General features: G+C 42.3%; 109 protein-coding genes, 1 riboswitch and 2 other annotated features (2 of these 112 only partly in view). Of the genes, 75 read left to right on the forward strand and 34 right to left on the reverse strand.

Annotated elements, in window-relative coordinates; genetic code table 11:
* The 5 genes from ENLAB_RS15045 to pepF form a co-directional block, all read left to right on the forward strand.
* On the forward strand, window positions 1-925 hold the 3' portion of the coding sequence (locus tag ENLAB_RS15045; protein ID WP_244351859.1) for an ABC transporter ATP-binding protein. The gene continues 812 nt to the left of window position 1, outside the view; the window shows 925 of its 1,737 coding nt (coding positions 813-1,737); the start codon falls outside the window, past its left edge; the stop codon is at window positions 923-925.
* A 701-nt stretch (window positions 926-1,626) separates the two neighbouring features.
* On the forward strand, window positions 1,627-2,025 hold the full coding sequence (gene spxA / locus ENLAB_RS15050) for a transcriptional regulator SpxA (protein ID WP_003127030.1): 399 nt from the start codon (window positions 1,627-1,629) through the stop codon (window positions 2,023-2,025).
* Between the two features lie 152 nt (window positions 2,026-2,177).
* Window positions 2,178-2,828, forward strand: coding sequence for an adaptor protein MecA (locus ENLAB_RS15055; protein ID WP_077452520.1), 651 nt, complete (start codon window positions 2,178-2,180; stop codon window positions 2,826-2,828).
* 100 nt (window positions 2,829-2,928) lie between these two features.
* Entirely contained in the window at window positions 2,929-3,927 is a 999-nt protein-coding gene (locus ENLAB_RS15060; protein WP_244351862.1) for a competence protein CoiA, read from the forward strand.
* A gap of 60 nt (window positions 3,928-3,987) precedes the next feature.
* Complete coding sequence (pepF, locus tag ENLAB_RS15065) at window positions 3,988-5,805, forward strand: oligoendopeptidase F (protein WP_244351864.1); 1,818 nt, start codon at window positions 3,988-3,990, stop codon at window positions 5,803-5,805.
* Between the two features lie 131 nt (window positions 5,806-5,936).
* On the opposite strand, the gene ENLAB_RS15070 is transcribed toward pepF, so the two are convergent.
* Both ENLAB_RS15070 and ENLAB_RS15075 read right to left on the reverse strand, forming a co-directional pair.
* Window positions 5,937-6,593: a DsbA family protein gene (locus ENLAB_RS15070; protein ID WP_223080146.1), complete on the reverse strand. Its 657-nt coding sequence runs from the start codon at window positions 6,591-6,593 to the stop codon at window positions 5,937-5,939.
* Window positions 6,594-6,701: 108 nt separating this feature from the next.
* Window positions 6,702-7,277 carry a CYTH domain-containing protein gene (locus tag ENLAB_RS15075; RefSeq protein ID WP_081118447.1) on the reverse strand — a complete coding sequence of 192 codons (576 nt, stop codon included), beginning with the start codon at window positions 7,275-7,277 and terminating at the stop codon, window positions 6,702-6,704.
* A gap of 195 nt (window positions 7,278-7,472) precedes the next feature.
* Here ENLAB_RS15075 and yjbM point away from each other — a divergent pair, with 195 nt between their 5' ends.
* Genes yjbM through mgtE form a run of 4 tightly spaced genes read left to right on the forward strand, consistent with a single transcriptional unit; the run spans window position 7,473 to window position 11,230 of the window.
* Entirely contained in the window at window positions 7,473-8,141 is a 669-nt protein-coding gene (yjbM, locus tag ENLAB_RS15080) for a GTP diphosphokinase (RefSeq protein WP_077452515.1), read from the forward strand.
* Window positions 8,142-8,146: 5 nt separating this feature from the next.
* Window positions 8,147-8,944: an NAD kinase gene (locus tag ENLAB_RS15085; protein ID WP_170920136.1), complete on the forward strand. Its 798-nt coding sequence runs from the start codon at window positions 8,147-8,149 to the stop codon at window positions 8,942-8,944.
* 4 nt (window positions 8,945-8,948) lie between these two features.
* Window positions 8,949-9,848, forward strand: coding sequence for an RluA family pseudouridine synthase (locus tag ENLAB_RS15090; protein WP_081118448.1), 900 nt, complete (start codon window positions 8,949-8,951; stop codon window positions 9,846-9,848).
* Between the two features lie 17 nt (window positions 9,849-9,865).
* The gene (mgtE, locus tag ENLAB_RS15095) at window positions 9,866-11,230 is read left to right on the forward strand and encodes a magnesium transporter (protein WP_081118449.1); all 1,365 of its coding nucleotides are present in this window, start codon (window positions 9,866-9,868) and stop codon (window positions 11,228-11,230) included.
* A gap of 59 nt (window positions 11,231-11,289) precedes the next feature.
* Here mgtE and ENLAB_RS15100 read toward each other — a convergent pair whose 3' ends face one another.
* The gene (locus ENLAB_RS15100; RefSeq protein ID WP_081118450.1) at window positions 11,290-12,126 is read right to left on the reverse strand and encodes an AraC family transcriptional regulator; all 837 of its coding nucleotides are present in this window, start codon (window positions 12,124-12,126) and stop codon (window positions 11,290-11,292) included.
* Window positions 12,127-12,270: 144 nt separating this feature from the next.
* On the opposite strand from ENLAB_RS15100, the gene ENLAB_RS15105 reads away from it, so the two are divergent.
* Window positions 12,271-14,022 carry an ABC transporter ATP-binding protein gene (locus ENLAB_RS15105; protein WP_244351866.1) on the forward strand — a complete coding sequence of 584 codons (1,752 nt, stop codon included), beginning with the start codon at window positions 12,271-12,273 and terminating at the stop codon, window positions 14,020-14,022.
* The gene (locus tag ENLAB_RS15110; protein WP_077452509.1) at window positions 14,009-15,790 is read left to right on the forward strand and encodes an ABC transporter ATP-binding protein; all 1,782 of its coding nucleotides are present in this window, start codon (window positions 14,009-14,011) and stop codon (window positions 15,788-15,790) included. Before ENLAB_RS15105 ends, ENLAB_RS15110 begins: the two co-directional genes overlap by 14 nt.
* A 75-nt stretch (window positions 15,791-15,865) precedes the next feature.
* Here ENLAB_RS15110 and ENLAB_RS15115 read toward each other — a convergent pair whose 3' ends face one another.
* Window positions 15,866-16,507, reverse strand: a complete 642-nt coding sequence (locus ENLAB_RS15115; RefSeq protein ID WP_016621321.1) for a copper homeostasis protein CutC — start codon at window positions 16,505-16,507, stop codon at window positions 15,866-15,868.
* Between the two features lie 102 nt (window positions 16,508-16,609).
* On the opposite strand from ENLAB_RS15115, the gene ENLAB_RS15120 reads away from it, so the two are divergent.
* From ENLAB_RS15120 to ENLAB_RS15140, 5 genes are all read left to right on the forward strand, one after another.
* A complete protein-coding gene (locus ENLAB_RS15120) occupies window positions 16,610-17,452 on the forward strand; it encodes a methyltransferase domain-containing protein (RefSeq protein ID WP_244351868.1) in 843 nt (280 codons plus the stop codon).
* Between the two features lie 352 nt (window positions 17,453-17,804).
* The gene (gene trmL, locus ENLAB_RS15125) at window positions 17,805-18,308 is read left to right on the forward strand and encodes a tRNA (uridine(34)/cytosine(34)/5-carboxymethylaminomethyluridine(34)-2'-O)-methyltransferase TrmL (protein WP_244351870.1); all 504 of its coding nucleotides are present in this window, start codon (window positions 17,805-17,807) and stop codon (window positions 18,306-18,308) included.
* 17 nt (window positions 18,309-18,325) lie between these two features.
* Window positions 18,326-18,979 (forward strand): histidine phosphatase family protein, encoded by a 654-nt coding sequence (locus tag ENLAB_RS15130; RefSeq protein ID WP_086292693.1) that lies wholly within the window; start codon window positions 18,326-18,328, stop codon window positions 18,977-18,979.
* 20 nt (window positions 18,980-18,999) lie between these two features.
* Window positions 19,000-21,654 carry an SF1B family DNA helicase RecD2 gene (gene recD2, locus ENLAB_RS15135; RefSeq protein ID WP_200125154.1) on the forward strand — a complete coding sequence of 885 codons (2,655 nt, stop codon included), beginning with the start codon at window positions 19,000-19,002 and terminating at the stop codon, window positions 21,652-21,654.
* Window positions 21,655-21,755: 101 nt separating this feature from the next.
* A complete protein-coding gene (locus ENLAB_RS15140; RefSeq protein WP_244351872.1) occupies window positions 21,756-21,983 on the forward strand; it encodes a cold-shock protein in 228 nt (75 codons plus the stop codon).
* Between the two features lie 104 nt (window positions 21,984-22,087).
* Here ENLAB_RS15140 and ENLAB_RS15145 read toward each other — a convergent pair whose 3' ends face one another.
* Window positions 22,088-22,711, reverse strand: a complete 624-nt coding sequence (locus ENLAB_RS15145) for a response regulator transcription factor (RefSeq protein ID WP_077452502.1) — start codon at window positions 22,709-22,711, stop codon at window positions 22,088-22,090.
* Window positions 22,708-23,817 (reverse strand): sensor histidine kinase, encoded by a 1,110-nt coding sequence (locus ENLAB_RS15150; protein WP_439711702.1) that lies wholly within the window; start codon window positions 23,815-23,817, stop codon window positions 22,708-22,710. Before ENLAB_RS15150 ends, ENLAB_RS15145 begins: the two co-directional genes overlap by 4 nt.
* Before the next feature lie 86 nt (window positions 23,818-23,903).
* On the opposite strand from ENLAB_RS15150, the gene ENLAB_RS15155 reads away from it, so the two are divergent.
* The 3 genes from ENLAB_RS15155 to ENLAB_RS15165 are packed head-to-tail and all read left to right on the forward strand — an operon-like array spanning window position 23,904 to window position 27,154.
* The gene (locus ENLAB_RS15155; RefSeq protein WP_077452500.1) at window positions 23,904-24,836 is read left to right on the forward strand and encodes an ABC transporter ATP-binding protein; all 933 of its coding nucleotides are present in this window, start codon (window positions 23,904-23,906) and stop codon (window positions 24,834-24,836) included.
* Window positions 24,837-24,849: 13 nt separating this feature from the next.
* A complete protein-coding gene (locus tag ENLAB_RS15160) occupies window positions 24,850-25,995 on the forward strand; it encodes an ABC transporter permease (RefSeq protein WP_244351875.1) in 1,146 nt (381 codons plus the stop codon).
* Entirely contained in the window at window positions 25,982-27,154 is a 1,173-nt protein-coding gene (locus ENLAB_RS15165) for an ABC transporter permease (RefSeq protein ID WP_200125145.1), read from the forward strand. Before ENLAB_RS15160 ends, ENLAB_RS15165 begins: the two co-directional genes overlap by 14 nt.
* Before the next feature lie 54 nt (window positions 27,155-27,208).
* Here ENLAB_RS15165 and ENLAB_RS15170 read toward each other — a convergent pair whose 3' ends face one another.
* Window positions 27,209-28,180, reverse strand: coding sequence for a diacylglycerol/lipid kinase family protein (locus ENLAB_RS15170; RefSeq protein WP_077452497.1), 972 nt, complete (start codon window positions 28,178-28,180; stop codon window positions 27,209-27,211).
* Between the two features lie 654 nt (window positions 28,181-28,834).
* On the opposite strand from ENLAB_RS15170, the gene bsh reads away from it, so the two are divergent.
* Window positions 28,835-29,809 carry a choloylglycine hydrolase gene (gene bsh / locus ENLAB_RS15175; RefSeq protein WP_077452496.1) on the forward strand — a complete coding sequence of 325 codons (975 nt, stop codon included), beginning with the start codon at window positions 28,835-28,837 and terminating at the stop codon, window positions 29,807-29,809.
* A gap of 59 nt (window positions 29,810-29,868) precedes the next feature.
* Here the strand turns inward: bsh and ENLAB_RS15180 are convergent, their stop codons facing one another.
* Window positions 29,869-30,396: an FUSC family protein gene (locus ENLAB_RS15180; RefSeq protein ID WP_077452495.1), complete on the reverse strand. Its 528-nt coding sequence runs from the start codon at window positions 30,394-30,396 to the stop codon at window positions 29,869-29,871.
* 339 nt (window positions 30,397-30,735) lie between these two features.
* Between ENLAB_RS15180 and ENLAB_RS16960 the strand changes: the two genes are divergently transcribed.
* Both ENLAB_RS16960 and ENLAB_RS15190 read left to right on the forward strand, forming a co-directional pair.
* Entirely contained in the window at window positions 30,736-31,434 is a 699-nt protein-coding gene (locus ENLAB_RS16960; protein ID WP_244351877.1) for a sunset domain-containing protein, read from the forward strand.
* A gap of 628 nt (window positions 31,435-32,062) precedes the next feature.
* Complete coding sequence (locus tag ENLAB_RS15190) at window positions 32,063-32,572, forward strand: QueT transporter family protein (protein WP_077452494.1); 510 nt, start codon at window positions 32,063-32,065, stop codon at window positions 32,570-32,572.
* A gap of 82 nt (window positions 32,573-32,654) precedes the next feature.
* Here the strand turns inward: ENLAB_RS15190 and cbpA are convergent, their stop codons facing one another.
* The gene (cbpA, locus tag ENLAB_RS15195; RefSeq protein WP_077452493.1) at window positions 32,655-33,293 is read right to left on the reverse strand and encodes a cyclic di-AMP binding protein CbpA; all 639 of its coding nucleotides are present in this window, start codon (window positions 33,291-33,293) and stop codon (window positions 32,655-32,657) included.
* Window positions 33,294-33,448: 155 nt separating this feature from the next.
* Between cbpA and rpmG the strand changes: the two genes are divergently transcribed.
* From rpmG to ENLAB_RS15215, 4 genes are all read left to right on the forward strand, one after another.
* Window positions 33,449-33,601 carry a 50S ribosomal protein L33 gene (gene rpmG / locus ENLAB_RS15200; RefSeq protein ID WP_005229764.1) on the forward strand — a complete coding sequence of 51 codons (153 nt, stop codon included), beginning with the start codon at window positions 33,449-33,451 and terminating at the stop codon, window positions 33,599-33,601.
* Window positions 33,602-33,613: 12 nt separating this feature from the next.
* The gene (gene secE / locus ENLAB_RS15205; RefSeq protein WP_005229766.1) at window positions 33,614-33,784 is read left to right on the forward strand and encodes a preprotein translocase subunit SecE; all 171 of its coding nucleotides are present in this window, start codon (window positions 33,614-33,616) and stop codon (window positions 33,782-33,784) included.
* 118 nt (window positions 33,785-33,902) lie between these two features.
* Window positions 33,903-34,445: a transcription termination/antitermination protein NusG gene (gene nusG, locus ENLAB_RS15210; protein ID WP_005229769.1), complete on the forward strand. Its 543-nt coding sequence runs from the start codon at window positions 33,903-33,905 to the stop codon at window positions 34,443-34,445.
* A 128-nt stretch (window positions 34,446-34,573) separates the two neighbouring features.
* Window positions 34,574-36,064 carry a DUF1576 domain-containing protein gene (locus tag ENLAB_RS15215; protein ID WP_244351879.1) on the forward strand — a complete coding sequence of 497 codons (1,491 nt, stop codon included), beginning with the start codon at window positions 34,574-34,576 and terminating at the stop codon, window positions 36,062-36,064.
* 147 nt (window positions 36,065-36,211) lie between these two features.
* Here the strand turns inward: ENLAB_RS15215 and sdaAA are convergent, their stop codons facing one another.
* Both sdaAA and sdaAB read right to left on the reverse strand, forming a co-directional pair.
* Window positions 36,212-37,084, reverse strand: a complete 873-nt coding sequence (gene sdaAA, locus ENLAB_RS15220; protein WP_086292672.1) for an L-serine ammonia-lyase, iron-sulfur-dependent, subunit alpha — start codon at window positions 37,082-37,084, stop codon at window positions 36,212-36,214.
* 13 nt (window positions 37,085-37,097) lie between these two features.
* Entirely contained in the window at window positions 37,098-37,763 is a 666-nt protein-coding gene (gene sdaAB, locus ENLAB_RS15225; RefSeq protein ID WP_005229781.1) for an L-serine ammonia-lyase, iron-sulfur-dependent subunit beta, read from the reverse strand.
* 319 nt (window positions 37,764-38,082) lie between these two features.
* Between sdaAB and rplK the strand changes: the two genes are divergently transcribed.
* The 4 genes from rplK to rplL all read left to right on the forward strand — a co-directional run bounded on the left by rplK (window position 38,083) and on the right by rplL (window position 40,484).
* Window positions 38,083-38,505 (forward strand): 50S ribosomal protein L11, encoded by a 423-nt coding sequence (gene rplK, locus ENLAB_RS15230; RefSeq protein ID WP_005229787.1) that lies wholly within the window; start codon window positions 38,083-38,085, stop codon window positions 38,503-38,505.
* 100 nt (window positions 38,506-38,605) lie between these two features.
* Complete coding sequence (gene rplA, locus ENLAB_RS15235; RefSeq protein ID WP_005229790.1) at window positions 38,606-39,295, forward strand: 50S ribosomal protein L1; 690 nt, start codon at window positions 38,606-38,608, stop codon at window positions 39,293-39,295.
* A gap of 63 nt (window positions 39,296-39,358) precedes the next feature.
* Window positions 39,359-39,485, forward strand: a sequence feature (ribosomal protein L10 leader region).
* Between the two features lie 65 nt (window positions 39,486-39,550).
* Complete coding sequence (gene rplJ, locus ENLAB_RS15240; RefSeq protein WP_016610861.1) at window positions 39,551-40,051, forward strand: 50S ribosomal protein L10; 501 nt, start codon at window positions 39,551-39,553, stop codon at window positions 40,049-40,051.
* A 61-nt stretch (window positions 40,052-40,112) separates the two neighbouring features.
* Window positions 40,113-40,484: a 50S ribosomal protein L7/L12 gene (rplL, locus tag ENLAB_RS15245; protein WP_003127081.1), complete on the forward strand. Its 372-nt coding sequence runs from the start codon at window positions 40,113-40,115 to the stop codon at window positions 40,482-40,484.
* 115 nt (window positions 40,485-40,599) lie between these two features.
* Here the strand turns inward: rplL and ENLAB_RS15250 are convergent, their stop codons facing one another.
* Window positions 40,600-40,773: a hypothetical protein gene (locus tag ENLAB_RS15250; RefSeq protein ID WP_005231922.1), complete on the reverse strand. Its 174-nt coding sequence runs from the start codon at window positions 40,771-40,773 to the stop codon at window positions 40,600-40,602.
* 148 nt (window positions 40,774-40,921) lie between these two features.
* Window positions 40,922-41,941, reverse strand: coding sequence for a branched-chain amino acid aminotransferase (locus ENLAB_RS15255; protein ID WP_086292670.1), 1,020 nt, complete (start codon window positions 41,939-41,941; stop codon window positions 40,922-40,924).
* Between the two features lie 210 nt (window positions 41,942-42,151).
* On the opposite strand from ENLAB_RS15255, the gene ENLAB_RS15260 reads away from it, so the two are divergent.
* Window positions 42,152-43,120, forward strand: coding sequence for a pyridoxal-phosphate dependent enzyme (locus ENLAB_RS15260; RefSeq protein WP_142962633.1), 969 nt, complete (start codon window positions 42,152-42,154; stop codon window positions 43,118-43,120).
* A 95-nt stretch (window positions 43,121-43,215) separates the two neighbouring features.
* Here the strand turns inward: ENLAB_RS15260 and ENLAB_RS15265 are convergent, their stop codons facing one another.
* From ENLAB_RS15265 to ENLAB_RS15285, 5 genes are all read right to left on the reverse strand, one after another.
* Window positions 43,216-43,653 (reverse strand): helix-turn-helix domain-containing protein, encoded by a 438-nt coding sequence (locus tag ENLAB_RS15265; RefSeq protein ID WP_244351881.1) that lies wholly within the window; start codon window positions 43,651-43,653, stop codon window positions 43,216-43,218.
* Between the two features lie 9 nt (window positions 43,654-43,662).
* Entirely contained in the window at window positions 43,663-45,213 is a 1,551-nt protein-coding gene (locus ENLAB_RS15270) for an ATP-binding cassette domain-containing protein (protein ID WP_244351883.1), read from the reverse strand.
* Between the two features lie 97 nt (window positions 45,214-45,310).
* Window positions 45,311-46,129 carry a TPM domain-containing protein gene (locus ENLAB_RS15275; RefSeq protein WP_077452486.1) on the reverse strand — a complete coding sequence of 273 codons (819 nt, stop codon included), beginning with the start codon at window positions 46,127-46,129 and terminating at the stop codon, window positions 45,311-45,313.
* Window positions 46,126-47,247, reverse strand: coding sequence for a TFIIB-type zinc ribbon-containing protein (locus ENLAB_RS15280; protein ID WP_077452485.1), 1,122 nt, complete (start codon window positions 47,245-47,247; stop codon window positions 46,126-46,128). The genes ENLAB_RS15275 and ENLAB_RS15280 overlap by 4 nt, the downstream gene beginning before the upstream one ends.
* Before the next feature lie 16 nt (window positions 47,248-47,263).
* Entirely contained in the window at window positions 47,264-48,490 is a 1,227-nt protein-coding gene (locus tag ENLAB_RS15285; protein ID WP_244351885.1) for an SPFH domain-containing protein, read from the reverse strand.
* Between the two features lie 283 nt (window positions 48,491-48,773).
* Between ENLAB_RS15285 and dnaX the strand changes: the two genes are divergently transcribed.
* From dnaX to ENLAB_RS15350, 13 genes are all read left to right on the forward strand, one after another.
* Window positions 48,774-50,495, forward strand: a complete 1,722-nt coding sequence (gene dnaX / locus ENLAB_RS15290) for a DNA polymerase III subunit gamma/tau (RefSeq protein WP_244351887.1) — start codon at window positions 48,774-48,776, stop codon at window positions 50,493-50,495.
* Between the two features lie 20 nt (window positions 50,496-50,515).
* Entirely contained in the window at window positions 50,516-50,830 is a 315-nt protein-coding gene (locus ENLAB_RS15295) for a YbaB/EbfC family nucleoid-associated protein (protein WP_081118470.1), read from the forward strand.
* A 14-nt stretch (window positions 50,831-50,844) separates the two neighbouring features.
* Window positions 50,845-51,441, forward strand: a complete 597-nt coding sequence (gene recR, locus ENLAB_RS15300; RefSeq protein WP_005229813.1) for a recombination mediator RecR — start codon at window positions 50,845-50,847, stop codon at window positions 51,439-51,441.
* A gap of 21 nt (window positions 51,442-51,462) precedes the next feature.
* On the forward strand, window positions 51,463-52,110 hold the full coding sequence (tmk, locus tag ENLAB_RS15305; protein ID WP_005229815.1) for a dTMP kinase: 648 nt from the start codon (window positions 51,463-51,465) through the stop codon (window positions 52,108-52,110).
* A gap of 32 nt (window positions 52,111-52,142) precedes the next feature.
* The gene (gene darA, locus ENLAB_RS15310) at window positions 52,143-52,472 is read left to right on the forward strand and encodes a cyclic di-AMP receptor DarA (RefSeq protein WP_005229817.1); all 330 of its coding nucleotides are present in this window, start codon (window positions 52,143-52,145) and stop codon (window positions 52,470-52,472) included.
* Between the two features lie 14 nt (window positions 52,473-52,486).
* The gene (holB, locus tag ENLAB_RS15315; RefSeq protein ID WP_244351888.1) at window positions 52,487-53,419 is read left to right on the forward strand and encodes a DNA polymerase III subunit delta'; all 933 of its coding nucleotides are present in this window, start codon (window positions 52,487-52,489) and stop codon (window positions 53,417-53,419) included.
* 29 nt (window positions 53,420-53,448) lie between these two features.
* On the forward strand, window positions 53,449-54,249 hold the full coding sequence (locus tag ENLAB_RS15320; RefSeq protein WP_244351890.1) for a PSP1 domain-containing protein: 801 nt from the start codon (window positions 53,449-53,451) through the stop codon (window positions 54,247-54,249).
* A gap of 19 nt (window positions 54,250-54,268) precedes the next feature.
* A complete protein-coding gene (locus ENLAB_RS15325) occupies window positions 54,269-54,616 on the forward strand; it encodes a DNA replication initiation control protein YabA (protein WP_077452675.1) in 348 nt (115 codons plus the stop codon).
* A 73-nt stretch (window positions 54,617-54,689) separates the two neighbouring features.
* Entirely contained in the window at window positions 54,690-55,550 is an 861-nt protein-coding gene (rsmI, locus tag ENLAB_RS15330; protein WP_216682707.1) for a 16S rRNA (cytidine(1402)-2'-O)-methyltransferase, read from the forward strand.
* A gap of 173 nt (window positions 55,551-55,723) precedes the next feature.
* Complete coding sequence (locus ENLAB_RS15335; protein WP_244351891.1) at window positions 55,724-56,941, forward strand: ammonium transporter; 1,218 nt, start codon at window positions 55,724-55,726, stop codon at window positions 56,939-56,941.
* 16 nt (window positions 56,942-56,957) lie between these two features.
* Window positions 56,958-57,299 carry a P-II family nitrogen regulator gene (locus tag ENLAB_RS15340; RefSeq protein WP_086292653.1) on the forward strand — a complete coding sequence of 114 codons (342 nt, stop codon included), beginning with the start codon at window positions 56,958-56,960 and terminating at the stop codon, window positions 57,297-57,299.
* 150 nt (window positions 57,300-57,449) lie between these two features.
* Window positions 57,450-58,574, forward strand: coding sequence for a DNA polymerase IV (gene dinB, locus ENLAB_RS15345; protein ID WP_086292651.1), 1,125 nt, complete (start codon window positions 57,450-57,452; stop codon window positions 58,572-58,574).
* A gap of 19 nt (window positions 58,575-58,593) precedes the next feature.
* Window positions 58,594-59,250 (forward strand): DNA alkylation repair protein, encoded by a 657-nt coding sequence (locus ENLAB_RS15350; protein ID WP_244351893.1) that lies wholly within the window; start codon window positions 58,594-58,596, stop codon window positions 59,248-59,250.
* 80 nt (window positions 59,251-59,330) lie between these two features.
* Here the strand turns inward: ENLAB_RS15350 and nrdG are convergent, their stop codons facing one another.
* Both nrdG and nrdD read right to left on the reverse strand, forming a co-directional pair.
* Entirely contained in the window at window positions 59,331-59,927 is a 597-nt protein-coding gene (nrdG, locus tag ENLAB_RS15355) for an anaerobic ribonucleoside-triphosphate reductase activating protein (RefSeq protein WP_140965525.1), read from the reverse strand.
* Window positions 59,928-60,010: 83 nt separating this feature from the next.
* Complete coding sequence (nrdD, locus tag ENLAB_RS15360) at window positions 60,011-62,206, reverse strand: anaerobic ribonucleoside-triphosphate reductase (protein WP_077452475.1); 2,196 nt, start codon at window positions 62,204-62,206, stop codon at window positions 60,011-60,013.
* A 286-nt stretch (window positions 62,207-62,492) separates the two neighbouring features.
* Between nrdD and ENLAB_RS15365 the strand changes: the two genes are divergently transcribed.
* The 6 genes from ENLAB_RS15365 (at window position 62,493) to lplA (ending at window position 69,284) form a co-directional block, all read left to right on the forward strand.
* Window positions 62,493-63,257 (forward strand): ABC transporter ATP-binding protein, encoded by a 765-nt coding sequence (locus tag ENLAB_RS15365; RefSeq protein WP_005236606.1) that lies wholly within the window; start codon window positions 62,493-62,495, stop codon window positions 63,255-63,257.
* Entirely contained in the window at window positions 63,247-65,301 is a 2,055-nt protein-coding gene (locus tag ENLAB_RS15370; RefSeq protein ID WP_244351895.1) for an FtsX-like permease family protein, read from the forward strand. The genes ENLAB_RS15365 and ENLAB_RS15370 overlap by 11 nt, the downstream gene beginning before the upstream one ends.
* Window positions 65,302-65,435: 134 nt before the next feature.
* On the forward strand, window positions 65,436-66,518 hold the full coding sequence (locus ENLAB_RS15375; RefSeq protein ID WP_244351897.1) for a M42 family metallopeptidase: 1,083 nt from the start codon (window positions 65,436-65,438) through the stop codon (window positions 66,516-66,518).
* 9 nt (window positions 66,519-66,527) lie between these two features.
* Complete coding sequence (locus ENLAB_RS15380) at window positions 66,528-67,313, forward strand: DUF975 family protein (protein WP_228078945.1); 786 nt, start codon at window positions 66,528-66,530, stop codon at window positions 67,311-67,313.
* A 207-nt stretch (window positions 67,314-67,520) separates the two neighbouring features.
* The gene (locus tag ENLAB_RS15385) at window positions 67,521-68,261 is read left to right on the forward strand and encodes an MBL fold metallo-hydrolase (protein ID WP_195265758.1); all 741 of its coding nucleotides are present in this window, start codon (window positions 67,521-67,523) and stop codon (window positions 68,259-68,261) included.
* 18 nt (window positions 68,262-68,279) lie between these two features.
* Window positions 68,280-69,284 (forward strand): lipoate--protein ligase, encoded by a 1,005-nt coding sequence (lplA, locus tag ENLAB_RS15390; protein WP_077452469.1) that lies wholly within the window; start codon window positions 68,280-68,282, stop codon window positions 69,282-69,284.
* A 47-nt stretch (window positions 69,285-69,331) separates the two neighbouring features.
* Here the strand turns inward: lplA and proS are convergent, their stop codons facing one another.
* Complete coding sequence (gene proS, locus ENLAB_RS15395) at window positions 69,332-70,765, reverse strand: proline--tRNA ligase (protein WP_086292643.1); 1,434 nt, start codon at window positions 70,763-70,765, stop codon at window positions 69,332-69,334.
* 41 nt (window positions 70,766-70,806) lie between these two features.
* Window positions 70,807-71,011: a binding site (T-box leader), on the reverse strand.
* Window positions 71,012-71,107: 96 nt separating this feature from the next.
* The gene (locus ENLAB_RS15400) at window positions 71,108-72,949 is read right to left on the reverse strand and encodes a hypothetical protein (RefSeq protein ID WP_244351899.1); all 1,842 of its coding nucleotides are present in this window, start codon (window positions 72,947-72,949) and stop codon (window positions 71,108-71,110) included.
* A 178-nt stretch (window positions 72,950-73,127) separates the two neighbouring features.
* Between ENLAB_RS15400 and ENLAB_RS15405 the strand changes: the two genes are divergently transcribed.
* Complete coding sequence (locus ENLAB_RS15405; RefSeq protein WP_077453859.1) at window positions 73,128-73,646, forward strand: signal peptidase I; 519 nt, start codon at window positions 73,128-73,130, stop codon at window positions 73,644-73,646.
* A gap of 57 nt (window positions 73,647-73,703) precedes the next feature.
* Here the strand turns inward: ENLAB_RS15405 and ENLAB_RS15410 are convergent, their stop codons facing one another.
* From ENLAB_RS15410 to ENLAB_RS15425, 4 genes are read right to left on the reverse strand one after another with little or no spacing between them, the layout of a single operon-like run.
* Complete coding sequence (locus tag ENLAB_RS15410) at window positions 73,704-74,384, reverse strand: energy-coupling factor transporter transmembrane component T (RefSeq protein ID WP_244351901.1); 681 nt, start codon at window positions 74,382-74,384, stop codon at window positions 73,704-73,706.
* Window positions 74,311-75,723 (reverse strand): ABC transporter ATP-binding protein, encoded by a 1,413-nt coding sequence (locus ENLAB_RS15415; protein WP_244351903.1) that lies wholly within the window; start codon window positions 75,721-75,723, stop codon window positions 74,311-74,313. The genes ENLAB_RS15410 and ENLAB_RS15415 overlap by 74 nt, the downstream gene beginning before the upstream one ends.
* On the reverse strand, window positions 75,720-76,322 hold the full coding sequence (locus ENLAB_RS15420) for an ECF transporter S component (protein WP_077453856.1): 603 nt from the start codon (window positions 76,320-76,322) through the stop codon (window positions 75,720-75,722). The genes ENLAB_RS15415 and ENLAB_RS15420 overlap by 4 nt, the downstream gene beginning before the upstream one ends.
* Window positions 76,315-76,938 (reverse strand): YkoF family thiamine/hydroxymethylpyrimidine-binding protein, encoded by a 624-nt coding sequence (locus ENLAB_RS15425; RefSeq protein ID WP_077453855.1) that lies wholly within the window; start codon window positions 76,936-76,938, stop codon window positions 76,315-76,317. Before ENLAB_RS15425 ends, ENLAB_RS15420 begins: the two co-directional genes overlap by 8 nt.
* 94 nt (window positions 76,939-77,032) lie before the next feature.
* Window positions 77,033-77,132: riboswitch (TPP riboswitch) on the reverse strand.
* A gap of 323 nt (window positions 77,133-77,455) precedes the next feature.
* On the opposite strand from ENLAB_RS15425, the gene ENLAB_RS15430 reads away from it, so the two are divergent.
* Complete coding sequence (locus ENLAB_RS15430; RefSeq protein WP_077453854.1) at window positions 77,456-79,000, forward strand: metal ABC transporter substrate-binding protein; 1,545 nt, start codon at window positions 77,456-77,458, stop codon at window positions 78,998-79,000.
* A 66-nt stretch (window positions 79,001-79,066) separates the two neighbouring features.
* The gene (locus ENLAB_RS15435; protein WP_077453853.1) at window positions 79,067-80,077 is read left to right on the forward strand and encodes a plasmid pRiA4b ORF-3 family protein; all 1,011 of its coding nucleotides are present in this window, start codon (window positions 79,067-79,069) and stop codon (window positions 80,075-80,077) included.
* A 92-nt stretch (window positions 80,078-80,169) separates the two neighbouring features.
* Here the strand turns inward: ENLAB_RS15435 and ENLAB_RS15440 are convergent, their stop codons facing one another.
* Window positions 80,170-81,285 (reverse strand): NAD(P)/FAD-dependent oxidoreductase, encoded by a 1,116-nt coding sequence (locus tag ENLAB_RS15440; RefSeq protein WP_244351904.1) that lies wholly within the window; start codon window positions 81,283-81,285, stop codon window positions 80,170-80,172.
* A 118-nt stretch (window positions 81,286-81,403) separates the two neighbouring features.
* Here ENLAB_RS15440 and recQ point away from each other — a divergent pair, with 118 nt between their 5' ends.
* From recQ to ENLAB_RS15505, 13 genes are all read left to right on the forward strand, one after another.
* Window positions 81,404-83,170, forward strand: a complete 1,767-nt coding sequence (recQ, locus tag ENLAB_RS15445) for a DNA helicase RecQ (protein ID WP_077453851.1) — start codon at window positions 81,404-81,406, stop codon at window positions 83,168-83,170.
* A 57-nt stretch (window positions 83,171-83,227) separates the two neighbouring features.
* The gene (locus ENLAB_RS15450; RefSeq protein WP_140965544.1) at window positions 83,228-83,647 is read left to right on the forward strand and encodes a GNAT family N-acetyltransferase; all 420 of its coding nucleotides are present in this window, start codon (window positions 83,228-83,230) and stop codon (window positions 83,645-83,647) included.
* Window positions 83,648-83,704: 57 nt separating this feature from the next.
* A complete protein-coding gene (locus tag ENLAB_RS15455; protein WP_081118493.1) occupies window positions 83,705-84,445 on the forward strand; it encodes a MurR/RpiR family transcriptional regulator in 741 nt (246 codons plus the stop codon).
* Window positions 84,446-84,804: 359 nt separating this feature from the next.
* On the forward strand, window positions 84,805-86,949 hold the full coding sequence (locus tag ENLAB_RS15460; protein ID WP_244351905.1) for a glycoside hydrolase family 3 N-terminal domain-containing protein: 2,145 nt from the start codon (window positions 84,805-84,807) through the stop codon (window positions 86,947-86,949).
* 223 nt (window positions 86,950-87,172) lie between these two features.
* Complete coding sequence (locus ENLAB_RS15465) at window positions 87,173-88,174, forward strand: LacI family DNA-binding transcriptional regulator (RefSeq protein ID WP_142962608.1); 1,002 nt, start codon at window positions 87,173-87,175, stop codon at window positions 88,172-88,174.
* Between the two features lie 13 nt (window positions 88,175-88,187).
* Window positions 88,188-89,105 carry an ROK family protein gene (locus tag ENLAB_RS15470; protein WP_244351906.1) on the forward strand — a complete coding sequence of 306 codons (918 nt, stop codon included), beginning with the start codon at window positions 88,188-88,190 and terminating at the stop codon, window positions 89,103-89,105.
* A 57-nt stretch (window positions 89,106-89,162) separates the two neighbouring features.
* Window positions 89,163-90,110, forward strand: a complete 948-nt coding sequence (locus tag ENLAB_RS15475) for an ABC transporter permease (protein ID WP_081118497.1) — start codon at window positions 89,163-89,165, stop codon at window positions 90,108-90,110.
* Window positions 90,111-90,122: 12 nt separating this feature from the next.
* A complete protein-coding gene (locus ENLAB_RS15480) occupies window positions 90,123-90,998 on the forward strand; it encodes a carbohydrate ABC transporter permease (protein ID WP_077453844.1) in 876 nt (291 codons plus the stop codon).
* Between the two features lie 18 nt (window positions 90,999-91,016).
* On the forward strand, window positions 91,017-92,660 hold the full coding sequence (locus ENLAB_RS15485) for a type 2 periplasmic-binding domain-containing protein (RefSeq protein ID WP_244351908.1): 1,644 nt from the start codon (window positions 91,017-91,019) through the stop codon (window positions 92,658-92,660).
* Between the two features lie 13 nt (window positions 92,661-92,673).
* Entirely contained in the window at window positions 92,674-93,252 is a 579-nt protein-coding gene (locus tag ENLAB_RS15490) for a YesL family protein (RefSeq protein WP_086292614.1), read from the forward strand.
* 164 nt (window positions 93,253-93,416) lie between these two features.
* The gene (locus tag ENLAB_RS15495) at window positions 93,417-95,045 is read left to right on the forward strand and encodes a PTS transporter subunit EIIC (protein ID WP_244351909.1); all 1,629 of its coding nucleotides are present in this window, start codon (window positions 93,417-93,419) and stop codon (window positions 95,043-95,045) included.
* A complete protein-coding gene (locus ENLAB_RS15500) occupies window positions 95,045-96,376 on the forward strand; it encodes a 6-phospho-alpha-glucosidase (protein WP_077453863.1) in 1,332 nt (443 codons plus the stop codon). The genes ENLAB_RS15495 and ENLAB_RS15500 overlap by 1 nt, the downstream gene beginning before the upstream one ends.
* Window positions 96,377-96,595: 219 nt before the next feature.
* Window positions 96,596-97,969: a gluconokinase gene (locus ENLAB_RS15505; RefSeq protein WP_244351910.1), complete on the forward strand. Its 1,374-nt coding sequence runs from the start codon at window positions 96,596-96,598 to the stop codon at window positions 97,967-97,969.
* An 18-nt stretch (window positions 97,970-97,987) separates the two neighbouring features.
* Here ENLAB_RS15505 and ENLAB_RS15510 read toward each other — a convergent pair whose 3' ends face one another.
* Entirely contained in the window at window positions 97,988-98,728 is a 741-nt protein-coding gene (locus tag ENLAB_RS15510) for a MurR/RpiR family transcriptional regulator (protein ID WP_144771488.1), read from the reverse strand.
* A gap of 151 nt (window positions 98,729-98,879) precedes the next feature.
* Between ENLAB_RS15510 and ENLAB_RS15515 the strand changes: the two genes are divergently transcribed.
* The 5 genes from ENLAB_RS15515 (at window position 98,880) to ENLAB_RS15535 (ending at window position 103,075) form a co-directional block, all read left to right on the forward strand.
* Window positions 98,880-99,632: an IclR family transcriptional regulator gene (locus ENLAB_RS15515; protein ID WP_077453839.1), complete on the forward strand. Its 753-nt coding sequence runs from the start codon at window positions 98,880-98,882 to the stop codon at window positions 99,630-99,632.
* A 110-nt stretch (window positions 99,633-99,742) separates the two neighbouring features.
* Window positions 99,743-100,390, forward strand: coding sequence for a bifunctional 4-hydroxy-2-oxoglutarate aldolase/2-dehydro-3-deoxy-phosphogluconate aldolase (locus ENLAB_RS15520; RefSeq protein WP_244351911.1), 648 nt, complete (start codon window positions 99,743-99,745; stop codon window positions 100,388-100,390).
* Window position 100,391: 1 nt separating this feature from the next.
* Complete coding sequence (locus tag ENLAB_RS15525; protein ID WP_244351913.1) at window positions 100,392-101,390, forward strand: sugar kinase; 999 nt, start codon at window positions 100,392-100,394, stop codon at window positions 101,388-101,390.
* Window positions 101,391-101,403: 13 nt separating this feature from the next.
* Window positions 101,404-102,246, forward strand: a complete 843-nt coding sequence (kduI, locus tag ENLAB_RS15530; RefSeq protein ID WP_005229915.1) for a 5-dehydro-4-deoxy-D-glucuronate isomerase — start codon at window positions 101,404-101,406, stop codon at window positions 102,244-102,246.
* Between the two features lie 22 nt (window positions 102,247-102,268).
* Window positions 102,269-103,075: a gluconate 5-dehydrogenase gene (locus tag ENLAB_RS15535; protein WP_005229917.1), complete on the forward strand. Its 807-nt coding sequence runs from the start codon at window positions 102,269-102,271 to the stop codon at window positions 103,073-103,075.
* Between the two features lie 258 nt (window positions 103,076-103,333).
* Here ENLAB_RS15535 and ENLAB_RS15540 read toward each other — a convergent pair whose 3' ends face one another.
* The 5 genes from ENLAB_RS15540 to ENLAB_RS15560 all read right to left on the reverse strand — a co-directional run bounded on the left by ENLAB_RS15540 (window position 103,334) and on the right by ENLAB_RS15560 (window position 109,403).
* Window positions 103,334-104,005: a rhamnogalacturonan acetylesterase gene (locus ENLAB_RS15540; protein WP_244351914.1), complete on the reverse strand. Its 672-nt coding sequence runs from the start codon at window positions 104,003-104,005 to the stop codon at window positions 103,334-103,336.
* A 10-nt stretch (window positions 104,006-104,015) separates the two neighbouring features.
* Window positions 104,016-105,404 carry a glucuronate isomerase gene (gene uxaC, locus ENLAB_RS15545; RefSeq protein ID WP_244351915.1) on the reverse strand — a complete coding sequence of 463 codons (1,389 nt, stop codon included), beginning with the start codon at window positions 105,402-105,404 and terminating at the stop codon, window positions 104,016-104,018.
* 20 nt (window positions 105,405-105,424) lie between these two features.
* Window positions 105,425-106,936, reverse strand: a complete 1,512-nt coding sequence (locus ENLAB_RS15550; RefSeq protein ID WP_244351916.1) for a UxaA family hydrolase — start codon at window positions 106,934-106,936, stop codon at window positions 105,425-105,427.
* A 12-nt stretch (window positions 106,937-106,948) separates the two neighbouring features.
* Complete coding sequence (locus ENLAB_RS15555) at window positions 106,949-108,352, reverse strand: tagaturonate reductase (protein ID WP_244351917.1); 1,404 nt, start codon at window positions 108,350-108,352, stop codon at window positions 106,949-106,951.
* Window positions 108,353-108,422: 70 nt separating this feature from the next.
* Window positions 108,423-109,403, reverse strand: a complete 981-nt coding sequence (locus tag ENLAB_RS15560) for a LacI family DNA-binding transcriptional regulator (RefSeq protein WP_244351918.1) — start codon at window positions 109,401-109,403, stop codon at window positions 108,423-108,425.
* 162 nt (window positions 109,404-109,565) lie between these two features.
* Between ENLAB_RS15560 and ENLAB_RS15565 the strand changes: the two genes are divergently transcribed.
* Window positions 109,566-111,779 carry an AraC family transcriptional regulator gene (locus ENLAB_RS15565; RefSeq protein WP_244351919.1) on the forward strand — a complete coding sequence of 738 codons (2,214 nt, stop codon included), beginning with the start codon at window positions 109,566-109,568 and terminating at the stop codon, window positions 111,777-111,779.
* Between the two features lie 60 nt (window positions 111,780-111,839).
* On the opposite strand, the gene ENLAB_RS15570 is transcribed toward ENLAB_RS15565, so the two are convergent.
* Window positions 111,840-112,727: a carbohydrate ABC transporter permease gene (locus tag ENLAB_RS15570; protein ID WP_015509917.1), complete on the reverse strand. Its 888-nt coding sequence runs from the start codon at window positions 112,725-112,727 to the stop codon at window positions 111,840-111,842.
* Between the two features lie 259 nt (window positions 112,728-112,986).
* Between ENLAB_RS15570 and ENLAB_RS15575 the strand changes: the two genes are divergently transcribed.
* The 3 genes from ENLAB_RS15575 to ENLAB_RS15585 form a co-directional block, all read left to right on the forward strand.
* A complete protein-coding gene (locus ENLAB_RS15575; protein WP_244351920.1) occupies window positions 112,987-113,955 on the forward strand; it encodes an ABC transporter permease in 969 nt (322 codons plus the stop codon).
* Window positions 113,956-113,970: 15 nt separating this feature from the next.
* Window positions 113,971-114,648: a DUF624 domain-containing protein gene (locus ENLAB_RS15580; protein ID WP_244351921.1), complete on the forward strand. Its 678-nt coding sequence runs from the start codon at window positions 113,971-113,973 to the stop codon at window positions 114,646-114,648.
* A 165-nt stretch (window positions 114,649-114,813) separates the two neighbouring features.
* Window positions 114,814-115,343, forward strand: the beginning of a protein-coding gene (locus ENLAB_RS15585; protein ID WP_244351923.1) for a glycoside hydrolase family 88/105 protein. It continues 592 nt past the right edge of the window; 530 of the gene's 1,122 nt are visible here — the first part of the coding sequence; it begins with the start codon at window positions 114,814-114,816; its stop codon lies beyond the right edge, outside the window.

Below are 115,343 nucleotides of genomic sequence, written 5' to 3' on the forward strand. Positions count from 1 at the left end.
CCAGTTTGTAGGGTTTATTTTATTGTCAAATGTCTTTGTTAGACCAATTGAGAAGGTCAATACGATGATCGAGAGTTATCCCAAAGGAATCGCCGGCTTCAAACGATTGACGGAAGAATTGGATAAAGAACCGACGATCAAAGACAAACCAGTGGCACGAGCCGTTCAATCATTAAAAGGAGATATCGTCTACCATGATGTTTCTTTTTCTTATGCGGATGCGACAAAAGTCTTGAATCACATCAATTTGTCGATCAAAGCCGGCGAGACGATCGCCTTCGTAGGACAAAGTGGTTCAGGGAAAACCACGTTATGCAATCTCTTGCCACGTTTTTATGAAGTCACGGAAGGTGCTATTACGATCGATGGCATCAATATTCAGGGGATGACCTTGGCTTCTTTACGTCAGCAGATTGGGACTGTCCAGCAAGATGTCTTTCTTTTCCCAGGAACGATTCGAGAAAATATTGCATATGGCAAACTCGATGCAACAGAAGAAGAGATTCTAAAGGCAGTCAAGTTAGCACACTTGGAAAAAGTCATCGATCAAATGACAGATGGGTTGGATACAGTCATTGGTGAACGAGGAGTCAAATTATCCGGTGGTCAAAAGCAGCGGGTAGCGATTGCTCGGATGTTCTTGAAAAATCCGCCGATTTTGATATTAGATGAAGCAACATCAGCGTTAGATACGGAAACCGAGCAAGTGATTCAAGAATCCTTAAATTCATTGGCAGATGGTCGCACAACCTTGATCATTGCTCATCGTCTTGCGACGATCAAACATGCAACACGAATCATTGTCGTTAGTGAAAAAGGCATCTTGGAAGAAGGAACCCATGAAGAATTGATGGCGAAAAGGGGACATTATCGCGCATTGCATGATGCGCAATTCGCTCGTGATGGGGAACCGTCTCTCTCTTAGAAAAAAGGAACGATCCATTCAAGAAAGCCCTAGCCTTTTTATGTTTTGTCAGGAAAAAGCATAAAAAGACGGGCTTCTTGGGTTGATCGTTTTTCACTAAATTTTTGTGAGAAACCCTTTTCATTTATAAGCAGATATTCATTTCTCCTGCTGTTTTAATGTCGATTATGACAGAAATGCTTGTATGGTTTTCTGATTAAAAAGGAATGTGATACAATTGAATCAAGATTGAAGAGATGAGTTGAGAATCTTCTCTGAAAAAAATAACATATATTTTTATTGTAGCCCTGTCGGTTTGAAGGCAACAATGGTTCGTGAAATTTTTCCTTTGAAAACGATTGAGCCATGGACTTGGTTTTTTTCCTTGTATTTTGATTACACATGTAATTACAGATAGGAAATTAAAAAACGCGCGATTCAACTAAAAGAGTATTTTAATATTCTGACATCTTTTTGATACACCTTTGACACACTGTTGTATAAAAGAAGTAATATTAAAAAAAAATTTGAGTTTTCTCATTTAAAAACGAAGTTTTTGAGTGAAACCTTTTGCCTAAGAGGTTTCGCTTTTAATATAACTTTCGAGTTTTATTAAAAAATATGAGATTTAGACTAGATTTTTTTTAGTTAAACCTGTATAATTGAAATCAAGCGAGGGAACAGGACTTGCTTGATTGAAAATTAAAAAGGAGAGATGCACGTTGTTGACACTATACACTTCCCCAAGTTGCACATCTTGTCGCAAAGCTCGTGCGTGGTTACAAGAGCACGAAATCCCTTTTGTTGAAAGAAATATTTTTTCAGAACCGTTAAATATTTCTGAGCTTAAGGCAATTCTACAGATGACAGAAGATGGCACAGAAGAAATTATTTCCACCAGATCCAAAGTATTCCAAAAGTTGAATATGGATCTAGATGACCTGCCCCTAAAAGATTTATTGACACTTGTTCAAGAAAATCCAGGATTATTGCGTCGGCCAATCATGATTGATGAAAAACGATTGCAAGTTGGGTTTAACGAAGATGAAATTCGTCGGTTCTTACCAAGGGATGTTCGCCAACTGGAACTAAGACAAGCGCAATTAATGGCAGGCTTATAAATTTGACTTCATCGACTCGCTTTCTCGTAGAAAGTGAGTCTTTTTTTGAGTTTTTACGTTTTTCTTAAGAGGATATTCGTTTTCTCTTTACTTTTTATCAGGTTTCGATACAATGAACCTATAGTGAGTAGCAAAAGTGAGGTGTAGCTAATATGGAAATGGAACATATCAATGAGAACACCATTCGTGTATTGATCAAAAGTGAAGACTTAGCTGCGAGAGGCATCACTTTTCTTGACCTTCTAGGAAATCACAATGAAATTGAAAACTTCTTTTATAGTATTCTTGAAGAAGTTGATATTGACGAAGAATTTAAAGGCAGTGAAGCTGTAACTTTCCAAGTCTTGCCTAAAGGCGATGGGTTAGAATTGTTTATTAGCAAAAATCTTCCACCAGAAGGAATGGAAAATTTTGATGAGATGAACGATGAAGCGAATGAAGACATTACCGATATGTTGAAAAAGCATGTGGCGGCTCAATTACAAGAGTCAGAGCAAGCAGAAGATATCGGCAATCGTTTTGTATTCGAGTTGTTGCGATTCGAAGATATGATTCAATTGGCATCCGAAGTATATTTGGATTCTGTTGCAACCAATCTTTACCAAATGGGCAACCATTATTATATTGAAATTCGATTCATGGATGCAGATGTTACTGATATTGAAGTGGAAAACGCACTTTCTTATTTGATGGAGTTTGCTCAACGGACGTCAGTGACGCCAGAGGTTTTATCTGAATACGGTGAGTTGATTATGGAAAACGACGCACTTGAATTGACTCGTTTCTACTTCAAGAATGATTAATGAATGAAAATCATTTCCAGCCAAGGACATTTTGACAATGTTCTTGGCTTTTTCAATTGTGATTAAAGAAAATGGCGTATCTTTTATTGAGGTGAGCCAGATGCTAAGAGCGTTGAACCAAAGAAAAGAAGTCATTGCAGCGAAAGGGAGAAAGAAATCATCGGGCCCTTTTTATTGCCCAGGATGTCAGAAAGAAGTGATTTTGAGGCAGGGACCAAAGCGACAGCCCCACTTTGCCCATCAAACCAGTACTGATTGTCAGACGTACAGTGAAGGGGAGACGAAGGAACATTTGGAAGCAAAACAACTTTTGTTTGAGTGGTTTCAAGATACAGGGATTGAGATCGAAGCCTTTTTGCCTAAACTCCAACAGCGTCCTGACCTTTGTTATAAGAATATCGCCATTGAAGTCCAGTGTTCTTCCCTCAAGTTTTCACGATTTCTGGAACGAACCACCACTTATTTAGCAAATGGCTATCAGCCTTGGTGGATCCTCGGGACCAAATTGTATCCGAAACGCCAGTGGTCGTTTTTGGTAAAAGCCTGCTGTACTTATCAGTCTACTGGCTTTTGCTTGTGGCTCATTGATACGCGAAATCAGGCATTAGTGAGGCTGAACCAAATCAAATGGCATTATCAAGAAGGGGTAAGCAGTCGACGAATTGCTACACAAAAAGGGGAGCCTTACAGGAAAGAGACACTTCGACCTTTGTGCGCAACAGAAGGATCGAAGACCCACAATTTTTCTGAATGGGTAGCGACCGATTATCGGTTGTGGGTGATTCGAAAACTACGAAACAAACTGCCCAAAATCAGAGAGATTCAAGAAATAGTATACCCGTTGAATGGGAATGTATCACAGCTGCCTCTGTGGTGCTACTGTGAAAGTCGGTTTGGCATTTTATTTGAACACCGCATACTGATTTTTCGCTTTCTCTATTTAAGTGATTGTCCCATTAATTTTGAGCAGTGGTTGATCCGGCTGAGGCAGTTGCATTGGCACTGGCACTTTCCTTTGCTTGATCAAAGAGAAATATTGCGAGAAATCTTTCAAGAATGCCAATATTTAGAAAATTCGGTTTCTTTTTCAAGCCAATGATTTGGTTTCGTTGAAAAGTGTGATAAGATATTTTTAACCAATGAACAAGGAGTGAAGGGAATGTCAGAAACAAAACAATTACCAGCACGTGAATCGATCCCAGTCGAAAAAACGTGGGACTTAACGAAAATCTATGCCGATGATGCGGCTTTTGACATAGAATTTCAAGAAATTCAAGCACAGGTCAAAGAAGCCAGCCGTTACCAAGGCACTTTAGCAGACGGTCCGCAAGCCTTTTTAGCCGCTTTAGAATTTGTCTTAGATCTTTCTCGCCGCTTGGAGAAACTGTATGTCTACAGCCATCTAAAAAACGACCAAGACACCGCTAATACGACTTATCAAGGCTTATATGCGAAAGCCAGCAGTTTAGTTGCGCAAGTAAGTGAAGCCGTTGCTTGGTTTGATCCCGAGTTATTGACGATGTCCGATGAAACGATTTGGGGCTATTTCGATCAAGAACCTAAGTTAGCAGTTTATCGTCATATGATCGAAAAAACCATCAACGAGCGGCCCCATGTTTTGCCTGCCGATCAAGAAGCGTTATTGGCCGGTGCTGGCGAAATTTTTGGTGCCCCTGGCAATATTTTCTCTGTTTTAAACAATGCTGACTTGGATTTTCCAGTCGTTGAAGACGAAAATGGGGAAAAAGTGCAGCTGTCACATGGTGTCTATGGTGAGTTGATGGAAAGTACAGATCGCTCTGTCCGAGAAGCGGCCTTTAAAGGTCTCTATGGCGTCTATGAGCAATTCCGTAATACCTTTGCCCAAACCTTAAGTACGAATATCAAAGCCCACAACTTTAAAGCCAAAGCTCGTAAATACGATTCCGCACGCCAAGCCGCTTTGAGTGCCAATCATATTCCTGAAAGTGTCTATGATACGTTAGTGGACGTCGTTAATCAGCATTTGCCGTTACTACACCGTTATATGGCATTAAGAAAACGCCTGTTGGCTGTCGACACACTTCATATGTATGATGTCTACACGCCGATTTTAGGGGAAGCACCGATTCGCTACACCTATGAAGAAGCAGTCGAAAAAGCGAAAGAAGCGCTAAAACCATTAGGGGAAGAGTATCTCGCTGTAGTTGAAGAAGCCTTCAGCAATCGGTGGATCGATGTCGTTGAAAACAAAGGCAAACGCAGTGGTGCCTATTCGTCAGGTGCTTATGACACGCTGCCTTATATCTTAATGAACTGGAATGATCGATTGGATCAACTCTTCACCCTTGTTCATGAGATGGGGCACAGTGTGCATAGTTATTTCACAAGGAATAACCAGCCTTATGCCTATGGCGATTATTCGATTTTCTTAGCAGAAATCGCTTCGACGACGAACGAAAATATATTAACGGAATACATGCTTCAGACTGAGACTGATTCACGGGTCAAAGCCTATGTCTTGAATCATTTTCTTGATGGCTTCAAAGGCACGATATTCCGTCAAACGCAATTTGCCGAGTTCGAGCATTTCATGCACGTAGAAGATGCGAAAGGAACACCGTTGACCAGTGAATTCTTAAGCGAGAATTATGCCGAGTTAAATGCGAAATACTACGGACCATCAGTTGAAAAAGATCCTGAGATTCGTCTCGAATGGTCACGAATCCCTCATTTCTATTACAATTACTATGTCTACCAATATTCAACTGGTTTTTCCGCAGCTTCTGCTTTGGCGAAGAAAATCTTAGCTGGCGAACCGGATGCCTTAACCAACTATTTGAACTATTTGAAAGCCGGACGTAGTGATTATCCAATCGAAGTCATGAAAAAAGCAGGCGTCGATATGACGAAAGCAGATTATATTGAAGATGCGATGAAAGTATTTGAGCAACGTTTGAATGAATTGGAAGCACTCGTTAAAGAAATCGAAGCATAAATGAAACAGTACAAACCAATCCACAATGGATTGGTTTGTTTTTTGTTCGCGCACAATGAAAACGCTGCGCAACGAGCCAAACGATGACTTTACGTTTGGCTCGTTGCGCAGCATTGCTATTGAATAGGGTTTCATAAAAGAATCAACCCGCGATCAATTTCATGAATCATGGAAAGTTTTGGTGCTTGTAAGGATTGTGCACTTTGTAAAAATGTATCAAGCTCTGTCGCTGTGCCAAAGATAAGTGGAAGACTTTTTAGCTCTTCAGATCCTTCCAAGAGGACACCATATTCTTCTTCACTTGAAAAATCATACACCACAGCAGAAGGTGTGATCGTGATGCCCATGTCTTTCGCTACCCTTTGGTCGGTGGCAAAGTTCTTTTTCACTAGCTCAGATGTACGGTCTTCTAAGAACATCTCTAAATCACCGTTTGTTTCTGAAAATAGCTCTTTTACTAAGGTGTCACAATATTCCTGTTTTTCGATCCCTATTCGTTGTTGCAGTTTCAATAAGAAATCCCGAGCAATTTTTTTTCCTTGCAACTGGGCTGCTTTATAGTCCAGTGACGCAGCGTAGATTTGGTTGGTCTGTTCATTACGCAAGACCAAATCCGCCTTGTTCATGGACAAATAGTCCATCGAAACGCCTACTGAAAATAAATTAACGAAAGGTAGGATCTGCAAATGGATTTTTTTGCGATTTGTATTTAATCTGTTGATAATCTCTTTTTCGATATCATAACAAATAGGCCCAATCGGATTAATAAATAAAAATAGTTCGATCATTTGAATCTCTCCCCAATTAAGATTCTTTCGTATCTTGAAAAACAAAATAAGTATGTTTTATTAAATATAGCAAAAAAACGCGAAAAAAGTAAGCAAAAGGGCAGCCTACTATGATTTTTCTTCAACAGCACGAATGATCTTGTTTTTTGCTGGTCGGTAAGGAATATCAAAGGTGTGCAACAACGATTGAAAGGCAAGCTTTCCTTGGAGCGGCTCGCTTACTTCTAGCTCCAATTCATAATCATGTTGCTGACCATACCAGCTTTCATCCAAAGCGAGTAATCCTTCTTTGATCGGGAATTCCGCCCGTCTTGTTTTTAATGCTGCGATCATGCGTAATGAATCAGGTTCGATATTCGCTGCTCTTAAGCGTTGAGCAACTACACCCGTAGATAGAATTTTTTCTGAATCAATTAATGACGCAGCGATTTCCTTCGGTAAAGGATCAGTCGTTTCTAGTAGACCGTGTTCAATGGGGGTCTTTAGTGTTAACTCCGCATGGGTAGTCGTCGTGCGAATACGCAAACCAAATTGCTTTTCCCGCAATTTATGGTCTGCTGTATCAAAGTAATAATTGGTCTGTGTCTTGAAGGCTGTTTCTGATAAATTGTAATAAGTAAGCAACTGGTGGTATTCTTTTTCCGTCAGCATCGTTTTATATTCAATCTCTACTTGTTCGACCATCGATTTTCACTCTCTTTCTATTGCAACCATAGTGTACGCTGTTTCAACTATTCCGTCAAAGAAACTATACAAAGAAAAGCAGCAACGATTGGATCAGACAAAAAATCTTTTGTTTCTGCACTTCTGTCCATTCAGTTTTATTCCAAGAGTATGGTAGAATAAGGGGTATGTTATGAACAGAATCGAGGGAGAAGAATGATTCGAGATTGGGAAGAATTCTTAGCGCCTTATGAACAGGCGGTTTCAGAATTAAAAGTAAAATTAAGAGGCATAAGAAAACAATATCGGGAACAAAACAAACATGTTCCCATTGAATTTGTCACGGGTCGTGTCAAGCCAGTGGATAGTATTTTAACGAAAAGCAAATTACGAGGGATTGCATTGGATCGGCTTGAAGAAGAGATGTCTGATATCGCCGGTTTGCGAATCATGTGTCAATTTGTGGAAGACATTCACCAAGTCGTTGAATTGTTGCGAACACGCAAAGACATGAAAGTCATCATTGAACGGGACTATATCACCAATAAAAAAGCCAGCGGCTATCGTTCGTACCATCTAGTGATCGAGTATCCCGTTCAATTGATCGATGGAGAAAAAATTATTTTAGCGGAGATTCAAATTCGTACACTGGCGATGAATTTTTGGGCAACGATCGAACATTCACTAAACTACAAATACCAAGGGGAATTTCCTGCTGAAATTAGCGAACGGTTACGACGTTCGGCAGAAGCTGCCTATCAGTTAGATGAAGAGATGTCTAATATTCGTGAAGAAATCCAAGAGGCACAGCGGTTGTTTTCTCATGGGAAAGGCAAGCGTGGCGGACATGACACGCCCAAGTTGCCAAAGGAGGAGACCGAATGAAAGGCATCCGCGTGGCAATCGTCCATAATCAAGAAAGTAAGTCAGTAGAAGTGACGAAGCGTTTAACTGTTCTCTTGGAGCAGTCTGAAAACAAGATCGATCAAGAGAATCCTGAATTAGTGATCTCTGTTGGTGGAGATGGCACGCTTCTTTCTGCTTTTCACTTGTACAATCATAAGTTGGATCAAGTGCAGTTTTTAGGGGTCCACACGGGTCACCTCGGCTTTTATACGGACTGGCGAGATTATGAATTGGAAGAATTAGTCGAGTCTTTGTGCAATGACCATCAAAAAAGCGTCAGCTATCCATTATTAGATGTTCGTATCACTTATGCGAATGGCAAACCAGATAAGCATTTCCTTGCACTGAATGAATCAACGATCAAGCGTGGCAATCGCACCATGGTTGCCGATATTTCTATTAAAGAAGACCTCTTTGAAAAATTTCGCGGGGATGGCTTATCGATTTCTACGCCAACCGGTTCAACTGCCTATAACAAAAGTGTTGGTGGTGCAGTCTTGCACCCAAGTATCAATGCCTTTCAATTGGCAGAGATTGCTTCGTTGAACAATCGTGTCTTTCGGACCCTTGGTTCGCCGATCGTCGTGGGTCACCATGAATGGGTCAAAGTGCAACTGCAGCAAAGTACCGACTATTTAGTGACGATCGATCAATTTACCATCGAACAAGAAGAAATCGATGCAATTTATTACCGTATTGCCGATGAACGGATTCATTTTGCGTCTTATCGGCATATGCATTTTTGGAATCGGGTCAAAGATTCCTTTATTGGAGAAGAATGAACTCATGGAATTTACGTATCACTATACCGGCCAAGGGCAGCAAGTCAAATATTTTTTGAAGGAACAAGGAGTATCCAAGGGGTTACTAGCGAAAATCAAATTTCAAGGCGGAAAGATATTTGTGAACGACCACGAGCAAAACGTCTTGTTTTCTTTGGCGCAAAATGATAGGGTAACTATTGTAATTCCTCCTGAAGGGGAACATGAAACGATGCTGCCTGACCCGACACCGATTGAGATCGTGTATGAAGATGCCCATCTATTAGTCGTGAATAAACCGGCTGGTATCTCATCGATTCCTGCACAATACCATCCGACCGGCACGATGGCTAATCGAGTCAAAGCTTACTATCAAGCGCAACACTATGAAGACCAAGTGATCCATGTAGTGACGCGGTTAGACCGTGACACATCAGGATTGATGCTTTTTGCAAAACATGGCTTTGCCCATGCAAAGATGGATAGCCAGTTACGAAAGAAGCAAGTTGTCAAAAAATATCAAGCCCTCATTGCGGGAGAGCTTTCCGCATTATCCGCCCATAGCGAGATCGATTTGCCTATAGCTCGGGACTTGACCTCGCTTTTGAAACGCAAGGTCAGTGAAGAAGGAAAAGAGGCACGTACGGAGTATTGGCTAAAACAGCGCAATTCAGATTGCGCATTAGTCGACATTCAACTACACACAGGCCGGACACATCAAATAAGGGTCCATTTTTCTGCGATCGGTTGTCCCTTACTAGGAGACGAGATGTATGGGGGATCAATGGCTTTTGGGATCAAACGACAGGCACTTCATTGCTGTCAGCTGCAATTTCAGCATCCCTTTACGAATGAACCGTTGGCTTTTGACCTGCCTTTACCTGCAGACATGGCCGCTGTTTGTTCAGCTATCGTTAAGCAATAACAAATGAGGTGAAGAGATTGGATGAAAATCAAGAATTAACCGAACGGTTTGATCAACTGAATCAAGCATTAAAAGACAATGATATCCAGGGATTTCGTGAGGCATTCTTGGATCTGCATATCTACGAGCAGGGGCAATTCTACCAATCTCTAGAAGCAGACGCTCGACAAATCGTCTATACGTATCTATCGCCGAAAGAATTAGCAGACATGTTTGACGTCATTGAAGAAGACGACGAAAACATGGTGGACTATCTTTCAGAAATGCGTCCGGCATATGCTGCAACGATGTTAGCAGAGATGTATACCGATAACGCTGTCGATCTACTGAATACATTGGACAAGAAACAAACGGCGAAATATTTGAGTCTGATGACGGCTGAAGCCGCTAGCGAGATCAAAGAACTATTGCATTATGAAGATGAAACAGCTGGATCATTGATGACAACCGAGTTTGTTTCCATTGTGGCCAACCAAACGGTTCGTTCAGCAATGTATGTCCTGAAAAATGCCGCCGATGTCGCTGAGACGATTTATTATATTTATGTTGTGGATACTGATAACAAACTTGTTGGGGTTATTTCTCTAAGAGATTTGATCATCAATGATGAAGATACCATGATCGCTGATATTTTAAACGAGCGGGTCATGTCCGTCCATGTTGGAGATGACCAAGAAGATGTCGCTCAGACCTTCCGGGATTATGACTTTCTCGCGCTACCTGTTACCGATTATGACGATCATCTATTAGGGATCGTGACCGTCGATGATATTATCGACGTTATCGATGATGAAGCAGCCAGTGATTACTCTGGTTTGGCAGGGGTCAATGTGGAAGAAGTCAGTGAGAACCCGATCAAGGCGTCTTCGAGACGATTGCCTTGGCTCATCACCTTACTCTTTCTCGGAATGGCCACCGCCAGTTTAATCAGCCATTATGAAGAATTAGTCAGTGAAGCGAGTATTCTCGCTGTCTTTATCTCACTGATTACCGGAACCGCCGGCAATGCCGGTACCCAATCTTTAGCGGTGGCCGTCCGTCGCTTAGCGATCAATGATGACAAAGAAAATAGTTTTATGAAGACAGTGGTCGGTGAAGTGCTGACAGGACTTTTCACAGGAGCTATTACCGGATTAACGATTTTTGCTATCGTTGCCGTCTGGAAACAAAATCCAATTTTAGGTTTTGTCATTGGGATGGCAATGATGTGTGCTATCACAGTAGCCAACTTAGCAGGAAGCTTGATTCCGATGTTAATGGACAAACTTGGGTTTGATCCGGCAGTGGCGAGCGGTCCGTTTATTACGACCCTCAGCGATTTGACCAGTGTCTTGATCTACTTCAACATTGCCAGTCTTTTTATGAACTATTTTATTCAATGAACACAAAATAAAAGCAAGCCGATGATTTTTCTTCCAGTGAAGAATCATTGGCTTGCTTTTTAATTTTTGGGTTTTGGCAACACCCCAGAAGGGGAGACACCATAAAGTTTTTTAAAAGACTTGCTAAAATGATAAGCATCTTGATAGCCAACGGCTGAGGCAACTTCCTTAATCGTGAGGTTGTCATTTTTCAACATATCTTTGGCACGTTTTAAGCGAATTTCGATCAAATAGTTAATGGGGCTGACCCCTGTCGCCTCTTTAAAAATCTTTGAAAGGTACGTCGGGCTAAGAAATTGATCTTGTGCGAGCTTCTCTAACGTGATTTCTTCTTTGTAATGATTTTCCAAATAATAGACGGTATAGTTGACGATCTGTTGTTGTCTTCGTTGGCTTTTGGAAAGGTAAGGAACGACATTGATGTGGTCTTCATTTAGTCCACGTAAAATGTAGACGAGCATCTCCATCAAAACAGCTTTTTGCATCAATTGAAACTCATCCCGCTCTTCACTGCTTTCTCTCACCAACTGCCATGCTTTTTCCAAAACTTGATGATGGTATTTGCCTAGCTCCAACAAGGGATGTTTGTTAGGGAAAAAATTTCGTTTAAACCCTTCCAAAGAAATATTTTTCAAACCAATATGCAGCTGATGAGAGCGAGTGCCCTTAGGCTGCAATTCACAGTGATCGACGCCAGGATTGAAAAGCATGACACTGCCAGCCCGAATTTTTTTCGCTGGTTCTTTTTCAAAATAATACATACTTTCTCCTTCTAACAAGACACTGATTTCTAAAAAGTCATGATGGTGCATTTCTCCATGACTTTCTGATTGCGTCCATGGATCAAAGAGATAGATGATTTCGGGATTGAAGGTCCGAGGGTTAACTAAATTCATGGCTGATTCACTCCAATTGGGTGCCCATTTCCTGTAAAAAAAAGGAATGGTGCTTCTTACTAATATTTTACATCAAAATGAGTAAGAAAAACCATTTAAATCGCTTTTCAAAACGCTAAGCTTAACAACGAGAGGGGGAATTAGATGAGTAATACACAATGGATCTGGCGCTATGCCAAAAAGAACCGCGGAAAAATCATATTGGCGATCCTATTTTTAGTGATCAATGCAGCGCTGATCATTGTTAATCCGTACTTGGGAGGAATGGTGATCGACGATGTCATCAATCAGCAAAAAACGCACTTATTGATTCCATTACTGTTGATCATGATTGCGACGACCGTCATTCGCACCATTGTCCGCTATAGTTATCAGATTTTATTTGAACGGGTCGGACAAAATACGCTATACGATTTACGGGAAGATTTGTATCAGAAACTGCAAGAATTGGATTTCGACTTTTTCAATCACACTCGTGTGGGAGATATTATGGCACGAATGACAGGGGATACCGATGCCATTCGCCACTTTGTTTCTTGGGTGACCTATAATATCGCTGAATGTATCTTATGGTTCTTTTCAGCGGTGGTGGTGATGAGCTTTATTGATTGGAAATTGATGCTGGCACTGGTGGCTGTCACACCGATCATTTTTCTGTTGACCAACCGCATGTCTAAAAAGGCACACCCATTGTTTTTTGACATTCGTGAGAGCTTTTCTCGCTTGAACTCAATGGTAGAAGAAAATATTGGCGGCAATCGGGTCGTAAAAGCCTTCGCTCGTGAAAATTTTGAGATCGAAAAATTTCGCTCCTACAACGAAGATTTTAAGACCCGCAACATGGCATCTGCCAAAGTTTCCCGTACCTATCTGCCCTGGCTTGATGGCTTAGCAGGAAGTTTGTCAGTCATTGCCTTAGTTTTAGGCGGAATTTTCGTAATCAATGGGGACATGACCTTAGGAGATCTTGTTGCGTTTAATGGTTATCTATGGATGTTGAACAACCCCATGCGTATGAGTGGCTGGTTGATCAACGATGTTCAGCGATTTTCTGCGGCCTGTATCAAAATTCGACAAATGCTGGCACAAGAATCGAAAATACCGGTTCACCAACAAGAAAAATTAGAACCGATCAAAGGATTTGTGGAATTTAAAGATGTCTCTTTCCATTTTTCAGATGATCCAGAGCAAAATGTACTGGAGAACATCAACTTCAAGATTGGGCCGGGACAAACGTTAGGGATCTTAGGCGAAACCGGCTCTGGAAAAACGACGTTAGTAAATTTAGTTGGACGTTTTTATGATCCGACTGAAGGGGAAGTATTGATTGATGGAAAAAATGCCAAAGAGTATCCTGTGCGTCAAATGCGTGAAAATATTTCGATGGTGATGCAAGATGTCTTCTTGTTTTCTAATACTATCTCTGACAATATTGCTTTTGGAAATCCTTTAGCAGATGAAGGCTTTATTCGCCAAATGGCCGTAGTCGCCGATGCAGATACCTTTATTTCTCGAATGCCTCAAGGCTACGAGACGATTGTCGGTGAACGAGGCGTCGGACTTTCTGGCGGACAAAAACAACGGATCTCCCTTGCGCGGGCCTTAGCCAAAGATCCATCGATCTTAATTTTGGATGACACGACGTCTGCCGTCGATATGGAGACAGAATCGAAGATCCAACAAGAGCTGACAAAATTAACAGGAGAGAAAACGACGTTTATCGTTGCCCATCGGATCTCCTCTGTTCGAGAAGCCGATCAGATTTTGATGATGGAAAAAGGTCGGGTTGTTGAACAAGGCACCCACGAAGAACTCGTCAAACTGCGAGGGAAGTACTATGAAGTGTATCAAAAACAATTAGGCTTGTCAGGAGGTGAAGACGATGGCGAGAAATAAATTTGATGTGGATGAGGAATTAGACCAGGAATTTAGCTGGAAGGATTTTAAGCGTTTGTCACAATACGTAGTTCCCTATAAAAAAAGTATTGGGAAAGTACTATTTACGATCATCCTGGCAAACTTAGCAGGAATGCTGGCGCCTGTTTTCACGAAGATCGCCATCGACTCATCGATTCCTGAGAAAAATGTCAATCAATTGCTGCTTTTAGGAGCTGCCTTTCTAGTGACCTTGATCGTTATCGGTGTCTGCATGCGTTATCGTATTTACCATATCACGAATATTGGGCAAGACGTATTGAAGGATATGCGCTTTGATATTTTTGAACATCTGCAGCGGCTGCCGTTTTCTTATTTCGATACAAGGCCCCATGGCAAGATCTTGATCCGCATCGTAAACTACATCAATACACTGAGTGACCTGTTGAGTAATGGACTAATCAATTTGATTTCCGATGTTTTCAACGTCATCATCACCTTGATTTTTATGTTTGCGATCGACTTCAAATTGACCCTGTATTCCCTTGCGTTGCTGCCAATCTTGTTCATCATGGTGATGGTAATCAAAAATAACCAGCGCAAAGCTTATCAGGTGTTGAGTAATAAACAGTCCAATTTAAATGCCTACATTCATGAAAGTATTGCCGGCATCAAGATCACCCAATCCTTCGCACGGGAAGAAGAAAATGCAGAGATTTTCCAAGAAGTCAGCAATGATTATCGGACTTCCTGGATGAAAGCTGTCAAAATTCAGTTTCTCATGTGGCCTGGGGTGCAAAACATTTCAGTCATTACAACTTGTTTGATTTATTTTGTCGGCATTCGCCAAATCGGTGTCGATGTCAGCACAGGTACTCTGATCGCTTTTATCAGTTATATCAATAATTTCTGGAATCCAGTCATCAATATCGGGAATTTTTATAATTCTTTGATTACAGCAACAGCCTATCTTGAACGGATTTTTGAAACGATGGATGAAGTCCCAGATATCGAAGACAAACCAGATGCAAAAGTATTGCCGACAATGAAAGGGACCGTTGATTTTGAACACGTGACCTTCCGATACGAAGAAGGCAAAAACATTCTTTCTGATGTCAATTTCCACATCGAACCCGGGGAAAGCATTGCCTTGGTTGGCCCTACTGGTGCAGGGAAGACCACGATCATCAATTTGCTGAGCCGCTTTTATGATGTCAATGAAGGCAGTGTTAAAGTAGATGGGATGGACGTTCGTGACGTGACGCTGGAATCCCTGCGCTCACAGATGGGGGTCATGCTGCAAGATACCTTTATTTTCTCAGGAACGATCATAGAAAATATTCGCTATGGAAAATTAGACGCGACAGAAGAAGAGATCATTGAAGCAGCGAAGATCGTCCGTGCTCACGACTTTATCACGGAGTTGAAAGACGGCTATCAAACCGTCGTCGAAGAACGAGGAAGTACTTTATCTGCGGGGCAACGGCAACTGATTTCCTTTGCCCGAGCGTTGTTGGCTGATCCAAAAATCTTGATCTTAGATGAGGCTACTTCTAGTATTGATACTAAGACAGAAGAATTGCTGCAAGAAGGACTGTTGAAGCTGTTAGAAGGCAGAACTTCATTCATCATCGCTCACCGGCTGTCCACAATCAAAAATTCTGATCGAATCTTTTACGTGGCAGGGGGCACGATTGCTGAATCTGGTAACCATGATCAGCTAATGGCACAAAAAGGCTTGTACCATCATTTGTATCAATCACAATACGACTTACTGCAAGCCATATAAAAAGAATCCCCACAAACGATGCGTTCTCATCGTTTGTGGGGATTTCTTTGCGTGATTCTTTTGTGTCACGCAAGCTCAATCATTAAGGTCGACGATTCTGGTCCCATGAACTTCTTTTACACCTAATGTATCAGCAACATGTTGGGCATTTTCAAAGGAAATGCCACCGCCAGGTAAAATCGTTAAACGCTCACCAGCATAGGCGATCAATTCTTTCAGATGATCGAAGTTGTCTTCAATCGGAGTCCCTGCAGCACCACCATGGGTCAAAATCCGCTGTACGCCATGCTCAGCTAACCAATCGATCGCTTTAAATTGGCGCGCTGCAGGAATCGCGTCGAAGGCCATGTGAAAAGTAACCTGCAAGCCTTCTGCGGTTTCTAACAATAGCTCCAATGCTTCTTCGTCTAACCAGCCGCTAGGAGTTAAGCAACCTAGAACAACGCCGTCTGTTCCTAGCTTTTTTGCTTCGATCAAGTCAGTGTGCATGATTTTCAACTCAGTGTCATTGTAAACAAAATCACCGCCTCGAGGTCGGATGATCGTCATAACGGGAATTCCTTTTTCACCAGCATATTGCAAAACTTCTTCTTGCACACCAGTACTTGGCGTTGTTCCGCCGACCGCTAAATTATCACAGAGTTCAATCCGCTGTGCCCCTCGGGCGATTGCTAAGGGAATATTGGTATAATTTTCTGCACAAAATTCTTTTAACATGATTTACCTCCAATAGATGGTTGTTCAGTTGATTTGTTATTCTATCCACTAGCATTCTACCACAAGAATATGCTAAAGTAGAGCAGAGATGAGGGAAGTTGAATGTTAAAAAAAATCGATCGCGGGCGCCTTTTTTTAAACGCCCATTATCACTTATTTGAATGTCCATTGTGCCGCCAAGCATTTTTCCCGACCGAAAATGGCTTGGTTTGTCCAAATCGTCATCGATTTGACTTATCAAAGAAAGGCACACTTTTCTTTTTGGATCATCAAGTCAAAGCAGATTATGATCAAGCACTGTTTCTGCCGCGTCAACGTATGATCGCTAGCGGCATGTATGCACCAGTCATTGAATGCATCAAAGCAGTTTTGGGGGATGCTAAGCATCTTTTAGATGTCGGCTGCGGCGAAGGCAGTTTTCTGGCTCAGCTGGTCAATGAAAAGACCCATGCGGCTGTCGGCTTTGATATCGCCAAAGACGGAGTTTATCTAGCAACCAATCAAAACGTACCGGCTTTTTGGTGTGTGGCGGATCTGACCAACTTGCCGTTTGCTGAAGCGAGCTTTGATACGATTTTCAATCTATTTTCGCCGTCAAATTATGGGGAGTTCAATCGTATTTTGAAAAAGGGTGGACAGTTGATCAAAGTCGTCCCTGCGGCGGATTATTTAAAAGAATTGCGGGCTGCTTTTTATCCGAATGATGAAGCGAAACAGCAATACTCAAATGAACGGGTCGTCACTAAATTTCTTGAACATTACCCTGACGCCTCCCGTCAAAGAGTGACACATGTTTTTACGATCCCTGAAGAAAATCGCCAAGATTTACTTGCCATGTCCCCGTTAGAGTGGGGGGCTTCGGAGGAACGCAAAGAAAAGCTCCGGCAAGCTCCTTTGAGACAGATCACTGTTGATGTTGAGGTGTTGATTGCGAAAATTTCCTGAAAATATTTTGAACTTTTTTGTTATTTACTCTTGCAATCATGCCATGGGAGTGATATATTGTTCTCAAGTCATTTTTCATTGGTTTTTATCAGGTTCCTGTTCTGATAAAAGTTAGTGAAAAGAGCTTCACTAACGTAACGACTCGCAGTGATCGACACCGAGTTGGTACGTTTTTTTTATGCCCAAAATTCTACACAAAAAAGGTCGTTTCTAAAAAACAAGTGTGCCAAAATATGGTACTATAGAAGTTATTGAAGAATCTATTGAGAATCAATTGTAAAACGCAAGATACAGAGACACAAAGGAAAGCGAGAACCGATCGGTAGTATCCGAGCGAAAGGAGTTTTTATCTATGAATCACATCGTTCTTTTTGAACCTCAGATCCCGGCCAATACGGGAAATATTGCACGGACGTGCGCAGCAACAAATACTCATTTACACTTAATCGAGCCTTTAGGCTTTTCAACGGCTGACAAGCAATTAAAACGAGCTGGGCTTGATTATTGGCATGATGTCAATATTACCTATCATAAAGATTTAGCTGCTTTTATGGACTTTTTAGGGGAGCGTCCGTTGTATCTGATTTCGAAATTTGCCAATCGCGTGTATTCTGACGTCGATTACACCGCAGATGATGATCAGTTCTTCATTTTCGGGAAAGAAACGACGGGGCTTCCAGAAAGTTTTATGCGTGAGCATGCCGAAAAATGTTTGCGGATCCCAATGAATGATGAGCATGTTCGTTCCCTTAACCTATCAAATACGGCTGCTTTGATCATTTATGAAGTTTTGCGACAGCAAGGCTTCCCAGAATTGGAATTGACGCATCATTATGAGAACGACAAATTAGACTAAGAAGCGAGGCTTTTTCGATGCAATTATACTTTACCCGTCACGGAAAAACAGAGTGGAACCAAGCACGCCGCTTTCAAGGAATGCTGGGGGATTCGCCGTTATTGCCAGAAAGTTATGACGAAATCAAATTACTCGGTGATTATCTGGCAGCTATTCCTTTTGAGAAGATTTACTCAAGTACATCTTTGCGAGCAAAAGTGACTGCCCAAGAGATCCAAGCAAGACTCCAACACCCAGTTGAAATCATTTATAATGAGAATCTGCGAGAAATCGGACTCGGTGAATTGGAAGGTCAGTCCATCGATGAAATGCATGAGAAGTATCCCCAACAACTGACTGATCTGCGTAATCACTTGGATCGTTACGATCCAAGTGCCTTTAAAGGTGAGCCGATCCAAGAAACATTGAGCCGGATCGAGACCGTCGTCATGGATGCGGTGATGCAGCATGAAGGCCCATTATTGTTCGTCGGGCATGGCGCATCCTTTACGGCTGCTATTCAGTGGCTTGCAGGCAAACCATTAGCCGAATTAAGAGAGCAAGGTGGATTAGTCAATAACAGCGTTAGCTTATTAGAGACGAATGAACAAAAAGTATTGCCTTTTGAACTAAAACTTTGGAATGAAGCAAGCTTTTTAAGCAATCAGGCAGGATTAGACGCTTTGTTGTAAACCATGAAAGGAGCGGCACCATGATTCCAGAAAGAACGTTTTTTGTCGGCCATGTTGCCGCCATCTTTTTCCAGAATCCCAGCAATTTTTATAAAGTACTATTAGTTAAAGTCACTGAGAATAATGCCGACTACAAAGACTCGGAGATCGTCGTTACTGGTAGTTTCGGCGAAATCCAAGAAGAGGAAAAGTATCGGTTTTTTGGTGAGCTGGTCAATCATCCCAAGTATGGTGTCCAGTTGAAGGCCGAAAGCTACCAACAAGAACAACCGACCTCTGAACAAGGGTTGATCGCCTATCTTTCTGGAGAAAAATTTCCGGGGATCGGCAAGAAGACCGCTGAAAAAATCGTTGACCTTTTAGGAGAAGAAGCGATCGACCGGATGCTGGAAGAACCAACATTGTTGGAGCAGATTCCAGGATTGAATGAAAGTAAGCAAAAAATGATTTTAGATACTGTACGGCAAAATCATGGGATGGATCAAGTGATCGTTGGCTTGAGCCGCTATGGTTTTGGTAGTCAGCTTTCTTTTGCAATCTATCAAGCCTACAAAAATGAAGCATTATCAATTATCGAAGAAAATCCTTACCAGTTGGTGGAAGACATTGAAGGCATTGGCTTTAAACGCGCAGATGGCATCGCTGAGCAGCTAGGGATCGAAGCTTCGTCGCCGCAACGGTTTCGAGCGGCGGTCTTGCATCAGATCTTTGCGCAATCCTTGCAGACAGGCAATACCTTTATCCATGCCCAAGACTTGTTAGAGCAGACACTGCGTTTATTAGAAACAAGTCGTCCTATTGAGATTGCGCCAGACGACCTGGCATCAACGATCATTCAATTAGTGGAAGAAGGAAAAATCCAGCAAGAAGAAACTCGTTTGTACGAAAACAGTCTGTACTTTTCTGAATGGGGAATCGCTAGTTCCATCGAACGCTTGCTTTCCCGCAAAAAAGAAATCGTCTATCCTGAGAAAACAATCAGCAAAACGCTGCGAAAAATTGAGAAGCATTTAGGTATCACCTATGGGTCTTCGCAAGAAGAAGCAATCAAAGAAGCCATTCGTTCGCCATTGTTTATTTTGACAGGTGGTCCGGGTACCGGGAAAACGACGGTAATCAATGGGATCGTACAATTGTTTGCTGAGTTGAACGATCTGGACTTAGAGCCATCAAAATACAGTGAAGAAACCTTTCCGATTCTCTTGGCAGCACCGACTGGTCGAGCCGCCAAACGGATGAATGAAACGACAGGTTTGCCAAGCGGGACGATCCATCGTTTGTTAGGCTTGAACGGACGTGAAAAAGCGCCATCGATTAGCCCGAAAGAATTAGAAGGCGGCTTATTGATCGTCGATGAGATGTCTATGGTCGATACATGGTTGGCGAATACGCTCTTTAAGTCAATCCCTACAAACATGCAAGTGATTTTTGTGGGGGATAAAGATCAGCTTCCTTCTGTGGGACCAGGACAAGTCCTTCATGACTTGCTAGCGATCGATGCGATCCCGAAACAAGAATTGACGGAAATCTATCGTCAAGGAGATGGATCAAGCATCATTCCACTGGCTCATGCCATCAAAAACGGACAGCTGCCTGCTGATTTTACACAAAACCAAAAAGATCGCTCCTTCTTTGCGTGTGATGCTTACAAAATCGAACCGTTGATCGCTCAGATCGTGAAACGGGCAAAAGACAAAGGCTACACGCCGCAAGATATTCAAGTGTTGGCACCGATGTATCGTGGGGCAGCCGGGATCGATGCTCTGAATAAAATGATGCAAGAGATTTTTAACCCCAATGATGGGACAAAAAAAGAGGTGACCTTCAATGATACGGTGTATCGTATCGGTGATAAGGTTTTGCAGTTGGTAAACTCACCAGAAGATAACGTGTTTAATGGCGATATGGGCCAAATCGTTGGGATCACTCTAGCCAAACAGTCGGAAGACAAGGTTGACGAACTGGTCATTCAGTTTGATGCCAATGAAGTGACCTATAAGCGGAATGAATGGAATAAGATCACATTATCTTACTGTTGTTCGATCCATAAATCTCAAGGTAGTGAATTTCAAATGGTTATTTTGCCGATGGTTCATCAATACCAACGTATGCTGCAACGCAATCTGCTTTATACTGCTGTGACCCGCAGCAAAGAAATGCTGATTTTACTTGGTGAACCGCAAGCCTACCAAACTTGTGTCAGCCACGAATCTGCTACTCGCTTAACGACATTAAAAGAACGTATCAATGGTACGGAAAAAATGACGCCGCTACAACGAGCAAAATTGGCCCAATTTGAAGAAGCGGATGATCCGTTTTATGATGATTCCTCTGAAAACAGGAAAGTAAAAACGTCATCGACGAAGTTACAGGACCAATCCAGTGCGGAAGCTGCTGCGAACCAGCAAGTTGCTGAAAAGACCTCTGATAGTGGGCTGGACTTGTTTGCTTTTGCTGAGACTGAGCCGTCGACATCAAATCAGACAGAAATTGCAAAGCCTCTGTCAGGGGGAAAAGACCTAAGTGAAGGGACTATGGGGGAAGAAGCACTCATCGAAGAAACGTCGAACGATGGTGTATTGACCTTAACGATGGTCAAAAAGCATTTAGTGGATCCAATGATTGGCATGAAGGACTGTTCTCCATACGACTTTATGCCCGCAAAAAACGGCTGATTGAAAGATGAGAAAATACTAAAAAAGGTACCTTAGTGAGCGCTTTCTTTTGGTTTTTTAGCTTCTTATGCTAAGCTAAAATCAAAAGGAGGCGTTACGTTATGACGAAAGAAACCGAAGATAAATTAGCAAAATTAGCAAAAGAATCTGGCAACGACTTTAAGAAACTAGATGAGATGGAAAAAGAATTTAAACTAGATGAAAGTCCCGATGCAGAACGAGGCGAGCGGGATGAATCAGGGTTAGAAAAAACGTTAGAAAAGGCGCCGATTTTCCCGCCTAACACACCGAACAATCCAACGAAACCCGGCAGTCCCGGAAATCCATAGCTTGTCCACTAAAAACTACGACAGTCGGATAATCGAGTAGAAAACAAAAAACCTGAAGAATGCAGCTTCGCATTCTTCAGGCTTTTTTTTGCAATCGATGAGACTTACTGTAAATGCTGATAAAAATAGATTGCTAATTGCGTGCGATCCCGCAATTCCAGTTTTTCCAGTAATTGACTGATGTAATTACGGACAGTACCATCACTCAAGTACAAAGCATCTGCAATTTCTTTATTGTTTTTTCCAGCGGCTACTTCTTTGATGATCGCAAATTCACGTTCGCTAAAAGAAGCTTGATTGTGAATTGATGGTTCGTTCTTCATTAGCTGCGTGAAGGTCTCAACGATTTCATTCCCGAAGACAACTTGGCCATTATAAGCGGCTTTGACAGAAGGGATGATCGCTTGTAAATTCTGCTTGATCAAATAACCTTTCACACCGATGGAAAAGGCTTCGCGAATGTATTCTTCATCTTTGAAGGTAGTCAATAGCAAAAGGATCGCTTGGGGAAATTTAGCCAATATTTCTTTGGCAGCATCGATCCCCGTTTGTTCCGGCATGCGGATGTCCGTCAGCAAAACGTCAGGATGATAGGTTTCATATAATTCCAGTGCGTCTTTGGCACAATGGCCGATTCCTAATACACGAATCTCTTCTGTGTTTTCTAAAATGGTTTGCAAAGATGTGGTCACAAACGGATCATCGTCAATAATAACTACAGTAATCATTGGTGTTCCTCCTTTGGTAAAATGATCGTCAGTTGAAAGCGTTGGTTTTCTTGTAAAATATGAACTTGTCCTTGTTGTTCTTGGACCCGTTGACGCATCGTTTTCAGACCGATTCCAGTGTCTGGATTTTGAGGTGTGCGGACGCCATCATTCGTGATTTGCAAGCGAAAAAATGCAGGCAGCGTTCGAAAATGCAACACGAGGGTTTTCGCGTGACTATGTTTGATACTGTTGGTTAAGGCTTCTTTGATGACCATTAGGAAACAGTTTTGCTGTGCTTCATTCAACCCTTCAAATAGGTTTCCTTCAATCGTGACAGGTGATGGAAAATCAGCAATTAGAAACTCTAAGGATTGCTGGAAAGAAATTGATGTCTCGTGGAGATCGTGAACACTTTGTCGAATGCGATCCATCCCTGTATGAACGGTAGCACTTAAATTTGCTAGGGGGTCATTTAGTTTTGGCTCTTGATTGATCATTTCAAGCGCGCCAATCTGTAAAATGGCACTCGACAGTAGATGGCCGACATTGTCATGGATATCGCGAGCAATTCGATTTCGTTCTTCGGCAATTTGCAAGGCTAACTTTGTTTCTTGTGATAGGGCTAGCGCTTTGTTTTGCTGCGATAACTGTTGCTGCTTTTCCCAATGGGTATCTTTTGAATCGATGTACTTTTTCTCAAGATCAGACATTCGCTGATCTTTTTTGCGTAAGTAAAAAGCAAAGAGCAACAAAAGGATGACAAAAGCGAGATCCGTGAGAGAATGATGGACAACCGTTGCGATCAATAAAAATCCTAATAAAAATAGAACATCATCTTTACTATCTTCCGGAGCGATCACCCGCATCAATCCAGGCAGAAAGAGGGCAAACTCTGGCCAAAACGTACATAGAAGCAACAGAATAACTTGAAAAAACCAGTTTGCTATTCTAGGCAGTAAATAACTGACGCCAGTAAATATAACGGCGATCAGTAGATAGATGACCTGCACAGCAACAAAACCTTGATTTACCAATAAAAGTAATGAGACGGCGAGTAGAAAGCCAGCTTCGCTGAGTAGTCGAGATTTAGACATGATAAACTCCTTCATTGTGACAAATGTCATGCTTAGTTTAGCCAATCGTCACTAGTTTCTTTCCTTGAAGTTTATTATAGTCAGATTAACAAGAAATTTGGAAGGAGTTTTTCATCGTGATTATCGAAATTGATAAATTAGTTAAACGCTATGGTGATTTTGTGGCATTGAATCATTTTGATCTGCAAGTACAAGAAGGAGAGGTTTTAGGATTATTGGGACCAAACGGCAGCGGGAAATCGACCGCCATCAACTGTATGCTCTCTTTGTTAAACTATGACAAAGGCACCATCAAACTTTTTGGATCAATCATGACGCCTGAAAATTATGCCGTTAAAGCAATGATCGGGGTCGTTCCTCAAGATGTTGCCGTCTTTGAAGAACTTAGTGTGCAAGAAAATATCGATTATTTTTGCGGGTTATATGTTGCTGACAAAGAGAAACGACAAGGATTGATCGAAGAAGTGATTCAATTAGTGGGTTTGGAAAATTTCGTGACCTTTCATCCAGGAGAGCTGAGCGGTGGCTTGAAACGGCGGTTGAATATCGCCTGCGGGATCGCACATAAACCACGTTTGATTTTTTTGGATGAACCAACAGTAGCTGTCGATCCCCAAAGTCGTAATAAAATTTTGGAAAGCATCAAAGAGCTAAATCGCCAAGGAGCAACGATCGTTTACACGACCCATTACATGGAAGAAGTGGAAATTCTGTGTGACCAGATCGTGATTATGGATCAGGGACAGGTGATTGCCAAAGGGACTAAGGAATCTCTGAAAGACATGGTACGCACGGCAGATCGTTTGACCATCGACATCCCCTTATTGCCTGACCACGTGTTGGTAGCGATTCAGAACACCAATACTGCTAACGGAATCGTTTACAAAGACGGACAGCTCCAAGTAACAACAACGGAACTCAATACGGTCTTGTTACCCATTTTGACACTCTTACAAGCAGAGAAAATCAGTTACGGAAAAATTGCAACCAAAGAAGCGACCTTAAATGATGTCTTTTTAGAGATCACGGGCAAGGAATTGAGAGACTGAGGAGGGGGAAACCATGTTTTGGCATTTTTACAAATACCGCACAAAGGTGTTGTTGCGAAATAAATCGATGCTGTTTTGGACGTTGGCGTTTCCCATTCTCTTAGGCCTAATGTTTATGGCGGCCTTTGGGGAGATCGATCAAGCGGGAAATTTAGAGACAATCACGACGGGGATCGTAAAAACCGGGGACCAAACAGCGCTTACGGAAAATTTTTCCACCGTCCTTGAACAAGTGGAAATCAATGAAAAACCATTATTTGCACTCGAGGAATTACAAGAAACAGAGGCAGTTGAAAAGCTGACTGCCGGTGAATTAGCTGGATATTTCCTGATTGACGACAAAACCATTTCTCTGCATGTGGGCCAAGCGGGCATGAGTCAGACGTTGATGAAAAATGTAATGGATCAATTTTTACAACGTACAGCGATCATTTCTAGTAAAGCAGCAGAACTTGAAACGCTTGATCTTGCACCTATTATGGCCGCATTTGAACAGGAGGCGGCTTTTCAAGAAGTGAATGCAGATCGTGACATGAGTGTCAAAAGTTTTTATTTCTTTACCTTGATCGGGATGGCGATCCTCTATGGGACGATGTGGGGTGTCCGTAATGTCCAGGATCAGCAAGCCAATCAATCCGCGAATGGTATTCGGCTTTCCTTGATACCAAGAAAACGGACATTGGTTTCAAGTGCGAATTTGGCGGCGAGTTTTACGATTGTGTTAGTAGAAGTCTACATTATTTTAGCGGTGTTTCGTTTTGTCTATCAAGTAGACTTTGGTGATCGTTGGCAATGGTTACTGCTGGTTGCCGCATTAGGATCATTGTGTGCGATTTTGCTAGGGACATTGATTGGAAATCTGACGCCAAAAATGAATTTGGTGCAAAAAGATGGCATTTTGGTCTCCGTTACAATGGCAATGAGCTTTTTTGCTGGGATGATGGGCTCGGAACAAATCAAGTATTGGCTTGATCTACATGTGCCGATACTGGGGCAAGTAAATCCCGTCAATTTGATCAGTGAAAGTCTTTATCAATTGTATTACTATACAGATTTGAGTAGCTTTTATACCAATCTTTTCTGGTTGACTGGCTTTATCGTCCTTTTGTCAATTGGAAATGCTTGGATCGAAAGAGGGGTGCGCTATGACGCTTTATAAAACGATTTGGACTTTGCTGAAGGCAAATAAGTCGAACTTACTAATTGGAGTATTGATCACAGTTGGTGTCACGTTCTTTTATGCGCAAAGCATCGACGTCGAAAACACCTCTTTACAAGAAGCCAACATTGCTTTGATCAGTGAGGAGGAGTCGCCAGTCGTTGATGGTCTTCGGGAGTACTTGAAGGAAAAGCAAACCTTGGTTGCTTTAGAGGGGACCTCACAAAAAGAAATTGACGATGCCCTTTATTTTAATCGTGTAAACATTGTCTTGCATTTGCCAGCTGATTTCTCCAAACAAGTGGAGGCTGGCCAGATGCCAACGATCGAGATTCAAAGCCGGCCAGATGCTTTTTCTAAAACCATTGTCACCCAGCAAGTGAACACGTTCTTACAGACGCTTTTACTTTTTCAAGAAGAAGGCAAAACAGTCAGTGAGGCGATAGAAGAAACACAAACAGCGCTAGCCGTCACAGGGCAAGTTGAGCTCAGTACAGAATATAGTCAACGAATGAAAAAAATGTTAACAGGCATGACCTTTAACTTATTGTCATATGGCCTCTTTCTATCAATATTTAGCGGGTTTGGTGTGATCAATCTGGCCTTTAACCGCCAAGAAATCAGCAAGCGAAACCAGAGTGCGCCTCTTCCAAAGCGGATGCTACAGCGGAAAATCCTGTTAAGCTTAATCAGTTACTCGCTGCTTTTAACCTTCGGCTTTTTATTACTGATGGTGTTACTAGTGATTCGCACATCCTGGGATACAGCAGCTTGGTACCACATTTTGAACACGTTTTTGTTTTTACTACCTGTCATCAGCTTCTCGGCTTGTGTCACCTCTCTTGTGAAAAATTCAGAAGCGATCGGCGGTATCAGCAATATCTTTATAACCGGAAGCTGTTTTATCGGTGGGGTCTTTGTGTCCGCGAACTTTCTGCCGGATATCGTCAATAAAATCGCGGCATTCACGCCAACCTATTGGTTTGTTCAAAACAATACCTTGATCAGTGAGACCCTCACGTATAATCAAAGGTTCAATGAATCCTTCTGGTTCAATGGCTTTGTCTTGGTAACATTTGCAGCAGTATTTTCAATGATCCAATTTATTTTGGGAAGAGAAAAAAGCCGTCGTTGGCAATACAACTCGGCGAAAAATTAATAATCTAACGTATAGAAAAACGATACAAATCAGCAGCGATTTGTATCGTTTTCTTTATGGGCACCAAAATAATTGACTAGCTGTTGTAAAAGTAATATCAAAGGGACGTTGGCCCATTTCCTCACCGTCTTCTTGTCCATGTTGGGGCACGGTAGAGATAATTCTAAGCTTCGACGTGGAAAGATGGTGAAAGTAACGTGAATTCATGTGTTTCTTTCGCATCAGTAAACCGATCAGCCAGAAAATCTTAAAAATCGATACACGCTCGACAAGAACAAAATCAAACTTTTTCTCTTTGACCGAAGCGGTTGGGGCGATCGCAACACCGCCGCCAAAGTAAGGATGGTTGGTCGTAGTGCATAGAAAAGCTTTCTTATAACTGAATTGTTGCCCATTACACTCAACTAAGATCGGGAAGCCTTTTTGGCGAAACAAAACCCGAATAATTGCAGCGATATAGGAAAAGGAGCCGAGGTTAAACTTATTCAGACTACTTTTTGCCACAGAGTGATTGGTGGTGTAGACGATTGCCGCATCAAGGCCAATACCGACATTGTTAAGCGCAATGCCGCTTTCCTCCTGGATCTGCTCATCATAGTGGATAATGGCCAATTCTTGGGGCTTAGTAGTACCCGCAATTTTCCAAAATGCTTTTTCCGGTTCCCGTGGCAACTCGATACTTCGCGCAAAATCGTTACCTGAGCCAGCGGGGATGTAAGCAACGGGGATTTGTTGTTGTTCAAGTTGTAACTCTGATACTACTTGGTGCAGCGTTCCATCTCCGCCGATAACGACCAGCAATGGATATAGCATTTCGCCATTTTCTAAATAGACATCGTCCCAAGGCAAAAGGCGTTCTTTTAAGAGCTTTCGGGTGATGTTTCGTTCGTCGCCGGGCGATTTTGTTAAATAGAGTTGATGGGGGAAACGATGCTTGTTTACGATTTTTTGCACACGCTCCGCCGCTTTTTTCCCCCTTCCACTGCCTGAGGCAGGGTTTACGAGGAAGTGATAATAATAGTTCATTTTATGAATAGCTCCATATCGTTTTTTCGTTCAATGCGTTTAATTATAGCATGTTTCGACAGAAGGCGGGGAGACGATGCCTGAAAAAAAGAGCAAAAAAATAGATTCGACGATTGTGCTTTCTGGGTTTTCAAAGGTTCTTATGTCCACTTTGATCCTCAGGTAACGATGCCCATCGCCGAATCCTATTCAATTAGTAAGGAGTAACTCAAATTCCCACATCCTTTGTCTTTTTTTCTAAGTTGACAACAATTCTTTTCTTGCAGAACCTGCTTCGTCTGCTTTACTGGGAATCCTTGCTCCTTACACTTATAGTATAGCACATTTTTTATATTGGGCAATCGCTTACATTGTTTTGTCGTTGCCTTTTAGAGAAATTTAAATAGTTTAATGAAAGGTAAAGGAAAAAGGGTGGAGATTATGATCATCGCCGCTTTTGAACGGCTCTTCTAAAGGATTTGTAATCAAAGTGAATTTGCGAGAAGGTAGGCTAACTAAAGAATACTAGATTGAAATTGCCTTAAATAAAGTATATTAAAATGATTTTAAATCATTTAATTGTATTTTTATTATTATTTATTGCTTTTTCCTTGTTAAAAAAAAGCGATAGGAGTAAATTAGTAGTGTAAAAAACTTATTTTAGGAGGAAGTATTATGTGTACTGCGTTAACTTATGTAACGAAAGATCATTATTTTGGCAGAAATTTTGATTATGATGTTTCTTATAAAGAAGTAGTGACCATTACTCCGAGAAATTATCCATTCAAATTTCGCAAAGTAAGTGAAATAGATCACCATTACGCAATGATTGGGATTGCTGCTGGAGTCGCTGAATACCCACTGTATTATGATGCGGTCAACGAAAAAGGCTTAGGTATCGCTGGTTTGAATTTTCCAGAAAATGCTTTCTATAATGAGTTTCAAGAAGGAAAAGAGAATGTTACGCCTTTTGAGTTCATCCCATGGCTCTTAGGGCAATGCGCTACTGTCGAAGAGGTAAAAGGGTTATTAGCTAATGTCAATCTCGTTCGGATCAATTTTAGTGAAGATTTGCCTTTATCGCCTTTGCATTGGATGATTGCTGATAAAAAAAGTGCCATCGTTGTGGAAAGTATGAGTGATGGCCTTCATATTCATGAAAATCCGGTGGGAGTTTTGACAAATAATCCGCCATTTGACTATCAATTGTTCAATTTGAATAACTACCGTGTGTTATCATCGAAAACTCCTGAAACTCATTTTTCTGACAAGCTGGATTTTGATGAATATAGTCGTGGAATGGGAGGCTTAGGGCTGCCAGGAGATCTTTCTTCGATGTCTCGCTTTGTCAAAGTAGCTTTTACCCGATTGAATTCCGTTTCTGGAGAATCTGAATCCGAAAGCATTAGTCAGTTCTTCCATATTTTAGGTTCGGTTGAGCAACAAAAAGGACTTTGTGACATAGGCAATGAGCGCTATGAGTACACGATATATACGTCTTGCTGCAATACAGATAAAGGAATCTATTACTATCGTACGTATGAAAATAGTCAAATCGTTGCAGTTGATATGAATAAAGAAGATTTGGAAGGTAATGCACCGATTTCTTATCCATTAATTGAAGACCAACAAGTTCTTTTCAGTAACTGATCCATTCTTAAAAAAACCATCTCAAAGCTGTTTTGAGATGGTTTTTTTCTTTTCCATTTTTAAAATGAGTCACTCTCATTTGTTGTCGTCTTCGTCCCTGCGGTACTTTTATTCGGAAATGGAAAAAAGCGATTCACCAATATCGCAATCGTCATGCCGATAAAACTATCAACAATCCGATTAAAAGCATACAAGTAAGATTCAGTTTGAGGAATCATAAATAAAATCGTCAATAGTGTGGCACAAGCACCAACTGTTCCCTCGGAATAATCAAATTTGACCAGTAAAGCGATCATCAACATGATCACTAAAGGGATCGCAATCATTTGTATAAAGGACGAATGTCCGAAAAAGTTAAAAATTGCTATACAAAACACGGAGGCAATTGCGCCAAAGCTATTACCTGCAATCCGATGTTTCCCGTATTTGACGGTGTTTTCATGATCTTCTCTTAATGTGAAAACAGCTGTGATCGTCGATACGACGTAGGTTTCTCGATTCAAAAGAAAACTGATCAAAATACAGAGGAATACACTGATTCCCGTTTTTACATTTCTTAAGCCAAAGGTCAATCCAAATAAGTTCAATCATGACATCCTTCCAAAATAAATTTCAACGAATTAGATTATACCACATTGCAGGCGGTCATTCGTTTCGATTCTCAGAAAAACGAACACTGATTTTTCTTCGTAAGTCAAGATGCACCTTCTATCAGTAGTTGAATAGCTAGTTTGATGCTAAGCATTTTTCAACTTCGAGTTTGAAGTAATACAATAATTGGAACGCCCTCTAGAAGTGTTGATTTTACGCTTTACCCAGCAGTTCATTTTCTAAGTGAGTTGAAATGATGAAAAAATACTTTTTGCTTATAAATAGATTGTTTTTTAACAATATTATTGGCATAATCAAAAATAAGGAGGGTAAAAATGAAAAAAGTTTCTATACTATTGGTGTTCTTGCTTGGCTTCGTTGTTTTTCCGATGACAGTTTTTGCTGCATCTTCACCAAGTGTGAGCTATCAAACAAATATCCAGTCTCAAGGGTGGCAATCATGGAAAACAAACGGTCAGACGTCAGGGACCACAGGGAAAGCAAAGCGACTTGAAGCAATCAAGATAAAAATTACTAACGAAAAATACAAAGGGAATATTGAATATAAAACCTCCATTCAGAAACAAGGATGGGAAAAATCGTTTAGAAAAAATGGGACTCTGTCTGGTACAAGTGGAAAAGGACAACGGTTGGAGGCAATCCAAATCAAACTCACCGGTGAGATCGCTAAGTATTACGATGTCTATTATCGAGTCAATGCACAACAATTTGGCTGGATGGGGTGGGCGAAAAACGGGCAGTCTTCAGGAACGTCTGGCTTTGGCTTTCAACTGGAAGCAATCCAAGTCAAACTGGTGAAAAAAGGTGGGAAAGCACCTGGAACGACGAATGATGCATTTCGAGATGGATTAAAAAAGTACGTAGACAAACAAGGCAAAGGGTTGATCAAAGGGTCCAAGCAAAAGATTTACCACATACCGGGTAGTCAATACTATAAAAAAACGACAAGTCCGATTCGTATGTTCAAGACGGAAGTGGAAGCGTACAAAGCTGGTTATCGGCCTGCTAAATAGAGGTGTGGCAGGCATTCGCTGAGTAAACATCTATGAGAAATTGCTTTGCCAAAAAAGTAACGAGGCAACGAGAAGAAAGCTATTTTTGTTCAAAAAGTAACTGAATCGTCTGATTCATTCTAAACAGCCCTTTCCATTAACGAAAAGGGATGTTTTACGTATTCAAGATGATTACTGTGCGTAGATCAGGCGGATCTTATAGTAATTCAGCATTTAACCTTCCATCACGAGATGCGTCTTCATTTAGCGAGGTTCCAACATAAAGCCACCATCTTCATCGTTTATTTTTTCGGTAGGCGTAAAAATAATATTTTTGCCATCTCTTTCAAGGGTAAAGATTGAATCACCAGCCATTAGGAAATCTGACGATGGATGACTCATTGATCGTCGAATAGGGTTAGAAAATGAAAGCTGCGAAGTGTTTCTTTGAATCAACGAATGAAGGAATAGAGGGAGCAATTCCATCTGCATAAATTTTTGTCTGGTGAATTCGAGATGATTTGATGATTAAATGGCCAGTTTAACATTGATATATGGCTATTAATGTGTATAATAAGTACTTGTGCGAAGCGCACCGCGGTTCATCAACCATCCCGCGTAATCAAAACTCGGAGAAAGTAGGGATCATATGGAAAAATCAACAAATCTAACCAATCAACGTTTGCGAGTCGTCGCAGCGAATGGAATCATCATGGCACTTTATATAGCTGTAACGGTTCTAGTCGCACCAGTTGCCTCAGGAGCGATTCAATTCAGGATATCTGAAGGATTGAATCACTTAGTCGTTTTCAACAGAAAATTGATGTGGGGTGTCGTCGGCGGGGTTGTTGTGTATAACTTGTTCTTTGGAATGGGGATCTTGGATGTCGTATTCGGTGGGGTCGGAAGCTTTTTGGCTTTAGGAGCGACTGCGCTGGTTCAGAAGAAGATTCCAAATGTTTTCTTAAGACTAGCATTTAACACCATTGTTTTTTCATTAAGCATGTTCCTGATTGCGATTATGCTAAATATCACCTTAGCATTGCCTTTTTGGCCAACATTTGCAACAACAGCATTAAGTGAATTTATCGTGATGACGATTACGGCACCTGTGATGTATATTATCAATCGTGCTGTTCGTTTTGATAAACGCGTTTAAAGAAAACTTGTTTTTTGCTTTGATGGTTCTCAAAAAACAAGAAAAAGATCATTCCTAAGAAATGAAGGAATGATCTTTTGTTTTATTCTGCTTTTAAGTCTTCGATTTCTACAACTTTGAAGTTTTTCGCTTCTAGTTGCGTAACGATCTTGTCGCATAATTCTTTTGATGTGTTTGCTGGTAAAGTGATCATCGTACGACGAATAAATTCGTCTTTGCCGATATCCAGTGTGATACAGCTGGCGATACTGCTGTATTTTGCGATTATTTTTGAGATAACCGCTAAGTCGCCTTGTTGACCTGTTGATGCGATCGTCAACACATAGCTTCCTTGCTCAACGCTCCATGATTGTGACAACATATTCAATAAGGAGCTGTGGGTCAAAATGCCGTAAAATTGATTGTTTTCATCTAGTACCGCAATATAAGGCAATTCTTTGATCGTAAAGAAAACCTTAAAAAATGAAGAGTTGACATAGATGAACTTCGTCGCATTTTTTAGCAGATAGGTGACGGGTAAAGTCATGTCACCGCCGTTTGCTTTATGGCGATAGATGTGCATTTTATAAATATTTCCTCTAAAAATCTTTCCTGATTCATCTAGGATAGGCACACAACGATAACCAGACTCTTCTAAAATTGCCAGCGCTTCTTCTAAGGTAGCTGTTTCCTTTACCGTTGTTAAATCGCGTTTTTTGTAAACCATTGTTTTTAATAACATAATTTTCCCTCCCAAATACCCATTTAACACCATTATCATACCACAAAATCAGCAGAAACTATATTTATACGACAGAAAATCAAAAATTGACACAATCTTAAATAAGTGGTATTTTTAGTGTTGGAAAACTTTATAAAAAGGGGGAGGACACTAAGATGGCAACGAAAAAAGCTGCTTTGGCTTGTTCTGTCTGCGGATCCCGCAACTATTCAAAATCAGTCAGTGAAGGTAAAAAAGGCGAACGCCTTGAAATCAACAAATTTTGCAAGTATTGCAATCAATATACTTTGCATCGTGAAACGAAGTAAGGAGGGAATCGAATGAAATTTTTGAAAAATGTTGTTGAAGAAATGAAAAACGTTTCTTGGCCATCAAAAAAACAATTACGCAAAGATACCTTTGTGGTGATTCAAACAACCATTATTTTTGCATTGATGTTCTTTGTGATGGACACACTGATTCAAACAGTCTTCAATTGGATCCTAAAGTAAGACTTCTTACTGATAGCGCTAGTCATTTATCGCAAATCATGCTATAATCGCTTTGAGGAAAAACTTCGGTGCAGCTGAGGTTTTTTTATTTTACAAAAAGATGGGGAGTCCGAAAAAAATGGAATCTTTTGAAAAAAATTGGTATGTTCTACATACGTATTCAGGTTACGAGAACAAAGTAAAAGCAAACCTAGAGTCACGTGCACAAAGCATGGGGATGGGTGATTATATTTTCCGTGTCGTTGTTCCCGAAGAAGTGGAAACAGAAGAAAAAAATGGCAAAACCAAAGAAATCGTTCATAAAACCTTTCCTGGTTATGTGCTAGTTGAGATGGTCATGACGGATGAATCTTGGTACGTGGTTCGGAATACACCAGGTGTGACTGGTTTCGTTGGCTCTCATGGTGCAGGAAGCAAGCCGGCGCCTTTATTACAAGAAGAAATCAATTCGATTTTGCGTTCGATTGGTATGAGCACCCGAACAGTTGAGTTAGAAGTGGAAATCGGCGAAACCGTCAAGATCATCGAAGGTGCGTTCTCTGGTTTAGAAGGTCAAGTAGCAGAAATCGACGAAGAAAAACAAAAACTAAAAGTGAACATCGATATGTTCGGTCGTGAAACCAGTACGGAACTTGATTTTGAGCAAGTAGATAAAATTTAACTGTTAGATAGACTAGCAAGAACGGCTCATTTACGGTAAAATAACAGTAATGAGAATAAAGTGGACCAATTCGTTGGCCCACTTTTTTTCTCAAAATGAGTAAGCGCTTTATAAGAGGAAGGGGTCCTATGTCAAAATTAGTTACTTTTTTTAGAGTAAAGTTTCACAATGATTTTCATCCCCATACTAAAGGGATGATTTCTGTACATAATGGGTATAGCTTGTTGTTTCTTTTTAATTTGCTACTGTTTTTCTTTGCCATGTTGTTTTTCGATCCAAGGGTGGCAGTCGAAGAGCTCAAGTTGATTTTATTTTCTGAAAGTCATCTTGTGACAGATTATATTGCTATGACTTCTGTAGGGACGGCTTTATTAAACAGCAGTTTGATGACGTTTGTAGCGATCTCGATTTGTTATCATTATCGGGTGCCGATTACAGGCGGCGCGGTGTCCGCTATCTTTATGGTGACTGGGTATGGTTTTTTTGGAAAAAATTTACTGAATTTTATCCCGATATTTTTAGGCGTCCGCCTGTATTCTTACTTTATGAATGAACCATTGAAAAAATTTCTATTGATTGCCTTGTACGGATCGTCGGTTTCTCCGATCGTCAGCTATTTTGCTTTCAATGATTCCTTGCCACCTTATTTTAGCTTAGTGATGGGGTATGGCATTGGAATTTTTACCGGTTTTTTGATGGTTCCCATGGCACTGTACTTTCAAGCGCTATTTCAAAGTGTCAGTCTTTACAGTGCGGGGTTCACTTCAGGAATGCTATGTACACTAGTTGCCGCTATCTGTCGGATGTTTGGCCTAACGATCGAGCTGCGAACAATGGTGTCACAAGAACAGCAACCGCGTTTGATTTTCATGATGCTGGTTTTAGGAGGGATATTCGTCGGCTATGGTTCGCTGATGGCGAACAAGAAAAAACGGTTGAATATGCGAGCGATTTGGTCTCATAGTGGCAAAATCGAACGCGATATTTTACGTGATACCGGCGTCTACAATACCATGATCAACATGGGCTTGATGACGTTCTTGTTGGTGGCTTATGTAGTCAGTATTGGTGCGGTTTTAAATGGACCTGTCATCGGTGCGATCTTTTGTGTCATCGGCTTTTCTGCTTGTGGCTCTCATGTCTTTAACTCACTCCCTTTATTGGCAGGAGTGACGATCGCCAACCTATTGAGTGTGTATACTATCAACGAGACGGTCACAGTCACATCAGCGATTTTTGGGATGATGCTCTGTGCAGTGACGAATGCCTATGGCTGGAAAGGCGGCTTGGTGGTCGGTTTTGTCCACGCCTCAATGGTACTGAATATTGATTTCTTACATGGTGGCTTGAATTTGTATAATAATGGTTTTTCTGGCGGGTTAGTCGCCATGATGATCATTCCATTATTAGATCTCAGCAAACAGCTCTGGCAAAAATCAGCCGATCAGGCACAAGCTACCCAGGAAGAAAAACCACAAATGGACTTGAAAGCACAAGAAAGCGAGCAGCCATTGGTCCCAATGGATCAAACAGAAGGAAAACCTGAATTTTCCGAGCCTGTGAAGGTATTAAACCCCATTGCCCAAAAGAAACACTATAGGGTCGGCGAGTGGGAGTAGAAAAACCGCCAATGTCATTTGTTACTTGTTTAACAAATAGGAGGGACTTATCTTCCTGAGAAATAGTGAGAAAATGAAAACCAACCAAGAACAAGCAACGATTGATTGTTCTTGGTTGGTTTTTATTGGTGTTCATTTCTAAAAAAATCAACGATTGGCTTCTAAGATTTCTGCCTGTAGGCGTTGGGCAGTTGGGGTCATGGCTAGACCGCCTTCAGCTGTTTCCTTGAAAATGCTAGGCATTTGCCGACCGACTTGATACATCGCTAAGACCACTTCATCTGGTGGGATGACACTTTCGATTCCTGCCAGTGCCATGTCGGCAGAGATAAAGGCTTGGGAAGATCCCAGGGCATTGCGCTTCACGCAGGGGACTTCGACTAAGCCCGCGACAGGGTCACAAATCAAGCCCATCATATTTTTTAAGGTGATCGCCACCGCTTGAGCCGCTTGGTGAGGGGTGCCACCTTTTGCACAAACCAAAGCCGCCGCTGCCATTGCACTAGCAGAACCGATCTCTGCTTGACAACCGCCTTCGGCACCGGAAATCGAGGCATTGTTGGCAATCACCAGACCAAAGGCGCCGGCTGTAAATAAAAAGTCGACTTGTTGCGCTCGAGTCAGTGCCAAACGCTCACGCACGGCCATCAATACACCAGAAACAACACCCGCACTACCGGCAGTCGGAGTGGCGCAAATCAAGCCCATTTTCGCATTGACTTCATTGACTGCAATGGCATTTTGGACCGCTTGTAGAATGGTTTCTCCGCTTAAAAAATCACCGGCAGCAAGGTAGTCGTTCATCCGTGTCGCATCGCCACCGGTCAATCCCGTCACCGATTTAACACCAGAGACACCTTCAGCGACTGATTGTTCCATAACAACTAAATTCTTTTCCATGATTGCAAGGATCTGTTCGCGACTTCGGCCAGTATTTTCTGCTTCGATCGCAATCATCATCTCTGCAACGGAAGGATAATTTTTACTCTCTGTTACTAATTCATCTATTGTATAGAACATGTTCCTATCTCCTTTAATCAAAATACGCAGCGCTGTAAACGTGCGGCAAAACTTTGATTTGTTGCGCCAGCTGATCATTGCGCTGATCGACTTCGATGATCATGATGGCTTTATCACCGACAGCTTCTCTTGTAACGGTCATCGTACCGATATTGATTTGAGCCTCTGATAGTAAATTGGTTACTTTCGCAATCATTCCTGGAACATCTTGATGGACGATCACATAAGTTGGCGTACCCAGCGTCAGAGAAATTTTGAAGCCGTTAAGCTCTGAGATTTGAATATTGCCACCACCAATCGAAATACCAGTGACGGATAGTTTGTGGCTACCTTTTGTTAAAATCATCTTGACCATATTTGGATGTTCCGCTTTTTCTTTTTTAGGGACGAATAAGACTTCGATCCCTTTCTCATAAGCGATTTTTAAAGAGTCTGCTAGGCGAGCGTCATCTGGCTCCATGCCTAAGAGACCGCCAACTAACGCAATATCGGTTCCATGACCGCGATAGGTTTTGGCAAACGATTCATACAACAGGATATCTACACTGTCTGGCTGTTCGCCAAAAATACTGCGAACGATTTTTCCAATCCGGGCAGCACCGGCTGTATGAGAACTGCTGGGACCCACCATGATGGGTCCGATTATATCAAATACACTGCGGTATTTTAATTGTTCCATTTTTTTCACCTCGAATAGTAGTAAACGAATAGGGAAGAATTCCAGTAGTAGTGTAGCATAAAAAAATGAGAGAATGAAAAAAGCAGACCAAAAGCAAGGGATTTTTATTTATTTTTTTAGCGAAGGAATAACGAAAAGCGCTGGTGAGTATTTTTTCGAAAAAAACAGCTGAAAAACCTTGAATTATTCCTTAAAGATGCTATAATATTCCAGTGTGCTTTCGTCACACGTTTTTTGTGTGTGCACATGAATCACCAAAGTGGGAGGAGAAATTTGGATCTCCAATTAACCACATCACGGACTCAAGGAGGTATGTCTCGTGGCAAAAAAAGTAGAAAAAATCGTTAAATTGCAAATTCCTGCAGGTAAAGCAACACCAGCTCCGCCGGTAGGTCCTGCGCTAGGTCAAGCGGGTATCAATATCATGGGATTCACTAAAGAATTCAATGCTCGTACAGCTGATCAAGCAGGTTTGATCATTCCAGTAGTGATCTCTGTATACGAAGACCGTTCATTTACTTTCGTTACAAAAACACCACCAGCAGCAGTATTGTTGAAAAAAGCAGCAAACGTTGAAAAAGGTTCAGGCGAACCAAACAAAACAAAAGTTGCAAAAGTTTCACGCGATCAAGTAAAAGAAATCGCTGAATTGAAAATGGAAGACCTAAACGCAGCTGACGTTGAAGCAGCAATGCGCATGGTTGAAGGAACTGCACGAAGCATGGGGATCACTGTAGAATAATTACAGCCCTAAGGAAGTAGCTTCTCAGTCGGCTTCATATTGAAAAATATGGGACACGTGGGAGGTTCTACCGTTATAACCACATCAAGGAGGAAACAAAATGGCTAAAAAAAGCAAAAAAATGCAAGAAGCATTGAAAAAAGTTGATGCTACAAAAGCTTATTCAGTTGAAGAAGCAGTAGCTTTGGCAAAAGAAACAAATATTGCAAAATTCGACGCAACGGTTGAAGTTGCTTACAAATTAAACGTAGACCCTAAAAAAGCGGATCAACAAATCCGTGGCGCGGTTGTATTACCAAACGGTACTGGTAAAACACAAACAGTTTTAGTTTTTGCTAAAGGCGATAAAGCCAAAGAAGCAGAAGCAGCTGGTGCTGATTTCGTTGGTGACGACGATATGGTTCAAAAAATCCAAGGTGGCTGGTTCGACTTTGACGTTGTTGTTGCAACGCCTGACATGATGGCTACTGTTGGTAAATTAGGTCGTGTATTAGGCCCTAAAGGTTTGATGCCTAACCCTAAAACTGGTACAGTAACAATGGACGTAACAAAAGCAGTTAACGAAGTAAAAGCTGGTAAAGTTACTTACCGTGTTGACAAAGCTGGAAACATCCACGTACCAATCGGAAAAGTTTCTTTTGAAGATGACAAATTGATCGAAAACTTCAAAACGATCCATGAAACATTGTTGAAAGCTAAACCTTCAGCAGCAAAAGGTCAATACATGAAAAATATCTCAGTTACAACAACATTTGGACCTGGGATCCATGTAGAACAAGCTTCTTTCTAATTTAATACAAAAATTTAAAACTTTTATTGACTTGACTGCCTTATCTATGGTAAGGTAGTCAAGGTTAAAAGTTTAACTGTACCGAAGACAGTAGGTGGCATTTGCCTTAATTTCCTACCGAGGACGTTTATTGAGAACCTTCAATAGTCCCTCTATGTCTACGGTGGCATAGAGTTTTTTATTGTCTTTTTTTAAGACAAAGGAACCGTTCGTTTCGAAGAAACTCTTCCATCAAAATCAGGAGGTGAAATATAAATGAGTGAAGCAGCTATCGCTAAAAAATCCGCGATCGTTGATGAAGTGAGTGAAAAATTCTCTGCAGCCGCATCTGTAGTCGTTGTTGACTACCGTGGACTAACTGTTGATGAAGTAACTCGCTTACGTAAACAATTGCGTGATGCAAACGTTGAGATGAAAGTTATCAAAAACTCAATTCTTTCTCGTGCTGCTGAAAAAGCTGGTCTAGAAGGTTTAGGTGAAGTATTCACTGGTCCTACTGCCGTAGCATTCAGTAACGAAGACGTTGTTGCACCTGCAAAAATCATTAACGATTTCGCAAAAGACGCAAAAGCTTTAGAAATCAAAGGCGGTATCATCGAAGGCAAAGTTTCTTCATTGGAAGAAATTACTGCATTGGCGAAATTGCCAAACCGCGAAGGACTTCTTTCTATGTTGCTATCTGTGCTACAAGCACCTATCCGCAACGTGGCTTACGCTGTCAAAGCAGTGGCAGAAAAAGAAGAAGATGCAGCATAATTGCCGCATGATTTTTCAGTATTAAAAAACTAAACTACTTACTTAAATGGAGGAAAACAAAATGGCATTGAACATTGAAAACATTGTCGAAGAGCTAAAAGGCGCGACAATCTTAGAATTAAACGATTTAATTAAAGCTATCGAAGAAGAATTTGGCGTATCTGCTGCAGCTCCTGTAGCTGTAGCTGGTGGAGCTGGCGATGCTGGTGCTGCTGAAGAACAAACTGAATTCACTGTAGAATTGACTGCAGCTGGCGATCAAAAAGTTAAAGTTATCAAAGCAGTTCGTGAAGCAACTGGCTTAGGCTTGAAAGAAGCGAAAGCAGTCGTTGACGGAGCTCCTTCAGCAGTTAAAGAAGGCATCTCTAAAGACGAAGCTGAAGCGTTGAAAGCAGCTTTAGAAGAAGTTGGCGCTTCAGTAACAGTTAAATAATTTTTCTTAGTGTCAAATCCTTTTGTATGAAGGGGTTTGGCGCTTTTTTAATAGATGAAATCCCTGCAAAAGGAATAAGCAGCGATCCCCGTTTCTTACTAGCGAGGATCACTGCTTATTTTTTTCTAAATTGTTGGAATAAGAACACAAAAATAAAAAAGAAAAATGCTTCCCACAATGTTGTGGTCCAGCTAAAACTGCGGTTGATACCAAAAACGAGATTACCGATATTGGAAACCACCAAATACAATGCTGTTGCTAGCAAAGAATAGCCGAGTCGTTTGCCCATCATTACGCCTCCCTTTGCTATGATTGTAACAAGTCAAAAGAGTTGTGGCAATCAATTCTAATGTAGTGATGATAAATTGATCGATAGAAAGAGAAAAACCGAACGATCACAACGGATCGTTCAGCTGAAGAGGATATACACGGTTCGCTTAACCCAATGGGACGTCAAAGATCCAACCAGTTGGTGCGGCAATGTCTCCGAATTGAATGCCGGTCAATTGGTCATACAATGCTTTGGTTTGTGGACCAACTTCCGTTTCGCTATAGAACACATGGAAATCCTCACCGTTTTGGATCCCGCCGATCGGAGAAATAACAGCAGCTGTTCCGCAGGCACCCGCTTCGACAAAACGATCCAGCTCATTGAGATAAACATCACCTTCAACCGGGGTCAATCCTAATGAATGTTGCGCTAGATGCAGCAATGAATATTTTGTGATACTTGGCAAAATAGAAGGAGATTTTGGTGTCACAAATTCATTGTCAGCCGTGATCCCGAAAAAGTTGGCAGAACCGACTTCTTCGATTTTGGTATGTGTTTCTGGATCAAGATAGATGCAGTCGGAAAATTTCCGTTGATGGGCTTCGTATCCAGGCAATAAACTCGCCGCATAATTTCCGCCAACTTTGGCTGCACCAGTACCATTTGGTGCCGCACGATCATAATCAGAAACAATGAAATTCGTCGGCGTCAATCCGCCCTTAAAGTAAGGACCGACAGGCATACAAAAAACCGTAAAAATGTACTCTGGTGCTGGACTAACACCGATGTTTTCTCCGACGCCAATCAATAGCGGACGAATATACAAGGTGGCGCCGCTGCCATAAGGCGGAACATATTCCTGATTTGCTTTTACAACTTGTTTTACCGCATCTAAGAAGAAGTTCTCAGGAACCTCTGGCATGCGCAGACGATAGGCACTGCGGTTCATCCGTTTGCTATTTTCGTCTGGACGGAACAAATTGATGCCGCCATCTTTTCTTCGGTAGGCTTTTAGTCCTTCAAAACATTGCTGTCCATAATGAAGAGCGGTTGATCCCTCGTGGATATGCAGATAATTATCCTCGGTAAGTTCGCCTTCATTCCAAGAACCGTCTTTCCATGTTGCCAAAAAACGCCATGGCGTTTTGATATAAGAAAACCCTAAATTTGACCAATCGATTGTCATTCGTTCACACCCTCTTTTAATTTTTCTAAGTATAGCACTTCAGAAAAGAAATGTCATTATTTTCTGAAAATTCTTCTGTAAGAATATTTGGTGACATTGACGTGTAAAGAAAGGGGAAGTGATCTTTGCTTGTACGAGTTCCCCAGATTGTTTTTCTACAAGTTCTGTGCTTCAATGAGAGTATAAAAAAACAAAAAAGGGGGAACGTTTGTGATTGAGGAAGTGTTGACGGACAGTCTAGGGATCGCTGCTGCGTATCGACGATTGAAACCAATCATGATCCATACACCACTTGCGCCAAGTAATATTTTAGGTAAAGAAAAAGAGGGCACGATATTTTTGAAATTAGAAAATCTACAGCGCACCGGCTCCTTTAAAGCGCGTGGGGCGTATAACAAACTCGCTTCATTGACTGATGCAGAAAAACTTCGCGGTGTCATTGCCTGTTCTGCAGGAAATCATGCACAAGGTGTTGCCCTCGCCGGATCGTTACTGGGGATCAATGTCCGAATCTTTATGCCATTGACGGCTGCCAAAACAAAAATAGAGGCGACAAGAAGCTATGGCGCACAAGTCGTTTTAGCAGGAGAGACGTTTGATGAAACCAAACAACTGACACTAGAGGCCATGCAAGACAGTGGCGAAGTATTTGTCTCTCCTTTTGATGATCGTGCAGTAATGGAGGGGCAAGGAACGATTGCGATCGAACTGTTGGAGGATCTTCCGGATGTTGATAATGTCATTATTCCCATCGGCGGTGGTGGGTTGATCGCTGGGATCGCTTTAGCCTTAAAAGAACTTCGTCCAGAAGTCAAGATCATCGGCGTTCAATCCTATGGAGTTTATGGCATGATCGCCTCACTTTGGCAGCAAAAGCTAGTTGCCAATCGTCGTAGCCGAACGATCGCCGACGGCTGTGATGTCGCTTTGGCAGGGGAGCTGACCTATGATGTTTTAAAGACCCGTATCGATGAAACAGTCTTAGTTGAAGAATCCGATATCGAACAAGCGATCCATTACTTGGCTTTGAAGGAAAAAGTCATTGCAGAAGGTGCCGGTGCATTAAGTACGGCGGCGATTTTAAGTGGACAGATCGATCATTTGCTTCGAGGAAAGAAAACTGTGGCATTGGTCTCCGGCGGAAATATTGATTTCTCTGTGTTTAAGGAAATCATCTGAGTGCAACAAGCCTTCCAATAAAGAAAGAAGAGACCTGATTAGACATTCTCCTAATTGGGTCTCTTCTTTTAAATTCAAAGCAGGTGCTCAGATGATTACTTTGGGGGAGAAAGGATTGTTTCGATCCACTGTCCAAAGGTTGTTACATATTTCAAGGGTCCGACCAATGTAAATCGTGCCATCGTTGGGTTGATTTTTTCAAAGTAAAAACGCCGACTTTCCCCTGAGTAAAGTGCATTGAATTCATCAATAACGATTTTTTTTTGCTGTTGTAGCAATTCCTCTGATTCAATAAAGAAATCAATGGCAAGTAAGCTTTCGGGTATCTGTTTTTCTGAACGTATTGAAGCAAAAGAAAGCAGGGGATCTTCAAATGGTTCGCCTATCAACGAGGCCACATCTTTGTAAGAAAAGCGCCACTGCCCGCCAATTTTTGTCCCTTTAAGTTGGTTGGTCTTTTGATAATTTCGGATGGTTCGAGTCGTTACGCCCAGTTTTTCAGCGACTTCTTCAACGGTATAATAATCTTTCATCGGTTCCTCCTACAAAGCAATTGTACGATCACAAAAGCGTTGCTCCTCTTTCTTATGACTAGTATAGATGATCATGCGTTTTTCTGCATGTTTTTTTAAACACTTCATAATCTTTTCGGCAGCTTCATCATCAATGCTGCTGGTAGCTTCGTCTAAAAGAATGATTTCGGCATCACTTAATAAGATGCGAGCTAGAGCGATTCTTTGCTTTTCTCCTCCAGACAAGTCGGCACCATTTTCCGTAAGCCTGCTAGTCCATGAGCGCTGTTGAAAAATAGGCGCTAAAATACCAGAGGTTTCGATAATTGTTTTTTCTTCTTCCGTCATTTTTCTTCCCCATACAAGATTTTCTTCAATTGTCCGAGAGAGAATCGTAGGGTCTTGAGCAAGGTAGATGGTTTTATCTGTTTCAGGGTTTCTTGGCTTGATGCGTGTACTCTTCGTTGAAAGCGAAATTCCTTCTGATGGATAAAGGCCAGCAATTGCCTTTAAAAACGTTGATTTTCCTTTTCCTGAAGCGCCAGCCAAGTAAATATGTTCACCAGGCTTCAAGGTTTCTTCAATGAGAAAGGAAAAGCTGTGGTTGCCAATTGATACGACAGGGTGGTCGAAAGTAAGACTCAGAGTAGCTTCACTCGTTTGGTTCCAGAAGTCATCGGGAGCAGCCAATTCTTCGTTAACAAAACGTTGATTGGTCCTCAGAGTAGCGGTATCAAGATTGATTTTCGTTAAACCACTTAACGCAGAAAAGTAAATGGGTAATAGTACGCCAATCAAAATCAACGCAGAGGTTGGCAGTTCATCTTGTAATATTCCTTGAATCATAAACAAATAGATGCCGATCTGGGCGATCTGATTGATCGCATTAAGGACTAAACTAGTCGTTTGGGCAAATGTATTGGTGTTTGCTAATGTTTGATACATCGATGTCAATTGAGAGGAAAACAGCTGCTCAAGAACAGCGTCACTCCATTGCTTCATTGTATCAATATGGGACAATGTTGTTAACATTTCCTTATTGCTGAGAGCAAATGCTTCTTGCATATTTTTCATCTTAATACTCAACTGTTGATTGATCCATCGAAACCCAAAAACATTGATGGGAAATAGCAATAGTAAAATGAAACCCAGTAAATAATGCAATTGGAAACACAAAAAAAGTGGGATCAGCAATAAGAAAAAGCAGCGAATAGCTTCGCTAAAACTACCGCAAATAAACAAGTATAAGGAATCAACAACGCCAAAGATGCGGTTTAATAGATAAGTGGGCTCCTTTTCAGAGAGCTCAACATAACTCTTCCTTTTCATTTTTTTTAACAATTCTAAGAGATGGCGCACATTCATCGAAGCTGCATAGCGCTCTTTCATCACAATCAATAAGAATTGCGCGCAATAAGTAATGCTTAATATGAACGCTAATAAGCCGACGAGATGATCAAAGCGCAGTGCGTGATCTTCTTGTAGAAGCAAAGGGAAAGCGAGGTTTGTCAGGACAGTCAAAAAAACTAGCAAACTACTCAAACTGATAAAAAGTTTATTGTTTCTAATAATTTCAAACATAAAATCAACTCTTTTCCTATATTTTCCTAAATGGTAGATGTTTTTATGAAAAATGTCAACAAAAAAAGAGTTCCTGATTAAAGGAACTCTTGAAAAATCAAAAGCTGCGTCCGCCGCCGCCGAATGTACCGCCACCGGAAGAGTGAGTCGTACTGCCGCCACCGCCGCCAGAAAAACCACCGCCGCCTCCACCATTATTCGAAGGACGGGGGATGCGTCTGGTTGTGACAAAGGAGTTGACTAAGCGATCTTCTTTTTGGGTTAGATCAATACTTGATTTTTCTAGATAGTTAAATTTGTAGCCGCCCATTTTTAATTGATAACGGGATTTAACAATGATGAAAAAGGCGATACTGATCACTGCCGCGATCGCTAAGCAAATAGCAATTTCTAGTGGCGTTATCACTTTGTAATAAGTAATTTTTCCGGTATCACGATCGATACGATAGTGATCGGCAGGAACACCCGCTTCCACAAAACTTTCTGCTTTTTGCAGATAGACCAATGCCGCTTGATAATAATTTCCCTCTGCCATCTGGTCAAATACCGCATCAAGTAGCTTATCTAGACGTGAATCGGTAAGATAATCGATCATATTTCCGGAAGTAGAAACGTGAAATTCCCGTTGCGCCATATCGATCACCAATGCCGAACCGTTGTTGTCATTGCCGATCCGTCTTGAAAGATATCGATCAGTGTACAACTCGATATCTCCCGTATTGCTGTTCGTTGTTTGAATAAAAACTTCGCCTTTGATCTTCGCATTCAGCGCTTCTGCTTCCTCGTTCAACTTCTGGATCTCTTGTTCGGTAAAGAGTCCAGCGTGGTCTGCGACTGTCTCTTCGGCTGCGAAGGCGGGCAGGGTGGTTAAGAAAAAGCCAACCAGTAGAAGCAACAAATAAGATAGTTTTTTCATAAGAAATACGCTCCAATCAATGCGAGGATGGTCGTTGCCGCGAAAATGGCGCCACTGACGATTCCCAAGCGTTTGTAACTGATCGGTAAAACACCGCTGACTTTTCCTGTTTGCCCATTCATCGCATAATAAAAGGCACTCTTGTTTTCATCATCGGCTCGATAGGTCACTAGCCATACAGGAAGCAAAACGTAGTTGTTTTCTTCTTTTGTTAGATTGATGGATCGATTGTTGCGTTTAAAACTAGTATAGCCATTGACGGTGCCTGCTAGCAGGTTTTCAGCATAACCCGATAATTCGTTTTTGACTTCGTCGGAAAGATCGATGTACTCAATGTCTCTTTTTTCTGCTTGGAAGCCGGCTAAATACTGACTGCGAAACGCAACGGCTTTTTCAAGGGGAAACGGTTGAACGCCAGTTACCATTTTTTGTTGGACGTTTTTTGACAGCGCATGCTTGAGTAATTCGTTCACCTTGATTTTGCCTCGTCGCAAGACGTCATATTGTTTATGCTCGGTATATTCAATGTCACCAACCCGCCAAATACGCAAGGAGGTACCCATTCCTGAAAGCGAACCATTCATCTCGGCATCGACGACCCAATAAGGAAAGTATACGCCAGTCAATTTCTCTACTTGTGCTTGGTCGAAGAAATCCCGTGGGACGAATTTTTTCTTTTGCGCCCATTCTAAAAACTTTTTCGTTGCTTCTTCTTTTTCGATCGCAAAGGGAAGGACTTTGTTTGGCAAAAATTCTCCCGAAAGCCGACCAGACAAAACGACCGGATTATGGCAAAAGTAGCAATAGGTTGCAGCTGTAGTCGCATCCGTCACGATTTCAGCACCGCAGCTGGGGCAGGTGAAAAGGTCCATCTGTCCCGCTTGTGCATCGGCTTGCTCTCTAACTTCTTCTTGAAGGGACGGTTCGGTCTCGGTCGCTGCAGAAGGATCTGAGACTGGAGTATCGGCCATCTGCGCTTCTTTTTGCTTTTCTTCAAAGGCAGTGACTTCGTCTTCAGTAAAAATACTCAGACAAAATGGACAATGAAATTTTTGATCGCCAGGATCAAAGGTTAAAGCGCCCCCACAATTGGGGCACTTATGTGTGATAACATCCATCAGCAATCCTCCTCAATTAGTCTACTGGGACACCTTTGAAAGGTTTGCCGCAATTCGGACAGAATTTTGGAATGCCGTTGGCTAAATCGATCACTTCACCACAATCGCTGCATTTCATTTTTAGGCTTGGTCCATCGCTCGTTGGTTTTGGCGTCCCGCAATTGCTGCAGAATTTACCAGTATTAGAGGTGCCACATTGTGGACAGTCCCAATGATCTGCGTTGGGTTGTGCGGAAGCCTGTTGCTGCATTTGCTGCTGGTTGTTTTGTGACGCTTGGTTCAAATAACCGCCACCAGCGTTCATTCCCATGCCCATGCCAACAAACCCAGTGGTAGCCCCAGCGGCATTGCTACCGGCAGATTCCATACCACGAGCAACCGAACCTTGAACATAGCCTTCACGAATCGAAGGGTCGCCTAACATTGCCCCTTGGTTCCGCATGTTGATCAGTTTTACGGAATCATCCGTATAAGAGATGCTTGCGACAGCAACCGAAACGATTTCCATTCCTCGGAGTTCTCGCCAGCTGTCATCAAGAACCGTTCCCATATATTTGCTTAATTCCATGCTCTTAGATGGAACGTAAGAAATTCGTTCGCCATCTGCTGACATTTTGTTGATCGCTGTTTGTAGGGCGGTCAAGAATTCAGCTAAGTACTGCTCATTGATGTCGTTAATATCGACTTGACTTTTGTTTTTAGGGATCGCATTCGTATAGAACAAAATTGGATCGGTAATTCGTAAGGAATAGTTTCCGTGCGCCCGCAAGAAAAGTTCTGCGTTATAAAAGTTGTCAAAATAATTCAAAGGCGATGAAGTACCGAAGCGAATTCCTTTGATTTCTTGTAGATTGATATAAAAAACTTGTTGTTTTTGCGGTGTAACGCCACCAAACTTAAAGCGGTCGAAGGTTTCAGAAATCGCATCTTTCAATGAACCATTCAACATCGAAGGCGCTAATTCGTTTTTCACTGTATAGTAGCCTTCTTCGGCGGTATAATCGATGATTCGCCCGCCATCAACCAATAACATCATCATATTCGGATAGACATGGATCACTGAGCCATCAGTGATGACATCTTCCGTGCCTTTTCTGTTGGCACCGCGTTTGTCATTACGCCGCACTTTGACACCTTTTGTCATTACTGTCGAATCACTCATATTGTCAGGCTCGATCACCTCTAGCCATTGATCTGCTAATCCGCCGCCAATTGTGCTTGTTGCCGCTTTGATAATACCCATTTTCAGTCCTCCTTTAAATTGTTTTCATCACAATAGATGAACATAGATTCATTATACCATAGGAGGAGAGATATACGTTATCAGTCTAAAGTTGGAGAAGAGGAATGGTCTTTTTTCTTGAAAATAGGGAGGAACAAAAGGATATAGTGAGTGAAAGCGCGCGGAATGGCTCTTCGAATTAAATTTCCATTTCTTTTGAGATTCCACCACGCAAACGGTGGTTTTTTTAGCTGATATTACGTATAATAGAAGGTAGCGAATTTTGAAATGAGTGTGGAAAACTATGGCCTATCAAGCATTATATCGTGTTTGGCGTTCTCAGCGTTTTGATGATGTTGTCGGACAAAAAGCAATTACCCAAACCTTAAAAAATGCAATCGATCAAAACCAGATCTCGCATGCCTATTTGTTTACGGGTCCTCGAGGAACCGGGAAAACAAGTGCAGCGAAAATTTTTGCCAAAGCCATCAATTGTCCAAACCAGGTCAACGGTGAGCCTTGCAATGAGTGCGACATGTGTCGCTCAATCACAGCAGGGACGCAAGAAGACGTGATCGAAATCGATGCGGCAAGCAACAACGGTGTAGAAGAAATTCGCTTTATTCGTGATCGTGCGAACTATGCACCGACCCAAGCTGAATACAAAGTTTATATCATCGATGAAGTGCACATGCTGTCGACAGGGGCCTTCAACGCGTTACTAAAAACATTGGAAGAACCAAGGAAAAATGTTGTCTTTATTTTGGCAACAACAGAGCCCCATAAGATTCCAGCAACGATCATTTCTCGTACCCAACGCTTTGATTTCAAACGGATCAATACGCAAGACATCGTGGGTCATTTGGAAACGGTCCTTACTACTAGTGAGATCAATTACGAAGCAGAAGCTTTACAGATCATTGCGCGAGCCGCAGAAGGCGGGATGCGGGATGCCTTGAGTATTACCGACCAGGCGATCGCTTTTAGTGATGGAACCGTAACGACCCAAGATGCTCTAGAAGTGACGGGCAGCTTGTCCTATGAAATGATGGACCGTCTGATGCAGGCTTGTGGGGAAAAAGAAGTTGCCGATGCGTTAGCGACCTTGCGGGAGTTATTAGCCTCTGGTAAAGAAGCCCGCCGCTTATTGGAAAACTTGTTGGTTTATTGTCGAGACTTGCTGATGTATCAACAAGCGCCGCAGCTGCTATCTGAAAAGTCGCTGCAGTTGACGGAAGCGTTTCAAACACTGGCAAAAAATACCCCGCCAGCAAAGATCTATCACTGGATCACGGTCTTAAACGATACGCAAAATGAAGTACGATTTACCAACAATCCTACGATTTATTTGGAAGTGGCTGTGGTCAAATTAGCCAATGATCCAGAAAGTGCTGCTGTTGCTAGCAATTCAGCTGACAATAGTCAAGAAGTGGCGCAGTTGCGGCAAGCACTGCAAAAGCTTCAAGCAGAGGTACAACGACTGCAAGAGAATCGACCAGCGGGTGTTGTTGCTGAGACCAACGCGCCAGTGAAGAAAACCAAGGCGACCACTACGTTCCGTTTACCAAAGGAACGCGTGTTCCAAGTACTGAAAAGTGCCACGAAGAAAGACTTGGCAAATGTTCGTAATGTCTGGGACGATCTTTTGATGTCTCTTTCCGTGACGCAAAGAGCGATGCTCCACTCCAGTGAAGCAAAAGCTGCCAGCGAATCGGGCGTCGTGATCGCTTTTGACTATGAGATCTTATGCCAACGAGCAAGTAACGACCAAGAGTTTCAATTGATGATCCATAATCAATTGTCCCGTATGATCAAAGACTACGCGCCGCAGGCTGTCTTTATTACAAAAGAAAGTTGGCCGGCGCTAAGACAAGAGTTTTTGGCTGGCGGTCAAGCAACGGAAGAGTCGGAAATTGAAGTAGAACAAGAGGATACCGAAGTGGTCTCTGTCGAACCTGAAAATGATGACTTAGTAACCAAAGCGCAAGAGTTATTTGGTGAATTAACCAGCATTGAAGAAAATTAATGAAAATGGAGTGATGGATAATGATGCGAGGCATGGGAAATATGCAAGGCATGATGAAACAAATGCAAAAAATGCAAAAAGAAATGATGAAAGAACAAGAAGCGCTGAACAGCAAACAATTTATCGGCGAATCGACAAATGGCTATGTCAAAGCGACCTTTACTGGCGATAAGACGTTACAAGACATTGCTATCAATGAAGCGATCGTTGATGCAGACGACGTGGAAATGCTGCAAGATATGATCATCCTAGCAGTAAACGATGGTTTAAAGAAAATTGAAAAAGAATCGGAACAAACAATGGGCAAATATACACGAAACATTCCGGGTCTATAAAAGGAGAAATGACGGTGCAATATCCTGAACCGATCGCCCGATTGATCGACAGTTACATGAAACTGCCGGGAATCGGCCAAAAAACCGCAACACGTTTGGCGTTTTATACGATTGATATGAAAGAAGAAGTCGTGAATGAGTTTGCCAAATCACTGCTTAGTGTCAAACGAGATTTGCACTTTTGTAGTATCTGTGGAAATATAACGGAAGAAGATCCTTGTGAGATCTGCAGTGATCCCACAAGAGACAAAGAAACGATTTTAGTGGTGGAAGAGCCTAAAGATGTGATGGCGTTAGAAAAAGTCCGCGAGTATCATGGACTTTATCATGTGCTTCACGGTGTGCTATCCCCAATGGAGGGAACCGGACCAGAAGATATCAACATTGCATCGCTAATACAGCGGCTGCACGATGATCAGGTCAAAGAAGTGATAATTGCGACCAATGCGACCACGGAAGGTGAAGCAACGGCGATGTATATGTCGCGTTTGATTAAGCCTGCTGGTATTAAAGTCACGCGTTTGGCTCATGGGTTATCTGTGGGCAGCGATATTGAGTACGCGGATGAAGTGACCTTGCTTAAAGCAGTAGAAGGTCGCCGAGAATTATAATAGATATTGGAGGCAATTAGGGTGAATGGATTATTTATAACCATCGAAGGACCTGATGGCGCTGGTAAGACCAGTGTGATCGAAGAGTTGTATCCTCGATTACAGCTCGAAGCAACAAGAAAAATCGTCAAGACAAGAGAACCTGGCGGAGTCAAGATTGCTGAAAAGATACGTAAAATTATATTAGATCCTCGAAATGAGGAAATGGATGAGCGGACAGAAGCCTTGCTTTACGCAGCAGCTCGTCGACAACACTTGATTGAGGTTGTCCTGCCGGCATTGAATGCCGGGCACATCGTGATCTGTGACCGTTTTGTCGACAGTTCGTTGGCTTATCAAGGAGCTGGCCGGCGGATCGGGATTCCTGAAATCGCCCGGATCAACGAGTTTGCGACGGAGGGAACGACCCCTGATTTTACGTTGTACCTAGATGTCGACTCAGATACTGGTTTGCGACGCATTCAGGAAAACCGTGCCCATCAATATGACCGTCTTGATTCGGAAGGATTGGAGTTTCATCAACGCGTCCGTCATGCGTATCTAAAGCTGGCGGAAGAAAATCCTGTACGCATTCATAAGATTGATGCTAGAATGGGGTTACAAGAAGTTGTTGAATCCAGCTATTCAGCAATCGTTGAATCGTATCCTGCTTACTTCAAATCAATCTAAGGTAGGCTGGATAACACAAAGGAGATGGTCCCATGAAATTAATTATGGCAATCGTACAAGACAAAGACAGTAATCGTTTGGCAAATGAGTTTATTGATGCCAATATCCGTGCAACAAAATTGTCATCAACGGGTGGGTTTTTAAAGGCTGGTAATAGTACCTTTATCATTGGTATTGAAGATGATCGTGTGCAAGATGCGTTAGAATTGATCAAAAAAACCTGTCAATCAAGAAAGCAGTATGTCTCGACACCGATGTCTCTAGATATATCCTTAGATGGTCAAGTTCCTTATCCAGTCGAAGTCGAAGTTGGTGGCGCCACCGTATTCGTACTGCCAGTTGACGGATTCCATCAATATTAAAAAAGGAGCATTTCATGGAGGAGTTATTTCTACAAGAATATCAGCCTCTTGTTTTTGCCCAACTAAAAAAAAGTATCAAGCATGGGCGCATTGCTCATGCTTATCTTTTTGAAGGGGACAAGGGGACTGGCAAGCATGAGTTAAGTCTATGGCTCGCAAAACGCCTTTTTTGTACCGACGTGCAAGAAGAAGCACCTTGCGGGAAATGCAGTAACTGTGTGCGGATTGCTCAAGGAGAGCATCCGGACGTTATCCAAATAGAACCAGATGGACAGATGATCAAAGTTGATCAGATTCGGCAACTACAAGAAGAATTCTCAAAAAGCGGTTTTGAGAGCCGTTTAAAGGTTTTTATTTTGTCTCAAGCAGATAAAATGAACAACAGCGCTGCCAACAGTTTATTAAAGTTTTTGGAAGAACCGGTGGGAAACTTTTTGGCAATCTTAGAAACGGAGAGCCTTGGTCGTATTTTGCCAACCATCCAGTCTCGCTGTCAGATCATTCATTTCTCTCCTTTGTCAAAAGAAAAACTGCAAGAAAAGTTACAAGAAGAGGGACTTTCTAAAGAGACAAGCCGACTTCTAAGCCACTTGACCAATAGTTATCATAAAGCAGTTGAAATCTCGCAAGATGAATGGTTTAATGAAACTAAGGATGCTGTTAAGCGTTGGGTGAATTACCTTTTGAAGAAAGACCCGCAAGCATTTATTTTTGTTCAGAAAAAATTATTGGGTCTAGCAAAAGAAAAAAATCAGCAATCAGAAATCTTTTTGCTCTTGTTATTTTACTTTCAAGAGGAGCGGGATCGATTGTTGGCGCAAGGTTTATGGGGAAAAGAGATCAATCGTGCCATTGAAGCCGCATTGCAAGCACAAAAAAAGCTGCAAGCCAATGTGTCTTTTCAAGGTGTGGCAGAACAATTTTCCGTGAAAATCATCTATGGATAATATGCAGCAGCCGGAAAAGGAGACCAGAGATGATCGAAGTTGTCGGAGTGCGTTACCATGACGTAGGCCAGATTTATTTTTACGCACCGAAAAAACAGACCTATACCATAAATGACCAAGTCATCGTGGAATCACAAGATGCCAAATGTCTTGCTACGGTGGTTACCAAAAGCAGAAAAATGGACGAAAGCGATCTGCCTCAGATAGTCAAACCGATTCTACGTCGGGCGACGAAGAAAGATTTGGAACAAGCGGCAGCCAATCAACAAGCGGCAGATAAAGCCTTAAAAATCGGAAAAGAAAAAATCCGGGCGCACCAGCTGCCGATGAAACTGATTCGAGTAGCTTATACCTTCGAGCGAACAAAGCTGATTTTCTCGTTTACCGCAGAAAGCCGTGTTGATTTTCGTGAATTAGTCAAAGACTTGGCAAGTGAATTTCATACCCGGATCGAACTGCGCCAAATCGGCGTCAGAGATGAAGCCAAAGCACTAGGGGGAGTGGGTCCTTGCGGGCGAAAACTGTGCTGTGCGACGTTTCTAGGAGATTTTATTCCCGTATCCATTAAGATGGCTAAAGATCAAGGACTTTCTTTGAATCCTACGAAAATCTCAGGATTATGCGGTCGCTTGATGTGTTGTCTTAAGTACGAGAGTGAAGAGTATGAGCGGGCAAAAAAAGAATTGCCGGATCGCGGCAAGGAAGTTGAAACGCCAGATGGCAAAGGACGTGTCGTTGGGCTGGATCTGTTAAGCCGGGTGATCAAAGTTCGTTTGCATGATCGGCAAACACCAATCGAATATGATTATGAAGAGCTAGTGACAAAATAAGTAGGTGACCATAATGAGCATGGACAAACGATCAATATATGACGGATTGAATCAGTTAGAATCGGAGTTGCAAAATTCCTTAAATAATCTAGCAGAAATGAAGCAGTCTTTGCAAGAAATCGTCGAAAAAAATACGACATTAGAATTGGAAAATCAACGCTTACGTGAACACATTCGTGAGTTGAACCAAGTGGCAGATGCACCTGCTGAATCGGTCAAGCAGGAACTTTCTAAATCACGGATGAATTTAGAAAAGATTTACGAAGAAGGATTTCATGTTTGTTATGACTTATACGGTTCTCGCAGAGAACATGACGAACCTTGTGCATTTTGTCTAGAAGTGATCTATCGTGAAAGCGGCAAATAACTGACTGACAGTCTAATAGGTTCGTTAGAAAAAGATCAGTTTCCACTGGTCTTTTTTTCGAAAGGAGCAGTACATGCAAAAGCAACAAAGTTATAAACAAGATACTGGAAAACTGTATCTTGTTCCGACACCGATCGGGAACTTGGAAGATATGACGGTCCGGTGTGTCAAAATTTTAAAAGAAGCGGACCTGATCGCAAGTGAAGATACTCGTAATACTCAGAAATTGTTGAATCATTTTGAGATCACAACACCGCAAAAAAGCTTACATGAACACAATTATAAAGAGCGAGTTCCGCAGTTGGTAGAACAGCTGCAGATGGGCAAGACCATTGCCCAATGCAGCGATGCTGGTATGCCCTCCATCAGTGATCCGGGGCATGAATTAGTCAAGGCGTGCTTGGTCGAAGGAATTGCGGTGATTGCGCTTCCAGGACCTACGGCTGGTTTGACCGCTCTGATCGCTTCTGGCTTATCACCGCAACCAAACCTCTTTTATGGCTTTTTACCTCGTAAGAAAAAAGAACAAAAACAAGCCTTGAGTGAATTAGCGACCCAGAAAGCAACGATGATTTTCTATGAATCACCCTATCGAATCGCTGCGACGATTGAAACGATGCGGGAGGTATTTGGTGAACGGCAGGCAGTCATCTGCCGTGAATTGACGAAAATCCATGAAGAATACTTGCGAGGAACCTTTTCTGAATTGATCGACTATTTAGAGCAGCAGCTAATCAAAGGAGAATGTTGTCTGTTGGTGGAAGGGTCTTCTGAAATACAAGAAATTGTTTATGAAGGAAGTTACGCAGAACAAGTGGCTGCCTTGATGCAAGAGGCCGAATTGTCCTCAAAAGAAGCGATCAAAGAAGTGGCTAAGCGTAATCAAGTAAAGAAACAGCTTGTCTATCAAGCGTATCACCAAATAGAAGAGTAATCATACCGAGACTTCTCTCGGTATTTTTTTTGTATCACACGCCTGCTTATGTGATATTATCTAACATATAAAGTCAGCTATTTTCAGAAAATTCATGTTTTTCTCAGAAAAATCTAGATTATTCGAAAATATGGTGTTAGGATATCTAACATATAGAAAGGGAGGCGTGTAAAATGGATACAGGGAATATTGCATTTATTTTAATTTGTAGCGGTATGGTTTTTCTAATGACTCCAGCATTGGCATTTTTTTATGGAGGATTGGAACGACGCAAAAACATCCTCAATACCATGATGATGGTGATTTGTACGATGGGCTTGGCGTCCGTCCTCTGGGTCGCTCTAGGGTATACATTATCCTTTAGCGGGACAGGATCATTTATTGGCAATTTAGACAAAGTCTTTTTCAATCATGTTTCGATGTCAGAAGGAGAGGGAATTCCTGAAGGGTTATTTGCTGCCTTTCAAATGATGTTTGCTTTGATCACAACGGCGATCATCACTGGATCAGTTGTTGGAAGAATGCGGTTCTCTGCTATTTTCCTATTTATTGGCTTCTGGCTGGTTTTCGTGTATTTTCCAATGGCGCATATGGTGTGGGGCGGCGGCTTCTTAGATGCGATCGGCTCGATCGACTTTGCAGGAGGCAATGTCGTTCATATCAGCTCAGGAATCAGTGGGTTAGTCTTAGCGATCGTTGTCGGCAAACGACGAGAATTTCATCAAACGGAATATCGACCTCATAATATTCCCTTTGTTGTTCTAGGAGCGGGATTGCTATGGTTCGGTTGGTTTGGCTTTAATGCCGGCTCTGCTCTAGCAGCTGATGGCCTAGCGATCCACGCCTTGATGACCACGAATACGGCAGCAGCCAGTGCGATGCTGTCTTGGATGTTGATTGAAAAACTCGTCGTGGGCAAACCGACGATCGTCGGTGCTTGTACCGGAGCAGTGGTGGGCTTAGTTGCCATTACTCCAGGGGCGGGGTTTGTCTCCCTTTGGTCTTCCTTTATCATTGGCGCTTTAGTCAGTCCATTTTGTTACTTCTTTATTTCTGTCATCAAACATCGATTAGGCTTAGATGATGCTTTGGATGCCTTTGGGTGCCATGGGGTAGGCGGAATCTTTGGCGGTTTGATGACCGGGATTTTTGCTGATCCAGCTGTTGGTGGACATTCAGGATTGCTTTATGGCGGTATTGATCTTTTTATCGCACAGGCCGAAAGTATCGTGTTCACGATTTTGTTTGCCGGTATCCTATCCTTTGTCATTATCATCTTGATCAAATGGGTGATACCGATTCGGGTCTCTCAGCAAGAAGAAGCGGTGGGGATGGATCGGATCGAACATGATGAAACGGCCTATCCTACCTTTATGGGGTTAGATTCTTAAGAGTGGAGGAGCAGTCATGAAAAAAGTTGAAGCGATTATTCGCCAAGAAAAATTAGAGGAGCTAAAAGCCGCATTGGATCAATCGGATCTGATCAGCGGGATGACGGTCAGTCAAGTTCTCGGATGTGGCAATCAAAAAGGCCTAAAAGAGTTTATTCGTGGCCAAGAAGTGATCACGACTCTTTTACCAAAAGTAAATGTCCGTTTCGTTTTAGCAGATGAAAAAGTTAACGATGTGATTGAGTTGATTTTATCGATCTGTCGAACAGATGAAGTCGGTGATGGCAAAATATTCGTCTACCCGTTGGAAGAAGCGATTCGGATTCGCACCAATGAACGAGGGGAAGCCGCCTTATAACAGAAATTCTTAGACTATGAACTTTGCAGCAAAAGCAGTAAACGTAGAGGGAAGGACCAATGAAAATTGGTCCTTTTTGCGTGCTTCGCTTGATTCCTTGCTTGATAGGGAACCTCTGTTCGTTTATAATGAGAAGTGAGGTGAGCAACGATGTCGGAACTGCAATTTCCCTTAAAAAATGATACGAGCCGCAAAATTATTCATATTGATATGGATGCTTTTTTTGCTTCGGTGGAAGAACGGGATGATCCTGAGTTGGCCAAGCATCCCCTCGTGATTGCCCGTCACCCAAGCGATACTGGCGGACGAGGAGTGGTCACGACAGCGAATTATTTGGCGCGACAATATGGTATCCATTCGGCAATGAGTGCGCAAAAAGCCTACGAGCTTTGTCCGCAAGCGATTTTTAAACCGGGGAATCATCAGAAGTATCGTGAAGTGTCCCAGCAAGTCAGAGAAATTTTTCACCGATACACCGACATCATCGAACCAGTTTCTATCGATGAAGCGTATCTAGATGTGACAGTTAACAAAATCAACTGTCCTTCAGCAATTAAGATCGCTCGTTTGATTCAACGAGATATCTGGCAAGAGACTCATTTGACCTGTTCGGCGGGTGTCAGTTACAACAAATTCTTGGCAAAACTATCTTCCGATTATCATAAACCACGAGGATTAACGGTGGTGATGCCGGATGAGGCAGTAGCCTTTTTACACCAACTACCCATCGATAAATTTCATGGGATCGGGAAGAAAACTGTCCCCAGAATGCATGAGTTAGGCATTTTTACAGGAGCCGATCTATACGCTTGGAGTGAGATGGCGTTGATCCGCGAATTTGGCAAAATGGGGTATTCCTTGTATCGGAAAGTTAGAGGAATCCATGATTCACCAGTCAGTGTGACCAGAGAACGAAAATCAGTTGGAAAAGAGCATACATACGGCAATCCATTAACTAGTGAAGAACAAGTTTTGAGCCAATTACGGGCTATCGCAGAAGAAGTCGAAAGATCACTGAAGCGCACACAAAAACATGGCAAAACAGTCGTGTTAAAAGTCCGTTACAGTGATTACTCTACGATCACCAAGCGAGTGACCTTGCCAACCTATGTTCATAAAAAAGAACAGCTATTTTCCGAAGCAAGTCTGATCTGGGAAGAAATTTTAGGTTTGGAAAAAGGCATCCGTCTTTTGGGGATCACCGTCACAAATCTTGATCCACTGACCTATGAAAATATCGTACTGCCCTTATGGCAACTATCTGACGAGCAGTAGGTAAAAGAGGAGGAGCAAAATGACACTCTATCAAGTATATGACACGATGGTTGGGTTGGCTGATCAGGAGCGAAGTGAAAAAATGGCCGCCTACATGCGGCATCAGTTTGATTTTCTGGGCATTCCTGCGCCGTTGCGCCGCCAGCAAGAAAAAACAGCCTTTAAAGCAGCAAAACAAACGAAAACGGTCGATTGGGATTTTATCGATCATTGTTGGCAAAGTAACTATCGAGAACACCAGTACTTTGGGATTGATTATTTAGTGGTGATGGAGCCCTTTTTAATAGCCGTTGATCTAGCAAAAATTGAACAGTTGGTCATAACGAAAGCTTGGTGGGACAGCGTGGACGCACTGAGTGAGGTCGTCAGAAAACTTGTTCGCCGATTGCCAGCGTTAAAGGTTGAGATGCTTCGTTGGAGTCTTGACAATAATCTTTGGCTACGGCGCGTGGCGATTCTCCACCAACTGTTGCAAAAAGAACAGATGGATCAACCATTGCTAGAAGAGATCCTTGTCAACAATTTGGGTAGTTCTGAATTTTTTATCAACAAAGCCATTGGCTGGACCTTGCGAGATTATGCCAAGACAAATCCTCAGTGGGTTCAAGATTTTCTCCTGCGCTATCAAACAAGTCTGGCGCCTTTGACGGTTCGTGAAGCGAGTAAGTACCTTTAAAAAGTAGCTTTACTGGCTGAATATAGCAATAAAAAACACCGTGCAGTATCTTTTTTGAAAGATGCACGGTGTTTTGATCGTTAAATTTGTTTTTTGATTTGTTCGTAGCTTGCTTCCGCATCTTTGCACTTTGCCCAGATAACCGCTTTTCCTTGTTCGCGGGATGCAGCAAGATCAATGATTCGTTGATTGCTGCTGCCACGAAATTGCAAGTTTAGGTTTCGCTTACTGAGTTCAAAGCGGCCGTCCACCAAAATATCGATTTTGGATAAGAGTTCCAGTTTATCAGGTGTTTCCAAAAGCAATTCTTCATAGGTGTAGCCGGACCAGCTCCAAATATCTTTGCTGTGCCCGAACTCAGCACGAACGCGATCAACGACTTTCAGACAGACTGTCGTGTTTAAGAAAGGTTCGCCGCCTAGGAGCGTCAGTCCTTGAACATACTCATGTCGCAGATCTTCAATGATTCGATCCTCTAGTTCTTGCGTAAAAGGTGTCCCATAGCGAAAGTTTTGGACGGCTTTGTTGAAACAGCCTTCACAAGCAAACAGACAGCCGCTCACATACAAACTATTTCGAATGCCTTCACCATCCACAAAGTTGAAGGCTTTGTAATCAGCAATATAATTTTGACTGTACTCGTTTGCTTTCCATTCTTGGGGCTTAGGATTTCTCATAAGAAAACTTCTTTCTATTGTGAATTACAGGGGTTGGTCTTCGATAAAAGGAGTGTAGAGGAAATCTAACACTCCTTTTATGATTATTCTTGCAAATGTTTGACCCGAGCAGAGATTTCTTTGTGACGACCGTTGACCATTGGACGAGCTTGAGGATTTCCAAGATACCCACAGGTTCTTTTGACAACATCACAACTTTTTGGATCGTGATTGCCACATTGTGGACATTCAAAGCCTCGTTCGGTTGGATTAAAGTCTCCTTCATATCCGCACTCGTAACAGTGATCGATAGGGGTATTTGTTCCAAGATAAGCGACCCGATCGTATGCGTAATCCCAAACCGCTTCTAACGCTTTTGGATTTTGCTGCAAGACTGGATATTCACAGTAATGAATAAAGCCACCAGAACAGTATTTTGGATAGTCCTTTTCAAAATCAAGTTTCTCAAATGGTGTCGGATTTTTCCGCACATCATAGTGGAAGCTGTTCGTATAATATTCTTTGTCGGTAATGTTTTCAACTTCACCGAATTTTTCGGTATCTAAGCGACAGAAACGATCAGTCAGGCTTTCACTTGGCGTAGAGTACACGCTGAAATGATAACCGTATTCATCGCCCCAGGCATCCGCATGAGCTTTCAATTCTTTCACGATCGCCATCGTAAAGGCTTTTGCTTCTGGGTCTTGTTCCCAAGTTCCGCCATAAAAAGCAGAAGCAGCTTCGTATAAACCAATGTAGCCAAGTGAAACAGTGGCCCGTTTATTTTTGAATAATTCGTTGACATTGTCTTTGCGATCCAAACGTTCACCGAAAGCCCCATACATATAAAGGATCGGCGCATTGGCGGGACTCGCTTCTTTACAGCGTTCTACGCGATAGACAAGGGCATCTTTAACGATTTGCAGACGGTCCTCCAGCAGCGACCAGAATTTTTCTTGATCGCCATTTGCTTCTAAGGCGATCCGTGGAATATTCAATGTCACGACACCTAGATTCATCCGACCGACATTGATTTCTTCACCACGTTCGTTTTTCCAGCCTTGCAAGAAAGAACGACAGCCCATCGGCACTTTAAAGCTACCGGTCAATTCAACCAATTTATCATAATTCAAAATATCCGGGTACATCCGTTTAGTGGCACATTCTAATGCCAGTTCTTTGATATCGTAATTTGGATCGGTAGGGGCCAAGTTGACCCCGCGGCGAATACTAAAAATCAATTTTGGGAAAATAGCGGTGCGCTTTTCACTGCCTAACCCGTTGATGCGGATTTGGAGAATCGCTCGTTGAATTTCCCGTTCGAACCAGTTGGTTCCTAAACCAAAGCCAAGGGAAGTAAACGGCGTTTGTCCGTTCGAGGTGAATAACGTATTGATTTCGTATTCTAGACTTTGCATTGCATCATAGATATCTTTGCGGGTTTTGCTCTTCGCGTACGCTTCCCGACGTTCGGGTGTCTCGATCCATTCTTCGGCATCTTTTAGATGCTTTTGATAATTCAACTCAGCAAAAGGAGCCAATAATTCATCTGTTCGATCAGCAGAACAGCCGCCATATTGACTCGATGCTACGTTTGCAATGATTTGTGAGATTTGAGCGGTGGCCGTTTGGATCGATTTTGGCGACTCCACTTCGGCGTTCCCAATTTTAAACCCATTATTTAGCATGCCTTTAAAATCGATCAGACAGCAGTTGGTCATTGGTGTGTAAGGATGATAATCCAAGTCATGGTAATGAATGTCGCCTTTTTGATGGGCATTTGCCACGTGAGGAGGCAGCATTTTCAAACCGATCGATTTTCCTACGATCCCGGCGGTCAAATCACGTTGTGTGTTGAACACATTGCTATCTTTATTGGCATTTTCATTGACGACCGATTGATCTTTATTCATCAATTTGTTGATCGTAAAGTTGATGTCTGTTGCTTTGCTGCGCTCGAAATCACGATGGGTCCGATAGTTGATATATTCTTCAGCCAAGGCATACTCGTTTTTTGCTAATAAGATATGCTCGACGATATTTTGAATCTCATAGATTTTTACATTTGTACGAAAACGTTCCGCGATCTCGTGATCGACACTGTCAACGATCTCGGTGATTTTTTCGTGGTCGATGGGAGAAAGCTCGCCGTTGACTTTTCTTAGGGCTTTCACTAACGCATCGTAAATTTTTTGATCATCAAAATCGACAAGCCGTCCATCACGTTTTACGATTTTTAACTGACGCAAAGCGGACTGTCTTTCCAACCCTTGCTCAGGATTTCTCTTAATGTTCATCATTTCTACCACTCCTTATCTTCCTCAATATAATAAAACATATTATAGAAATGAGCAACTATATATAGTGGTTAATAAGGGATAGTAAATTGGATATACACAATATATGGTGTATATTCATTGAGGTGTTTTCTGAGAAAACTGATAAGATTAAGGATTTGGTTGTTCCATGTTTCACATAATGAATAAAAAACTTTTTTAAATTTATTTTTTCTCTGTTTTTAAGCAGAACGATTCAATGAAAAGTATGCTACCATAAGGAGAGAATTTTTTTTAAGGAGGGTTCTATGTGAAAAATATGATTGATGTGAAGCATCTGACCAAAAGTTACGGCACTCGTTTCAATCAAACCAAAGTATTAGATAACCTTTCTTTTGCAGTGGATCAAGGAGAATTTGTTGGGGTTATGGGACCAAGCGGTGCTGGGAAAACGACCTTGATGAATCTGTTGTCTTCTATCATGCGACCTAGCTTAGGCTCGATCTATATCGATGGCAAAGACATTACCCGAATGTCGGAAAAAGCCCTCAGCGATTTTCGGCGTCAGCAGATTGGCTTCATCTTTCAAGATTTTAATCTTTTAGAGACATTGACAGCCAGGGACAATATCCTGCTTCCGTTAGCCATTGATCGCTTGCCCGTGAAGGAAACCCAAGTACGTATCGAGGAGACGGCCAATTTGTTAGGGATCGAACACTTATTGGATCGTTACCCAGAAGAATTGTCTGTAGGGCAAAAACAAAGGGTTGCTGCTGCTCGCGCAATCATCAGTCGTCCGGCGGTCCTTTTTGCTGATGAACCCACCGGAGCCCTTGATTCAAAAGCGGCGACAGAATTGTTACGGTATTTGGCACAAATCAATCAACAAGAGAAAACAACGATCTTGATGGTCACTCATGATCCTTTCACCGCCAGCTACTGCAATCGGATTTTATTCATCCGCGATGGCGTCTTCTTTGCAGAAGTTGTCAAAAAAGGCAGTCGTCAGGAATTTTTCGAAAAAATCATCGATATGCAGGCAACGATTGGAGGCGGTCCGCGCCATGTTGTTTAAAATCGGCTGGCGGAGTTTTTTGCGGCAGTTTCGCAATTATATGGTGTATTTTATCTGTATGATGACTGCCGTGATGATTTTCTATTCATTTAATGCTTTGATGAACGATCGTCTCTTGAATCAAAGAGTTCAGCAAGATATCCGGATCGAAGGGGTATTAGGATTCGGCAGCAGTGTGGTAGCATTTGTTGTCTTGTTTTTTATGCTGAGTGCCAATCATTTTTTTCTTAGCCAGCGACAAAAGGAAATCAGTGTCTATCAGCTTTTGGGGTTACGACAAGGTCGTCTTGCTTGGTTGCTGCTGCGGGAAACGTTTCTACTGAATTTTTTCTCTTTAGTAACCGGTATTTTTATGGGAATTATTTTTTCGAAATTCTTTTCAATGATTTTGATTCGGGCAATGGGCCTAAATTTAACCAGTCATTTCTTTAATTCCCCACAATCGATTTTTTCGACGGTCTTTGTTTTTATCGCGGCGATGATCATTTTGAGTATTCAAGTGATCCTTTTTGTTTGGCGTACCCCAATGAGTGAATTGATCAAGACCGAATACCGCTTACCGATCAAAAAAATGAAAATGACTCCGTTTCGTTCCTTAATGGGGGTTCTAGGTCTGATTTTACTTGGAGTAGGCTACTATCTGTCATTAACCCTGCGGGAAACTTGGACCAACTATATCACGTATACACAAGACTTTTCAGCGATTCTATGGATCCCTTTACTGATTCTATTTTGCTGTGTAACGGCAACCTATCTCTTTTTTGATTGTACGTTGCCGGCACTGTTGTATTTTTTGAGCAAACCCAAAAAACACCTCATTAAAGGGGCAAAATTGATTGCTTACAATAACGTGCGTGCATACTTGCAAAGGACGTGGAAAAGCTATGCCCTTTTGACGATCATTACCGCGATCGCGATCTCACTGATTGGGGGAACAATGGGGGTCATCTCATTAAATTACCAAGCAACGAACCGTATCTACCCAACCTCTTTTCAAGTGTCAGGAGAGCAGGCGGGGACCTTGCGTACCCTTTTAGAAAAGTCGGGTATGCCAATTACAGCGGAGCAAACGATTCCTTACAAAATGACCAATATGACGGTGCAGACTCGCTACCTAGGAGAGTTGCAAGATGAAAGTGTAGAAAATATGATGGTGAATCTGGTGGCACTTTCTGATTATCAGCGTCTACGAAAACTAGTTCCAAATGCTCCTGAAATTCGACTGAGTACAGACAAGCAAGCGGTACTTTTTGATAGTCAGTACGACGTGACTCGTTCATTTATCACGTATCGGGATGAAGTCAAAGTTGGCAGTCAACATGAGTTTAAACTTATTCAAGCACAGCAGGACTACTTTGGAGATTATGCCTTGCGCTATTCTTTGCCAAATGTCCTTGTCATTCAAGATGATGCGTACCAACAAATCGAGGGATTCACCTATAGCATTGCTTATTTGCAAACCGAAAAGGTGCAAACAGAAGCGCTAACGCAGTTGTTAGATGAAGAATTGCCGATCGAGTGGGCGCATCCTTTGACCTATGAATTTAGCGACGACCAAAAAAACGTACGCTTTTATCCAGAGACCGCACGGGATTCAAGCAATGATAGTGGTCAGACGACCGCTTATCGGCTAACGTTAGCCAATCGCTTTACAACAATGCGGGGGGTGCGGCGACAAGCAGGAATCATTTTGTTCGTATCGCTGTTTGTTGGGGTGATCGTTTTGATCACCACGTCTAGTAGTTTGATCGTTCGACAATTTTCTAACACGGAGCGGGAAAAGCACAATTACCGACTATTGACAAAATTAGGATACACCCGTAACGAAGTGCGCAAGTTGGTGTACTGGCAAAACATTTGGATTTTTATGCCCGGCACCTTATTAGCGATTTTGCATGCGGTATTTGCTATCAATACCTTCACACAGATCATCGACAGTCCCGGGTATTGGGTCGCGCATTTGTTTGCAGGAGTAGCAGCAGTTGTCTATCTATTTGCCTATTTGATTACCGTCAAGCTGTGTCTGCGGATTATTGAAACTTGATCTATTTATACGATAAAACGATTCTAGGAAACTAGGATCGTTTTTTTCATTTAACCAATCTTTTTGTATTTCCCTCTGGCACCAGATTAAGAGAATGGTATAATCATAATCAATGAGACAAAGGAGGAAGCAAGATGGAGAAAAAAGAAGAACAGCTTTTAATAGACCTAACGACTGCACGTGGGGTTCCTGGGAATGAGGAGGAAGTGCGTGAAGTCTTTAAAGAATATGCCAAAGACTTTGCTGAAGATATCTTTTTTGATGGTTTAGGAAGTGTCATTGCGAAACATGTTGGTGATGGCGGCGGTCCGAAAATTTTTATTTCGGGACATATGGATGAAGTCGGCTTTATGGTAACGAAAATTACGGAAAAAGGCTTTATTGAATTTCAAACCCTTGGTGGCTGGTGGGGGCAAGTGATGCTGGCACAGCAAGTCGAGATCAAAACCAATGATTGCAAATTGATCCACGGTGTCGTCGGCTCAAAACCACCCCATGTCTTGAGTCCAGAGACTCGAAACAAACCTTACGATATCAAAGATATGTTCATCGATATCGGCGCTTCAAGTGAAGAGGAAGCCAAAGGCTGGGGGATCCGTCCTGGAGATATGATCACCCCCTATATCCAATACAAACGGATGAACGACAGCAAATTTTTGCTAGCCAAAGCATGGGACAATCGAATTGGTACAGCGGTATCACTACGGGTATTAGAAACCTTGGCAGCCGAAGGACATCCAAACTGCTTGTTTGCCGGCAGTGACGTGATGGAAGAAGTTGGCCTAAGAGGGGCACGAACAAGCACTCACTTAGTGAATCCCGATATCGCTATCGCCCTAGATACTGGTACCGCTGGGGACACACCTGGAATGACACCAAAAGAAGCGGATTCTGTGTTAGGCAAAGGCCCACAAGTCTTGATTTTCGATGCTTCCATGATTCCTCACAAGAAATTATTGAATTTTGTGATCGATGTCGCCGAAGAGATGGAAATTCCTTTCCAATATACCGTGATCACTGGTGGGGGAACCGATGCTGGTCAAATGCATTTGACTCGTGATGGGGTTCCTTCGATCGCTATTACTGTGCCAGTTCGTTACCTGCATTCTCATACTTCTGTCATTCATGAGGATGACTACTTCAATACAGTCAAGCTTGTAACGGAAGTGGTTCGCCGCTTAGACGATAAAACCGTTAAAGCATTGCGCAGTTATTAAGGTGAGTCTATGAGATCAAATACAATGATTCGAGAGACGGCTAAAAACTCCTTACGCGGATTCTGGGGAACGTTCGTCTTAAGTATTTTAGCAACGGTTGCTGTACAAGCGGTCGTCAATTCACTGTTCAGTAGTTTAGGCTCTTCCGTAGGGACAAACAACGCAGGAAATTGGCTTGATTTTATTTTGGACAATTTTGTCTTCTTTGCTTTTTCAGTAGCATTGAGTATTATGGCACTCTATCTGGTTCGTGGTAAAGGGATCAAAGTGGCGGATATTTTTCTAGTCTTTGATAAGCGTCTGTATGTACCGTTTTTGCTACTAAATTTAGTGAGCGCGCTTTTAAATTATCTTTTGAGTTTTGCGATTTTCTTGCCGCAATTTGTCTTATCAGGCCTTAATCAATATTTGGGCTTGGTATTCAATTTTAATCGGGGAATTTCTATTGATGTATCGATGTTTAACGGTTCGATCGCTTTTGTGGTTGGGACGATTCTCTCCATCATCTTGTTCTTCTTTTTGTCGCAAGTCGTTACTGGTGTGATCCAATTAGCAATCTATCTACGCTATGATCAGCCGGAATTAGGGGTTCTTCAGTCTATCAAAGTAGCCTTTGCTCTCTTGCGACCACATCTGGGCCAATACATTTGGCTGCAATTATCATTGATTGGCTGGTTTATTCTGGGTTTCTTGGCGCTTATGATTGGGATGTTGTGGGCAAACGCCTATGCGTATGCGGTGAACGCAGCATTCTATGAAGAATTGATCAATGAACAACGAGCGCTGATCAGATAAGCAAAAAAAAGACGACGTACCATTGGAATGGTTCCTTAAGGATAGAGTAGAACACTCATTCAAAGGATTCATCAATAGACGTCGTTTTTTTCTCATTTTCTTGATCCTTTTCGAAAAAAAAATGGTCAGATTTTAGTCAAATCAGCAGAGATGTGATAGCATTAAAGAAGTAGAAAATCAGCTTGAGCCAAAGAGGAGGAAACACAAGTGAAAATAACTGTCTTAGGTTGTTTAGGTGCCTATCCGTATAACGGTGAAGGGACTACTGGCTATTTAGTTGAGTCAGAAGGCTTTCATTTGCTGCTTGATGCGGGAAGCACCACCTTGGTCCAACTAGAAAAAATCCTTGATCCCTTAGACTTAGATGCAGTGATTTTGACGCATTACCATCACGATCATATTGCGGATTTAGGGGTATTGCAATACTATTGGCAATTATATCCTGGAAGCGAAGAACGCCAGGTTTTACCGATCTACGGCCATGGTGAGGATACAGTTCATTTTGAAAGCCTGACGATGCCTGGAGTGACTCAAGGAATTGATTACCTCCAAACGGAGTCATTGGAATTGGGCCCGTTTACCATTACCTTTATGAAAACGATCCATCCAGTCACTTGCTATGCCATGCGATTTGTTGAGAAAAGCACAGGCAAGGTTTTTGTTTTTACAGGTGATTCTGGCTACTTAGAATCTTTTGTTCCGTTTGCACAAGGAGCTGACCTGTTTTTGGCAGATACCTATCTTTTTGCAGGAAATGAGCGGCACAAGGCTCATTTTACGTCAAAAGAAGCAGGCGAGATCGCCCAGGCAGCGCAGGTAAAAAAATTAATGTTGACGCATTTGCCGCAACATGGTGACTTAGAACAGTTACGAGAAGAGGCTGCACTAGCTGCCAATGGGATCCCCGTTGAATTGGCGGCTGTTCAAAAAATAATTGAAATCATCTAATTAGGAGGAACGAATAGTATGCTTTTTGTACCGAACGAACTGAATGACCCACGCATCAATTTAGCCATCGAGATTTTTCTTCTTCAAGAAATGAAAGTGGATGAACCAATCTTACTTTTTTACATTAATGAACCATCGATTATCATTGGACGCAATCAAAATACGATCGAAGAGATCAATAAGGAATATGTGGATGAACATGGGATCCATGTCGTTCGTCGTTTCAGCGGCGGCGGTGCAGTCTATCATGATTTCGGAAACTTGAATTTCAGTTTTATTATGCCTGACGATGGCAATTCTTTCAGAGATTTTGAAAAGCTGACGAAACCAATTGTCCAAGCCTTGCATGAGATGGGGGTTGAAGGAGCGCAACTAAAAGGCCGCAACGACCTTGTGATCAATGACATGAAGTTTTCTGGGAATGCGATGTACGCAACGAATGGACGGATGTTTGCTCATGGCACGATCATGTTTGACAGTGACATCAATGAAGTGGTCAACGCATTGAAAGTCCGCAAAGACAAAATCGAATCAAAAGGTATCAAATCGATCCGCTCAAGAGTAACCAACATCAAACCATTCTTGCCAAAAGAGAAGCAAGACATGACGACTGAAGAGTTCCGTCAAGAAATCTTATTGAAGATTTTTGGTGTCGATTCCGTTGAAGAAGTCAAAACTTATGAATTAACAGAAGAAGATTGGGTCAAGATCAATGAGATTTCCGATAAGTATTATCGCAACTGGGATTGGAATTACGGTAAATCTCCAGCCTTTGATATTGAACGCCGTCATCGCTTTCCAATCGGATCCATCGAAGTTCGTTTGAATGTGGCAGAAGGAAAAATTACGGATGCCAAAATCTTTGGTGACTTTTTCGGCTTAGGGGACATTGCGGATGTAGAAGAAGCCTTGATCGGTACTCGCTATGCGAAAGAAGATTTGGCACAAGTCATTGCCAACATTGATGTCAAAAAATATTTTGGCAACATCACGCCTGAAGATTTTCTTTCATTGATTTATTAATCAAAAAACGAAGCAGCCTTTTCAATTCTGGCTGCTTCGTTTTTCTATTAGTATGCGCGGGCGATCCAAACGGTATGCTTGGCAGGTTTGCCGCTGACGATATCGACTGTTTTTTCAATTGGTGCTTCAAACGGAATGTTCCGGGTAGTAAAGCCGGTTTCTTCTTTGATTTTCGCTTCCGTTTCTTCCGAGCCGTCCCAACCGATCAAGACAAAGCCAGTGACTTTTTCTTCTTGTTTGCACGTTTCGATATGTGCTTTTAGTTCATCTAATGTATCGATGTTGGTGTACTCATTTTCTTTGTTCCGTTCCTTCGCCGCTTGCAATAAGCGTGGGGTCATTGCTTGCAGTTCTTGATCAACGAAGGCTTCTAAGTCCTCAAGAGCCACCGTTTGCTTGTCAGCCAGGTCGCGGACTTTGACCATCACTTTGCCAGCTTCTAAATCTCTTGGGCCACATTCGATTCGCAAGCAAGCGCCTTTTAGTTCCCATTCGTTGAACTTATAGCCAGGTGAGTTATCAGAATCATCCAAACGAACACGAATGCCCTTGGCTTTAAAGTTGGCATACAGTTCTTCTAATTTTTCTAAGATGGCTGGATTCTTTTTCCAAGGACCGACTGGTAACAACACAACTTGGGTTGGTGCAATGGTTGGTGGGAAAACTAAACCATTTTCATCGCCATGGGTCATGATCAAGGCACCCAACAAGCGGGTAGAGACACCCCAAGAGGTTGTGTGGGCATGGGTATGCTTGTTTTCTTTCGTTAAATACGTAATATCAAATGCTTCAGCAAATTTTGTCCCCATGTAGTGGCTGGTTCCTGCTTGGACTGCTTTACCGTCTTTCATCATCGCTTCGATTGAATAAGTATCAACTGCTCCAGCAAAACGCTCAGAAGGGGTTTTTTGTCCGCGATAAACAGGGATCGCTAGGAATTCTTCGCAAAGGCGGGCATATTCATCTAAGACTTTCATGGTGCGTTGACGTGCATCTTCTTCATTTTCATGAGCGGTATGACCTTCTTGCCATAAAAACTCTGAGGTACGCAAGAAAGGCAATGTTTTCTTTTCCCAACGAAAGACGTTTGCCCATTGATTGATTTCATAAGGCAGGTCACGGTAGGAGTTGATCCAATCAGAAAAGGCAGAGCCAATCATGGTTTCTGAGGTTGGTCGCAAGGCCAAAGGTTCTTCCAATTTTTCATTGCCGACTTCTGTGACCCATGGCAATTCAGGCGCAAACCCTTCAATATGATCGGCTTCTTTCATAAAGAAATTTTGCGGAATCAGCATTGGGAAGTACGCATTGCGAATGCCCTCTTTTTTCAAGAATCGATTGAACTCTTCTTGGATGTGCTCCCAAAGTTCGAAGCCGTCCGGACGGAAAATAATGGAACCTTTCACTGGGGAGTAAGCCATCAATTCGGCTTTTTGGATCGTTTGAATATACCATTCTGTAAAATCATTTTTTTGTGTCATTCTTTTTCCTCCTTAAAAAAATAAAAAAGCATCTCGTCCTAAAAAAGGACGAAATGCTTGGATTTCGCGGTACCACCTTTGTTGATTATCTATCGGGATAATCCAACTCGTAAAGGATAAGGCCTTTCCACCGACCGTTTTGCGGTCATTGCCATTGGGTAGGTTCATTTTATCAGTGGGTGTCGATTTTTCAGCTGCCATCGACTCTCTAAGACCATTATAAAACTACTATTCCAATGCTTGTTGCTGTTCTTTATCATGCTAAAGCGAAAAAGCGAAAAAAGCAAGAGTTTTTTCGCTTTTTCTTAAAATCGCTCCTTTAAGACTAATGTAGCAAGACGGTCAGTCGAAAGACAGCGGATCTATCTTCGCCCTAAGTGTCAAATGCAAGAGGTGTAGCCCGTCAGTTTCTTCGATCCGGATACTTCCTTGATAGGCTAAACAAAGTTGTTCGAGCATTTGCATGTCAGCCTGCATCACCTGTCGTTTGGTTTCATTGTTCTGTAGTTTTTCTGCTTCTTCATTTGAGAGAAGCGGCATTTGGCAGTCGATATGCAACTGGCCGTTCGTGTCATTCACCCTCAACGCGAGTCTTCGCTTTTGAGGATCAGTGACCGCACAAGTGTATCGGATGGCGTACTCTAGGCAATGAGCGATCAAGGATAGACGATCATTTTCCTCCAATTGTTCCAGTGGTTCTATGATGCCATCACAGGCAAAGGTGATTCTTTTTTGAGTAGCTGTGTGTTGATAATTAGTAATCAGCATCGTTGTGAGTGATTCTTTTTCAAAGGATGGACGTGTTAGCTGTTGTTTGATCTGTTCTTCGATCTCACAAAGACCTTCGTACGCCGCTGCCAATTGTTGATCTTCCAACATGTCCTTGACTGTATGAGTTCTTTTTTTGATGGCTTGCAAAATTTGTTGCATTTTTAATGATTGTTCTGGGGTATTCGCTTGCTGTTTCTCATAAAGACGTAGTTTGATATCTGCCGTATCGATTCGCTTATTTTTGCCTTCGCTGGAAAAAAAGAGTTCAAGAAAGCCGTAACAAGTAAAGATGATAATTAGTAAGAAAAAGATGATCGAACGCCAATTGACATCAGATTGTGGCAAAACTAAAATATCCTGAATATACAAGAAACAATGACCGATAGCCGCAACGACGATCCAAGGTGCACAAATGACAAAAAATGGATTTTTTTTCAATGCTTCATAAATCGCCGCAAAAGAAGTAACAAAAGTGCTGGTGATATTCAGTAAAAACATGTAATTCATGATAGTGGGTAAACTTTTTGTTTGAAAAAGAGCGAAAAGGATCGCAAAGAGACCGAAGGAGTAATGAAAATATAACCATTTCTGGTAATACTTACGAACAAAGTGCATGTTTGTACAGTAAAACCCAATCAGAAACATTGGCGTAATGATAGAAAGAATATTTAACATCGCAGAATTCACGATTGGAGGAAACAGTAGTCCACCAAGCATATCGCTAAAGCCTGCTTCCAAACCTGCAGTTAAAGCAAAACCACTGAATAGGATAGAAGACAATTTAAGCTTTCGTTGATTGATAAAAGAAACGATGACATAAAACAAGTTGATGATACAAATAAATCCTGTAAATAAGAGGATATAGATATTTAAAATTGACAAACTGAAGACATAGCCGATCAGTGCATTTGCAGGTCCAAAAAAGACTTCGGCGGGAAAGCCGGAATAGGTGTCAAAAGGGCTAGTTACGTATATTTTTAATGTCTTACCAACGTAATCCTCAGGTAAGGTAATAAAGGCCAGTGTTTTACCTGGATGATTGAGAGTCAATGGATCATTTGGCTCCTCGTTGGTGTAAATTTCTTGATCATCGAGATAGACGGTCATGTGTTGGTGGTCGCCAATTAGCAACATCGTAGGGTATTTATAATCATTGGTCATTTTTCGCTTCATCACAAAACGATCATTGGCTTTCACACTAGGTAAATGTTTCACATAACGACTAATAAAAGTTGATTCGGGATTGTCCTCGGCATAGAAAATCCAATCTTCCTTTTTCTCCACTGCATGGATATCAGAAGTTGGGAATAAAAAAAGAATGAGAAAAAAGACGATACTTCCCAGTAAAAATAGAACCAGAAGGATGAAGGGGATCCAACGTTTTAAAAACAATTTGTTATTTAAAAAAGGCATATTTTTTCTCCTCTGTTTTTTAATCGCCTTTAGCATAATATATATGATTAAATAAAGTCAAATAATAATAGACAGAGTTGCGTATAAAAATTCAATGAATCGTTTTTAAATATTTGAAAAAAAAAGAATTATGTTATAGAATCATAAAGTAAACTGAGGTTTAGAAGGAGAGGAAAGAATGAAGCTTTTTCCAAAACAAAGTATCATGCTCTCACTTTTTGTTCTGATGTTCATGCTGCTATCTGTCCTAACTGTTGTAATACCGCATGCATTTGGTTTCACAATGGCTATTGTTACGAGTGATGCAATGGAACCGACATACTCTAAAGGAACGCTGCTTTTTGTTAAAAATGCTTCAGAAGATAATTTAGTGGTTGGCAACGAAGTAACGTATTATGTCGATCAAGGTAGACAAATGCGGACCCGGCGAATCGTTGCGGTTGCGGAAAACCAATCAGTACTGTACACCATTGGTGACAATCAAAACCAGATGGAGCCCAAAGAAATTCAAAAAAGCCAAGTGATTGGCCAGCCGATTTTTTATATCCCAAAAGTTGGGGCTTGGTTGAATCAAACGACGATCCAGCTGTTTAAAAACATGTATCTGCTTTTCGCCTTGTATATTTTAGCAACGACCTTGTTCGTCACGTTTTATCAAATAAAATCTGGTTCAGTAAAAAAGACGATCACTTCTTAATATATATATAAAGACAAAGAAACATCAGGGTTTCTTTGTCTTTTTCTCTTTTTTTGATTATAGGATGAGTGTCCCCCCCAGTCCCATTACCAGGCATAAGGATAGAAATAGTGCATCCATGAAAGTGACGCGAAAGGTGTTTGCGTAAGTTCGCTTGGCTTCGCTGTCAAAACCTCTTGAAAGCATGGCAGTCGCCAATAATTCAGACCAACGAATCGATTTGACCAATAAAGGGATCAGCATTTTAAATGAAAACGGATTGACCGAGATTCCTCTGGAACGCATGCTATTACGGATATTCTGATACTCTGCTGGAATAATGGGAGCAATTTGAAACGCAGCCAGTAGACCGTAGGCAAAAACGGCAGGCAGACGCAGCTGTTGCTGCAGTGAATAAATCAATTCATTGATCGTGGTGGATACACTGAAGGAGCTTCCTAGAATGCCAAAGCAATAGATACGGCTTGCCATATCAAGACCATAGCGAATAGCTGCTGTAGAGGAGGGACCGCCTTGATTGCATTGGTAATAAAGGAGTCCAGTGAAAAAGACCCCTGTAGCTGCCAGTGTCAATGCAGAAAAGAGCAAAAGACTTTTTTTCAAGGAGCGTTCGTTTACAGTAATACCAAAGAACAGGACCGAAAGTAGCAGGTTTAATCTGAAATTATTTTGAAAAGAAACCAGTAAGGCGAGCCCTAAAATGGCGAATAATTTGACTGTTGGATTTAGCGTGCGCATCAGCATCCTCCTTTTCATAAAGATTAAAATCAATGATTTGGGAGCAGAACTGTTGCAATAACAAGATATCATGGCTAACGATCAAAACTAACGTGCCAGTGGTTGCTTTTTCGGCTAATAGCTGCATGATCTGCCAAGCTTGTTTGATATCTTGACCATAGGTCGGTTCGTCCACGAGCAGCAGGTCGACCGGGCGTTGCAGTAAAGAGGCAACAGCCAAGCGCCGTTGCTGTCCTTGACTCAGTCGAAAAGGTGACTGAGTGCTCTTATTTTGCAGGCGCAATTTTGCTAGTAGCTTTTCGCTCTTGGTCGGCGCGCTACCTTGGCTAAGCTCTTGGGCAACGGTGGCAGCCAAAAATTGGTCTTGCGGATTTTGCATGATCCAACTGATGGAGCGAAAAGGTGACGGATGCTTCTTGATTGGTTTACCTGCCAAGAGAACATCCCCTTTGTAGGCATGCTGCTGCAAAATAGCTTTTAAAAACGAAGATTTGCCACTGCCGCTGCGTCCAGTGATCCCAATCAGTGTGCCTCCATCAAATGCAAAATTGGGAAAAACAATCTCATGGTTGCGGATCGGTAATCGGAATTGCTGAAAAGATAGCCGTTTTTTGTTAGAAGACGACTTGTTTTTTGCAAGCGGCAGTGTCTTTCGCATGTGGTGATCAAGGTCACGGATCGCTGCTTGATCGATCGTTCTGAAATCTTCTTCAATCAATAGCCACTCATCGACCCAGTTAGCAGTCTCTTTGATTTGATGGTCGATCAATAAAATACCAATGGCTTTCTTTTGTTGAATGTGCTGCAGTTTTCGGATGACTTTTTTGCTGGTGTCCGTATCCAAATTCGCAAAGGGCTCATCCAAAAGCAAGTATTGGCTTTCTAGGATCAAACAGCAAGCCAATGCGGCTAACTGTTTTTCACCCCCAGACAAGGTCGTGAAAGGTTGATCTGCAAGATGAGTGATCTCGCAAAATGCCAAAGCGTCAGCCACTTTGTTTGGCATGTCTTCTTGGGGAATACATTGATTCTCTAAACAGAAAAGCAGCTCTTCTCGAGGTGTTGCCATACAAAACTGCATATCAGGATTTTGAAACAATAAGCTGACGGACGTGCTTCTTTCCCCGATGGAGAGTTGGCTCATCGTTTGGCCGTCAATCGTATATGTTCCTCCCTCAAAACCTTTCTCGTTGAGTCCTGCTAAAAGATAGAAAAGGGTGCTTTTCCCTGATCCTGAAGCACCATAAATTCCCTTTGTTTCACCAGGGGCCAAAGACAGAGTCAATTCAAGTCGCTTTTGATCCACCAAAAAACAGCCGTTTTTTACTAACAGACTCATACGATTTCCCGTTGGACGGTGATCGTTTGATCGTTAGCGATAGGGTAACTGTTGAGGACTCCCATTCGTGCCAGATGGTCACAGACGATCTTCACCAAAAAGGCTGAAAAGAACAACGAAGAAAGCAAGCGAATAAGAAAGATCGCCAACAGCAACTGCCATTGCAAGTCAACGAAATTTGATCGAAGAATTCCCCAAAGAAAACTCGTGATCGTGGCGCCCACGGCTCCAGTAACTAAAGGAAACCAGCCATAGCGGCGGTAGCGGCCTAATGCAAAGCCGGCCTCGGTTCCAATCCCTTGTACAAAACCACTAATAAAAATAATAGGTCCATAAAAATTCCCCATAAACACTTCTAAAAGAGCCGCAATCATTTCAGTGATCGTAGCTGCCCCCGGCTTACGTAGCACATATCCGGCAAAAGCTGCCGCCATGAACCAAACACCAAAGATAAACTCATTGGCTAAGACAGATAAACCAAAGGGGGTTAGAAGTGTCCCTAATAGCAATCCGAAATGGACAGCCCCAAGATAGATCACGCCAAAAATCAGCGAAGCAATTCCTACCATGATGACATCTTTCAACGCCCACTTAGTCATGTGGCATCGCCTCCTTTTTTGAAGGGCTATTGACTGAAACCGTCGCTTCCAGAACATAGTGGGGAAGATGGTCATGGGCATAAGCTAATGCGGCTTCAAAATAAGCAAAGAGTTGACTTGCTGATCCCGTCAGCATCGTCACATAGTGAGCGGAACGAGGGCTCAAGCCATGAGTTTCTGCCAGCTGGACGATCGTGGCGATTTCTTCCATATAATGATTTTCGCCAAATACATAAAACGAATATTTGCAATCAACCAAAAAGTCACCATTCGCAAGGTTCTTTCCTTTATTGGGTTGCACCTGTTCGCCATTCAAAAACGTGTCCCCTGCAGTGTCCCCGGGGCAGCCCTTGGAAAAGGTAAACTCACCCACGAGGTGTGTCTTGGATTCGTAGGCGTTGATAAATAGCGCTGCTGCTGCGTCTAGGACACTGGGCGCTTCCCCACGAAAAAGGGTGCTAAACAGGTCGGTTTGCTGCCAAACAGCACTCGTATTCGTTTTTTCGATACTTGTTAAAATTTGTTGCGCGAAATGGTCTTTCATTGGGTACAAGCTCACCCGGCACCCCGTGATATCGATTCCATCTTTTGCACAGACGATTGGTTTATTTGACATTTTTCTCTTCTCCTCTCGATTGTTTTTCTGTCTACAAAAAAAGCGTTCCTCCTTTTTCTATCCACACGTAGACAGAAAAAATGGGAACGCGAAAAATCATGCGCTGCCACTTCCCTACGTTGGTACTAACCAAATCAGGTTCTAAGGGACCAGACATACGTCTATCTCAGCATAAAGCGCCCCTAGTGGATAATCTTCTATTCAATTACCCCTCGAGTGTAGCATAGGAGGCGACAAAGGACAATAGATAGTGACTTTTGCAAATCGCTCGATTCCGACGAATCAAAGGAGTTACTTAGCGATCCTTCCGTGATATCAGCAGTGGTACATATGAAGGTTTTTACATATAAAAAAACATCTAAAAAAGAAGTTGACAGGATTCAAATAGTTGTGTAAAGTATAAAACCGATGGTAAAACGTAAACGTTACGTTTTGTTTTTGTAAATCGTAATTGATTTATCAACGTTTTTCCAAAGGGAAGAAAAAGAGGAAAATAAAAAGGAGTGTATTTTCAAAAATGAAGAAGTTTTTTAAAATAACTATGTTATCTGCTGTGGCCCTGACTTTGGCTGCTTGTGGACAAGGAGGATCTGATGCGACCGAGCAATCAGGAAACGCATCATCTGAGAATGAACAAATTCAGGTCATGGCTACGTTTTATCCGATGTATGATTTTACTCGTCAAGTTGTAGGGGATGAAGGGAAGGTTGAATTATTGATGCCCGCGGGCACTGATTCCCACGATTATGAACCTTCTGCAAAGGACATGGCAAAGATCCAAGATGCGGATGTCTTTGTCTACAACAATGAAAATATGGAAATGTGGGTTCCTTCGATTGAAGCCACATTAAATGATGGAGACGTGACAGTGGTCAAAGCCACCGAAGGAATGGTCCTGTTACCCGGTGACGATGATCACGACCACGATCATGACCATGATCATGGCGATGATGGTCATTCTCATGAATTAGATCCCCATGTCTGGTTAGCCCCAAGCTTAGCCATGAAACAAGTAGAGGCGATCCGTGACCAGCTGAGTGAGGCTTATCCAGCGAAAGCGGCAGCCTTTGCTGAAAATGCGGCGAATTATTTGGCACAGTTACAAGACCTCCATGAATCATATGAAGAAGCGTTCAGCAATCCAGCGCAAAATCATTTCGTGACCCAACACGCTGCTTTTGGTTATTTAGCTTTGGAGTATGGGCTAACGCAAGTGCCAATCTCAGGTCTTTCACCAAGTGAAGAGCCTTCCGCTTCACGAATCGCAGAACTAAAAGAGTTCGTCCAAGAAACAGGCATTCAAACGATCTATTTTGAAGAAAACGCCAAAGACAGCATTGCCCGAACGTTAGCGTCAGAAGCAGGCGTCGAATTGGCTGTTTTGAATCCATTAGAAGGGTTGACCCAAGAACAGATGGACAACGGGGAAGACTACATTTCGATTATGGAACAAAACCGTGATGCTTTGAGAAAAACCACCGATGTTGCAAATGACAAAGAAATGGCTGAAGCTGAAAAAGAAAAAACAGTTTATAACGGCTATTTTGAGGATGCCGACGTAAAAGACCGTGCTTTATCTGACTGGGCAGGAGATTGGCAATCCGTTTATCCATTTTTACAAGACGGAACACTGGACCAAGTGTTTGATTATAAAGCAAAAATGGACAAGAAAATGACGGCTGACGAATACAAAGAATATTACACGACTGGTTATCAAACAGATGTCGCTCAGATCAAGATCACAGACAACACAATGACATTTATTTTCGATGATGGTACCGAGAAAGAAGCAAATTATGTGTATTCTGGCAAAGAGATCTTGAACTACTCAGCTGGCAATCGTGGTGTACGCTTCTTATTTGAAAGCACCGATGAAGATGCGGCATTCAAATATATCCAATTTAGTGACCATATGATCGCTCCTGGCGCATCCCATCATTTCCATATCTACTTTGGTAACGAGAGTCATGAAGCGTTACTAGAGGAAATGGAACATTGGCCGACCTATTATCCAACGGGGATGAGCGGATTAGAAATTGCACAGGAAATGCTCTCCCATTAAAAAAAAGATTGACAATCCTCGCTCTTTTCGTCAAAGTAAACTTGATAGGAAGGAGCGAGAATTTTTTTGGAAAAAACATTGAAGAAATTAGCGAAAGTGATTGACCGCATGATGGATCACGTTGATTTGTATGGCGGACCAAGTGTGGTTAGTGACGACGATCTTGAACACTACTTAGATCCTGTTTTTTACTTGATCTTTTGCGCGGAAACAGATGGTGGCATGACTAAATTAAAAGACAAAGTCTTTGTCGAATCGGTGTATACCGAAATGCTGCCTCAAGAAGTACCGTACAGTTTAAATTTTCTTCCGTTTGCCAAAACAGCCATTGAAGACTTTTATTACTGCATGTATAAAGAAAAGCATATCACCAAATCACAATACCAAGAAATCGCCTTTGTATTGGCTGAAAAACAACCTATCTTTTTCGCACGGATGTCCAAACCCCAGTTTTGGTCAGCTGAAAAGAAAGAAGCGATGTTAGCGATGATTCAAGACACCGATCCTGAAGAACATGAACTATTGCCCATTGATGACCCGCGTATTGCTACAATCTCGCCAAAAATCGTCCCGTTTCCAACGAAACATACGGCTTTTGATGACACGGCGGATACGCCGGTCGCCTATCAAGTCCGTATTGATTTAGAAGGATACCGTCCGCCAATTTGGCGTCGTTTGATCATTCCTGCAGGAGTGACCTATGAGCAGTTGCATATGTTGATCCAGATTGCCTTTGAGTGGATGAATCAACATTTGTACTTGTTTATTGCCGGTTCGAAATCGATCGGCTTAGGCAATTCCGTTCCAACCGATGCGTCCGGTATTGACCAAGATTTTCAATACTGTAAGTCCATGACCTACATTTATGATATGGGGGCAGATTGGACGCATAAAATTAAAATTGAAAAAGTGTTGACCGCAGAAGATCACCCAGATCCCGTCGTTCCGGTTTGTATCAAAGCTGTTGGCGATGTCCCGATCGAAGATGCCTTTGATGATGATATGCGAGAACCACTGGATCGTGAGATTATCAATGAAGTCTTACTCGATTATTGGGAAACTGGAGAATATGTTTAGCTAGTAGCTAGAAATTGTCCGTAATTTTATAAGAATCAAACAACAAAACCACCAGACCGTAACGATTCTGGTGGTTTTTTAGCAGTTTCCTGTCAAAGGCGTTTCTTGATATATTCTGTCATCGGTTTGGTGTAACTTGAGAAATCTGTTGGTTGAGTGTGCGTATTATTAATCCGATTGGCTAGCAGATAACCAATATAAGGCCCGGTCGTTAACCCAGAAGAACCAAGTCCACTGGCGGCGAACAAATTTGCTTCATCAGGCACTTCCCCAAAGAAAGGTGCAAAATCAGAGGTGTAAGCACGTGTGCCGACCCGCATAGTCATTGGCGTCGCAAAGAGTGCTTCGGGGTCTTCAAGAAAAGCACCGATTCCTGTCATCAATTGCTGTTTGGCAGCTTCCGTAGGCGTTAAATCCCAACCCGCATCGTTTTCATGGGTGGCTCCTAGTAAAATTTGACCATTAGAGAAGGGAATCAAGTCACCTTCACCCTCTAGCATGGCGACCGGCCAACTGTTTGTCGGCAGGTTGGTGGCAAAGGAAAGCAACTGGCCTTTTTGTGGACGGATATCGACCTGATAACCTAAAGGTGATAATAAGTCTAGCAATCCCGGTCCAGCTGTCAGGCAAAGAATCTCGGTTTCAAGAAAGTGATCCTTGGTTTTGATTTGCCAATGGTTGTTGTTTCTGACGACCTCAGCTTTTTCTTCAATAAAAGTCACTTGCTGCTGCTGAGCGTTTGCTTTTAAGTGGGCAAGATAAGCCTGACCATCTAAGCGGCCACCGCCTGTGATTCGTAAAGACGGCATTTCTTTTAGTAACGGCAATGCCTCTTTGGTTTGTGGGCCCGTCAGTAAGTCGATTTCGCCGATTTCTGGTGCCGCTTTACGTCGATTTTCAGCTAATTCTGCCAGTTCTTGAAGCGCCTTTTCTGGTCGCACCACCAAAGTGCCACAGGGGGCATAGATGGATTCATCTAAAGCAAAATCCCGTACCAATTTCGGGAAGAAAGCGGCGCCGTCTTGTGCTAACTGGTACCATTTTTTATTGCGGCGTTTCGATAGCCAAGGGGAAATGATGCCAGCGCTGGCAGATGTTGCTTGACCGATGAGGGAATCAATGACAGTCACGTCAAGTTTGGTTTTATCAAGATAATTGGCGAGGGTCAAACCGATGATCCCACCGCCGATAATCACAACTTTTTTCATAGTAGAAGACTCCTTTGGTTGATTTCATTGAAAAGCGAATAAAAAGCGAAAGTTCTCTTAATGCCGTTTTCTTTGCGTACTTAATTGCGTATAATAAGGAAATGGAAAAGAGGGTATTATGCAAACTATTCAAACAGTCTTAAAAGAACATTTTGGCTATTCACAGTTTCGTGAAGGTCAAGAGACGATTATTCAATCTATTTTAACACAACAAAATGTTTTGGGGATCATGCCCACAGGTGGAGGGAAATCCATTTGTTATCAATTGCCAGCGCTTTTGTTGGATGGAGTGACCTTGGTCATCTCCCCTTTGATTTCATTAATGAAAGACCAAGTAGATAGCCTCGTTGATATGGGGATCCCAGCAGCTTATATCAATTCTTCCTTGACAGGGGCACAAATCAACCAGCGCTTGCAAGAAGCACGCCAAGGGCGGATCAAACTGCTGTATGTTTCGCCAGAACGCTTAGACTCAGAATCTTTCCGCTACTCATTGCGGCAGATGCCGATCGCTTTATTGGCCGTTGATGAAGCCCACTGCATTTCCCAATGGGGCCATGATTTTCGCCCGAGCTATCTGCGACTCGCCGAAACGATCGAAAACTGGGAGCAAAAGCCAACGATTGTTGCCCTTACGGCGACAGCTACACCTAAAGTTGCCGAAGACATTGAAAACTTACTTTCAATTCCTGCTGAAAATCAAGTCAAGACCGGGTTTGCTCGGGAAAATTTAGCTTTTCAAGTTGTCAAAGATCAAAAAGATACCTACATTACGACGTATTTGAAAATGAATCAAGGACAATCAGGTATCATTTATGCCAGCACCCGCAAAGAAGTGGAACGGATCTATCAGCTGTTGAAACATGAACATGTTTCTGTCGGGTATTACCATGGCGGACTTTCAGAAGAAGAGCGCTCCTTTTTCCAAGAAGAATTTCTTTATGACCGCCTGCAAGTGATGGTAGCGACCAATGCATTCGGGATGGGAATCAACAAAAGCAACGTCCGCTTTGTGATCCATGCCCAGATACCTGGAAATTTGGAGTCTTATTATCAAGAAGCCGGGCGTGCCGGACGAGACGGCGAACCCAGTGATGCGATCTTACTTTATGCTCCGCAAGACATGCAGATTCAGCAATTTTTTATCGATCAATCCGAATCAGATATTCTTTATCGCCAAAACGAATACTTGAAGTTGCGGGAGATGAGCCAATACGGACATACTCAGCTGTGTTTGCAACGCTATATTTTGCGTTATTTCGGAGAAGATGGACCCGATTGCGGTCGTTGCAGCAATTGTCTCGATGAAAGAGAACAAGTGGATATCACCGTGGATACACAAAAAGTGTTGTCATGTGTGAAACGAATGGGCGAACGCTTCGGGAAAGCCTTGGTGGGGAAAGTGCTGACTGGCTCAGGCGATCAAAAAGTCAAACAGTGGGGCTTTGAAAAATTACCGACTTATGGATTAATGAAAGATTGGTCCCAAAAGGAAGTCAATCAGCTGATCGATTACTTGACAGCCTCCGGGTACCTTTTGCCGTCCGAAGGGCAATACCCATTGCTAAGTGTGACAAATGCCGGTATCGATGTATTGCTTGGAAAAGCGAAAGTTTATCGAAAACAAACCAAAGTCAAACAGTTAGTGGTTGATGATGAACTGTTCGATCAACTGCGCACCTTACGATTGAATCTCGCACAAGAACAAAACTTGCCACCGTATGTCGTCTTTTCTGATAAGACCCTGCGAGAATTAGCAGAAGTGCAACCAAAAACACCAATCGAATTTTTACAGATCAAAGGTGTCGGGCAAAACAAATTGGATAAATATGGCGATGCCTTTCTTACCTTGCTTTCGGACTACCGAGGGAAGGTAAGCGACTAAAACAAACGGCTTCCTCAGAGATAAAATGCAGAATAACAAAGAAAAGGAGTAAAAATCATGATTGCGATTCGACTGGCGGTAGCAACAGATGAAGACTTCTGGCTTTCATTGGATACCCATTTGCCAAAGGAACGATTCTTCAAAAAGGTAGCTGAACAAACGGCTTATGTCTTGATCGATAATGGACAGCCAATTGGGTTGTTACGCTATAATTTTTTCTGGGATACGATTCCTTTTTGTACGATGCTAGTAATCGCCGAATCCCATCAAGGTAGGGGATTTGGGAAGTGTTTGGTCGATCACTGGGAACAACAGCAAAAAGAAGCAGGGCATGCTCTTTGTATGACGTCCACACAAGTCGATGAAAATGCCCAGCATTTCTATCGAAAATTAGGGTATCAAGATGCCGGCGGTTTGCTTTTGAATTCTCCCGGATTTGAACAACCGATGGAATTATTTCTTGTGAAACAGTTGTGATGTTTTTGCTAGCTTGTGGTACATTGATAGGAGAATGAGAAAATAGGAGCGTTTACTATGTCTTTTTTTGGAAAAATCGATTTCAATGAGTTATCAGAGACCGATCGTGCGATTTATCATTATATGTCGAGCCAAAGTGATAAGATTCCCTATATGCGGGTCCGTGAGATCGCGCTTGAATCCCACACCTCAGCTTCTTCTGTTATGCGCTTTATCCGTAAATTAGGGTATGAGAGCTTTACAGAATTTCGTACCCAGTTCAAAGCACCTGAGTTAGAGGCGGTCAGTTTTTTTAGCAGTATGACCGTTTTGGATCCGGAACGCTTCCCGCGAGACATCGAAGGAAAAATCCGGCGAATCGCTGAAAGAATGCTGGTATGTGAGAATATTATATTTTATGGCATCGGTGCGTCAGGTTCAATGTGTGAATATGCTGCTCGCCGTTTTGCTACGATCGGATTTAATAGTTATGCTTTGGTGGATAATACCTATCCAATCTTTGCGAAGCTGAAACATACTTCAGACAATATGATCGTAGTCCTTTCAATTACAGGAACGACCACTGAGATCATTGAAGTGGTCAATGGCTTTCGTAACAATCCTGACTTCACCACGGTAGCGATCACCAGTGATGCCAACAGCACCTTGGGACGGATGTCCGATTACGTCTTGGACTATTCGGTTGATGTAAAACGCATCAACAAATATGAAGATTTGACGACACAAATTCCTTGCCTTTTCTTAGTGGAAGCGTTGTCGGAGACGGTTCGTCAGTTTTCCTTAACAGCAGAAGAATAGGGAACGGATTTTTTGTATGTTTAATCATAAATCAACAAACAGCTTCATTCCATCAAAAGGAAGTTCCTTTGTTGGGATGATCCGGCTGTTTGTTTTTTTATTAGAAACGTGGACGAGAAAATGGCGAATGTATCAGCAGATTTGGTGCTATACATATTTGTGGTACACCTTGTACCATGATGATGATTTTTCCTTTCTACGAAGAGTTGCACCAAAGTATAAAAACAATCTATTTTTGAAAACGTTTTTAATTATACTAAATGAAAGGAATAGACACCATCTTGCTTCTGTCGAGAAGGCGCAAATCAGGCAATTTCGACAAGCAAAAGAAGAGAGCCTAATGATTGGAGAGAAGAATAGTGGAAACCATAAAACTAAAAAAACTAATTGACCGAATGACCGTAGCTGAAAAAGTGGGCCAATTGGTTCAACTAACGCCAGATTTTTTTGCACAAGGGGGAGAAATCACCGGTCCGATGCAGCAATGGCAAATGAGCGAAGAACAATTAGGGACGATTGGTTCAGTGTTGGGAACCCATACTGCTGAACAAGTCTACACGATCCAAACGTCTTACCTAGAGAAAAGTCGGTTAAAAATTCCCCTTATTTTTATGGCAGACGTTATCCATGGATATGAAACGATTTTCCCAATTCCTCTTGCTTTGGCATCCTCCTTTGATGCGCAATTAGTGGAAGAAGTCGCAAAAGCCTCGGCAAAGGAAGCGGCAGAAGCGGGTATCCATGTCACGTTTTCACCAATGGCGGATCATGTCAAAGATCCGCGCTGGGGAAGGGTTTTAGAGAGTAATGGAGAAGATCCGACCTTATCTGCGGTACTGACAGCTGCCTATGTTCGAGGCTATCAAGGAACAGATGCGCTGGCAGAAAATAAACAGCGAATTGCCGCTTGTGTCAAACACTTTGTCGGCTATGGCGCTGCAGAAGGTGGACGGGATTATCATACGGTCGATTTGTCTGATCTTGAGCTTTACCAAAATTATCTGCCCGCTTTTCAGGCAGCAATTGAAGCTGGTGCAGAATTGGTCATGACTTCTTTTAACACGATCCATGGTGTGCCAGCTACAGCTAATCAACCATTGCTGCAGGATGTATTACGAGAAAAGCTTGGGTTCGATGGCTTGATCATCTCAGATTGGGCAGCTGTGGCTGAATTGATGGCCCATCGTGTGGCTGCTGATCGAACGGAAGCAGCGAAAAAAGCCTTTACTGCAGGTGTCGAAATGGATATGATGAGTGATTGCTATTTAAATGCACTAGAACAAATCATTGATGCAGATCCTGCTATGAATGAGCAGTTGAATAAGGCGGTTTTTCATGTGTTACATTTAAAGAACAAGCTAGGCCTGTTTGAAGACCCTTATAGAGGGTTAACACCGGAGAACTTAGCCCCTAGACTCCTAAAAGAAACCCGTCTTCTTTCACGAGAAGCAGCAAAGAAAACAACAGTCCTTTTGAAAAATCAAGCATTATTGCCTTTACAGAAAAAACAAAAAGTGGCGCTGATCGGCCCCAAAGCAGATTCAAAGGATCTTTTAGGGGCTTGGTCGTGGATCGGCAAACAGGAAGAGGCAGTTTCATTAGCCAAAGGTCTTTCTCAAAAAGAGATTGACCTCACTATCTTGCCTTATCCTGATGGGAAAGTTTTGACGGCAGCCTATATTGAGGAAGCGTGTAGATTAGCAGAACAATCTGAAGTCGTTTTGTTGGCTCTGGGGGAAACCAGTGAGGAAGCAGGGGAAGCGGCAAGTTTGACCAAACTTTCTCTATCAAGAAATCAAGAAGCATTAGTTGCAGCAGTTAGTCAGGTCAATCCCAAGATCGCAACGATTCTTTTCTGTGGCAGACCACTGGTTTTGTCCGCCATCGAGCCTCTTTGTCAAGCCATCATGATTGCTTGGTTCCCTGGATCAGAAGGCGGTAATGCATTGGCAGATTTGTTGATGGGCGAGTCTGAACCGCAAGGACGTTTAGCTATGAGTTTTCCTCGAGCAGAAGGACAGTTGCCGATGACCTATGCTCAACTCTCAACAGGGCGTCCACTGACAGAAGAGAATAGTGATCAAAAATATATTTCGCGCTATATGGATGAAAAAAACGATCCTCTCTTTTCTTTTGGCGCAGGAATAGGTTATGGACAATGCAAGATTAGCAAGACACAAATCGTTCACCCTGATGAAAAAAATAAACCATTTGAGCTCATTTGTACGCTGAAAAATGAGGGAGACAGTCCTCATACCACAACACTTCAATTGTATAGCAGAGACGATGTTACTGAAGTGGCACGACCGATGAGAGAATTAAAGCAATGGCAAAAAATCAATCTTGCTGCTGCTGAAGAAACGCAGCATTCCTTCTATGTTACACCAGAGGATTTTGCTTATGTTCATTCCGATTTCTCGACAAAAAGTGATCCTGGTACGATTTCTTTATACCTTGGCTTTGCTGCTGCCTCAGCGAAGTTGATTGGTACGCTCACGATTTAAAAGCCTTTCGAGGCTTTTTTTTGTAGGTACAACTTGTACCATGATGGCACAGGTTTCAAGGTGCTGGTACATGCGCCAACTAGTTCTAGAACCATTGTGGGTGAAAACGTTTTTATATATAGTTGGTTTATCGGATGACCAATCTTAGAGTGGTCGTTGATTTTTTTAGCAAAATAAAAACGTTTTTATTTTTGAGAGGAATCGTTCAGGAGGGAAGAATCATTTGACAAATCGAATCACGATTCGGGAAGTGGCAAAGGAGGCAAACGTATCAATTGCGACTGTTTCTAAAGCACTGAACGGTGTCAATGTTGTTCGACCAGCAACGAAAGAACGAGTGCTGGCTGCCGCGCAACGTTTGCATTATGTCCCCAATTTAATGGGCAAACAATTGAAAAACACAAAAACCAAGATGCTTGGTTTTTACACCACTAGCATTAAAGGACCTTACTTTAGCGTATTAGTTGAAGCGATTGCCAGAGAGGCAGAAACGCATGGGTATGCAGTCAACGTCTTCTTATCCACGGATAAACGAGTGGTTCTCAATAGTATTTTAGGGGGGATGGTTGATGGCATTATTGGATTTGAAGATTTTTTAACAGAGCAGGATTTGGCAGCGATGGAAAGAGAACAAATCAAAGCCGTCTTTATCGATCGAAACATTCAAGAGAAGAACTTTGGTAGTGTGGTATTTGATTCCTTTGAAAAAGGAAAAGCTGCTACTAAGTATCTCTTGTCACTAGGACATAAAAAAATCGTTTTTGTCAGTGGGATTGCTGGTGTTTATGATAGTGATGAACGCTTAAGAGGGTATTGCGAAGCATTAAAAGAAGCCGGCATCTCTTGGCGCTCGGATTATCAATTGCAGGGATTCTTTGAAGAAGAACGGACGAGAGCCAGCGTGCAGCAGTTTTTGTTAGAGCAAAAAGACTTGCCCACAGCATTTTTGGCAGGGAATGATCTTAGTGCGATCGGAACAGTCAAGGCGATCCACGAAACCAAGTGGCGGGTGCCTGATGATTTCAGCGTGATTGGTTTTGATGGTATTGATCTTTTAGACTATTTTACTCCACGCTTGACGACAGTGAAAAATCCGATCCAACAGCAAGGGATCACGGCAGTAAAACATTTAGTAGAATTGATTGAGGAAAACGCATTTGGTATCTCCTACGTTTTACCAGGAGAATTGAGTATTAATCAGTCGACAAAACAAGTAAATGAATAATGAGGGTGAAGCGATGTTTATTGGAATTGATGTTGGAGGAACGGCTATCAAATATGGTGTGATCTTGAGAACTGGTGAAATTGTAAAGAAAGGACAGATGCCAACGATTCATGAAAAAGAAAATTTTTTGCAGTCTATCGAAGCATTGATCAAATCGCTGCAGCAAGATGCAGTGATCGAAGGTGTCGGTATTAGCGCACCAGGCATTATCCAAAAAGATGGCACGATGACCACGGCAGGATCAATCAAATCCCTGTATGGAATCAACTTGAAGCTAGAATTAGAGGGACGTGTTAAGCTGCCGGTCATTGTTGAAAATGATGCCAATGCGGCGGCGATTGCTGAAAAATGGTTGGGGCACGCACAGACCTGTGAAAACTATCTTTGTCTCGTTGTGGGAACAGGCATTGGGGGCGGGATCATCGTCAACAATCGGCTCTATCGCGGCAGCCATGGTATGGCGGGGGAATTTGGGTGGATGCTGATCGACTCATTGCCTGAACAGGGAAATCTAGAGTCAGTTTCCTTGAACCAACGAGCTGCCATCGTGGGAGGGCTTTGCCATCAATACCAACTGGCACTCCAGCAACTAGGGCGAAGTGATCTGCCCCTAGATGCAATCGAGATTTTCCAGCGAGGAGAACAAGGAGAAGTAGTAGCGAATCAAGTGATTGCACAGTTCTTCCAAGATTTATCAGTAGGCTTGCTGAATTTGATCAGTACATTTGATCCCGAGCTGATTTTGATCGGTGGTGGAATCAGTGAAAATGATTCTTTCATGGCAAAACTTGAAGAGACCATGAGCCAGCTAAAAGCTCGCCATGAAAGTATTGGTTATTTAGAAGGTCGCACGATTGCACCGATTCAACGAGCAAAATTAAAAAATGATGCTGGTATGATTGGTGCGGTCTATCAATTGATGAACCAATAAAGGAAAGCATGTATTTCCTTTGGGTGAAAAAGTAAGCGTTTTAGAAAGGGTGGAAAAATGGAATCAAAAGGTGTCATGCTAAAAGCAACCCCACAGAAAAGGTCATTTTTGCAAAAACTAAAAAGCCAAAGCTTTTATCAAGCGATGGTTTGGCCAGGTATTCTCTTGATGATCATTTTTAATTTTATCCCACTATATGGGATCGTCATCGCGTTTAAAGATTACTCGGTTCTTGATTCGATCGCAAATGCGGAGTGGGTCGGTACCCAGTATTTTCAAGAGTTTTTTAGTGATTCAATGTTTTGGACGGTGATGAGTAATACACTAGGCATCAGCTTTTTTAAACTGCTGATTGGTTTTCCAGCGGCGATTGGCTTAGCGGTATTGATCAATGAAATCGTTCATGTTCGTTTAAAGAAGGTCGTTCAAACGGTCTCTTATTTGCCCCATTTTCTGTCTTGGGTCATCTTAGGTGGCATGTTTATTACGTGGTTATCTGATACGGGATTGGTCAATAATTTGTTGCTAGGTGTTGGGGTGATCGATGAACCGATCCGTTTCTTGACTGACCCAGAAAAATATTGGGCCATCGCAGTCATTTCCGATATTTGGAAAGAAGTTGGCTGGAATACGATTTTATACATTGCTGCTATGACAGGGATCAATCCAGCTCTTTATGAAGCAGCGAGAATGGATGGTGCCACGAAATTTCAGCAGATCACGCGGATCACGATCCCTTCAATCCGCCATATTATCGCATTGACGTTTGTTTTATCCGTTGGTGGGTTATTGGGTTCAAACCTTGATCAAACACTCGTCTTACAAAATCCTGTCAATTATCAGTCCAGTGAAGTCATTAATTCATTCGTCTATAAAATGGGGATACAACAAGGAGACTTCTCCTATGCGACCGCCGTTGGCCTGTTTGTGTCGGTTGTTTCTTTGATCCTCGTGGTAGGAAGTCATCTTTTGACCAAAAAAATCAGTGATGAATCAGTTTTTTAGAGGAGGGAAAGTATGAAGCAAACATTTTCAAAAGATGAGAAAATCTTCAATGTTGCCAATGTGATTTTTATGGTGTTCTTTTTAGCCATCATTGCTTTGCCTTTGTGGAATATCGTCGCTTTATCTTTCAATGATGCGACCGATGCCGCAAGAGGGGGGATCTACTTTTGGCCCCGGAAATTTTCACTAGAAAGTTACTACACCGTTTTTGAAGATTCTGCGATCTATAAAGCCTTTGTCATCTCAGTTGCAAAAACTGTGATTGGTGTTGTGTTGCATACGGCACTGACGGCGATGGTCGCCTACGGGATGAGTCGTAGAAACCTAATGGGACGGAAAATTTATATGAACATGGGGATTTTAACGATGTTCGTTTCTGGAGGGATGATACCCACATTTCTCTTATTTAAGGAACTGGGCTTGTTAAATAATTTTTGGGTCTACATCATACCTGTCTTATTTTCTTTTTACGACATGGTGATTCTGATGAATTTTTTCCGGAGCATTCCATTTTCGCTGGAAGAATCTGCCATGATGGATGGCGCCAATCCTTTTATTATTTTCGTGAAAATCATTTTGCCATTGTCCCTTCCAGTTTTGGCAACCATCGCATTATTCCACGGGGTCTTTCAGTGGAACGATTATATGACGGCTAATATCTACGTTGATGATCGCAGCTTATATCCTTTACAAATGCTGCTATTTCGGATCGTTTCGGAAAATCTATCGCCCGCAGTGGCGACCGGAACCAATGTGGTCAGAAATACGACTTCACAGTCATTGCAATTAGCAACCATGGTCGTCACGACGGTTCCTGTCGTCGTGATCTATCCATTTTTACAAAAGTACTTTATTCAAGGGATGACTCTTGGATCAGTAAAAGAATAGACAAAAGGAGAGAAAAAAATGAAAGCAAGCAAATTATTTTTAGGGATCGGTCTCGCACTTACGTCAACCATAGTATTAGGAGCCTGCGGCAATTCCAATAATGAGTCCAAAGGGGCCGCCGTCGTAGAAGATCTGCCAGAAGCCCGCTTTGAAGCAGATAAAGACACGCCTAGCTGGCAAAAGGACACCGACCATGAAGCTACTTTGAAATGGTATGTCAATTTTGATTGGTATGCTCAGCCGGGTTGGGGCAAAGATACTGTGACGCGAAAAATCAAAGAAGATATGAATATCAATGTCGAATTTATTTCAGGAAATGACGAGAACCTTAATACGATGCTAGCTGGTGGCGATCTTCCAGATATCATGACCTTCGATAAAAACCTGTCTGCTGCAAATGAAGCGACAAAATTTGCCTTGCCATTAAATCTTTTGGCAGAAAAATATGACCCTTACTTCTTAGAACATGCAGCGAAACCGGAATCTGTTCAATGGTTTACTTTAGAAGATGGCAACATTTATGGATACCCAAGCTTTTCCACGACTGCACAAGATTATGAGGACGGCAATGTAGTAGGAGACCAAGTTTTCATTGTCCGCAAAGATATTTATGAAGCATTAGGGGAACCCGATATGTCGACGCCAGAAGGATTTTTAGATGCGTTAAAACAGGCAAAAGAAGCATTTCCGACAGCAGATGATGGTGCGGCTCTAGTCCCATTTGCTTCGACTGCATTAGATATTTCCAATGGCGGGGATGGCGCCTATGGTGGTACTTTGCAAGACTTTCTCAGTATCTCACCAAGTGTAGATGGTCAATTCAATGATCGTGACGCTGATGAGGAGTATATCACGTGGATCGAGACTTTTAGAAAAGCGTACAATGAAGGATACATCACCAATGACCAGTTTTCAGACAATGACAACACGATGAAAGAAAAACTAGGACAAGGGCGTTATTTTGCTTACCTGCATACGAATACGAAGGGACTCAATGAGTTTATGTCCGATAATAATGCCCGTAATCCTGAGCAAACTTATATTGCCGTCGATGGTCCAAAAAATTCGAATGGCGATGATTCCACTTTTACTGGTGGAAATATTGGTGGATGGACACAAACCTTTATCACGACGTCGACAAAAGAACCCCAAAAAGCCATGGAACTTTTGACCTATTTAGCAAGTGAGTATGGCACGATGGTCACTACCTTTGGTGTCGAAGGGGAAACATACAATCTCGTAGATGGCGTGGTTGAATACTCAGAAGAAACAGAAGCCCTAAGAAATTCGGACATAGCTCGTTTTGACAAGGAAATTGGTTTAGGTTCTTATTGGTTTGTTGGCAATGACAATTACGCCATTCAAATGGGACAAAAACCAGCAACATCGATTCGGCAGATGGTGGAATGGTCGCAAGACAAATTGGCGCCGCGTTTTGAGATCGAAGACATTGATCCTCGCACCGGTTCTGAAGCAAGAAATCTCACTTCCATCAACACAGCAAGAGTGCAAGCGTTGGTCAACTTTATTCAGGCAGACTCGGAAGAAGCGGGACGTCAGATTTGGGAAGACTACTTACAAGAACGAGAAAACAATGGTTGGTCAGCAATCGTTGATTATCGAAATGAGAAAATCGCTGAAAATATTGAAAAATTAAAATAAAGGTGTGTGTGTGATGTTTGCTTTAGAGAGTCGTTTTTATCGTCTTTGCGAAATCGTTTTTCGTATGCTGGTATTGAATCTCTTGTTTTTGGTGGTATCGTTTCCGATCGTCACGTTTCCAGCAGCTATGCGAGCGGTGGTCGATGCTTACGAACATCCTGAAGCAAAACTGCTAAGCCCTTTTTTGAAAAATAGCAAAAGCGCGTTATTGAAGACCCTGCCACTAGGTGTCTTCAATCTCTTCTCATTATTATGCGGACTCAGCTTGTGGCGTTCTGCTGCTTTGACGAATTCATTGTTTTTCTCTTTTTTGACCATCATTTTTCTTACTTTTTTGTTGTCCTACAACATTAACCTGTATGTGATGCAATCAAAAATGCAAGATCGGCAAAACCTGTTTGACCTTTTTCGTAGTAGTTTTTTCTTTACGATGATGCACTACCATAAAGGGATCGGAATCTTAGTTCTAGCAGCGATCGGCTATTTCTTCACATGGCAATCAGCACCAGGTATCTTCTATCTGTTTTGTCTGTCTGGGCCCTTGTATTTCTATCAAAAAGTGTTGCATCTAAAAAGAGTGGATCAATCTTGATTCACTCTTTTTTTGTTGCTAGTAATCGCCACTAGCAAGGAAGGAAGCAGGATGAAACACATTCCAATCTTTGAAACGCATTGAATTGAAAACGTTTGCTATTCTATTAGTAACAAATGTTTCCTATAATGAACCTACAAATCAACTACAAAGGAGTTTCCTCAATGAAAGAAAAAGTGATGGATGCGATGCAGAAATTCTCCAAGGCAATGTTTGTGCCCGTTTTGATTTTGCCGATCGCAGGGATATTGATTGCCGTTGGGAATGTATTTACGAATGTCCGCTTGCTTGAGCAGTTTCCCTTTTTGGATAATCCGATAACCATCGGTTTTGGTAGTATCTTATCCGCTTCCTTATTACCGATTTTAACCAATTTAGGCATTATTTTTTGTGTCGGGATCGCTTTAGGGTTAGCCAATAAGAAAAAGGCTGAAGCGGGATTTACCGCGTTGTTAGGTTATTTCGTCTTCTTAAATGCCATGAACAAATTCATGGAGCTTCGGGGGATGTTGGTTCCAGCCGATGCCCTTCAAGGTTCAGGACAAGCGATCGTTTTAGGAATCCAAGTGTTGGACATGGGGGTCTTTCTGGGTATCATTTTAGGGATCGTCGTAGCATTGATCCATAATCGTTTTATCGATACGACCTTTAACAATGCCTTTCAAGTTTATGGCGGCGCGCGCTTCGTCTTTATTGTCTTGATTCCGGTCGTCGTGTTATTAGCCATCGTTTCCACGTTTATATGGCCAGTAATACAAACTGGCATCGACGGTTTAGGCGGCATCATTCAACAAACGGGCAACTTTGGCATCTTCTTGTACGGGATGTTGGAACGCTTATTGATTCCAACTGGCTTGCATCACTTGATCTATACGCCGTTTTTGTATACTTCATTAGGCGGTGTCGCAGAAGTTGGCGGTCAGGTCTTTGAAGGGGCACGGAATATTTATTTTGCGGAAATTGCTGACCCAGCAGTCCGCGTATTATCGCAAAGTGTCATTTGGGACGCTCGTGGGATCTCAAAAATGTTTGGACTGATCGGTGCTTGTTTGGCGATGTATCAAACGGCAAAACCAGAAAATAAAGTCAAAGTCAAAGCTATTTTGATTCCAGCTGTCGTCACTTCCTTTATTGCAGGTGTGACTGAACCAATCGAATTTTCTTTTATGTTCGTGGCACCTGTTTTGTTCGTCATTCATTCTGCCCTTAGCGGCTTGAGTATGGTGGCGTTAAATCTCTTTGGTTCTCGTGCCATCGGACCGAATGGCTTCATCGACTTTCTTTTGTACAACTTGCCCTTAGGGATCGAGAAAACTCGCTGGCCGGTATACTTGATCGTCGGGGTCGTCTTCTTCTTTCTTTATTACTTCTTGTTCCGCTTTTTGATCACGAAACTGAACTTGAAAACGGTCGGGCGTGAAGAAGATGGAACAGAGACCAAACTGTATTCGAAGAAAGAGTACAAAGAAAAACAACTTGCTGGAGCAGGTGTCGGGATCATGGCGAGTGATCAAGCCGCCACTAATCCAACTAGTGAAACAAGTATCTCAGCAATCATCACCAAAGCGCTAGGTGGCGATGACAATATCAAAACCATCGACAACTGCTATACCCGCTTACGTTTAAAACTAAAGGATCCTGAACTCGTGGATGAAGCGCTGCTAAAAGACGAAACACAAGCCAAAGGCGTAATCAAAAATGGTGAAAATGTCCATGTCGTTTACGGGTTGACCGTGCCGAAAGTGCGGGAAGAATTAGAAAATTATCTTGGAAGAGAAGGAGAGATTGAATGATGAAAAATTTTTCAGTAGTGATCGCAGGGGGCGGCAGTACCTTTACCCCGGGAATCGTTATGATGCTGCTTGACAATCAAGAACGCTTTCCTTTAAGAAAGCTGAAACTATACGACAATGATGAAGCACGCCAAGCGATCCTCGGTGAAGCCCTAGCGATCTTATTAAAAGAACAAGCACCGCAAATCGAATTTTCATTTACGACGGATCCTGAAGAAGCCTTCAGCGATGTCGATTTCTGTATGGCGCATATCCGAGTAGGAAAGTATGATATGCGGGAAAAAGATGAAAAAGTCCCCTTGCGTCATGGCGTCTTTGGCCAAGAAACCTGTGGACCAGGAGGGATCGCTTATGGGATGCGCAGCATCACTGGTATGCTGGAGATCATTGATTACATGGAAAAGTATTCCCCCGATTGTTGGATGCTGAATTATTCCAATCCAGCTGCAATCGTAGCTGAAGCATGTCGAGTCTTGCGTCCTAAATCAAAAGTTCTGAATATCTGTGACATGCCCGTGGGCACGTTGCGTCGGATGTCGCAAATCATTGGCAAGCAGCCAGAAGAGTTAGAAGTTCGCTACTTTGGCTTGAATCATTTTGGCTGGTGGACCAGCGTCAAAGACAAAGAAGGCACGGAGTACATTCAAACCATTCGGGACTACGTGGCAGAACACGGCTATTTGACACAGATCGAAGTGGATACCCAACATACAGACCCAAGTTGGCAAGACACCCACAAAAAAGCCAAAGACCTCTTGGCGCTCACACCAGAATATCTGCCAAATACGTACTTGAAATATTATTTATACCCAGATTACGTCTACGACCACATGAAAGAACATCCAGAGTATACGCGTTCCAATGAAGTGATGGAAGGACGGGAAAAACGAGTGTTCGATCATGCCAAAAAGATCACGGCACAAGGATCTGCTGAAGGGATCGCTTTTGAGATTGATGCCCATGCAACCTTTATCGTTGATTTGGCACGCGCCATCGCTTTTAATACGCATGAGCGAATGGTGATGATTGTGGAAAACAACGGCGCGATTGCGAACTTCCCAGATGATGCCATGGTGGAAGTGCCATGCATCGTGGGTTCTGATGGACCAGAAGCCCTCGCTCAAGGGAAAATTCCTGCCTTCCAACAAGCGCTCATGTTCCAACAGGTGACTGTGGAAAAATTAGTGGTCGAAGCATATGTGGAAAAGAGCTATCAAAAAATGTGGCAAGCGTTAAGCCTTTCCAAAACGATTCCTAGCGCAAAAGTAGCCAAAGAGTTACTCGATGATTTGGTCTCGGAAAATGGTGATTACTGGCCAGGATTGTCTTGATTTGTTTCACATTTGCGAAACATTTGCTGATTGGCTAACTGGAAAGAGGAAGATTCTCCAAGAATCTTTCTTTTTTTATTTTTGCTGTGGAAGGATAATTCTCTGAAGAAAATCATCACTAAACGTCTTCTCAACAAAACGATCAGACAGGTATGCTAGAATATGCCACTAACTATGGTAGAATAAAGCTAATTGAATCAGATGAGAGGGAGCAATGCGATGTTTTTAGGGATTGATATCGGCACAACAGCCATAAAATTTGGGGTCATTGAAGATCGGAAAATCATTTACTCACAGTCATTACCAATCAAAACCCATAGCCACGGGTTAAAACAGACCCAATCAGCGACCCAGATCAGTAGCCAATTAATCAGTGGTGTCACAACGATTCCCGCTCAATTAAAAGCGGCAATCACAGTGATCGGGTTCAGTACCGCCATGCACAGTTTGATGCCAGTGGCTGGTGAGACAGCAGAAGAGATTTACATTTGGTCAGACAATCAAGCGAGTCAAACGATGACGGCCTTTCGTCAAACGGATCTGGCGGCAATGTTTTATGAAGAGACAGGGACACCGATCCATGCAATGTCTCCCTTTGCGAAACTGGCTTATTTTCAAACAAGTGGTTCATATTCCAAAGAGACGAAATGGTTAGGCTTAAAAGAACTAGCAATGGCGTTGTTTACCGGACAAGCACGGATCGATTATAGTACCGCATCAGCGACCGGTCTTTTTTCTTTGAAAGAAAAGCAATGGAGTCAAAAGATTCTCAATTATTTATCCCTTTCAAAAGCCCAGTTAGCGCCTTTATGTGCACCGACTGATCGTTTTTTGATTACCGAGGAGATGGCGCAGCGGTGCGGCTTGAAGCCTGAGGTAGAAGTGATGTGCGGGGCTAGCGATGGGTGTTTGGCAGCATATGCTGGCTATATTTCTACAGGGATCCGCAACAGCTTGACGATCGGGACCAGTGCGGCGGTTCGTAAAGTAAGTGAGACCACCGTCTTTGATGACCAAAAACAAAATTTTTGCTACTATCTGCAAGATGACCTCTATGTCGTAGGGGCACCTTCGAATAATGGTGGCTGTGTCCTTGCTTGGGCAAAAGAGACCTTATCAGAAGATCCTGATGGGTTTTATCATTATCTGCCGCAAGTCATGGAGGAATCACCGATCGGCAGCAACGGCTTACGTTTTTTCCCCTATTTAAACGGGGAGCGGGCACCCTTTTGGACAAATGAGATCACAGGCGGCTTTTCTGGCTTGACCCTGAAACACAATCGCTCAGATATGTTACGGGCAGTCATCGAAGGCATGCTGATGAACATCGATTTATTAAAGCAAATGGCGCAGTTGGAAGGGGCAGTCACTGTAAGTGGTGGTTTCTTTCAAACAAAACTTTTAGGTCAAATGACCGCGGATGTGTTGGGACTGACCTGTTATCTTTCCGATGAAAATGAACCGATATTCGGCTTGTATGATTTATATAAAAGCTCTGTTGTGCGGCAAGATCAGCCAGCTGAAAAATTTGTACCTGATCCGCAGAACCAAGCGCTTTATCAAGAACTGGCAACAACGTACTTTCAAGCATAAGCAAAAACCAGCAATCCACTAGGGTTGCTGGTTTTCTGTTTCAACACGGGTAAAAGCGTCGACGATATATTCCATTAATAAGAGTAATTTACCAAAGAAGCTAGTGTACTGGATGTTTTGGGTGTCGTAGGGACGTTCATCTGTCACTTCAAAGGAAAAGGTCGCTAGTTGATTGGCGCGATGATCACCGTTCCCGCAAAATAAAACAGTTGGTATGTGATGTTCATTGGCTAATGCCATCTTTTCCAGCACTTTTTGTGTTTCGCCAGATTTAGAGATGGTGATCAACATACTGATGTTCTCGATGTTGTTACTAATGATCCCACCTGAGTCAGAAGCACTGACTAATAAGGTTTTGATGCCGTTGACCAGCATTTTTTTGTGGAGGTATTCTGCCACGATCCCCGAAAAACCTGTTGCATAAATCGTAATAAACTTGTGCTTATTTTGTCCATAGATTTCTTTGATCGCGTCGATCGTATCTGCAATACTGGCAGCGTCAATTTGGTAATCGATGGCGGCTTCAGTGATCGTCTGATTTTTCAAGCGATTCTTTAAGAAGTAAAGTAGCTCTAGATAGCCAGAAAAACCTAATTTTTGCGCAAGCCGCACGATGGTTGCGGGGGAAGTGTAGACCGCTTTAGCGATTTCTCTTAAGGGCAGTCCATCGATCGCAGCGGTATTTGCAAGCAAATAATCAAGAATTTGCAGCTCATTGTCAGTCAATTTTTTTCCTTTGATCAATACATTTAAGTCCATTGTTCGGCACTCCTTTGTCTTGTCTTCATCATACAATGAATAACGACAGAAAGTAAAATAGGAATCGCGTCATACTGATATATAGGAAAAAAGATTGTGCATTTCCTAAAAAGATATTATAATTTCTTATATAGAAAATAAAGGTGGAGAAATGATGACGCAAAAACCATATGGAACCGTACTACTAAAAGCAGCAACCATTTTAGATTATCTCGCAGAAGCGCCCAGTAAACCATTGCAAGAAATTTCAGAAGCAACGAAACTAACCCCATCCACAGCTTTGAAAATATTAGAAACGCTGCAAATGATCGGCTATGTCAAACGCGACAAAGAGAAGAATTATCGCTTAGGGTCTAAGCTGATCAAGTATGCCAATCAAAACATTCAAGAGCTTGATTTAGTGGAAATCAGCTTGCCTTACTTGGAAGCATTGCAGAAAACGGCGGATGAAACGATCCACTTAGGGGTTTTGACTGCCAATGAGATTCTTTATGTCAATAAATTGGAGCCCCACAATCAAACGATCCGCATGTCTTCAAAAGTAGGGATCACAAGACCGTTGTATAGCTCTGCCATGGGGAAAGCCGTTTTAGCGGAGTTTGATGCCCCTCAAGTGGAAGAATATTTGGCAGCAACGCCTTTAACCGCTTATACGGAAAACACCATTACGAACCAGTTGAAGTTGAGGAAAGAATTGGAGCAGGCAAAAGAAAACCAAGTAGCCTTTGATGATGAAGAAATGGAACAAGAAATCTATTGCATCGGTGCCTCACTGATAAAAGATCAGGAGATCGTTGGGGCGTTTTCTATCAGCCTACCGAAATACCGCTTGACCCCAGAATACAAAATGACATTGATCGATGCGATTATTGCGACAAAACAACAAATTGAACAAGCATTATAAACTTTTTAATGGAAAGCCCTTGCAAATAAAAACGAGAACGGTATAATAAACGTGTAAGTTTCTTTATAATAAATACCATTTTCCAAATAGGAAATAAATGGAGGGTCTCAATGAAAAAAGTAGCGAATTTAATGAAACTAAAAGAAAGCGGCGTGATCGCTGTTGTGCGTGGCGCTTCAAAAGAAGAAGCACTACAAGCAAGTAAAGCGATCGTTGCAGGGGGGATCACCGGCATTGAGTTGACTTTTACAGTGCCTCAAGCGGCGGATGTAATCGCTGAATTGGTAACAACCTTCAAAGAGAATCCAGAGGTAGTCGTTGGTGCTGGGACCGTTCTTGATGCAGTTACCGCCCGCTTAGCGATTATGGCAGGAGCAGAATATGTTGTCAGCCCAACTTTTGATCAAGAAACGGCTGAATTATGTAATTTATATCAAATTCCTTATCTGCCTGGTTGCATGACCATTTCAGAAATGAAGGACGCCTTAAAAGCAGGCGCAGATATCATTAAACTATTCCCGGGTAGTGCGTATGGACCAAGTATCATCTCGGCCTTCAAAGCGCCATTGCCACAATTAAACATTATGCCGACAGGTGGTTTCAGCTTAGACAACATGCAAGAATGGTTTGCAGCGGGTGTCGTAGCCGTTGGTGTAGGGGGGAATTTGTTAGCACCAGCAGCAAGTGGGGATTTTGACAAAGTAACAGAAGTAGCGAAACAATATGCGGCAAAATTAAAAGAGATTCGAGGAAAGTAAGATGGCAAACATTCTGACACTAGGAGAAATCATGTTGCGTCTATCGACAACGTTAGGCGACCGAATCGCCCATAGTTCGATGTTTGCTGCCCATTATGGCGGTGGGGAAGCCAATGTTGCGATCTCCTTGGCGAATTTTGGTCATCGCGTTTCTTTTGCTAGTAAAGTGCCGAAAAATGCTTTAGGAGATGCCGTTTTTCAACATTTACGAAGCTATGGCGTCGATTGTCGCCACTTGCTTCGTGGCGGTTCCCGACTAGGTACTTACTATATTGAAACCGGTATCGGGGAACGAGCAGCGCGAGTGGTTTATGATCGCGCAGGCTCTAGCTTTGCTCGAATGAAAGAAAATGAGTGGCAGTCTGACCTTTTTGATGGGATTGACATTGTTCACCTTTCAGGGATCACGCCCGCTCTTTCAACGACTTGGCAGACACTTTTGCTGACGTTGATCAAAGAAGCGAAAGCAGCTAGTTGTAAAATCAGTTTCGATATCAATTATCGTGGAAAGCTGTGGACGACTGCTGAAGCGCGCGTCTTTTTGCAAGAAGTGCTCCCCTATGTCGATTATTGCTCAGCAGGACAGTTAGATGCCCAAGTCTTTATGGATGTAGCAGCTCCAACAGAGGAAGTCGAAGATGACTACTATTATCAAGAAATGCATCGGAAATACCCAAATATCCAGCTCTTTTATTCAACTAGTCGTCAGGTGCTCTCAGCAAGTCACAATCAATTGACAGGAAGCCTATGGCACAACGGCAATTATGTCGTTTCTGCAACCCATGAGATCAATCCAATCGTTGATCGCGTCGGAGGTGGCGATGCCTTTTCAGCTGGTATCCTACATGGTCTTGTCACGAAGAAACAAGACCAAGAAATCATTGATTTTGCAACTGCCGCATCTGCCTTGAAGCATACGATCCATGGCGACTGTAATCAGTTTAGCGCCAATGAGATACAAGAATTTATTGCAACAGGTTCAGGAAAAATTATCCGATAGGAGGAAGTTAAACATGCAACACATGGAAACACGCTATACCCATAGTCCACTTGATATTCGTCACTATAGTACCGAAGAATTACGCAGAGAATTTTTGGTAGAGAAAATTTTCACACCGGGACAAATCATGCTGACCTATACCCACAATGATCGGATGATCTTTGGCGGAGTGACACCGACAGAAGAAGCGTTAGAAGTGCAATTAAGCAGTGAACTAGGGGTGGAGTACTTCTTAGAACGCCGTGAATTAGGCGTCATCAATATTGGAGGACCCGGTGCGATCACGATCGATGGCCAAAAAGAACCAATGAAGAAACAAGACGGTTACTATATCGGCAAGGAAACCAAACAAGTCTTGTTCCACTCAGATGATCCAGCAAATCCAGCGAAATTCTATCTATCTTGCGTTCCAGCACATAAGAAATACCCAAATGTAAAAATTAGTATCGATCAAGTCACACCAATGGAGACTGGTGAGGGCTTGACATTAAATGAACGGAAAATTTATCAATACATTCACCCAAATGTTTGCGAAAGCTGTCAATTACAAATGGGGTACACGATCTTAGAACCAGGCAGTGCTTGGAATACGATGCCCAGCCATACTCATGAACGTCGGATGGAAGCATATGTGTATTTTGATTTTGCTAATGAAGATACAAAAGTATTCCATATGATGGGCAAACCAGATGAAACGAAGCATTTAGTGGTTAGTGAAGAACAAGCCGTTATTTCTCCAAGCTGGTCGATCCATTCGGGTGTTGGAACCAGTAACTACTCCTTTATCTGGGCAATGTGTGGCGAAAACATCACCTATACCGATATGGATATGGTGGCTATGGACGACTTAAAATAAAAAGAAAGAGGGTTTATCAATTATGGATTTTTCAATGGATCAATTTCGTTTAGATGGTAAAATCGCCTTAGTGACAGGCGCTGTCTATGGGATCGGTTTTACGATCGCTCGTTCACTAGCAGCAGCAGGAGCAACGATCGTTTTTAACAACTTGGATCAAGAATCAGTGGATAAAGGATTAGCAAACTATCGTGAAGCAGGGATCGAAGCCCACGGCTATGTCTGTGATGTAACGGATGAAAAAGCAGTCAACGAAATGGTCAAGCAGATCGAAGAAGAAGTTGGCGTGATCGATATCTTAGTCAATAATGCTGGGATCATCAAACGAATCCCGATGTTGGAGATGTCTGCTGAAGACTTCCGCCAAGTCGTTGACGTGGACTTGAACGCTCCATTTATCGTTTCAAAAGCAGTCTTACCGTCAATGATCAAAAAAGGACATGGAAAAATCATCAACATTTGCTCAATGATGAGTGAATTGGGAAGAGAAACGGTGGCTGGTTACGCAGCGGCTAAAGGCGGCTTGAAAATGTTGACGAAAAACATTTGTGCTGAATTTGGTTCAGCTAACATTCAATGTAATGGGATCGGACCTGGTTATATTGCAACACCGCAAACCGCACCATTACGAGAGATCCAACCAGACGGTTCTCGTCACCCATTTGATCAATTTATCGTAGCGAAAACACCTGCTGCCCGTTGGGGTGAGCCAGAAGATTTAGCAGGACCAACGGTTTTCTTAGCTTCTGAGGCATCAAACTTTGTCAATGGCCATGTCTTATATGTAGATGGCGGTATCTTGGCGTATATCGGGAAACAACCTGAATAAAACAATCAATAGTAAGGATGGGGACGATTACAATCGTTCCCATTTTTATGGTACAACACCCAAGAAATACAGGTCTTTAAAAGGTAGCTTGGCAATAAAAGGGTTGAAGCAAAGGAATGGCAAACAAATCTTTTAAAAAGAAGGAAAAGCAAAACGCTGTGAAGGGAAATGCTCTTCGCAGCGTTTTGCTTGAGTTGCTCTTTTTAAAATCAGGTAGCGTATTTATGTTAAGGGAAGTTTCAACACGAGCAATGAGTTTCAATCTAAAAGAACTTGTTGTGCAAGTGGTAATGGAGCATTTGTCAAACATTTGGCAACTAATTTGGCGACGGCTGTAGCACCCTGGTCGTTCAAATGTGTGTTATCCGTAATGCCTGCTGGATAATTTGGATGCTGATTTTTTTCTAAATGAAGAAAATAGGTTTTCGCCTGTTGTGGTTTCAGTGCTGAAAAGAACCGTTGTGTTGCGGCAAAAAGATCCAGACAGACCACATCCAAGGAGGTAGCCAAAGCACGCATTGCTTCTGGGTAAGGACCGACTGCCAAAGGATCAAGTTGCTGTTGGTCCACGTAATGCAAACGAGTGATCGAGGTCAATAGGATCGGTGTCGCTTGCTGCTGGCGTGCCGTTTGCACGAAGGTTGCTAAATTATGCTGATATTCTACAGATGTCGTACCACGACTATCTGTTTTTTGATCGTTGTGTCCAAATTGAATCAAGAGATAATCACCAGCATCTAGTTCTTTTTTTGCCTGCAACAAGCGTCCTTCTTCAATGAAGCTTTTGGAGGAACGCCCATTTTTTGCCAAGTTGACGATTTGATGCTGGGGGAGATAGCGTGAGATCTTTTCACCCCAGCCCGTTTCTGGACGAGCGCTAGGCTCTTTGATCGATGCGGTGGAATCACCGACGATGACGATTTTTTCCATTGTCTTTCTCCTAAAATTTGAAGTAGTTGTTGGCGTTTTGATAACAGACATTTTCTACTAATGGTTTTAGCTGACGAAGATCAGCAGGTGCTTCACCACGTACAACGATCTCAGCAAGCCATTCACAAAAGACGCGTCGGAAATATTCATGACGGGTGTAAGACAAAAAGCTTCTTGAATCCGTCAGCATTCCGACAAAGTTAAAGATCACACTGCCATCTGCGAATTTCGTCAATTGGTGACGCATGCCTGCGCGGGTGTCGTTATACCACCAGCCAGATCCTAACTGCAATTTATTATTGCCTTCTTGCTGGAAGCACCCCATCAAAGCGACGAGTGCATCATAGTCATTGGGATTTAAGGAGTAGAGAATCGTTTGAGGCAAATGGTCCTGCGCATCAGCAGCGTTCAATAATTTCTGCAAGTTTTGAGTCAGTGGTTGATCATTGATGCCATCATAGCCAGTATCTGGTCCCAAGTGCTCAAACATTCGTTGATTGCAGTTACGGTACGCATGGACATGCAGTTGCATCGTCCAACCATGTTCGTGATACAGCTTCATCAGTTCAACTAGAACATTGGTTTTGAAGAACGAGACTTCGTTTTCCTCCAAAGATTCTCCAGCTAATGCTTTGGCAAAAATTGCTTCAAGGGATAACTGTTCGTCTGCAGCATACACTAAAGTATCCAGCGCATGGTCAGACAAGCGGCAGTGATGTTGGTGAAAGTAGGTTACACGGTCCCGCAAGGCTGTCAAGAAAGCATCATAGGTAGTGATCGCGTTTTCGACACTCTTTTCGAGTTTGGTAACATAGGCAAGAAAATTCGGATGGTCGATTTGTAACGCTTTGTCAGGTCGAAAGGTCGGCAAGACACGAAAACGTTGTTCTGTTTGGCTTAATTGGTGATGATAGTGAAGATCATCGACTGGATCATCTGTGGTGCAAACGATCTCGACTTTACTGCGAGCAATCAAAGCTCTTCGAGTAAAGTCTTTTTGCTGCAATTTTTCGTTGCATAGCGTCCACAAGGTTTCGGCATTTTCTTCAGTAACGGGAAGATCGATCGCAAAAAATCGTTTTAATTCTAAATGAGTCCAACTGTAAAGGGGATTTCCCACCAATTTTGGCACTGTTTGACACCATGCCAAAAATTTTTCATAATCACTGGCATTGCCGGTGATCGCTTCTTCTGGTACGCCACAAGCGCGCATCAAGCGCCATTTGTAATGATCGCCACTTAGCCATGCCTCGGTGATAGTTTTAAAGGGCCGATCCTCATAGATTTCTTTCGGGTCTAGGTGGCAGTGGTAATCAATGATCGGCAGCTCTTTGGCATATTCATGGTAAAGGGTTTGAGCAATTTCATTTGGCAATAAATAGTTTTCATTTAAAAACATGTCGAACCTCTTTTCTTTGATTATAGTGTCACGCCATTTTTAAAGATGGCGATCTCACGAACGTTGTTGGCTTCATTACGCGTCGGTTTTCCACTGGCAGTATCGATGATCGCTTGAATAAAGTCTTCCAGCACGACCTCCATCGGCTCTTCCAACAAGCGACCGGCGTTGAAATCCATCCAGTGGGGTTTCTTATGGTAAATCTCTTGATTCGTGGCAATTTTCATGGTCGGCACATAGGCACCAAATGGCGTGCCGCGACCCGTGGTAAATAAGACGAGTTGGCAATCGGCAGAAGCCAGTGCAGAAGCGGCAACAAGGTCGTTTCCTGGACCTTCCAGCAGGCTCAAGCCTGGCTTACGGAGTTTCTCCCCATATTTTAAGACATCGACGACAGCGGAAGTCCCAGATTTTTGGGTACAGCCTAATGACTTATCTTCTAGTGTTGTGATGCCGCCTGCCTTATTGCCAGGAGAAGGATTTTCATAGACCGGTTCACCGTAAGCAAGAAAATAATCTTTAAAGTCGTTGATTAGATGGAGGATTTTTTCAAAGGTTGCTTCATCTTGTGCACGCGCCATCAAGACTTGTTCAGCGCCAAACATTTCGGGTACTTCCGTCAAGACAGTACTGCCACCTTGAGAAACTAAAAAGTCAGAAAATGCCCCCAACAAAGGGTTGGCGGTGATCCCAGAAAACCCGTCGGACCCCCCACATTTTAACCCGATCTTTAGCTCACTCAAGGGAACGGCTTCTCGTTGATCCTCTTTTGCTGCTTCCAGTAATTCTTCTAATAAGCTTTCGCCGACCGCAATTTCATCGTCGCTTTCCTGTGCCACCATAAATTTGACGCGCTTTGGATCGTAGTCACCCAGGTTTTTCTTAAACTCGGGAACGGTGTTGTTCTCACAACCTAAGCCAAAGACCAAGACGCCACCGGCATTTGGATGATGCACCGCATCAATTAAAATTTGACGAGTGTTTTGATGATCTTGGCCTAACTGGGAGCAGCCGTAGGGATGTTTAAGGATCGTAATATGATCAAACGTGCCAAGATCTGGATGATTCTTCTTGAAGTTTTCAACAATGATCTCTGCGATGCCATTGATGCAACCAACTGTTGGTACGATCAGTAAATCATTCCGAATCCCAACTTTGCCATTCGCCCGACGGTACCCTTGGAACGTCGCAGCCCTTTTTGGATAACGGACGGGATGCAAATCGGGGGCATAGGTGTATGCTAAGGTACCAGAAAGGTTGGTTTTGACATTGTGGGTATGCAACCATTGGCCGGTTTCAACGTCAGCTAAGAGATGTCCAATGGGATAGCCGTATTTGATCACGTCTTGTGATTGTGCTAGATCTTTGAGGGCGATTTTGTGTCCTTGCGGAATATCCTCAAAAAGGGTGATCGTTTGGCCTTCAAATTGAAGGGTCGTTTTAGCAGCTAGTGGTTTTAATGCGACTGCGACATTGTCTTTAGGGTGTAATTTCAATAGTTGCGCGGGCGTTTCTGTTAATGTGGTGGACATAAAGATTCTCCTTTATTTCAAACTTGGCTCAGGGGGGTCAATCGACGCAAGTAACTGGCGTGGTCCGTCTTGTTTTAGACAATCGCACATTTCATTGATCGTCTCTGTCATGAAGCTCAGGTCTGCATGCCAAAGTTGCTCATTTTTTAATAGAGTAGCGATCTGTTTTTCTGCTGGTAATTGTTTCACTTGCTGAAATATGGTTGTCACTAGCTCATCATCTTGAAAGGGTCTTGTGAGATAGAAAGTCAGTAACCCTGCCAATGCGGCAGTGATTCGTTTTGGTACCTGCTGGTTTTGTTGGACATAACGAGTTAAGACTGGTTGAAGACGCGCACGGAATTTTGAAACACTGTTTAAAGCGATCGATTGCAGCTGATGCTTCACATAAGGATTTCTGAAGCGCTCTTTGATTTGTTCCGCATAAGCTGTAAGCTGCGCTTTAGGCAAATCAAGCATTGGAATCAACTCCTCCTGAAAAAGACCATCCAGAAAGGCTGCAAATTCACGGTCGTTCATTACTTCTTCAACGGTTTCTAAACCCGCTAAAAGACCAAGTGGAACCATCGCCGTATGAGGACCATTTAATAAATGTACTTTTTGTTCACGGTAAGGGGTCATATCTTCTGTCACGATCACATTCAACCCAGCTTCTTGCAAAGGGAGCTTTTCAGCTACGCCGCTTCCTTCGATCACCCATAACATAAAGGGTTCTGCAGTGACCATTACGGCATCCTCATAGCCAAGAATCTCTTGGTATTGTGCCACTTTGTCGCGAGGATATCCTGGAACGATCCGATCGACTAAGCTACAGCAGAAGGTGTTTTCTTTTTCTAACCAGTTGACGAAGTCTGACTCCAAAGACCATAATGCGGCATATTGTAAGACGATCTCTTTTAATTTTTCCCCATTCCGATCGATCAATTCGCAAGGAATGATCAAAAATCCCGGTTTTTGTCGTTGAAAACGACGATACAAAAGGGCGGTCAGTTTTGCAGGAAAACTGTGGGGAGGGGTATCGTGCAAGAAATCCTCTGGGTGAAACGCAATACCTGCTTCCGTCGTATTAGAAACGATGATCTCGAGTTGCTCATCTTCGGCTAAAGCAAGATAGTCTTCCCATTGCTGATAAGGATTTAACACTTGATCGATAGTGGAGACGACTTCAAATGTTTGAGATAAAGCGCCATCGACAAGTCCTTCTAAGATAACGGTGTAGAGATTTTCTTGTTGTGCCAACAGCTCTTTCAATCCGTGATCGATCGGCTGTACCACAACGGCACTGCCGTTAAAAAGACCTTGCTTGTTCATTTGCTGCAGCTGCCAGTTAAAAAAGCCCCGCATAAAATTGCCTTCCCCGAATTGAATTACTCGGGCTGGATAAGTTTGATGGGTTTGTTCGGTAATTTTTTTCATAGAATCCTCCTTAAAAAATAGTTATGCACACGTTAACATTTTTGCGTAAGCACTCTTGAAAACAAGAGGCTTACAGCGATTGACGAATGATTAACGAGGTATCAAAGAAATGTTGTTTCTCAACTACTTGATTGGCAAATGCTTGCAACAGCAGAGTTGCTGCCAATTGACTCATTTCATAAACTGGTTTGCGGATCGTTGTTAATGGGGGATACGTATAGGGAGAAAAAGAACTATCATCAAAACCGATGATACCGATCTCCTCTGGGATCTTTCGTCCTGCTTGATGACAGGCATTGATCGCACCGATCGCCATATCATCATTGGCGCAAAAAATCACTTCAGGTGGTTCAGGTAAAGCGAGTAGTTGCTGGGCACCCAGCTGACCACTTTCCAAAGAGTAGTCGCCAGCTACGAAGTATTCTTTCGGGCAGACAAGCTGCTTTTCTTGAATCGCTTTCATAAATCCTTTACGACGCTCTCTAGCGGAACCAAAGGAAGCGATCCCTTCAATCATGGCGATCTTTCGAAAGCCTTGTTCAAGCACATAGGTGATCATTTGATAGACCCCTTGGGCATCATTACTAGTGACATTCATCAAGGTTGCATCCTGCAATTGACGATTCAAAACGACGATGGGAATGTTTTTCTTTGAAAGAGCAGCAATAAAGCCGTCATCCCGATCACTTTGACTCATCACGATCGCTCCATCTAAACGATTCGGCTCTTCATCAAATGTATCGGATTGCAATAATTCATGAACCGCTAAAGTATATTCGGATGGTAGGGTATCACTGATTCCTTTGATCACTTCGACTAAAAAGCTATCGGAAGTACCAATGGATAGATGGGAAAAATAAAGACCAATGATATAGGATTTTTGATTCACCAGACTTTTGGCATTGACATTGGGCACATAGTGTAAAGATTCAGCGATGGCTGCGATCTTATTTTTTGTTTCTGGCTTAATTAATGGGCTATCGTTTAACGCACGAGAAACAGTTGTATGTGAAACACCAGCGACTTTGGCGATATCTTTGATCGTGACCATAGAAAACCTTCTTCCTTTTTGCTTGATTCAAGCATAGCTTGTTCCCACGAGAATGTCAATACACCAAGGATGCACACGTGAAACATTTTTCAAAATAACATAGGAACTTTTTCTGGGATGTGCTAGTATAAAAGAAGATAGTTAGGTAATGGGAGGGAGTCTATGAAATTCTTTTTAAGCTATCATCAAACGTCCAACTTGTTCTATAAAATTTTCATTTGGGTCTCTTTGATTGGTAGCGCTTTAATTATCGGCTTTAGTGGAGTCATTTATCATCGAACGTATCAAAACATTCAAGAAACCTTTTTGCAAAGTCAACATAATTTGGTCAACCAAGTCAAACAAAATCTGGATCAAAAAATTCAGATGGTGGAGTATGCCTTTTCTACATATAGCAGTACTCAAAGTTTTTCCGATACGATGGAACAGCCGTTTTCCGTGACGAATTATCGACAAGTACGCGAGATCAATTCGCAACTGGCTTACATTGGTGTGATGGGGATCGAAAACGCCAGCTACCAATTGGTGAATTTGAATCAGCATTGGAAAATCGAAGAAGGCTCCTTAAAACAGATCGATGATACAGAATTCGCTGCTTTTCAAGCGCTGATCGATAACCAACGCTACTTGTATTGGTTGCCGGAAGATGGCTATTTAAAAATGGTGATGACGCTGCCTGTGTTTCGACAGGAAACCACTGCTTTGGGGATTGCTGAAATCCAAGACCATACCATTGCGCAGTTGGTGGTAGATCATGACGATTCATTTTTGAATATTTTTCATGCAGATGGACAACTGCTTTTCGATAATGGTGAAGTGATCGATTCTGACTTACACGAAACAATGATCGCAGCTGCCCACGGCGATGGCATCTTCACTGACAAAGAAAACAACAAGTATGTGGTCACACAATCGGATTACAATCAGTGGTATCATGTGATCCGTCTGGCGCCAGCCAGTGTTTCGCAAGCAATTCGTGAGCTAAGAAGCGGTTTGATCGTGATTGGTAGTCTATTGATTTTCCTGTTTTTATTAGTATCTTATCGCATTGCGATCGTGGCTACTTCACCCATCAATCGGATCGGAGAGCTTTTAAAGCCCAAAAAACAAGGTCAAAAATTAGAAGTCAATCAATTGATTTCCGATATCGACCAAGTCTTGCATCAAAACCATGATCTTGCTGTTAAAGTTGAACATCAAAAGCCCGAGTTAGAATCCTTGTTTTTATTAAACTTGTTTCGCGGCTGTATCTCAGAAGCAGATATTCACTTAAAACTGTCACAATTTGGGTATGAAGTATCCGAAACGGAACACTTTGCCGTATTACTGATTCAAATCGATGATTTGTGTGGGCGAGAAACAGCGACCAGTGATATTTTCTTGCTTGCCATTGAGAATCTCGTTTCTGAGATCATTCCGGCGAATTTGCGTTTTCAGCCAATCATCTCTAGTCAAGAAACCCAAGGAACGATTTTAAAACTTCCGAAAACGATTGATCAAAAACAAGTATTGACCTATTGTCAAAAGATCCATCAAGCGGCAAAAGACTATTTAAGAATTAAAATAAGTTGTGGGGTCTCACAATCCTACGACCGCCTCGTAGAAACCAAATTAGCGGTTGATAACGCCAAAGAAGCCTTGCACTATCGAATGAATTTAGGGGAAGAAGTCATTATCTTTTTTGACGACATTGCGGCACAATTGGACAATAACGCGATCGTTCAATACCCTAGAGAAGCAGAAAGTACCTTTTTGGATGCGATGCGTAGTGGGGAGCTAGCGACCATCAAAGCGAGTTACACGGAAGTTGTACGGGAAATCATCCATGAAAATAAAAATCCGTTGACGATTGAAAGCGCCTTGTTTAAGTTGATCAACAGTATCGTTCAGCTAGGGCAACTCTTAGGAGCAGATCATACCAGCTTGCAAAATAGTCGTAAAGTTTATCAATCCGTGCTCAACCAAACCAGCTTAGTCAAAGTTGAGCAAAGCATCTATCAAGAGTTAGTTTTACCTATCGTTGAAACGACACAAGCCAAAACAGATCGAGAAATTCGCTCCTTGTCTGAAAAGATGGTCTTGATCGTACACCAACAATACGATCAGGATCTTTCCTTAGATAGCATTGCTGAGCAGTTGCATTATAATGCCAATTACTTAAGTAATGTGTTTAAAAAGGAATTATCCATCAATTTTGCCGATTACTTACAAAATTATCGGTTGCAAATCGCCAAAAAATGGTTGCGGGAAAAGGATATGACGATCAAGGAAATCGCCGCTAACCTTCAATATACTAACTCTCAAAACTTCATCCGCTTTTTCAAAAAGAAAGAACAGATGACGCCTGGAGAGTATCGCAAACGTTCCAAAGAATAAAAGAAAAACGCGCTTTTTGATTAACGATCAAAAAGCGCGTTTTTCTTGGCTGCCTGTTGGTTACCCTTTGACGGAACCAACCATTGCCCCTTTCACGAAATACTTCTGAACAAATGGATAGGCGATCAACATTGGCAGCGTCGCAACGACGATCACGGCCATTTTTACGGATTGTGCTGGGGGGACAACATCGACACTCGCGGCATCGGCGTTCATCCCGCTGGAGACGATCACGATTTGTCGAAGGAGCACTTGGATCGGCCATTTCGCTGAATCATTGATGTACAAAATCGCTGATTGATAAGTATTCCAATAACTAACAGCGTAGAACAAAGAGATCGTCGCAATCGATGGTAAGGAAAGGGGTAAGATGATACGGAAAAAGACGCCCCAATCAGAGCAACCATCCATTTTTGCTGATTCTTCTAAACTATCAGGAATTCCTTGGAAAAAGTTTCTCATAATGATCATATTATATGCACTGATCGCACTGGGTAAGATCAGTGCCCAGAGAGAATCGATCAAGCCGAGGCTTTGTACCAAAATAAAACTTGGGATCATCCCACCGCTAAACAACATGGTAAATACGACAATAAAGTTGAAGATGCCGCGTCCATGCAAATATTTTCTTGAAAGAGCATAGGCCATAAAAGAGGTCAAGATCATTGAAAGAACTGTTCCGACGATGGTCACAAAAAGGGAAACACCAATACTCGTAAAAATCGTGGGTGTCGAGAGAATATACCGGTAAGCATTTAAGCTAAATTCACGAGGGATAATGATAAATGTTCGTGTCGCGATCTCAGAAGAAGAAGCAAAGGAGCTTCCGAGAATGTTTAGAAAAGGTAAGAGACACGTTAAGGTGAAGAGTAGTAGAAAGCCAATAATAAATCCTTGAACGACCCGTTCACTTTTCGGGCGGTTCGTTTTTTTCAGGGTTTGTTGCATAGAAAAAACCTCCATCTTTTTTTACTTAAATAGGTACTTCCAACGTATCATGAGGCGGGGACAACGTATATAATCACTTTTACATGTTAAAAAAATCACAATCATGACAAACGTTGATAAATAAAGGATTATCCAATTCGACTGCGAGATAATCCTAAAAAATGTATGCCTTTTCAAAGCTGAGAAAATGATTATATACGTTATCTTTTTTTCACGCTACCATGGGACTATCAAATCAAAAAAATTCGGAGGAACAAGTATGGAAACAAAAGTTGATAATTACTTCTCACCACTAAATGAAGAAGAACAGCGGCTGCGGCTGAAAAAGAAAAAATGGGCGCAAATCAGAAAAAATCGTGCCCTCTATATTATGGTATTGCCGGGGATTTTATATTTTCTTATTTTCCGTTACATACCGATGGGCGGGTTAGTCATCGCTTTTCAAGACTACCAACCATTCTTGGGGATCCTAGGAAGCCCCTTTGTTGGCTTCACCCATTTTATTCGGCTCTTTACCGAAGATACCTTCGTGATGTTGATGCGCAATACATTGATCATGTTCTTCTTAAATATCACGATTTCCTTCCCTTTTCCTATAGTATTGGCACTTATGCTAAATGAAGTAAACAATCGCGGTTTGAAAAAAGGGATTCAAACCATCATTTATTTGCCTCATTTTATGTCGTGGGTCATCGTTGTTTCCATCTTCTATGTTTTATTAACGACAGAAGGTGGTGTGATCAATAACATGATCGAAAGTCTTGGTGGCGAACGTATCCCGTTTCTAACAAGTCGCACGTGGTTGCGTCCAATGTACATTTTCCAAGATCTTTGGAAAGGTGCCGGTTGGGGGACGATCGTTTATCTAGCCGCTATTACCAATGTTGATGAACAGCTTTATGAAGCGGCGGATATGGATGGGGCTGGCAAGCTACGAAAAATGTGGCATATCACATTGCCTTGTATTCGTCCGACGATCGTAACCTTATTGATTTTAAAGATCGGTTCAATCTTAGATATGGGCTTTGAGCATATGTTCTTGTTGATGAACTCAATGAACCGTGAGGTTGCCCAAATCTTTGATACCTTTGTCTATACCGCCGGGATTCAAAATGGTCAATTGAGTTACTCGACAGCTGTTGGGCTGTTTAAAGGACTTGTTGGCTTGATTCTTGTCATCTTTGCCAATCGTTTGGCGAAAAAAATTGGCGAAGACGGGATTTATTAAGAAAGAAGGGATCACATGACGATCGAAAAGATCACGAAAATCAACGAAGGATTACTCGCATTTTTGACGCTGATCGCCCTTCACTTTCTTTGGCTAAGTGTGACTCTCCTGGGAGGCATCCTCTTTGGCATTGGCCCTGCGTCGTATGCCATGATGAAATATTATGATCGCTGGCTTCGTCTTCATGAACGACCGCCTTTGATCAAAAGTTTTTTCTACTATAGTAAAGAACGGTTCCGGCAATCGGTGCTGGTCAGTTGGTTGTTTTTGATTATCGCAGCAATCGTGATCACCAATATATTTGCGCCATTTCCATGGTTTATCCAAGTGGCGAATGTCCTCTTTTTGATTGCGTTCCTCTTTCTATTCATGCACGTGTATACCGTCATGGCCGCTACCAACTTTGTGACCGTGCTTGAGATCCTGCGGGGGAGTGCCTTGTTAGGTTTAGGCTATCTGCATTATTCGATCATTAGTTGGACGATTTTGATCCTTGGCTATTTAGTCCTGGGCAGTTATTTCTTGATCGGTCTCTTTTTGATGGGGAGTAGCTTAGTTGGTGGTGTTTTTGCCCTTGCTGGTAAAAAAATTCTTCAAGATATCCACCCAATTGAAACAGATCAGGTGGTTTCAAAAGCGGCATCGACTACGGAGCAAACCATTGCCAGTAAAGGAGATGAGGTCATTATCTAAAGAAAACGGCTCAAAGACTTTTACTGGTTCGTGAACAAAACTGTCACTAGAGAACACCTGGAAATAGCAAAACAAGCTGAACCCTCATGAAATACAGCCAGTAAAACAGATTCATTGAAACAGCTCTATGAATTGAGGAGACTACAATAAAAGGAAGTATCGTACATGAAGAACTATTCGGAAATTGCTTTGAACACGTTATTTGAGCGCTATGACTACTTATGCAAAGAAAAAATTTATCACGGAAAATGGTCCTATGACATCGGGGTCGTTTTACAAGGCGTGAAAGAAGCCTATGAACAGACTGGTGACAAACGTTATTTCGACTATATCCAAAACACGATGGATTTTTATATTGACGAAGACGGTCGCATCAAAAATTATCAGATGGACGCGATGAATATCGATTACATCAATAATGGCAAATGTTTATTCTTACTATACAAAGAAACAGGTGTTTCAAAATACAAGATCGCCTTGGACACGCTGTATCAACAATTACAGCAGATGCCAAGAACAAGCGAAGGCGGGTTCTGGCATAAAAAAATCTATCCATATCAAATGTGGTTAGATGGCTTATATATGGGAGCCCCATTTTTGACAGAATACGCACTGACATTTGAGAAAGCAGAAGCATTGGCAGATGTCATCAAGCAATTCACCTTATGCTTTACGCATACCCTAGATCCAAAAAC

The sequence above is a fragment of the Enterococcus innesii genome, from assembly GCF_022846515.1.
Classification (GTDB): Bacteria; Bacillota; Bacilli; order Lactobacillales; family Enterococcaceae; genus Enterococcus_D; species Enterococcus_D innesii.

What these genes read in the sequence shown, in the direction of transcription:
- ENLAB_RS15055 (WP_077452520.1), top strand. Translation starts at nt 2,178, where the DNA reads ATGGAAATGGAACATATCAATGAGAACACCATTCGTGTATTGATCAAA.
- ENLAB_RS15060 (WP_244351862.1), top strand. Translation starts at nt 2,929, where the DNA reads ATGCTAAGAGCGTTGAACCAAAGAAAAGAAGTCATTGCAGCGAAAGGG.
- pepF (WP_244351864.1), top strand. Translation starts at nt 3,988, where the DNA reads ATGTCAGAAACAAAACAATTACCAGCACGTGAATCGATCCCAGTCGAA.
- ENLAB_RS15070 (WP_223080146.1), bottom strand. Translation starts at nt 6,593, where the DNA reads ATGATCGAACTATTTTTATTTATTAATCCGATTGGGCCTATTTGTTAT.
- ENLAB_RS15075 (WP_081118447.1), bottom strand. Translation starts at nt 7,277, where the DNA reads ATGGTCGAACAAGTAGAGATTGAATATAAAACGATGCTGACGGAAAAA.
- yjbM (WP_077452515.1), top strand. Translation starts at nt 7,473, where the DNA reads ATGATTCGAGATTGGGAAGAATTCTTAGCGCCTTATGAACAGGCGGTT.
- ENLAB_RS15090 (WP_081118448.1), top strand. Translation starts at nt 8,949, where the DNA reads ATGGAATTTACGTATCACTATACCGGCCAAGGGCAGCAAGTCAAATAT.
- ENLAB_RS15100 (WP_081118450.1), bottom strand. Translation starts at nt 12,126, where the DNA reads ATGAATTTAGTTAACCCTCGGACCTTCAATCCCGAAATCATCTATCTC.
- ENLAB_RS15105 (WP_244351866.1), top strand. Translation starts at nt 12,271, where the DNA reads ATGAGTAATACACAATGGATCTGGCGCTATGCCAAAAAGAACCGCGGA.
- ENLAB_RS15110 (WP_077452509.1), top strand. Translation starts at nt 14,009, where the DNA reads ATGGCGAGAAATAAATTTGATGTGGATGAGGAATTAGACCAGGAATTT.
- ENLAB_RS15115 (WP_016621321.1), bottom strand. Translation starts at nt 16,507, where the DNA reads ATGTTAAAAGAATTTTGTGCAGAAAATTATACCAATATTCCCTTAGCA.
- ENLAB_RS15120 (WP_244351868.1), top strand. Translation starts at nt 16,610, where the DNA reads ATGTTAAAAAAAATCGATCGCGGGCGCCTTTTTTTAAACGCCCATTAT.
- trmL (WP_244351870.1), top strand. Translation starts at nt 17,805, where the DNA reads ATGAATCACATCGTTCTTTTTGAACCTCAGATCCCGGCCAATACGGGA.
- ENLAB_RS15130 (WP_086292693.1), top strand. Translation starts at nt 18,326, where the DNA reads ATGCAATTATACTTTACCCGTCACGGAAAAACAGAGTGGAACCAAGCA.
- recD2 (WP_200125154.1), top strand. Translation starts at nt 19,000, where the DNA reads ATGATTCCAGAAAGAACGTTTTTTGTCGGCCATGTTGCCGCCATCTTT.
- ENLAB_RS15140 (WP_244351872.1), top strand. Translation starts at nt 21,756, where the DNA reads ATGACGAAAGAAACCGAAGATAAATTAGCAAAATTAGCAAAAGAATCT.
- ENLAB_RS15145 (WP_077452502.1), bottom strand. Translation starts at nt 22,711, where the DNA reads ATGATTACTGTAGTTATTATTGACGATGATCCGTTTGTGACCACATCT.
- ENLAB_RS15150 (WP_439711702.1), bottom strand. Translation starts at nt 23,817, where the DNA reads ATGACATTTGTCACAATGAAGGAGTTTATCATGTCTAAATCTCGACTA.
- ENLAB_RS15160 (WP_244351875.1), top strand. Translation starts at nt 24,850, where the DNA reads ATGTTTTGGCATTTTTACAAATACCGCACAAAGGTGTTGTTGCGAAAT.
- ENLAB_RS15165 (WP_200125145.1), top strand. Translation starts at nt 25,982, where the DNA reads ATGACGCTTTATAAAACGATTTGGACTTTGCTGAAGGCAAATAAGTCG.
- ENLAB_RS15170 (WP_077452497.1), bottom strand. Translation starts at nt 28,180, where the DNA reads ATGAACTATTATTATCACTTCCTCGTAAACCCTGCCTCAGGCAGTGGA.
- bsh (WP_077452496.1), top strand. Translation starts at nt 28,835, where the DNA reads ATGTGTACTGCGTTAACTTATGTAACGAAAGATCATTATTTTGGCAGA.
- ENLAB_RS16960 (WP_244351877.1), top strand. Translation starts at nt 30,736, where the DNA reads ATGAAAAAAGTTTCTATACTATTGGTGTTCTTGCTTGGCTTCGTTGTT.
- ENLAB_RS15190 (WP_077452494.1), top strand. Translation starts at nt 32,063, where the DNA reads ATGGAAAAATCAACAAATCTAACCAATCAACGTTTGCGAGTCGTCGCA.
- cbpA (WP_077452493.1), bottom strand. Translation starts at nt 33,293, where the DNA reads ATGTTATTAAAAACAATGGTTTACAAAAAACGCGATTTAACAACGGTA.
- rpmG (WP_005229764.1), top strand. Translation starts at nt 33,449, where the DNA reads ATGGCAACGAAAAAAGCTGCTTTGGCTTGTTCTGTCTGCGGATCCCGC.
- secE (WP_005229766.1), top strand. Translation starts at nt 33,614, where the DNA reads ATGAAATTTTTGAAAAATGTTGTTGAAGAAATGAAAAACGTTTCTTGG.
- nusG (WP_005229769.1), top strand. Translation starts at nt 33,903, where the DNA reads ATGGAATCTTTTGAAAAAAATTGGTATGTTCTACATACGTATTCAGGT.
- ENLAB_RS15215 (WP_244351879.1), top strand. Translation starts at nt 34,574, where the DNA reads ATGTCAAAATTAGTTACTTTTTTTAGAGTAAAGTTTCACAATGATTTT.
- sdaAA (WP_086292672.1), bottom strand. Translation starts at nt 37,084, where the DNA reads ATGTTCTATACAATAGATGAATTAGTAACAGAGAGTAAAAATTATCCT.
- sdaAB (WP_005229781.1), bottom strand. Translation starts at nt 37,763, where the DNA reads ATGGAACAATTAAAATACCGCAGTGTATTTGATATAATCGGACCCATC.
- rplA (WP_005229790.1), top strand. Translation starts at nt 38,606, where the DNA reads ATGGCTAAAAAAAGCAAAAAAATGCAAGAAGCATTGAAAAAAGTTGAT.
- rplJ (WP_016610861.1), top strand. Translation starts at nt 39,551, where the DNA reads ATGAGTGAAGCAGCTATCGCTAAAAAATCCGCGATCGTTGATGAAGTG.
- rplL (WP_003127081.1), top strand. Translation starts at nt 40,113, where the DNA reads ATGGCATTGAACATTGAAAACATTGTCGAAGAGCTAAAAGGCGCGACA.
- ENLAB_RS15250 (WP_005231922.1), bottom strand. Translation starts at nt 40,773, where the DNA reads ATGGGCAAACGACTCGGCTATTCTTTGCTAGCAACAGCATTGTATTTG.
- ENLAB_RS15255 (WP_086292670.1), bottom strand. Translation starts at nt 41,941, where the DNA reads ATGACAATCGATTGGTCAAATTTAGGGTTTTCTTATATCAAAACGCCA.
- ENLAB_RS15265 (WP_244351881.1), bottom strand. Translation starts at nt 43,653, where the DNA reads ATGAAAGATTATTATACCGTTGAAGAAGTCGCTGAAAAACTGGGCGTA.
- ENLAB_RS15270 (WP_244351883.1), bottom strand. Translation starts at nt 45,213, where the DNA reads ATGTTTGAAATTATTAGAAACAATAAACTTTTTATCAGTTTGAGTAGT.
- ENLAB_RS15275 (WP_077452486.1), bottom strand. Translation starts at nt 46,129, where the DNA reads ATGAAAAAACTATCTTATTTGTTGCTTCTACTGGTTGGCTTTTTCTTA.
- ENLAB_RS15280 (WP_077452485.1), bottom strand. Translation starts at nt 47,247, where the DNA reads ATGGATGTTATCACACATAAGTGCCCCAATTGTGGGGGCGCTTTAACC.
- ENLAB_RS15285 (WP_244351885.1), bottom strand. Translation starts at nt 48,490, where the DNA reads ATGGGTATTATCAAAGCGGCAACAAGCACAATTGGCGGCGGATTAGCA.
- dnaX (WP_244351887.1), top strand. Translation starts at nt 48,774, where the DNA reads ATGGCCTATCAAGCATTATATCGTGTTTGGCGTTCTCAGCGTTTTGAT.
- ENLAB_RS15295 (WP_081118470.1), top strand. Translation starts at nt 50,516, where the DNA reads ATGATGCGAGGCATGGGAAATATGCAAGGCATGATGAAACAAATGCAA.
- darA (WP_005229817.1), top strand. Translation starts at nt 52,143, where the DNA reads ATGAAATTAATTATGGCAATCGTACAAGACAAAGACAGTAATCGTTTG.
- holB (WP_244351888.1), top strand. Translation starts at nt 52,487, where the DNA reads ATGGAGGAGTTATTTCTACAAGAATATCAGCCTCTTGTTTTTGCCCAA.
- ENLAB_RS15320 (WP_244351890.1), top strand. Translation starts at nt 53,449, where the DNA reads ATGATCGAAGTTGTCGGAGTGCGTTACCATGACGTAGGCCAGATTTAT.
- ENLAB_RS15325 (WP_077452675.1), top strand. Translation starts at nt 54,269, where the DNA reads ATGGACAAACGATCAATATATGACGGATTGAATCAGTTAGAATCGGAG.
- rsmI (WP_216682707.1), top strand. Translation starts at nt 54,690, where the DNA reads ATGCAAAAGCAACAAAGTTATAAACAAGATACTGGAAAACTGTATCTT.
- ENLAB_RS15335 (WP_244351891.1), top strand. Translation starts at nt 55,724, where the DNA reads ATGGATACAGGGAATATTGCATTTATTTTAATTTGTAGCGGTATGGTT.
- ENLAB_RS15340 (WP_086292653.1), top strand. Translation starts at nt 56,958, where the DNA reads ATGAAAAAAGTTGAAGCGATTATTCGCCAAGAAAAATTAGAGGAGCTA.
- dinB (WP_086292651.1), top strand. Translation starts at nt 57,450, where the DNA reads ATGTCGGAACTGCAATTTCCCTTAAAAAATGATACGAGCCGCAAAATT.
- ENLAB_RS15350 (WP_244351893.1), top strand. Translation starts at nt 58,594, where the DNA reads ATGACACTCTATCAAGTATATGACACGATGGTTGGGTTGGCTGATCAG.
- nrdG (WP_140965525.1), bottom strand. Translation starts at nt 59,927, where the DNA reads ATGAGAAATCCTAAGCCCCAAGAATGGAAAGCAAACGAGTACAGTCAA.
- nrdD (WP_077452475.1), bottom strand. Translation starts at nt 62,206, where the DNA reads ATGATGAACATTAAGAGAAATCCTGAGCAAGGGTTGGAAAGACAGTCC.
- ENLAB_RS15370 (WP_244351895.1), top strand. Translation starts at nt 63,247, where the DNA reads ATGTTGTTTAAAATCGGCTGGCGGAGTTTTTTGCGGCAGTTTCGCAAT.
- ENLAB_RS15375 (WP_244351897.1), top strand. Translation starts at nt 65,436, where the DNA reads ATGGAGAAAAAAGAAGAACAGCTTTTAATAGACCTAACGACTGCACGT.
- ENLAB_RS15380 (WP_228078945.1), top strand. Translation starts at nt 66,528, where the DNA reads ATGAGATCAAATACAATGATTCGAGAGACGGCTAAAAACTCCTTACGC.
- lplA (WP_077452469.1), top strand. Translation starts at nt 68,280, where the DNA reads ATGCTTTTTGTACCGAACGAACTGAATGACCCACGCATCAATTTAGCC.
- proS (WP_086292643.1), bottom strand. Translation starts at nt 70,765, where the DNA reads ATGACACAAAAAAATGATTTTACAGAATGGTATATTCAAACGATCCAA.
- ENLAB_RS15400 (WP_244351899.1), bottom strand. Translation starts at nt 72,949, where the DNA reads ATGCCTTTTTTAAATAACAAATTGTTTTTAAAACGTTGGATCCCCTTC.
- ENLAB_RS15405 (WP_077453859.1), top strand. Translation starts at nt 73,128, where the DNA reads ATGAAGCTTTTTCCAAAACAAAGTATCATGCTCTCACTTTTTGTTCTG.
- ENLAB_RS15410 (WP_244351901.1), bottom strand. Translation starts at nt 74,384, where the DNA reads ATGCGCACGCTAAATCCAACAGTCAAATTATTCGCCATTTTAGGGCTC.
- ENLAB_RS15415 (WP_244351903.1), bottom strand. Translation starts at nt 75,723, where the DNA reads ATGAGTCTGTTAGTAAAAAACGGCTGTTTTTTGGTGGATCAAAAGCGA.
- ENLAB_RS15420 (WP_077453856.1), bottom strand. Translation starts at nt 76,322, where the DNA reads ATGACTAAGTGGGCGTTGAAAGATGTCATCATGGTAGGAATTGCTTCG.
- ENLAB_RS15425 (WP_077453855.1), bottom strand. Translation starts at nt 76,938, where the DNA reads ATGTCAAATAAACCAATCGTCTGTGCAAAAGATGGAATCGATATCACG.
- ENLAB_RS15430 (WP_077453854.1), top strand. Translation starts at nt 77,456, where the DNA reads ATGAAGAAGTTTTTTAAAATAACTATGTTATCTGCTGTGGCCCTGACT.
- ENLAB_RS15440 (WP_244351904.1), bottom strand. Translation starts at nt 81,285, where the DNA reads ATGAAAAAAGTTGTGATTATCGGCGGTGGGATCATCGGTTTGACCCTC.
- recQ (WP_077453851.1), top strand. Translation starts at nt 81,404, where the DNA reads ATGCAAACTATTCAAACAGTCTTAAAAGAACATTTTGGCTATTCACAG.
- ENLAB_RS15450 (WP_140965544.1), top strand. Translation starts at nt 83,228, where the DNA reads ATGATTGCGATTCGACTGGCGGTAGCAACAGATGAAGACTTCTGGCTT.
- ENLAB_RS15455 (WP_081118493.1), top strand. Translation starts at nt 83,705, where the DNA reads ATGTCTTTTTTTGGAAAAATCGATTTCAATGAGTTATCAGAGACCGAT.
- ENLAB_RS15470 (WP_244351906.1), top strand. Translation starts at nt 88,188, where the DNA reads ATGTTTATTGGAATTGATGTTGGAGGAACGGCTATCAAATATGGTGTG.
- ENLAB_RS15475 (WP_081118497.1), top strand. Translation starts at nt 89,163, where the DNA reads ATGGAATCAAAAGGTGTCATGCTAAAAGCAACCCCACAGAAAAGGTCA.
- ENLAB_RS15480 (WP_077453844.1), top strand. Translation starts at nt 90,123, where the DNA reads ATGAAGCAAACATTTTCAAAAGATGAGAAAATCTTCAATGTTGCCAAT.
- ENLAB_RS15485 (WP_244351908.1), top strand. Translation starts at nt 91,017, where the DNA reads ATGAAAGCAAGCAAATTATTTTTAGGGATCGGTCTCGCACTTACGTCA.
- ENLAB_RS15490 (WP_086292614.1), top strand. Translation starts at nt 92,674, where the DNA reads ATGTTTGCTTTAGAGAGTCGTTTTTATCGTCTTTGCGAAATCGTTTTT.
- ENLAB_RS15495 (WP_244351909.1), top strand. Translation starts at nt 93,417, where the DNA reads ATGAAAGAAAAAGTGATGGATGCGATGCAGAAATTCTCCAAGGCAATG.
- ENLAB_RS15500 (WP_077453863.1), top strand. Translation starts at nt 95,045, where the DNA reads ATGAAAAATTTTTCAGTAGTGATCGCAGGGGGCGGCAGTACCTTTACC.
- ENLAB_RS15505 (WP_244351910.1), top strand. Translation starts at nt 96,596, where the DNA reads ATGTTTTTAGGGATTGATATCGGCACAACAGCCATAAAATTTGGGGTC.
- ENLAB_RS15510 (WP_144771488.1), bottom strand. Translation starts at nt 98,728, where the DNA reads ATGGACTTAAATGTATTGATCAAAGGAAAAAAATTGACTGACAATGAG.
- ENLAB_RS15515 (WP_077453839.1), top strand. Translation starts at nt 98,880, where the DNA reads ATGATGACGCAAAAACCATATGGAACCGTACTACTAAAAGCAGCAACC.
- ENLAB_RS15520 (WP_244351911.1), top strand. Translation starts at nt 99,743, where the DNA reads ATGAAAAAAGTAGCGAATTTAATGAAACTAAAAGAAAGCGGCGTGATC.
- ENLAB_RS15525 (WP_244351913.1), top strand. Translation starts at nt 100,392, where the DNA reads ATGGCAAACATTCTGACACTAGGAGAAATCATGTTGCGTCTATCGACA.
- kduI (WP_005229915.1), top strand. Translation starts at nt 101,404, where the DNA reads ATGCAACACATGGAAACACGCTATACCCATAGTCCACTTGATATTCGT.
- ENLAB_RS15535 (WP_005229917.1), top strand. Translation starts at nt 102,269, where the DNA reads ATGGATTTTTCAATGGATCAATTTCGTTTAGATGGTAAAATCGCCTTA.
- ENLAB_RS15540 (WP_244351914.1), bottom strand. Translation starts at nt 104,005, where the DNA reads ATGGAAAAAATCGTCATCGTCGGTGATTCCACCGCATCGATCAAAGAG.
- uxaC (WP_244351915.1), bottom strand. Translation starts at nt 105,404, where the DNA reads ATGTTTTTAAATGAAAACTATTTATTGCCAAATGAAATTGCTCAAACC.
- ENLAB_RS15550 (WP_244351916.1), bottom strand. Translation starts at nt 106,936, where the DNA reads ATGTCCACCACATTAACAGAAACGCCCGCGCAACTATTGAAATTACAC.
- ENLAB_RS15555 (WP_244351917.1), bottom strand. Translation starts at nt 108,352, where the DNA reads ATGAAAAAAATTACCGAACAAACCCATCAAACTTATCCAGCCCGAGTA.
- ENLAB_RS15560 (WP_244351918.1), bottom strand. Translation starts at nt 109,403, where the DNA reads ATGGTCACGATCAAAGATATCGCCAAAGTCGCTGGTGTTTCACATACA.
- ENLAB_RS15565 (WP_244351919.1), top strand. Translation starts at nt 109,566, where the DNA reads ATGAAATTCTTTTTAAGCTATCATCAAACGTCCAACTTGTTCTATAAA.
- ENLAB_RS15570 (WP_015509917.1), bottom strand. Translation starts at nt 112,727, where the DNA reads ATGCAACAAACCCTGAAAAAAACGAACCGCCCGAAAAGTGAACGGGTC.
- ENLAB_RS15575 (WP_244351920.1), top strand. Translation starts at nt 112,987, where the DNA reads ATGGAAACAAAAGTTGATAATTACTTCTCACCACTAAATGAAGAAGAA.
- ENLAB_RS15580 (WP_244351921.1), top strand. Translation starts at nt 113,971, where the DNA reads ATGACGATCGAAAAGATCACGAAAATCAACGAAGGATTACTCGCATTT.